The organism is Paenibacillus sp. sgz302191 (assembly GCF_057749925.1).
This window is the reverse complement of the sequence record NZ_JBYLHY010000008.1, coordinates 229,623-327,442: the sequence shown is the minus strand read 5'-3', so window position 1 is coordinate 327,442 and position 97,820 is coordinate 229,623. Positions and strand designations below refer to the sequence as shown.

74 protein-coding genes, 1 pseudogene and 1 riboswitch (1 of these 76 only partly in view) are annotated in these 97,820 nt (G+C 49.9%); of the genes and pseudogenes, 32 read left to right on the top strand and 43 right to left on the bottom strand.

The genetic code is table 11. From position 1 onward, the window contains the following. The 10 genes from AC3G2T_RS14790 to AC3G2T_RS14745 form a co-directional block, all read right to left on the bottom strand. On the bottom strand, positions 1-2,189 hold a 2,189-nt coding region (locus AC3G2T_RS14790; protein ID WP_488435946.1), incomplete at its 3' end, for a hypothetical protein. Positions 2,190-2,463: 274 nt separating this feature from the next. Then, positions 2,464-2,889, bottom strand: coding sequence for a hypothetical protein (locus AC3G2T_RS14785; RefSeq protein WP_488435945.1), 426 nt, complete (start codon positions 2,887-2,889; stop codon positions 2,464-2,466). Positions 2,890-3,252: 363 nt separating this feature from the next. After that, positions 3,253-3,561 (bottom strand): DUF6809 family protein, encoded by a 309-nt coding sequence (locus tag AC3G2T_RS14780; RefSeq protein ID WP_488435944.1) that lies wholly within the window; start codon positions 3,559-3,561, stop codon positions 3,253-3,255. Between the two features lie 139 nt (positions 3,562-3,700). Then, positions 3,701-3,880 carry a ribbon-helix-helix protein, CopG family gene (locus AC3G2T_RS14775; protein WP_474687059.1) on the bottom strand — a complete coding sequence of 60 codons (180 nt, stop codon included), beginning with the start codon at positions 3,878-3,880 and terminating at the stop codon, positions 3,701-3,703. 620 nt (positions 3,881-4,500) lie between these two features. Next, complete coding sequence (locus AC3G2T_RS14770; protein WP_474687058.1) at positions 4,501-4,989, bottom strand: ankyrin repeat domain-containing protein; 489 nt, start codon at positions 4,987-4,989, stop codon at positions 4,501-4,503. Positions 4,990-5,306: 317 nt separating this feature from the next. Further along, a complete protein-coding gene (locus AC3G2T_RS14765; RefSeq protein ID WP_488435943.1) occupies positions 5,307-15,161 on the bottom strand; it encodes a GH-E family nuclease in 9,855 nt (3,284 codons plus the stop codon). Between the two features lie 23 nt (positions 15,162-15,184). Next, positions 15,185-16,021 (bottom strand): hypothetical protein, encoded by an 837-nt coding sequence (locus tag AC3G2T_RS14760; protein ID WP_488435942.1) that lies wholly within the window; start codon positions 16,019-16,021, stop codon positions 15,185-15,187. A gap of 19 nt (positions 16,022-16,040) precedes the next feature. Continuing rightward, entirely contained in the window at positions 16,041-16,979 is a 939-nt protein-coding gene (locus AC3G2T_RS14755; RefSeq protein ID WP_488435941.1) for a hypothetical protein, read from the bottom strand. Between the two features lie 27 nt (positions 16,980-17,006). Next, positions 17,007-20,540, bottom strand: coding sequence for a fibronectin type III domain-containing protein (locus AC3G2T_RS14750; protein ID WP_488435940.1), 3,534 nt, complete (start codon positions 20,538-20,540; stop codon positions 17,007-17,009). Between the two features lie 42 nt (positions 20,541-20,582). Further along, positions 20,583-24,737 (bottom strand): fibronectin type III domain-containing protein, encoded by a 4,155-nt coding sequence (locus tag AC3G2T_RS14745; protein ID WP_488435939.1) that lies wholly within the window; start codon positions 24,735-24,737, stop codon positions 20,583-20,585. A 50-nt stretch (positions 24,738-24,787) separates the two neighbouring features. After that, positions 24,788-24,882: riboswitch (cyclic di-GMP riboswitch) on the bottom strand. Between the two features lie 308 nt (positions 24,883-25,190). Here AC3G2T_RS14745 and AC3G2T_RS14740 point away from each other — a divergent pair. Further along, positions 25,191-26,813 carry a copper amine oxidase N-terminal domain-containing protein gene (locus AC3G2T_RS14740; protein WP_488435938.1) on the top strand — a complete coding sequence of 541 codons (1,623 nt, stop codon included), beginning with the start codon at positions 25,191-25,193 and terminating at the stop codon, positions 26,811-26,813. 155 nt (positions 26,814-26,968) lie between these two features. Further along, positions 26,969-27,274, top strand: coding sequence for a hypothetical protein (locus AC3G2T_RS14735; RefSeq protein ID WP_488435937.1), 306 nt, complete (start codon positions 26,969-26,971; stop codon positions 27,272-27,274). Positions 27,275-27,374: 100 nt separating this feature from the next. Here the strand turns inward: AC3G2T_RS14735 and AC3G2T_RS14730 are convergent, their stop codons facing one another. Next, a complete protein-coding gene (locus AC3G2T_RS14730; protein ID WP_474686838.1) occupies positions 27,375-27,845 on the bottom strand; it encodes a CBS domain-containing protein in 471 nt (156 codons plus the stop codon). Positions 27,846-27,992: 147 nt separating this feature from the next. After that, the gene (locus AC3G2T_RS14725; protein ID WP_488435936.1) at positions 27,993-29,216 is read right to left on the bottom strand and encodes an NAD(P)/FAD-dependent oxidoreductase; all 1,224 of its coding nucleotides are present in this window, start codon (positions 29,214-29,216) and stop codon (positions 27,993-27,995) included. A 235-nt stretch (positions 29,217-29,451) separates the two neighbouring features. On the opposite strand from AC3G2T_RS14725, the gene AC3G2T_RS14720 reads away from it, so the two are divergent. Both AC3G2T_RS14720 and AC3G2T_RS14715 read left to right on the top strand, forming a co-directional pair. After that, complete coding sequence (locus AC3G2T_RS14720; RefSeq protein ID WP_474686834.1) at positions 29,452-29,652, top strand: cold-shock protein; 201 nt, start codon at positions 29,452-29,454, stop codon at positions 29,650-29,652. A 196-nt stretch (positions 29,653-29,848) separates the two neighbouring features. Further along, entirely contained in the window at positions 29,849-30,049 is a 201-nt protein-coding gene (locus AC3G2T_RS14715) for a cold-shock protein (protein ID WP_474686832.1), read from the top strand. A gap of 1,274 nt (positions 30,050-31,323) precedes the next feature. Here the strand turns inward: AC3G2T_RS14715 and fumC are convergent. After that, positions 31,324-32,721 (bottom strand): class II fumarate hydratase, encoded by a 1,398-nt coding sequence (gene fumC / locus AC3G2T_RS14710; RefSeq protein ID WP_488435935.1) that lies wholly within the window; start codon positions 32,719-32,721, stop codon positions 31,324-31,326. Between the two features lie 512 nt (positions 32,722-33,233). Between fumC and AC3G2T_RS14705 the strand changes: the two genes are divergently transcribed. Then, positions 33,234-33,368: a hypothetical protein gene (locus AC3G2T_RS14705; RefSeq protein WP_488435934.1), complete on the top strand. Its 135-nt coding sequence runs from the start codon at positions 33,234-33,236 to the stop codon at positions 33,366-33,368. Then, positions 33,368-33,775, top strand: coding sequence for an acyl-CoA thioesterase (locus tag AC3G2T_RS14700; RefSeq protein ID WP_474686828.1), 408 nt, complete (start codon positions 33,368-33,370; stop codon positions 33,773-33,775). Before AC3G2T_RS14705 ends, AC3G2T_RS14700 begins: the two co-directional genes overlap by 1 nt. 148 nt (positions 33,776-33,923) lie before the next feature. On the opposite strand, the gene AC3G2T_RS14695 is transcribed toward AC3G2T_RS14700, so the two are convergent. Further along, on the bottom strand, positions 33,924-34,328 hold the full coding sequence (locus AC3G2T_RS14695; RefSeq protein WP_474686852.1) for a transposase: 405 nt from the start codon (positions 34,326-34,328) through the stop codon (positions 33,924-33,926). A 168-nt stretch (positions 34,329-34,496) separates the two neighbouring features. On the opposite strand from AC3G2T_RS14695, the gene AC3G2T_RS14690 reads away from it, so the two are divergent. The 7 genes from AC3G2T_RS14690 (at position 34,497) to AC3G2T_RS14660 (ending at position 43,576) form a co-directional block, all read left to right on the top strand. Next, a complete protein-coding gene (locus tag AC3G2T_RS14690; protein ID WP_474686827.1) occupies positions 34,497-35,669 on the top strand; it encodes a GntR family transcriptional regulator in 1,173 nt (390 codons plus the stop codon). A gap of 214 nt (positions 35,670-35,883) precedes the next feature. Next, a complete protein-coding gene (locus AC3G2T_RS14685; protein WP_474686826.1) occupies positions 35,884-37,200 on the top strand; it encodes a glycoside hydrolase family 125 protein in 1,317 nt (438 codons plus the stop codon). A gap of 166 nt (positions 37,201-37,366) precedes the next feature. After that, positions 37,367-38,725, top strand: coding sequence for an extracellular solute-binding protein (locus AC3G2T_RS14680; protein WP_474686825.1), 1,359 nt, complete (start codon positions 37,367-37,369; stop codon positions 38,723-38,725). 149 nt (positions 38,726-38,874) lie between these two features. Next, positions 38,875-39,714, top strand: coding sequence for a carbohydrate ABC transporter permease (locus tag AC3G2T_RS14675; protein WP_474686851.1), 840 nt, complete (start codon positions 38,875-38,877; stop codon positions 39,712-39,714). Positions 39,715-39,737: 23 nt separating this feature from the next. Beyond that, positions 39,738-40,592 carry a carbohydrate ABC transporter permease gene (locus AC3G2T_RS14670; RefSeq protein ID WP_474686824.1) on the top strand — a complete coding sequence of 285 codons (855 nt, stop codon included), beginning with the start codon at positions 39,738-39,740 and terminating at the stop codon, positions 40,590-40,592. A gap of 37 nt (positions 40,593-40,629) precedes the next feature. Beyond that, a complete protein-coding gene (locus AC3G2T_RS14665; RefSeq protein WP_488435933.1) occupies positions 40,630-43,341 on the top strand; it encodes an alpha-mannosidase in 2,712 nt (903 codons plus the stop codon). An 82-nt stretch (positions 43,342-43,423) separates the two neighbouring features. Further along, on the top strand, positions 43,424-43,576 hold the full coding sequence (locus tag AC3G2T_RS14660) for a DUF255 domain-containing protein (protein WP_474686849.1): 153 nt from the start codon (positions 43,424-43,426) through the stop codon (positions 43,574-43,576). Positions 43,577-43,599: 23 nt separating this feature from the next. Here AC3G2T_RS14660 and AC3G2T_RS14655 read toward each other — a convergent pair whose 3' ends face one another. After that, positions 43,600-43,863 carry a transposase gene (locus AC3G2T_RS14655; RefSeq protein WP_474686847.1) on the bottom strand — a complete coding sequence of 88 codons (264 nt, stop codon included), beginning with the start codon at positions 43,861-43,863 and terminating at the stop codon, positions 43,600-43,602. A gap of 275 nt (positions 43,864-44,138) precedes the next feature. Here AC3G2T_RS14655 and AC3G2T_RS14650 point away from each other — a divergent pair, with 275 nt between their 5' ends. The 9 genes from AC3G2T_RS14650 to AC3G2T_RS14610 all read left to right on the top strand — a co-directional run bounded on the left by AC3G2T_RS14650 (position 44,139) and on the right by AC3G2T_RS14610 (position 49,400). After that, complete coding sequence (locus AC3G2T_RS14650) at positions 44,139-44,255, top strand: DUF4362 domain-containing protein (RefSeq protein WP_488435932.1); 117 nt, start codon at positions 44,139-44,141, stop codon at positions 44,253-44,255. Further along, positions 44,230-44,397 (top strand): acyl-CoA thioesterase family protein, encoded by a 168-nt coding sequence (locus tag AC3G2T_RS14645; RefSeq protein WP_488435931.1) that lies wholly within the window; start codon positions 44,230-44,232, stop codon positions 44,395-44,397. Before AC3G2T_RS14650 ends, AC3G2T_RS14645 begins: the two co-directional genes overlap by 26 nt. 90 nt (positions 44,398-44,487) lie before the next feature. After that, positions 44,488-44,652, top strand: coding sequence for a hypothetical protein (locus tag AC3G2T_RS14640; protein WP_474686820.1), 165 nt, complete (start codon positions 44,488-44,490; stop codon positions 44,650-44,652). Positions 44,653-44,781: 129 nt separating this feature from the next. Then, complete coding sequence (locus AC3G2T_RS14635; protein ID WP_474686819.1) at positions 44,782-44,913, top strand: hypothetical protein; 132 nt, start codon at positions 44,782-44,784, stop codon at positions 44,911-44,913. A 196-nt stretch (positions 44,914-45,109) separates the two neighbouring features. Beyond that, positions 45,110-45,589, top strand: a complete 480-nt coding sequence (locus tag AC3G2T_RS14630) for a DUF6530 family protein (RefSeq protein ID WP_488435930.1) — start codon at positions 45,110-45,112, stop codon at positions 45,587-45,589. A gap of 1 nt (position 45,590) precedes the next feature. Then, positions 45,591-46,799, top strand: coding sequence for an MFS transporter (locus AC3G2T_RS14625; protein ID WP_488435929.1), 1,209 nt, complete (start codon positions 45,591-45,593; stop codon positions 46,797-46,799). A 17-nt stretch (positions 46,800-46,816) separates the two neighbouring features. Next, positions 46,817-47,932 carry an AAA family ATPase gene (locus AC3G2T_RS14620; protein ID WP_488435928.1) on the top strand — a complete coding sequence of 372 codons (1,116 nt, stop codon included), beginning with the start codon at positions 46,817-46,819 and terminating at the stop codon, positions 47,930-47,932. Between the two features lie 53 nt (positions 47,933-47,985). Beyond that, positions 47,986-49,026: a vWA domain-containing protein gene (locus tag AC3G2T_RS14615; RefSeq protein WP_488435927.1), complete on the top strand. Its 1,041-nt coding sequence runs from the start codon at positions 47,986-47,988 to the stop codon at positions 49,024-49,026. Between the two features lie 14 nt (positions 49,027-49,040). Continuing rightward, on the top strand, positions 49,041-49,400 hold the full coding sequence (locus AC3G2T_RS14610; RefSeq protein ID WP_474686814.1) for a GIY-YIG nuclease family protein: 360 nt from the start codon (positions 49,041-49,043) through the stop codon (positions 49,398-49,400). A 776-nt stretch (positions 49,401-50,176) separates the two neighbouring features. On the opposite strand, the gene AC3G2T_RS14605 is transcribed toward AC3G2T_RS14610, so the two are convergent. The 3 genes from AC3G2T_RS14605 to AC3G2T_RS14595 all read right to left on the bottom strand — a co-directional run bounded on the left by AC3G2T_RS14605 (position 50,177) and on the right by AC3G2T_RS14595 (position 52,642). Beyond that, a complete protein-coding gene (locus tag AC3G2T_RS14605; protein ID WP_488435926.1) occupies positions 50,177-51,109 on the bottom strand; it encodes a TRM11 family SAM-dependent methyltransferase in 933 nt (310 codons plus the stop codon). A 167-nt stretch (positions 51,110-51,276) separates the two neighbouring features. Further along, complete coding sequence (locus AC3G2T_RS14600; protein WP_474686813.1) at positions 51,277-51,873, bottom strand: TetR/AcrR family transcriptional regulator; 597 nt, start codon at positions 51,871-51,873, stop codon at positions 51,277-51,279. Positions 51,874-52,093: 220 nt separating this feature from the next. Next, positions 52,094-52,642, bottom strand: coding sequence for a CcdC protein domain-containing protein (locus tag AC3G2T_RS14595; RefSeq protein WP_474686812.1), 549 nt, complete (start codon positions 52,640-52,642; stop codon positions 52,094-52,096). 440 nt (positions 52,643-53,082) lie between these two features. Here AC3G2T_RS14595 and AC3G2T_RS14590 point away from each other — a divergent pair, with 440 nt between their 5' ends. Together AC3G2T_RS14590 and AC3G2T_RS14585 are read left to right on the top strand one after the other, a co-directional pair. Next, complete coding sequence (locus AC3G2T_RS14590) at positions 53,083-59,034, top strand: immunoglobulin domain-containing protein (protein WP_488435925.1); 5,952 nt, start codon at positions 53,083-53,085, stop codon at positions 59,032-59,034. Between the two features lie 531 nt (positions 59,035-59,565). Continuing rightward, positions 59,566-59,781, top strand: a pseudogene (locus AC3G2T_RS14585) (GNAT family N-acetyltransferase); the annotation flags it as partial. Positions 59,782-59,895: 114 nt separating this feature from the next. Here AC3G2T_RS14585 and AC3G2T_RS14580 read toward each other — a convergent pair. From AC3G2T_RS14580 to AC3G2T_RS14565, 4 genes are all read right to left on the bottom strand, one after another. Beyond that, entirely contained in the window at positions 59,896-62,355 is a 2,460-nt protein-coding gene (locus AC3G2T_RS14580) for a S9 family peptidase (RefSeq protein ID WP_488435924.1), read from the bottom strand. Between the two features lie 121 nt (positions 62,356-62,476). Continuing rightward, positions 62,477-62,758 carry an HXXEE domain-containing protein gene (locus AC3G2T_RS14575; protein ID WP_474682564.1) on the bottom strand — a complete coding sequence of 94 codons (282 nt, stop codon included), beginning with the start codon at positions 62,756-62,758 and terminating at the stop codon, positions 62,477-62,479. Between the two features lie 12 nt (positions 62,759-62,770). Beyond that, positions 62,771-63,103, bottom strand: coding sequence for a hypothetical protein (locus AC3G2T_RS14570; protein ID WP_474682565.1), 333 nt, complete (start codon positions 63,101-63,103; stop codon positions 62,771-62,773). Then, complete coding sequence (locus tag AC3G2T_RS14565; RefSeq protein ID WP_488435923.1) at positions 63,085-63,750, bottom strand: SIMPL domain-containing protein; 666 nt, start codon at positions 63,748-63,750, stop codon at positions 63,085-63,087. The genes AC3G2T_RS14570 and AC3G2T_RS14565 overlap by 19 nt, the downstream gene beginning before the upstream one ends. A gap of 158 nt (positions 63,751-63,908) precedes the next feature. On the opposite strand from AC3G2T_RS14565, the gene AC3G2T_RS14560 reads away from it, so the two are divergent. Further along, complete coding sequence (locus AC3G2T_RS14560) at positions 63,909-64,451, top strand: hypothetical protein (protein ID WP_488435922.1); 543 nt, start codon at positions 63,909-63,911, stop codon at positions 64,449-64,451. A gap of 120 nt (positions 64,452-64,571) precedes the next feature. Here AC3G2T_RS14560 and AC3G2T_RS14555 read toward each other — a convergent pair whose 3' ends face one another. The 5 genes from AC3G2T_RS14555 to AC3G2T_RS14535 form a co-directional block, all read right to left on the bottom strand. Next, entirely contained in the window at positions 64,572-64,754 is a 183-nt protein-coding gene (locus AC3G2T_RS14555) for a hypothetical protein (RefSeq protein WP_474682568.1), read from the bottom strand. Between the two features lie 10 nt (positions 64,755-64,764). Continuing rightward, positions 64,765-65,037: a hypothetical protein gene (locus tag AC3G2T_RS14550; protein WP_488435921.1), complete on the bottom strand. Its 273-nt coding sequence runs from the start codon at positions 65,035-65,037 to the stop codon at positions 64,765-64,767. A gap of 121 nt (positions 65,038-65,158) precedes the next feature. Beyond that, entirely contained in the window at positions 65,159-65,956 is a 798-nt protein-coding gene (locus tag AC3G2T_RS14545) for a DUF2935 domain-containing protein (RefSeq protein WP_488435920.1), read from the bottom strand. Between the two features lie 87 nt (positions 65,957-66,043). After that, entirely contained in the window at positions 66,044-67,759 is a 1,716-nt protein-coding gene (locus AC3G2T_RS14540; RefSeq protein WP_488435919.1) for an ABC transporter ATP-binding protein, read from the bottom strand. A 110-nt stretch (positions 67,760-67,869) separates the two neighbouring features. After that, the gene (locus tag AC3G2T_RS14535; protein ID WP_474682572.1) at positions 67,870-68,739 is read right to left on the bottom strand and encodes a LysR substrate-binding domain-containing protein; all 870 of its coding nucleotides are present in this window, start codon (positions 68,737-68,739) and stop codon (positions 67,870-67,872) included. A gap of 125 nt (positions 68,740-68,864) precedes the next feature. Here AC3G2T_RS14535 and AC3G2T_RS14530 point away from each other — a divergent pair, with 125 nt between their 5' ends. From AC3G2T_RS14530 to AC3G2T_RS14520, 3 genes are all read left to right on the top strand, one after another. Next, on the top strand, positions 68,865-69,935 hold the full coding sequence (locus AC3G2T_RS14530; protein WP_488435918.1) for a branched-chain amino acid aminotransferase: 1,071 nt from the start codon (positions 68,865-68,867) through the stop codon (positions 69,933-69,935). Between the two features lie 189 nt (positions 69,936-70,124). Further along, positions 70,125-70,457: a PadR family transcriptional regulator gene (locus AC3G2T_RS14525; protein WP_488435917.1), complete on the top strand. Its 333-nt coding sequence runs from the start codon at positions 70,125-70,127 to the stop codon at positions 70,455-70,457. Then, complete coding sequence (locus AC3G2T_RS14520; RefSeq protein WP_488435916.1) at positions 70,454-71,764, top strand: FtsW/RodA/SpoVE family cell cycle protein; 1,311 nt, start codon at positions 70,454-70,456, stop codon at positions 71,762-71,764. The genes AC3G2T_RS14525 and AC3G2T_RS14520 overlap by 4 nt, the downstream gene beginning before the upstream one ends. Before the next feature lie 66 nt (positions 71,765-71,830). Here the strand turns inward: AC3G2T_RS14520 and AC3G2T_RS14515 are convergent, their stop codons facing one another. From AC3G2T_RS14515 to AC3G2T_RS14480, 8 genes are all read right to left on the bottom strand, one after another. Continuing rightward, complete coding sequence (locus tag AC3G2T_RS14515; protein ID WP_488435915.1) at positions 71,831-76,237, bottom strand: S-layer homology domain-containing protein; 4,407 nt, start codon at positions 76,235-76,237, stop codon at positions 71,831-71,833. A 198-nt stretch (positions 76,238-76,435) separates the two neighbouring features. Next, a complete protein-coding gene (locus AC3G2T_RS14510) occupies positions 76,436-77,578 on the bottom strand; it encodes a response regulator (protein ID WP_488435914.1) in 1,143 nt (380 codons plus the stop codon). After that, entirely contained in the window at positions 77,553-79,364 is a 1,812-nt protein-coding gene (locus tag AC3G2T_RS14505) for a sensor histidine kinase (protein WP_488435913.1), read from the bottom strand. Before AC3G2T_RS14505 ends, AC3G2T_RS14510 begins: the two co-directional genes overlap by 26 nt. A 200-nt stretch (positions 79,365-79,564) precedes the next feature. Then, positions 79,565-79,942: a hypothetical protein gene (locus tag AC3G2T_RS14500; RefSeq protein ID WP_488435912.1), complete on the bottom strand. Its 378-nt coding sequence runs from the start codon at positions 79,940-79,942 to the stop codon at positions 79,565-79,567. 377 nt (positions 79,943-80,319) lie between these two features. Further along, on the bottom strand, positions 80,320-80,790 hold the full coding sequence (locus tag AC3G2T_RS14495) for a hypothetical protein (RefSeq protein ID WP_488435911.1): 471 nt from the start codon (positions 80,788-80,790) through the stop codon (positions 80,320-80,322). A gap of 556 nt (positions 80,791-81,346) precedes the next feature. After that, positions 81,347-81,925, bottom strand: a complete 579-nt coding sequence (locus AC3G2T_RS14490; protein ID WP_488435910.1) for a hypothetical protein — start codon at positions 81,923-81,925, stop codon at positions 81,347-81,349. 851 nt (positions 81,926-82,776) lie between these two features. Continuing rightward, entirely contained in the window at positions 82,777-83,022 is a 246-nt protein-coding gene (locus tag AC3G2T_RS14485) for a DNA-binding protein (RefSeq protein WP_488435909.1), read from the bottom strand. A gap of 5 nt (positions 83,023-83,027) precedes the next feature. Then, the gene (locus AC3G2T_RS14480; protein WP_488435908.1) at positions 83,028-83,420 is read right to left on the bottom strand and encodes a hypothetical protein; all 393 of its coding nucleotides are present in this window, start codon (positions 83,418-83,420) and stop codon (positions 83,028-83,030) included. Positions 83,421-84,088: 668 nt separating this feature from the next. Between AC3G2T_RS14480 and AC3G2T_RS14475 the strand changes: the two genes are divergently transcribed. Both AC3G2T_RS14475 and AC3G2T_RS14470 read left to right on the top strand, forming a co-directional pair. Further along, positions 84,089-84,343, top strand: coding sequence for a hypothetical protein (locus tag AC3G2T_RS14475; protein WP_488435907.1), 255 nt, complete (start codon positions 84,089-84,091; stop codon positions 84,341-84,343). Beyond that, the gene (locus AC3G2T_RS14470) at positions 84,333-84,725 is read left to right on the top strand and encodes a retropepsin-like aspartic protease (protein ID WP_488435906.1); all 393 of its coding nucleotides are present in this window, start codon (positions 84,333-84,335) and stop codon (positions 84,723-84,725) included. Before AC3G2T_RS14475 ends, AC3G2T_RS14470 begins: the two co-directional genes overlap by 11 nt. A 189-nt stretch (positions 84,726-84,914) precedes the next feature. Here the strand turns inward: AC3G2T_RS14470 and AC3G2T_RS14465 are convergent, their stop codons facing one another. Genes AC3G2T_RS14465 through AC3G2T_RS14455 form a run of 3 tightly spaced genes read right to left on the bottom strand, consistent with a single transcriptional unit; the run spans position 84,915 to position 86,883 of the window. After that, positions 84,915-85,187 carry a hypothetical protein gene (locus AC3G2T_RS14465; protein WP_488435905.1) on the bottom strand — a complete coding sequence of 91 codons (273 nt, stop codon included), beginning with the start codon at positions 85,185-85,187 and terminating at the stop codon, positions 84,915-84,917. Then, entirely contained in the window at positions 85,188-85,967 is a 780-nt protein-coding gene (locus AC3G2T_RS14460; RefSeq protein WP_488435904.1) for an ABC transporter permease, read from the bottom strand. Continuing rightward, positions 85,942-86,883: an ABC transporter ATP-binding protein gene (locus tag AC3G2T_RS14455; protein WP_474682586.1), complete on the bottom strand. Its 942-nt coding sequence runs from the start codon at positions 86,881-86,883 to the stop codon at positions 85,942-85,944. The genes AC3G2T_RS14460 and AC3G2T_RS14455 overlap by 26 nt, the downstream gene beginning before the upstream one ends. 163 nt (positions 86,884-87,046) lie before the next feature. Here AC3G2T_RS14455 and AC3G2T_RS14450 point away from each other — a divergent pair, with 163 nt between their 5' ends. Then, positions 87,047-87,760 carry a response regulator transcription factor gene (locus AC3G2T_RS14450; RefSeq protein WP_488435903.1) on the top strand — a complete coding sequence of 238 codons (714 nt, stop codon included), beginning with the start codon at positions 87,047-87,049 and terminating at the stop codon, positions 87,758-87,760. Further along, the gene (locus AC3G2T_RS14445; protein ID WP_488435902.1) at positions 87,757-89,508 is read left to right on the top strand and encodes a sensor histidine kinase; all 1,752 of its coding nucleotides are present in this window, start codon (positions 87,757-87,759) and stop codon (positions 89,506-89,508) included. The genes AC3G2T_RS14450 and AC3G2T_RS14445 overlap by 4 nt, the downstream gene beginning before the upstream one ends. 109 nt (positions 89,509-89,617) lie before the next feature. On the opposite strand, the gene AC3G2T_RS14440 is transcribed toward AC3G2T_RS14445, so the two are convergent. The 5 genes from AC3G2T_RS14440 to AC3G2T_RS14420 form a co-directional block, all read right to left on the bottom strand. Next, positions 89,618-90,157 (bottom strand): GNAT family N-acetyltransferase, encoded by a 540-nt coding sequence (locus AC3G2T_RS14440; RefSeq protein ID WP_474682589.1) that lies wholly within the window; start codon positions 90,155-90,157, stop codon positions 89,618-89,620. A gap of 601 nt (positions 90,158-90,758) precedes the next feature. Then, positions 90,759-93,866 (bottom strand): beta-galactosidase, LacZ type, encoded by a 3,108-nt coding sequence (lacZ, locus tag AC3G2T_RS14435; protein ID WP_488435901.1) that lies wholly within the window; start codon positions 93,864-93,866, stop codon positions 90,759-90,761. Positions 93,867-93,881: 15 nt separating this feature from the next. Further along, entirely contained in the window at positions 93,882-95,492 is a 1,611-nt protein-coding gene (locus AC3G2T_RS14430; protein ID WP_474682591.1) for a response regulator, read from the bottom strand. A gap of 6 nt (positions 95,493-95,498) precedes the next feature. Further along, a complete protein-coding gene (locus AC3G2T_RS14425; protein ID WP_488435900.1) occupies positions 95,499-97,253 on the bottom strand; it encodes a sensor histidine kinase in 1,755 nt (584 codons plus the stop codon). Between the two features lie 115 nt (positions 97,254-97,368). Further along, on the bottom strand, positions 97,369-97,820 hold the 3' end of the coding sequence (locus AC3G2T_RS14420) for an ABC transporter substrate-binding protein (RefSeq protein ID WP_488435899.1). Its footprint extends 952 nt past the window's final position; 452 of the gene's 1,404 nt are visible here — the last part of the coding sequence; its start codon lies off the right edge, out of view — the gene reads right to left on this strand; the stop codon is at positions 97,369-97,371.

The following is a 97,820-nucleotide window of genomic DNA, read 5'->3' as shown; positions in this document are numbered from 1 at the left end:
TACGATTTGGCATGGCCTAATGCGTCCGTCTCCTTGACTTTCTCGCCCGCCGGATTGTATTGGTACAGAGCGGTGAACCTCTCCGGCTTGTTCTGTGCGGCGATCTCCGGGTCCACCGTGCGGATGAGGTGTCCGGCCAAATCATACGTGTACAGCCAGCCGTACCGCTCTTCATCTGTGCTGCCCGAAAGATACCCTTTCGCATCGATCTTTTTGATTACATTGTTGTTGGCGTCGTACATGTTGCGGGAGATAACAATGCCGTAAGGGTCGGTCACCATGACAAGACGGTTCAGCTTGTCATATCCGTACGTCATGCTGTTGTTCCGGGCATTCGTCTCCGCAAGCTTGTTGCCGGCCAAATCGTATTTGTATGTGAACGTATGCTGCTCAGGGTCCGTAACCTGTTCGACGCGGTTTAAGGCGTCAAAAGCGTACCGTGTGACAAAACCTCTCTCATTCCGCTCCGCCACGCGGTTGCCGACTTTGTCGTAGGTGTATTGCTTGTAAACGTCGGCTCCGTTCACCTTGCGGATCACTTTATCCACGCGGTTCAGCGCATCGTATGTGTAGGCGATGATATACGGCTCCTGCTCTCCCCCCGCATACCGGTACGCCCGCGGATCGATTTGCTTCGTACGGTTGCCGAGAACATCGTACTCGTAACCGGTTATGATGCGGATTTTGCCCGCATATTCGGCATCCCGCAGCGCCGCGGCGTCACTCAAGCTTGCCGCATCCAAATCCGCTTCATCCGCCAGCTTGATCCGCTTCACTAACCGATTCGAGCTGTCATACTCGAGCTTCTCCACATCGTAAACCGATGTTTCCCGCAGCTTCTGCGTCTTGACGAGATTGCCGTTCTTGTCATAATCGCTTTGCGTATAAGCGCCGCTGTTGTCGGAAACGGTTTTGAGCAAATTGTTATCGTAGTACGTATAGGTCGTTTCCCGCAGGAACGCCGCATCCTTCGAACCTGTCACGGTTTTCTTCAACAGATTCCCCACGGCGTCATACGCATACGTCTCTACGGTATACATGGTGCTGCCGCTTCCGTCCCGGTCGGTCGGCGTTCTTTTGACAGTCAGCCTGTTCGCTGCGTCGTATCGGAGAAGCGTCACGCTGCCTCGCTTATCTCTGAAAGAGACAAGGTTGCCGACCAGATCGTACTTGCTTTCCGTGTAATCGCCGTACGGGTCTTTCACCGTCTTTTCTTTGCCGAAAGCATTGTATGTGTATGTGACCGTATTGCCTAATTGATTCGTTTCGGCGATTTTGCGGCCCAGCCCGTCATACGCGTAGGCGATTGTTCCCCCGTCGGCAAATGTTGCCTGGCGCAGCGTGCTGTCGGCGTTGTAGGCATAGCTGGTCTCACGGCCCAGCGCATCCACGGTTCGAATCACGTTGCCAAGCACGTCATAATCGTAATCTGTACTATTTTGCAAAGCATCTGTCTTGCGAACCACGCGTCCCAGCCCGTCGTAGGCAAAAACGGTTCCCGCAGACGTCTGCATATCCCCTGTATATCTCAATCCGTCCGCGATTTTGCGGATTTGCCCGCGAGCGTCGTACTCCATATATTCGATGCCGCTGCCGTCAGGCGAGAAGGTAGCTGTCCGGCGATTCATCGCATCGAATGCATAGGCCGTACCCGCCAAGCTTGTGACTGAGTCAGGGTTATCGTATGCCGGATCATATTGATTCGGCATCACTTGCTTGATCAAGTTGCCGACAGCATCATAGACGTATCTCGTTGTCGCCAGGGAGCCGTCCGCAGCCGGCGTCTTTTTGCGGATCACCCGGTTCAGCGCGTCGTACTCATACACGATGGAGACGCCCTTCACATTCTGTTCTTCCAGCAGATTGCCGTTCGCGTCGTAACGATACAGAGCCGTTCCTTGCAAGGAGTCGATCTTTTTCACCGGTCTTTTGTCAAAATCGTACTCAAATTGCGTAGAACGCCCTTGCGCGTCCGTCTGGCTCTTCAAACTGCCGTTTTTGTAATAACTATAGGCAGTGGTAGAAAGAACCCGATCCGTATAATCATTGTCGTATTTAGCGCCGGACAAGTAGTCGAGACTAAGGTCGGAGGTCTTTACAAGCAAGGACTCCCCGATCAATTGAGACCTCACGTCGTATTCATACCTTCTGACGTTGTCATCGCCGTCCGTTACTTTTTGCAGCTGCAAGGTCCTGTTCCCCGTAGGCATAGGCTTGGATCATTCGGGTTTTGCGGCGCTTGCAGGCTGCGAAGCGCTGAAAATAGCTCTTTACGTCGGTAGCACAGTACAGCGGTGGATAAAAAAGAACCCCCAAGAGAGTTGTAGCTCACTTGGGGTAGATGCTCGGTTCAGCTAGATAAGCTTTACCTTGTTCGAATTAAATACCAGTTGTTGTTTGAAATTTACTCCGTTTCAAAACGACGCTGCTTACTGAACTTCTCTATCCAGCCGCCTGGGTGTTCTACAGAATGGAATCATAATAACCCTTCTCGAAAACAATTACCCCTTCTACAGGCTCTATTGGTTCCTTTTCAGCAACTGGAGCATATACTCCAAATCCACACTTTATGGAAGTAAAACCATCTACATCACATATTAGCGCATTATCAAATTGCGTTATTATATCCCTGACTTCCGCATAAGATTTACCGAGAAGGCTATACCCATTAAAAATTACTGAAGCAGGAGAGAAAAACTCAATAGCATTACATACCCCTGGTTTTCTATAGTACACATGGCACCATTCGTAAGCGTCTGTTTCAAAATCAGCAGTGTTAGACTTACGAAATTTTTCAGGATGAGAATTCAGTACTTCTTGGACTTCCTCTGAAGTCATTCCAAGCAAGATACTTCCGGCTCCGATATAAGGATTTATTACAAATTCCATGGTCATCCTCCTCATTATCCCTTAAATTTTGGGATTTCTTCAGTCTCCTGGATGAATTAGGCTATAGTGACAGAGGCGGGGATTCCCGTCTCTGCCTATGATTGCATCGCATAAGGGGCCATTTGCTCGATTGACTTTCGCGAAGGTCGCTAGCCTACTTTAGTGAAGATAACTCGCTACTGCGTTATCTCTTGCCCGTCTAGCATCATCCACGCTGTGAATAAGCACTTTGTTTCCGCAGGAAACAGGTGCTTATTCACACGCGCTGCTGTGTGCATATCAAGCGCATTTTCAATTTCAAAGCAATTATAGCGCTAGGTTGTCCCATGCGCATTTACAACCGTCAATGTGTCGCTATTATCATCATAATGACAAACCCGAAGTTGCACCGGGAATTAACTCCTCACGTTGGCTCATGACCTCAATCATTAAATTGGCTCCAAGCCTGAATCCATGCAGAAAAGCCGCTTCAACATGCATACTATCAACGCTGTCGCACAGGTCAAAATACTCCTCCAACTCACGAAACGTTTCCTCACCTAATCGTTCTCGCCATTGCTTTGTCTGTGCAGCCACTTGTCGGCTTAGGGGACGATATTCAGGATGAGACGGTACAATCACCTCATCGGGATGAAGTTGTCCACGGTACAGGGCTTCCAGAATCGTTTTCATGTTCATCCTCCCATAATTGTCAATCGCGTCGCTTGAATGAGATTTCTGCACATGGTAGGATATTTATGCAGTCTGCTTATTCAAGTGGTTGCGGGATAGGAAGTGGCATTGTTCTTCGTCGGACGCGCCGCTTCCTTCTTTATTTTTGGAGCTCGTCATACACCTTCTCAATCCCTTTGCGGACGATATCTGAACGTGTCGTATTCAGCTTCTCGGCGGAAGCATCGAGCTTGCTCATAATTTCCTGATCGACACGTATCTTAATCGTTTCGCTCTTGGGATTGTCAGATGGTGGACGCCCCATCTTTTTGGAGGACATCGCTTCACCCCACTTTTTGTCCCAACAATAATATATTATTGTTGGGACAAAAAGTCAATGCAATCATCCCGTTACTCGCTGCTTTCTTTCTTGGCAGGTTAGGTATTTTTGTTACGAGACTGCTGTCTCGTGGTATAGCAAGCGGAGATTTTATCGGGAAAGTGAGGCGCTTAATTTGCCGCCTTTGGAACACGATTTATCAATAAACGAGCGTATCCAAATTGCAATGATTTACAAAGAGAATCCAGAAGTGCCTAAGAAACATTGTTATGAATGTAGGCGACCTCTTGAACCAATAACCTTCGGCTATGATATTTTGACGGTTGCTATAATGACTAAAAAGGTGGTGTCTCAAACCGACTTCTGCATCGAAGAATTCACCTGCATAGCGAATCGAGCTTGCGTAAGTCTCTATCGTTAATGTGGGGTTGCCGAAAATGTCCGCCGCATAGACTTGGATCATTCAAGGGTTGCGGCGCTTGCAGGCTGCGAAGCGCCAAAAGCGGTGATTTGCGCTGCCTTCAGAGCGAAATAGCAAAAAGAAACCCGCCAAGCGTATCGCAAGGCGGTTGGTATGGTTTTCTATCCTTGGAACGACTTAAAGGTAATCCAAGTCTCAATCAAGGTTTTTGGGTCAAAATATTTATTAGCTTTTCATTGCCAACTTGATTTGCAAAATCTAAAGGTGACCTTCCTGCATTATTTTTATTTAAAGTATCAGGAGCATACTGGATAAATAATTCAACCATATCATAGTACCTTCCTTTACAGTTAAACACAGCAGTCCACATTGCATTATTACCGTATTTATCGCGGATGTTAATATCTCCGCCTTTCTTAAGTATTTCTTTTGCAACCTCAATATTAGGATTCACACAAATTAGATGCAACGCAGTTTGCCCTTCAGAATTCGTCATATTTACATCAATATTCTCTTGTATTAAAAATAGGGCAATGTCGAACTTCCTACCTGCAATCGCATGATGAAGCAAGCTTGAGCCAATAACACTCTTAGCATTTAAGTTGTCACCATGAAATTTTTTCAGAAAAGTTTCATAATCGCCATGTTGGGCAATAGCGAAAATATCTGCTTTATCGGTTACTCCCATCGTATACACCTACTCCTAAAGTAATAATCTCCTACTCATTATTAAATACTACAACATTGATAAGCCCATTACTACTTTATCAGGATAAGTTCACCACTGTGCACATACTTCGGAGCGTCAGAATAAGCAACTCCATCAAAAAGACAATAATCATCGTCATCATCCGGCTAGGTTCGATAGTATCCAGCCGCTTTCCTGGGTGAACTGAGCTATGGTGACAGAGACGGGAACTCCCGCCTCTGCCTGAGATTAAATCGCATAAGGGGCAATTTGATCGATTAACTTTTGATGGCCGTTAAACAATCGGGATGCCTCTGTTAGTGGAGATAACTCGCTACTGCGTTATCTCTTGCCCGTCTAGCATCATCTACGTTGCCGCCATTTTGGAGGGCTTGTGAGTACGCCTTATCCCCCGCGTTTATAGCCCCAATATCATTCGCTGATCGATTGCTCTTTGCATAGGGATCATTCAATGATGTGGAAGAACTTGGCGAACTAGTACTTGAAAGCCTTTCAGTATTTGCTCTTACTGCGTTATCTCTTGCCCTCCTAGCATCATCCACGCTACCGCCATTTTTGAGTGCTTGCGAGTACGCCTTATCCCCTGCATTAATAGCTCCAATATCATTCGCTGATCGATTGCTCTTTGCATAGGGGTCATTAATACCTGCACTATTAAGAGACTCATACTTGTGACTTCTGTTAGCGGAAACGGATTCTGGATGATAGTTATTCGGATCACGATATTCTTTCAAAAATTCACCGAGAGTAATTATATCCTCCATATATTTTCGATGAAGCTCACTATATTTCGCCTCAGGAATGTGCCCCATGTCCCATATTCCTACTCTGGATTTGCTCTTATCCCAAAATAATTCTTCCCCTGTATTAGGATCAAAAACTCTACCATCTACATCTTTAGCTTTTTCCCATACTTGTTCAACCTGATCTTTACCATATTTGGGTCTATATTTAGAGTATGGTTTAGCAAGCATAATTGTTAAAAGGTCTCGGATAATCGGGAATGTCCCTATATTGATCCCTGACCCTATGATTGGGAATCCACTTACCGTTGGCTTTTCCTCTATTACTGGTAATTTACCAATAATCGGTTTTTGCTCAATAATTGGCAATGTGCCAACTGTTGGCTTTTCCTGTTCTATCGTCGGAAACACTTCTACTTGCGGCTCTGCATCCACAACTACAGGTGTTGATAAAGTTAAGGTCTGTCCTTCTCTGATTTTATTAATATTTTGAATATTATTCAAACTTGCAATAGTCGCTACAGATACACCTGTAGCACTCGATATTTTAGAAAGGTTATCCCCCCACTTTACTGTATAAGTGCCGTCTTGATTTAATGAAAAATCCTTGTTAATTGGTCTTGCTGGTGTTGACACAATCGGCTTTGACTGTTTTTGAGTTACCGTAGGGACAGCAACGGTTTCTTGGGACGCAGGTGTACTTACCGTAGGTGTGCTTACAGACGGTGGTAAAGCTGGTCCAATCATTGGTTGGTAAGGTGGTCCAGCTGGTACATCCTTTGCCTGTATCTCCTGTAACTCTGCTGGAGAATAATCCCCTCCAGCATGTCCTGGATTTGCAGTCAATCCACCAACAATAATAACTACGAACATTCCCGCTGGCCCGAACCTAGAGCCAGCTGCCGCAGATTCTGACACCCCTTTAACCCCTCTAACAAATTCTGCTATGGAATTTCCTACAGAATTTCCTACAGGAATTGCCACAGAATCATGCCCGCTTGGATCAACATACATAAGCGGATTGTTATTTGCGTAGGTGTAAAGATTCAAGCTTAACGGGTTGTTGTCCTCGCCCCAATAGCTATCTGCTGAGATAAACCGCCCAATGTACGGATCATAATATCTCGCACGAAGATAATACAACCCCACTTCCGCATCATAAAACTCCCCTGCATAGCGGATCGAACTCGCATACGTTTCCACCGACAGCGTCACATTGCCGAAAATATCGTAGTCATACTGATTCTCTACTTCGCCGCTTTCAGATACGGTTTGTACCACGTCGCCATGACCGTTGAACAGGTAGTACGAGAGCTTGTCCGCCGCGTCGATGCGGGCGATGTAGTTGATGCCGCGCACATAGCGGGCTTGCACCGTGCCAGCCCCATCTGTCTCCAGAATAACATACTGGCGATCGTACAAGTAGTTCGTCACTTTCGCCGCGTAGCCGTCCTTCGAGCTTCGCACCGTCTTGCGAGTCCGCAAGTCGTCGCCATCGTAGACGTACTCGACCGTGACCCGTTCGCCTGCCTTGACTCTCTCCACTTGCTTCAAGCGGTTGAATCCGTCATACGTATTGCTGACTTTCTCGATCAGGCTGCTGATGTCGCCCTCGATGTCGTCTCCATACGGGTTCCCGCCGGTTACTCGCCGCATGTCCCGGTTATGCGGACGGAGGTAGCTAACTTTTTGCCGGATTTCGTTGCCGTTGTTGTCGTACAGGTAGCTGGTCGTTTTCTCCAGCACTGCTTTGCCGGCTTCGTCGCTCATTTTCTCGACGAGCTGCAGCAATTCGTTGACGCCGTCGTACATGTACTCGCTTTTCTTGATCAGGTACTTCACTTCCGTGCCGCTCACCGGGTCCGTGTAGCCGCTTGGCTGTTCGGACGTGTACGTCTCGCTCTGGGATTGCCGGTTGCCGCTTCGGTCATACGCGTAGACGGTCGTTTTGCCCGGCGCCTCGGCTTTTTCGATTCTTCCCGCCGCATCGTAGCTGTAATTCGTTGTGCCGTAGCTGTCGGTTTTCGCCGTTTGTCGGCCTGCGTCGTCGTATGCATAAGCGTACTCGGATATAAGGCTGCCGTCCGGTTTCTTGTTCACGAGCTTCATCAACCGGTTGTTTTTGTCGAAGGCATACTCTTCCTTCACTCCGCCCTCGTAAGCAATCGACGTCCGGTTGCCGTTCTCGTCGTAGGTGTAGGCCGTTGTCTTGCCTTGGAACGATACGGTCGCCATCCGGCTTGACTTGTCGTAAGTGTAGGATGTAACGAAGCCTTTGGAGTCCGTGACGGTTTCGATGCTGCCCACGGCGTCATAGGTGTAGGCAATCTGCGTAATCCCGCCTTTGGAAATCTGCAGGATACGGTTATTCCCGTCGTACGTATAGCTGCTGGCCCCGCTCTCGTCGGTCATCGACGCCCGGTTGCCCGCTTCGTCGTACGTATAGGCGACCGAATCGCCTGTTTCCTTGACGGTTCTTTCCAGCAGCAGGTTCCTGTTGTCGTACACATAACGAGTATGGTTGCCGTTGCGGTCGGTCATCTCCGCTGCGTTCAGAGCCAGATCATAGCGATACGCGATCGACTGACTCAATGCGTTCGTGACCGAGCGCAGCAATCCGAACGCCCCGTAGCGGTAGCGGGTGACTTTCCCTTTGCCGTCCGTCATGTCCAGCTTGTTGCCGGCCATGTCGTAGCTGTATGCAACGCTTACGTCTAACGGGTCGGTGACCCGGATGAGACGTCCGGCAGGATCGTAATCGTACGATTTGGCATGGCCTAATGCGTCCGTCTCCTTGACTTTCTCGCCCGCCGGATTGTATTGGTACAGAGCGGTGAACTTCTCCGGCTTGTTCTGCGCGGCGATCTCCGGGTCCACCGTGCGGATGAGGCGTCCGGCCAAATCATACGTGTACAGCCAGCCGTACCGCTCTTCATCTGTGCTGCCCGAAAGATACCCTTTCGCGTCGATCTTTTTGATCACATTGTTGTTGGCATCGTACATGTTGCGGGTAATGACAATGCCGTAAGGGTCGGTCACCGTAACAAGACGGTTCAGCTTGTCGTATCCGTGCGTCATGCTGTTGTTCCGGGCATTCGTCTCCGCAAGCTTGTTGCCGGCCAAATCGTACTTGTATGTGAACGTATGCTGCTCAGGGTCTGCAACCTGTTCGACGCGGTTCAAGGCGTCAAAAACGTAACGGGTGATAAGCCCTCTCTCATTCCGCTCCGCCACGCGATTGCCGACTTTGTCGTAGGTGTATTGCTTGTAAACGTCGGCTCCGTTCACCTTGCGGATCATTTTATCCACGCGGTTCAGCGCATCATATGTGTAGGTGATGATGTACGGCTCCCGCTCTTCCCCCGCATACCGGTACGCCTGCGGATCGATTTGCTTCGTACGGTTGCCGAGAACATCGTACTCGTAACCGGTTATGATGCGGATTTTACCCGCATATTCGGCATCCCGCAGCGCCGCGGCGTCACTCAAGCTTGCCGCATCCAAGTCAGCTTCATCCACCAGCTTGATCCGTTTCACTAATCGGTTCGAGTTGTCATACTCAAACTTCTCTACATCGTAAACCGACGTTTCCCGCAGCTTCTGCGTCTTGACGAGATTGCCGTTCTTGTCATAATCGCTTTGCGTATAAGCGCCGCTGTTGTCGGAAACGGTTTTGAGCAAATTGTTATCGTAGTACGTGTAGTTCGTTTCCCGCAGGAACGCCGCATCCTTCGAGCCTGTCACGTTTTTCTTCTGCAGATTTCCCACGGCGTCATACGCATACGTCTCTACGGTATAAATGGTGCTGCCGCTTCCGTCCCGGTCGACCGGCGTTCTTTTGACAGTCAGCCGGTTCGCTGCGTCGTATCGGAGAAGCGTCACGCTGCCCCGCTTATCTTTGAAAGAGACAAGGTTGCCGACCAGATCGTACTTGCTTTCCGTGTAATCGCCGTACGGGTCTTTCACCGTCTTTTCTTTGCCAAAAGCATTGTATGTGTATGTGACCGTATTGCCTAATTGATTCGTTTCGGCGATTTTGCGGCCCAGTCCGTCATACGCGTAAGCAATCGTTCCCCCATCGGCAAATGTTGCCTGGCGCAGCGTGCTGTCGGCGTTGTAGGCATAGCTGGTCTCACGGCCCAGCGCATCCACAGTTCGAATCACGTTGCCAAGCACGTCATAATCGTAATCCGTACTATTTTGCAAAGCATCTGTCTTGCGAACCACGCGTCCCAGCCCGTCGTAAGCAAAAACGGTTCCCGCAGACGTCTGCATATCCCCTGTATATCTCAATCCGTCCGCGATTTTGCGGATTTGCCCGCGAGCATCGTAATCGATATATTCGATGCCGCTGCCGTCAGGCGAGAAGGTAGCTGTCCGGCGATTCATCGCATCGAATGCGTAGGCCGTGCCCGCCAAGCTTGTGACTGAAGCAGGGTTATCGTATGCCGGATCATATTGATTCGGCATCACTTGCTTGATCAAGTTGCCGACAGCATCGTAGACGTATCTCGTTGTCGCCAGGGAGCCGTCCGCAGCCGGCGTCTTTTTGCGGATCACCCGGTTCAGCGCGTCGTACTCATACACGATGGAGACGCCCTTCGCGTTCTGTTCTTCCAGCAGATTGCCGTTCGCGTCGTAACGATACAGAGCCGTTCCTTGCAAGGAGTCGATCTTTTTCACCGGTCTTTTGTCAAAATCGTACTCAAATTGCGTAGAACGTCCTTGCGCGTCCGTCTGGCTCTTCAAACTGCCGTTTTTGTAATAACTGTAGGCAGTGGTTGAAAGAACCCGATCCGTATAATCATTGTCGTATTTAGCGCCGGACAAATAGTCGAGACTAAGGTCGGAGGTCTTTACAAGCAAGGACTCCCCGATCAATTGGGACCTCACGTCGTATGCATACCTTCTGACGTTGTCATCGCCGTCCGCTGCTTTTTGCAGCTGCAAGGTCCTGTTCCCGGCCCGGTCGTAGTCGTAAGTCGTCTCCCTGCCGTTGGGTCCGGAAATTTTAGTGAGCCTGCCCGCTTTGTCGTATGCGCGGCTCTCTTTATTGCCTGACGATATTTTGCCCGCGTTCGTTCCGTCCCGATAGAGGAATGTCTCGCTGCCGATCAGACGATTGGCCTCATCATATTGAAGCTCCGTCAGCTTATAGGAGCCGGAGGCGCCTTCCTGCTTGATGAACTCTTTCTTTTCAATCGGATTGCCGGAAGCATCATAGCTCAACAACTGAGCATTCCCCGCCTGATCGTACCGCTCGGACAGCTCGCCTCTGGCGGAATACTTGAATCGCTCCGTTGTTCCGTCCGGATATTCGACGCGGTAAGGCTTATCAAAAACGGTATTGAATATTTTCGTAATCCGCCCCTGGCTGTCCGTCTTGATCTGCATGGACTTACCGGTTAAATCGTAATCGTAAGCTTCCTTGTTGCCGTCGGCAAATGTTTTCTCTTTAGGCAAACCGTTCAAATAATACGCATAACTTGTCGTATTTCCTCGAGCGTCGGTTTCGGAAGTCACATGGCCCGAGCCGTCATACTTGAAGCTTTTGGACACATAGCGAGTTCCGTTCTTCTCATTCTGCCGGCCGAGTTCTGCCGAAACGATGGCAACCCTTCTGTCGTTGGCATCGTATTCGTAGATAATGCCTGCCGATTTATCCGGATTCGCCGCGTTATATCCTTCGCCATCCGACTCTTTGACGATATTGCCGCGCCCGTCGTATGCTTTATAAGCAATCACTTCTCTTGTTTTGCCGTCAAAAACGGATGCCCGCACCGGCCTATTCAGCGCATCGTACTCGTATTCGATTCCCGGTGCCTGATCCTCGGAAAGCGCCATATATCTGGCATCGATTTCCTTGATCTTGTTGCCTGCGGCATCATACACAAATCTTGAAGCATTGCCCAGCGGATCGATCTTCTTCACTGTCTTGCCCAAGCCGTCGATAACCAGAGTTACCGTTGAGTTGATTCCTTGAATCGTCAACGTCTGGGAGACGGCGTTGCCCGCCTTGTCGTACTGGTAGCTCGTCCGCTTGCCTTCAGGATTGCCGCCGTATGGTTCAAGCTTTTCTTTGATGTGGTTGCGGTAATCGTACGTATAGACGGTCTTATCATAACCGCTGCCATTATAGGCTTGCTGCGTCAGAAGGTTGCCTGCGTAATCCCTTTGATACAGGTTCTGATAAGCCCCGTATTCCTGGTCGGATTCCTTGTAGCTTCCTTTGTCCTCCTTCACCCGCCCCGCAAAATCATAGACATAGGAATACATTCGGTATTTCGTCTCATCCTGATCGGCATATTGAATCGAGCTCGTCTTGTTGCCGTTCTTGTCATAACCGTATTTGGTATGCCCTGTTCGCACAGCATCAATCTTGGTGTACTCGTCGGTTATTTGATTCAGCGCATCATAGGAATAACTGCTGTCGGACGAGACGTTATCCGTACCAGCCTCGATACCGCCCTGCTTGACACTCGTGACGTTATTCGCAGCATCATACGCGTAAGCGGTATAGGTATAGTCCGACGAGCCTTTGCTGTATACTTTCTTCGTGATTATACGTCCCAGCGCATCGAATGCATATTCGGTCATTTTGCCGCCGGGTTCCTTGAGCAGCGCGACCTGATTCAATGCGTTATAGACATATTCCGTCCTGCCGCCCAAAGCGTCCTGCTTCCCTTTTAATCTGCCGAAATTGTCGAATTCGTAGCGGGTCGCGCTGTTTCTGGCATCCGTTTCGCCTATTTTATTGCCTGCATAATTATAGGAATAGGCTGTTGCATACCAGCGGACATTATCCGGAGTGACTTCCGTCTTGGCAAGTCTGTCCGCAATGTCGTAGTAATATTTTTTCGCATACCCTTCTTCGTCCTTAATCGTAACGAGAAGCGGCGTATCTTTGCTGTAGCCGATCTGATACCCGATTACCACCGAACCTTTGTTAACGGTATCGTTTTCGTAGTAAGACTTCTGAACGAGCCTGTATTGGCTGTCATATTCATAACGGATACTGTGCCCGTTAGCATCGGTTTCTTTCTTTTTATTACCTTTGGCATCATAATCGAACGTCTGCAGGGCAACCCATTTCCCGTTATCCGAAACACTGGCCTGAACCAGAGAACCCATAATGTCGTATTCGTATAAAAAGTTCGTCTGCTCCGGGTCCGTGTAACGGATTTTCAGGTTCGCATATGGATTTTCTTCGTAGCCATAAATCTTGATGCCGTTATCAGGTTGAAACTTCTTCACTACTCTGCTTAACGCATCGTATTCATAGACGGTTTTATTGCCTTTAGGATCAACCTCTGCCGTTTGCTTGCCCGTGTTGAGATCATAGGCATACTTCTTGGCGATTTCTTGCCCATCCAGCAGCTGGTATTCCTTGGTCAAATAAGCTCCCTTGACGTCAACGTCATTCGCATCCGCCCCGTATTCATACTGGGTGACGAAGGTTTGCCCTCCCGATTGCACCGCCTTCCTCGTCATATTGCCGTAGTTATCATATTGATAATCGGTCACAATCCAGTTGGCATTGTTATCGGTATCGATTTTGCTTTCTTTCGTGACATTTCCTTTATCGTCGATCGTGTATAAATTTTGGCTGGTCATTTCCTTGTCTTTCTTCCATGTCTTCGAGGCCAGCACATGAAACTTGTCGTAAGCATAAGCATACACGACGGTGCGCTCCGTGTTGACGGGGTACCCTTTGTCGTCACGTTCCGCATCCGGGCCGGTGTAGTTGGTCAAATTTCCGTATTCATCGTACCGGTAATTCTCGATTTTTTTGACAGGCTCGCCGGTCGCTTGCCCGTTCACCACTTGGTACAGCTGGCTTTCCTGCTTTTTCACCAGCTTCAGTTCGTCCCGTTCGCTTAGGATAACCTCTTTGTGCTCTTTTCCCTGTTTGTTCGTGACGATTAACTGATGCAGGCCGTCGTACGTATATTTGACCGTATTCCCGATCAAATCTGCAATCTCTGTTTCATACCGATAGGTATCCCTTAAATAAGTATCGTCGGACTCCTTGTAACCGTCCGTTCCGTACCCGTCCGGCTCATGAGTGTACGTATAGCCCGCCTTGTCCTTGATATCGACAATGAAGCGGTCCTCGAATTTCGTTTTGGACGGGTCGTAGCTCTTTTTGACCAGCTCCTGCTTTTCAAAAATTTTACGATACTGCATACTGCCTCTGTTCAAGCTCTTCGTGTATGAATTGTACACATACCGCTTCATATGATTCGTCTTGCTGTAATCAACCTGAACCAGATTTTCATAACGGTTGTATACGGCGTACTTGGTCCCGTTCATATAAGTGAAGCCGAGATCGGGCTGTTCGTACCAGAGATGATACTTGGGAAGGCCGTCCACATCGAAGACCCGCTGCAGCCGCGTGCGGATAACATGTTTGGTCGAGTTGACCAGGACGGCGGACTTATCGTAGGTGATATTTTTCTCACCAGGCAAATGAACAATGACTTGAAACTTCCCTTGCAAATCCCCCGAATCGCTCGTATTCGGATTTTGCGAGGTTTTATAGCTCTCTTCGGCACTGTAAGTCGGATTCGCGATAGGACCCACGGTGAATGCATGATCCTCTTTGTACTCAATGGTCGTTACCCTGCCCACTGTATCCGTTATCTTGGACATCAGCTTCTTCGTTATCGCTGTGCCGTCAATGGTATAAGAAAGCGTACTGTACTCAAAAACAATCGAGTTCCCGTAACGGTCGACAATGCCCAAAATTCTTCCGTCCTCGGCAAAATAAGTCTTCTTCCCGTCTTTCCCTGTCATGACAAACTTGGAAGTGCCGTCGGCCTGTCCGTTCTTGAATTCGGCCGTTTCTTTCACGACAACGTCTTTGACGGTTTGCCCTTCGGGCAAGTAGGTGAGAACGCCATTCGTTGTAGTTCCTTTTAAGCGGTAAACGTCCCCGCTCTCCGTATGTAAATAGTTGTACGCTGTGCCGTCCGAGTTGGTTTTAACCTCCATGTTCGGAAATGAGAATCTCATCCCGATGCCAAGATTGTACCGGTCCTCATAAAAGGAAGACGTGGCAACGCCGGACTCAACGACATCCACCCAGGCGCCGTCCACGTACTTCACATTCATTTCCTGAACATTGGAAATTCCGCTCTTGTAAATGCGTTTGATTTCCAGATCCAGGCCGTTTCTACCTGGCAATACGTAATCGGTTTGAGTCAGCGTCAGCTCGCCGCTTTGCGGGCTGATTTGCTCCTCGCTGGCGTTATTTTTCAAATAAACCGGGGAAAGCATCGTATTATACTGCTGCTTGGGCCCGACCAGGTTATTGATTTGATCTTCCAGTGTCTCCGCGTAAATCAACTGAGCCGGAACAATGAAAAACAGGATAGATAAGAATAAAGTCTTGCTCCAACGTTTCAACCTAGCACCTCCAGCCAGCCTTATCAGAATTTGTCGTAGGTTTCGATATAGCTTTCCGCCATAATAGCTTCGTCCGTCATACCTGCCTGCATCTTGCCAATTACAGTTTCAGGACTCTTGCCGATCTTTTGCGCCAGCACAAACGCCGCAGTCACTTTTGCTTCCGCAAATGTTCCCGGAACCGTATATTGCTTCAACTGCTGGGCGGTTATTTGCACTCTGGGAAGAGCTGATGCGCTATGCAGGATGTCCAGGTCTGCCGCAATTTCCTTCCAGCTATTTTGCGATTCCAGCTTGCCTGCAATGAGGTCTTTTACCGGCTTCCCTGAAACGAAAGCGAGTCGGTCGGCAATCATAATATCATCGGGAGCAAATCCCGGAGTTTTCATCAAACTTTCCAAATAACCCGAATCGAACGATCGGGGAACGAAAGCCGCATGACCCTTGTTATAGCCGGTGAATACAGCCTCCCAGGTCTTGCCCGCTTCCCGGGACTTGACTATAGTCTCCAAATCTTGCATTTTGCCATAATTTTGATTGAGGAATTCATAGGCAATCAAAAGATCAGGCAAGCGGTGCCCTTCCAGGATGAGCCGCTCGATTTCCCGCTTAAATTTGCCGTGGACATCCAGAGCAACAAGGAGTTTCCTATAATTCGTCAGATTAGTGTCGTACCTGCTCGGATCGGATGATTTCAGCTTGTCCAATACGTCCTGCGGAATGTCTATACTAACAACGGGATCACCCGCAGAAGCAGCGGTTTGCGCCTGCACGATGGACAGAAGCGTATACCCGGTCTGGAGCACCGCACTTAAAGCCAGTACGATTAATAAGACCTTCGACATCGTTTTCATCTTCATTTCATGTACCCCTTTGCGGCTAATTTGGATTCAAAGCGCGAATCTCTTTCATGACATCTTCGGCCGGATTGCCCGGCTTGAGATTCTTAATCTGCGGAGGAGAGACGTCCGGCAGCAAAGACTTTCCTTGGGAATCTTTTGCCGACAAGCCCTCTTTCCCAGCCGTTATCGGCTCGTCTTTGGCGACCGAATTGTTTTTCTGTATGTTTTCCAGAACCGTAAGCTCAATCACCGACATGGTGATGATGTTATTACGGGATATTTGTATGCCCTTTTCATCTTTGTCCTGCAAATATTTTTCTTTGTCGCGGATGTAATCTTCCAGATTCAGCCCGAGCTGCAAGGAGAGCAGATACTCGTCCAGCACTTCCTCCGGACTGCCGAAATCTTTCCGCAGCACGAGCATAAAATAGATAGCCGTTTTGATATCGAACTGCTCGGCGATCTTTTGAAGCGCCTCCGTCTTCTCGTCCTTTTTCTTATCCGCACCAAGCTCGGGGAGCGGAGTTTGAGGCTTGTACCCGGCATCGTCCGCAATCTCTTTCAGTTGAAATTGCAGCCTCTCGGCGAGCATTTTTGCCGTCAAAATCTCCTCTTGCTTAAATCCCTGATCCTGCAGTTTTTGAATAATCTCTTCAATCCCTGCCTCTGCCAGAAGACTGTTTCTCTTGCTTTTTTCATCCTGCTCGCCGCTCATGCTAACATTTTTTAATTTATCCAAGACCTCATTCCAAGACATATTGGCCTGTTTAAGCTTTAAAATCTCTTCCACTTTCACACCTGTCATGTTGGAAATATCCGCTGCGATTTTGCTGTCATCGCTGCGTTCCACAATAGATTCCGTGCTTGTCGGCTTGACCGCCTTATCGTTCCCGAACACAATAAACATCTGGGCAATTAAAGATACGCCTATAATGCCGGCTATCCATTTATAATATTTGTTGAAAAAGCGTTTCACGCCATCACCCTCGCTATGATCTGCATATTATTTGGCAACAACGTCGATTTTGGCTTCTCCGCTCACTTTAGCCTTCAGGACGATCGCCGTGATTTCCCCGGACCACGAGGTCCCAGGCACCACATTTTGACTGCTCTTGAATGTGATTTGTCCAGGCGTATAAGCAACCGTCAGATTGGAGCCCGGAATCCTGCCTGACTGCATGACATCCCGCTGCGGTGTGAAATTGTACAAATCGACGACTTCCAGTTGATTCGGATCATACGTGACCACATACGTCAATTCGCTGAAATCCTGAACGTTGAAAGCAAGCAGTGACAAATCAAAGCTTTGCCCTTCCGTTACGTTGACTGTGTACGTTGGGCTCGTTGTGCTCTTCACAATCGCGTTGCTCCATGCCGTTACGCCTGTTTGGTTTTTCGCCCTTAACCGGTACGTATGCGCCGTTCCCGATGTCAGCTTATCATGTGTATACGTAGGACTATCTCCTGCGTCTACGGTCTGGCCGTCGATCTCCAGATCGTAGCCTGTCGCCCCGGCTATCTTCTTCCAGTGCAGCTCAATGCTGTTATTTGTCGCAAAAGCTTCAACACCGACCGGAGCATCCGGAGGGTCGGGCAATGTCGACAAGGACAGTATAGCCACCCATGGGTTCGGGCTATCGTCCTTTTTCAAGCGAATCTTGTACGTATGGAATTCGCTCGCTTTTAAACCGCCATGATGGTAGATCGTATTGCTTCCATTGTCGGCAAGCACGCCGTCCACCTCGATATCGTATCTGGCCTCGGGAGCTACGGTATCCCAGGATAATGTGATCGCTTTGTTCGTCACCACCGCAACAACATTGGTCAGGGACAGACTTCCGTCGCTTCCTTCGGGGAATGTAGACAAAGTGACCGGACTGCTCCACTCGCTGCTGCCGCTAATATTGTTGGCTCTGACCCGGTATGTGTGCTTGCTGGAAGGCGCCAGAGCGCTATGAACAAACTGGTTGTCGGTGACGTTCGTGACGGATGTCCCGTCGATTTCTACTTCATACCCGGCCGCATGAGAAACTTTGTACCAGGTCACGGTGATCGCTTTCTCTTCCGCTGTCGTCATGATATTCGCGGGAACTTCCGGCTTTTCGGGATGTGTCGTTACGTTAATCGGGTCGCTCCACACACTCTTGCCGCCGGCATTGGTCGCTCTGACCCGGTACGTGTGCCCGCTCAAAGCGTCCAGCCCCTGATGAACATAGGCCGTGCTGCTGCCGTTATCGATGATCAGTCCGTCTGCCTCAACTTCATAGGCATCCGCTCCATCCGATTTGCTCCAGTTAACCGTCACTTGATGAATGGAGGGAGTGGAGACAACATGTCCCGGCGACGCAGGGGGATACGGCAATGTTTGCTTCACCACCGGCTGACTCCACTCGCTGACGCCGCCTTTATTGGCGGCTCTGATCCGGTACGTGTGGTCAGTAAGCGGCTGCAGCCCCTTGTGTACGAAGGTCATCTTGCCTCCGTTGCCGATTACGGTTCCGTCTACCTCAATATCGTAGCTCTCCGCACGGGCAACGACGTCCCACGAAACGGCTATTTCCGTTTGCAGCGGCGTTGCCTGAATGTTCATCGGAATCGCCGGCGGATCAGGCAGCGTGAATTTGCTGATGAAGGCGCTCCAATTCCCTGTCCCTCCGGCATTTCGCACTCTAACCCGATACTTATGCTGCGTATTAGGGGCAAGATCGCCATGTAAAAAGGTTGCGGACGTTTTGTTGTCCATAACGACGCCGTCCGCTTCGATGTCATAGCTCGCTCCCGCCGTCGCAGGCCAAGTTACTTTAATCGACCTCTGGGTTGCTTCAGCCATTATATTTACAGGCGGGATTGCCAGCGTGCCGACACTCACCGGCGAACTGAACGCTGTTTCCTCACCGGCATCATTGCGAGCTTTAGCCTGAAAGGTGTATGACTTGTTGGGTGTCAGCCCTTTTACCGTCACCTTCTTGCCGGTCTGTGTGAACCATGATGGATTTGACGTCAAACCACCCGTCTCGCTGACATATTGGCCATCTGAAAACAGTTGGTAATACGTACGGGAAGGGTTGGCGTCCTGAAACGAAATATCCAACTGATTTTCGCCGATTTGACTTGCAACCAATACGGGCGTCTGCGCCTTCGTATAGACGGTTTGTTGTTTTGTCGCTATATGCTCCAGCTTATCTTTGGCTTCAATCTGTACGCTGTAGGCAGTATTAGGCGTTAAATTGCCGAATGTGTACGAATTGGCAGTCCAGGCGCTCGCTATAGATCCGATTGTGTATCGGTAAGGTTCCGGTGCCAAGCCTGATCCTGTATCCGTTGCCGCGCCTGCAACTGTAATTGCAGTATCTGTTGGTGCCACGCTAATGTTGTCTATGATTGGCGGTGATTTGTCCAGAATGAAATCAACTGTGCTCGTGACAGGCCCGTTCAAGTTATTGGACAACACAAATTTAAGCGTGTGTTTTCCTTCCGGCAGTCCATTGAATTGAAGTGCATCAAAGGCAACAACCTGAGATGTTACAGCATTTGTAATTGTTTTACTGTCACGGGGAGAAGCTTCATCATCTAAAAAGTAAGTATTGATCAACGTATCGCCATTCCGACCGGTTACTGATATTTTGGGAACTAGATACGTATCGGTTTGACCGAATATTTGATTCAAATTTGGCGAAATGATGGAAATAGATGGCGATACTTCTCTTTTTATATACCAATACCCGTCGCCTGCTTTCCCGTTATCCGGATATGTGCCGTCTGGAGCGACAATATCTTTCTGACTTAAGGCGCCAGCTTTGTATGCCCCTTCTTTTTGCCTGCTGTCTCTAATATAGGAACTATAGCGACCAACACCGACATAAGTAAGTATTCCATTACTCAGCGTATAACCTGGACCGTCATTAGAGCCTGTCCAGTTGCTTAGAATCCATGTATTATTTACTGTGTCAAACGTTGCTGTTTGGTAACCGGCTGTCCCATAGAAGGAATAATTACCTGTATTGAACTCTGGAGGTTCGGAGTATCTGTATACTGCCTCGTATTTGTCAAAATAATAAAGGGTTGATACCGTTGAAGGTGCAGGCGCAATATTCTTTTTTACATACCAATATCCGTCGTCACCTACTCCATTGTTTGGATATCTGACATCAGAGGCTACAATATTCGCTTGGTTTAAGCTCCCCATTGTACAAGTACCCGTATTTTGCCTGCTATCCATAACATAGCTGCTATGTCGCGAAACATAGGTCAGCATCCCATTGGACAGATTGTATCCCGGACCGGTATTAGAGCCGGTCCAGTTGCTTAAAATCCATGTATTTTTAGACGTATCAAACGTCGCTGTTTGAAAGCCGGCTGTTCCGGAGGGTGAATAATAACCCGTATTAATCGCCGGGGGTTCTACATAAGTACAAGCCAGGTTGTACTTGTCATAGTAATAATAAGTCGTGGACGCCGCATAAGCTGCCGGCGATCCGATTTCCAAAATCGTGCTTAGCAAGAGCACGATGGAACATATCAGTTTTATCGTTCGCATTGATTTCCTCCCAAACCTCGCATTTCGCACGTGCTCTCCTTATTACTCCACTATATAGGTGACCTTCGAATCCTCATTGGTCTTCGCTATAAATTTGATGCTGTTTATGGTTGTCTTATCGGCGTTCTGAACGTTAAATACGATTTCGCCGGGTACAAACTTGCTGACCGTAAAGTTCGTGCCACTTATCGGGCCGGCTTTCAATTCCAACTCCGGTGTGATTGCGCTCAGATCCTGAACCTCCACATCGTCCGGACTATACGTAACAACGATTCTACGTGCTGTAACCCCGTCTTTCTTTGGCGCAATAACGACCAGATTAAATATGTTGTCTTTTCCGACATTAACGATCAATTCGGAAATGGTTTTGGCTTCGAGTTTCTCCGACCATTCACTGTGCTTGCTGCCGTTCGCGGCTTGAATGCGGTAGCGGTGCATGGTGTTGGGCTCCAGCCCTGTGTGCTTATAACTCGTTTCCGTAATGTTATCAATGACCCGGCCGTCCACTTCAAGCGAATAGCTCCTCGCTCCGCTAACTGCATCCCAAGTTAAAGTAACTGAATCCACAGCTGCCTTTGCTTTGAAATTGGCAGGAACGCTTGGAGTGGTGATCTGGATGACGGCTTCTGTCCATTGACTCCGCTCGCTCCATTCACTTACACCGTCATCGTTCTTGCTCCTGATTCTGTAGGTGTGCAGCGTATCTGGGCTCAGATTACGGTGGACAAATGTAGTATACATACCGTTATCCAACATTTGGCCGTCCGCTTCCACCTCGTACCCCACAGCTCCTTCAACGCTATCCCAAGATACGGTAATAGTGGAACTGGTAGAGCTTAAACGAATGTTGCCCGGAACTCCAAGCAATGTCGCTTTGGATAAAGTCTCCGACCACACGCCCGGAATGCCTCCGGCTATGGCGCGAACTCTGTATACATGCCACGAATATGGCGTTAACCCATCATGCGTGAAGGTTAGTGCCGAGCCATTATCCCGAATAACCCCATCGACCAGTACTTGGTAACTTTCAGCCCCGGAAACAGCATCCCATCCCAAAATTATGGATGAAGTTGTAGCGCGAGCGGTAAAATTTTGCGGCTGCCCGAGAAGTGCGGATTGCATGACCGCCTCGCTCCATTCGCTTGCGCCTCCCTGATTTTTGGCCCTGACCCGATACGTATGCTGTGAATTCGAAGCCACTCCTTCATGGGTGTATAACGTGACGAGTCCGACATCGACAATATTACCGTCCACTTCCAATTCATAGGATGTCGCCCCCAGGACAGGATCCCACGTCACTTCTATTTTGTCGCTTGCGACTGCGAACCGGACGTTCTGCGGCTTCATCGGCGGCATTTTACGAATTGCCGGCGTACTCCATACCCCGGCAGCTTTCACATTTTTCGAGCGTATCCGGTATGTATGTTCCGAATTGGGTTCCAATGGAGTATGGATAAATGTAAGAGTAGTGCCGGCCTTAATAATGGCCCCATCCACTTCCAAATCATATTCGCCTGCCTCATCAATACTGGACCAACTAATTTGAATCGCGTTAGCAGATGATAAATCTGTAGTAAGTACCGGGGTTCTTGGAAGCGTTGTAGCCTCGATTTCAGAGCTCCATGGACCGGCGCCTTCCGCATTTTTCGCCCGGACCCGATAGCGATGTGTAGTATATGGCCGTAAATTTCCATGTAAATAAGAGATAGCATGATTCGTGTCGACAACAAGCGCACCATCCACCTCAATATCGTAGCTTTCGGCGCCTGCTATTCGATTCCACGTCACTTGCACACTCGAATCGGTTGCGGTTGCCGTAATTTCCGACGGGATTCCGGGTAAAGTCGATTTCGCAACTACACTGCTCCATTGCCCCGGGCCGCTGGAATTTTTCGCTCTGACTCTGTAGCTGCGCTGAGTATTCGGATTCAATTCATTGTCCAAATAAGTAGTTGCCGATCCATTGTCGACTACATTTCCGCTGAATTCTATATCGTATCCTGTTGCCCCTGCAACCGGATCCCATTCTACTTTTAACGTATTGCTAGTCGAATTTAGCCGCAAATTTTCGGGAATTGCCGGCAGCGTCCACACGGAGGCTAAAGAAGACCATTCCCCAGTGATGTCTCCGCTGGTTGCTCTAACTCTATAGGTGTGAAGAGTGCCGACACCCAGGTTTTCATGAACAAATGTCGAAGCGGGGCCAATCGGGTATATAACGCCATCCGCTTCCACTTCATATCCATCGGCATTAAAGATTGGATTCCAGGTTAATGTATGACTTGTTTCTGTTGGTATTTGCGATACAACCGGTATCCCAAAAGGAAACAGTTGACTCTGTGGAACGCGTTCTTTCTGTTGGGAATTGCTTGACCAGTACAATGCCGCCCGGGGATTGCGGTTTGCACTTAAATATTCCACCTTGATATTCTCTCTCTGGCCCGCTGCCAAATAGACAGAACCTGTTACAGTGCCTTGGAAACTTGCATCTTCTTTATTTATTAAAAGATTATTATTTACCCATAGCTTGATCGGTCCGCTCGTTTGCAATTCAAACTGATACATTTCGCTGAACAGAGCCTCAATTTGTCCAGACCATCTGACAGAGATGTCCTGATCATTGAAGCCTGCAACAGGAAACTCAGGACTGTTTTGCAAATCAATAACCGGATCCACCCTGGTTACGGTATTTCCCTTGAAATTCCCTTCACTAAAATACTCCGCCTTTAATCCATGCAACGCGTATTTCAAACTTGTCGATCCGTTTCCTCCGACCCCTGTATCGATGAACGGCCGTTGATTGGCCGTCATGTTGCCGCCGATGGCAAACAAACCGCCTGTTTGAATATGCAGTTGATTGTTCACATGCACATCGTCGCGAACGAACAAGTCACTGTTATTTACTTTGATGTTGGCAGTACTATTGTTGGAAACGATCCCGCCAACCATCATCTCTTGCTCTACGTTCATATCCGCTTGCGTGTTGATATGCAATTGATCTTGGATCAAGACGCGCTTTGCCCGGACGTTCAACTGTCCGCTGTTAAAAGTAAGGCTGTCAGCAGATAACAAACCATCCACGCTAATCGAGGAATTGTTGTTAAGATGCCAGTTCCCCTTCACCCAAAGGCTTCCATCGGCAGGCTCCGTTCCATTCGAAGACGAATGCACTTGCAAGTTTAGCTCCGAATTGGCATTCATGCTGCCCTTAACAATCAACAAGCCGTATACATCAATGCTTAATTTGGCATTTGTATTGATTCCATCCGCAATGATTACAGCCGGTTTGGAGGGGCTTCCGAAAACTACCGAAGAATTCAGATTCAAATGCCCCACCTTGATAAATGACGGGGACTGCGTACTATTGTCGATTGCGCGCTGCAGTGCAATCGGATCGCAATTCGCGCATGCAACAGCTTTCTGTTCAAATTCCGACAGCAATTGGTTCACTCGCTGCACTTCTACATCCATATACCTTCCTATTTCCTCCTGCAGACCATCCACTTGCAGATAAGATGGAGCATTATGCTCGTTATTCATCTTGCCCGAAAGCAGTACTTTGTCCCCATGCACTTTTCTCGGTTCGGGCGGCGGCCCTATAACAGGCGTGCTGGCAGCAGAGAGGGCGAGCAAAGTGTTGGGAGAGCCAACTTTGGTTAGCTCTATGAACTGTAAAGCCGTCTCCGCTTCCTCCGCATCGCCGGAACTGACCGTTAATCTGCCGTCCGCAACTTCAACCGATTGTGCTGCAATGACATGCTGCCCTCCCTCAATAGGGATACGATCAAAAAAGCTTACTCCTTCAACAACTACAGTATTGTTGCTTGAATAAACGGAATCGCCGACGCTTACCTTAACTTCATAGATACCGTTGTTTACTTCGAATTCCCAGACTCCGCCTTTATGAACGCGAATTGCGGTATCATTCGGAGTGGTTTGATAAGTACTGCCGCTTACCGTAGAATCCGTGTGAGAACTATTCCACCCATAATTGAATCCATTTTGCGTGCTGAACGGCATTCCCGAGTCTGGCAAAAATCCTTCAGGTACAGGTGAAGTTGCAGGCTGGAAATTAACCTTTACATTCCACGCTCCCGTATCGGCATATGTATACGACGATTCTGCAAAAGGAATGAACAACTGCAGCAGCAGGCATAGACAGAGCCCCCTGACAACAGCTTGAAACCCAAATTTCATATTTGTATCCTCCATTTCCCTTTCAATTTACACAAAAAAGACCAATTGCAATAGGCGGCCCGGCTGCCGTACCGTTTCGGTCTGAAACGGTTTAGGCCCGTGGCTTTGCGTCCCTGTCTTTCGATCAGGTTTGCCTTTTTCAATTTCAATTGGTCTTCGCTTATGTGCGGCACTCAAAACTCGTTTGATGCTATCATAGGTAAAAAGATTTGTTCATACCTACCTTTATACTATAAACAAATATGCCTGTATACCTAGTTACAACATAATATACGACTAGGTTTAAGATATTCCCTCTTTTTTTGGAATGTTTTGTCGATTATTTGCAATAAATACTTTGAATAATCAATTTCATAAAATCTCCTTAACTCGGCGAGTCCTTCGGCGTTTTTTCGCGTATAATTTATCAGACATTCTGCCTCATATCTATTAAATCAAAGGAGAAGATTTTATATGCAAAAAAAGCATTGGCAATGGTGGATTTCCGCTGCGCTTGTTGTGCTGTTGATCGCCTTGACGGGCTGTCAGGCCGTGCAGGGTCTTGATCTCGGGCAGGCTATGCAAAATACCGGAACCGTTAAGTCCTCGGTATCCAAAGGATCGATTGCGCTGGAGCTGATTACAGGCAGCAGCGATCAGATTGATCCCAAGGAAAAGGCGCTGATCCAAACGTTCAAAAATACGAAGCTGACGATCAACAGCGCTAAAATGCAGGACGCTCAGCACGCATCGATCGATGGGGAATGGAATTACGCCAAAGGGACGATTCCTTTTCAGCTCGTCATCGACGGTACTAAGATGATCGTACATATTGACGGCGCCAAGAAGCCTATCGTCTTTGACCAGGCGGCATTGGCGGCTGACGGAAGGGTGGCGCCGTTATCTCAAGAAATCAGGCAAAAACTGACGAATAGCGCAGAGCAGCTGCGGCCGGCCCTTTATAAGTTTTTCTTCAACAATGCGCCGAACCCGAATACAATCTCCGTAACCGACGCTACGGAGCAAGTGAACAATGAAACGCTAAACATGCAAAAAGTGCATGTGGAGTTAAAAGGCAGCGAGCTCGCCGGTCTTTTGAAACTGTTCCTGACGAACGTCCTCGCCGATGAGCAAGGCTTGAAAGAGCTGCTTGGCCAACTGTACGATGCGGTCGTACCGATTGTGAAGGAGCAAATGAGAATTTCTCAGGAACAATTGAAGGAAGAGTACCCCGATCTGGAGGAACAATCGACTACGTCGGATTTGATGATGGCCTATCTTAACAATAAAAACCTGGCGGTCGAATTCGCTTATACAACGATTCATGAGTACTTGAAAAAAGCTGTAGACGAATTCGATAAAACGATGAAAGACACTGCTGCTTCCGATTCACCGGCCAACGAGGAAGTGTCGGCGATCCTCAGCGATAAATTGACGTTCAAAGCCGATTATTACGTCGATCGGAACAAGCAGATCCGCAAGGTGCAGGCTGAGCTCAATATTCCGGCTCCCAATAAGGATGGCGCAGTGACCGGGATAAAATGGACCTACGCCTTCGAAAACTGGAGTTTGAACCAGTCCGTGACTGCGGATGCGATCGATACTTCCGGCGGGGCGTTGAATGTGGATTCCGATACGTTCAGAGGCTATGCGATTTTGAACAATTTTGACAAGAGTTCTTCGTTTTACAAGCTGCTGAAGGAAGATTTGCAAGTTACCAAAAAAGAGCTTCATTTCATTGTCCAAAGCCAAGAAGCCGCGGACGAGGATCCATACGGCTCCTACAGCCCGTATATGAACGACGATGAAGTCGTCATGGTTCCGGTGAGATTCCTTTCCGAGCAGCTTGGGGCTGACGTCAAATGGAATGCCGAATGGAAGCAGGTTACGATTAAAGACGGAGTAACCGGCACAAGCATCGTAATGTCCGTCGACAGCAAGTCCGCAACAGTGGGCGGAACGAACGTGGAACTGGACAGCGCTCCGGTTATGCGAAACGGGACAACGTTTGTTCCTATCCGTTTTATCGCCGAAAAGCTCGGCACAACCATCAAATACGATCCTGAAACCCGTCTCATCACCATTAAGCGGGATTAGAGGATCAAGGAAGCAGGATAATGGCCAAGGCGAGCGATCGCTTTGGTCATTTTTTTATATGAATAGGCGGCAGCCTATACCTTTCGGGAGCGCATGAATAGGCTAATAACGTAATAGGCGAATAACACGAGTGCAGAAAGGGGCAAGAACGCATCATGTATATGGAACCCCAGGTTATTTATCAGGCTGATTTTTCGGAGGAGCAGGAGCCGCCGCAAAACAGAGACAGACTCCGCGATACCTTGATTCCCCACATCGGGCGCACGGTTCATGTTCAAACCTTGGACGGATTCACGTATGAAGGCATTCTGGTCTATGTGGATGAACAACATGTGCATCTCCAGGTTTCGATGTATGAGCATCCCTATCATGGCATGTATCGCGGCTTCTACAATCCGGCTGCTTCCACGATCCTGACGCTGGTGCTGTACGAACTGCTCGTGATTGCCCTGCTGGCTTAAGCGGATGCCGAGCCGCCCTCCCCGAACAGGCAAAAACCCGCGCGAAACCGCCCGAGTCCAAACCTCGCAGCGTTCGTGCGGGTATGTTTTGTTATCGCAGCTAGCCGGGCAGCCTGGATAAGTACTGCCGGCTGAAAAAGCGGACCATATCCCCGCGGCTGATAATGCCGGCCAGATAGCCGCCGTTTTTTTCTACGACGACTTTTTGGAGATGCTTTCGGCCGAGCAGGGTCGCAACGTCGTTCAGCGGCGTGTCCACATTGACCGTGATAACCTTGGCTCTGGCGTAATCCATCACATTGGCATCGGCAATGTCGCGGCACTTCTCCTCCATCGTCTGCGTATCCATCCAGGTGGAGGTAAAAAAAGGTGATACGACGACGACATTGCTGTGCGAGCTGACTGCGCGCATAATATCTCCATCGCTAATGTACCCTTTGATCTGATTGCAGTGATTCACGATAGGCATCCCGCCGATTCCACGGCTGACGAACTTCTCCAAAACACATTTGATTGTATCCGCTTCCAAAACTTTCACTACTTGGTCAACCATGATGTCCGATGCTTTCATTATCGCTCGACCTCCTTGCTTGAAACTGTTTATGGAAGCTATCGGGAGAACCGGTTCAAAACGCTGCCGGCTCTCCGGCTTGCACGATAATTAAATTGTAAGACAATTAGCAAAGTTCAGTCAATGGTTGCCTCTGCGTGCGGAAACCTATTTTCGCAAGCTTTCCGCTTGCTGCCGCTTAAGCGATTTGCCGCCCATGAGACTTGCCGAATCCCAGGTCAGCTTCCGGACGTTCAGACCCAGCTTACCGGTAAGCAGCATATCGATCCCCCATTTTTGCGCCCACACGATGCCCTTTTCCGGACCAAGCCCGATGCAAAATAAATTCATAAAGGATGCATGCTCGGGACCGGTCTTGCCCGAATATTCCGCTTTTATGATTTTGGCGAGGCGCTGCGCTTGAGGAATGGCCTCTTTGCAGGTCATACCGTCGGCTTTGCCGGTGACCGAGTCGACGATGTGCGCACAATCTCCGATCGCATACATGTCGGGGCAGCCGCGCACATGATACCTGCCGTCGACGCTAATCTTCCCGTTCGCTTCCGTCGGCAGTCCGAGTCCGGCAATCAGCGGATTCGGCCGAAGGCCCAGCGTCCAGACGCATAGTCCCGCTTGTACAGCGGCTCCGTTGTCCAGCGTCAGACGATGCTGCTGATCATGGTACACAGCCGCCCTTGTGCCATGCATAACCCGAACGCCCAGTGCGTTCAGTTCTTTTTCGATTCTCCGGCCTACTTTGGCAGGCGCGGCTTCCATCAATCGCGGCTGTGAATTCACCAGGACGACGGACGCCAGCGCCGGGTCCAGTCCCGCCTTAGCCGCTTTCTGCCGCAGGGCGTGCGCAAATTCGGCAGCCGTCTCAATGCCGGTAATGCCCGCGCCGACAACCGCGGCGGACAGAAGCGTTCGTCTCGGCGCTTCGTCGTCTACGTGCAAAAGAGCCTGCTGCACATTGTGATCCATGCGGCCCCGAATCTGCGCGCCGCTTTCCAGGCCTGACAAGGATATGCCGCCCTTACCGGGAGGAACCGGCACAGCCGTGCTGCCCAGACACAGGATCAACCGGTCGTACGCCATTGCACCTTCCCGCCCGTCCGGGTACTTCAAGGCGAGGCGATTCGCGCCCGGATCAACCGACACAAGCTCCGCCTGCACGATCTCCACCGCAGTATGAAAAAAGCGGGAAAGCGGAATCTTGAGATCGGCCTCACCCACCGCGCCGCGAAACAGCAGCACTTTTCTGAGATGATAGCTTTCTTTATCGATTAAAATGACCCGGTACTCACGCTGTCCTTCGAACTGCTTCAGCAAAGCGTTCGCCAGATTAATTCCGGCGTACCCGCCGCCTATGATTACGATTTTTTGTTCCATATGCCTCTCCCCCTCAAGCTTGATAAACATGAGACGGATTTGCTCCTTTCTTTGTGACACGCCGGCTCTGCGAATTAATTTTTGGAAAAAGAGGAATAAGCTCTCATGAAAATGGATATATTAACAAAGCTGTGCATTTCACTTACTAATGAGATACCTTCATCAGGTTTTTCGAAATTACTTTTTGTAACGTGTGAATGCATCACACAAATTAGGGTTGGAGGTTTTTGTACACATGGAAACAGGTACAGTTAAATGGTTCAATGCGGAAAAAGGTTTTGGGTTCATCGAAGTTGAAGGAGGCAAAGACGTATTCGTTCACTTCAGCGCGATCTCGGGCGAAGGCTACAAAAGCCTGGACGAAGGCGAGCGCGTTCAATTCGATGTCGTTCAAGGTAACCGCGGACCGCAAGCCGAGAATGTCGTAAGGCTGTAGTCCTGCACATATCCTTTTTGGAGAACAGCGGTTCCAGCCGGACAAACTGCACCGGGGAGGGCCGCGAACGGCCATGACCAATCCAAGCTGCTTGCTGGGAGTCAGTCCGACGGAGTCACTTTTGCACATGCCGGAGTGAAGTATACCTTCTGCTGAATTCATCGGACAGACTCCCGGCTGAAAAGGAGGAGTTAGTTTGTATTTTTCAAAGAAAACGATGGAACCCGTCCAAGAAGAAGAAACGAGCATCTGGACATGCAGTACGGAGCAATGCTCCTGCTGGATGAGGGATAACTTTTCTTTCGATGAAAATCCGGTCTGCCCGATTTGCAACTCGGCGATGGTGAAAGATACCAAGCTGCTCCCCGCTTTGACGAACACGAGCGGCAAAAAGTAATTGAAAAGCGCCGGTCCCGCGGGATCGGCGCTTTTTATGTTTCTGGGAACGGCGTCCCAGCCGTTCGTGACGCGGCTTGACAGGCCTGGTAACAACGCAAAACCTGCAAAAACTCCCCTGACGTCGTGGACGTCGCCCACAGAATGAAAACCGCGCGCAGCTCCCAGCGTGCGGTGTGAAGCTCGGAATCGGATCGGAAAACCACGAAAACCTGCAAAAGTGCTCAAAAGTACAGGCTTTTCCGTGAGAGCGGCTCGGTTTGGAGAAAGCCTGCGATTGTGCAGGAATTTTCGGCGAGAATGGGGCCGAGACCGGGGCATGCGCTGAAAAACTGTATTTTTGCAGGCTTTCTCTACGCTGCCCGGCAGATTGCGCTACCTCCGGCGTGCAAGCTGCTTCTCCGTCGCTCCAGTTTGCCGCCAAGACGCGGTACAGCCCGTTCGATAGGCGGTTAGCGGCCCTCACCCCCAAAAGCCTGCGAAAGTGCAGGCTTTTTCCATGAAAGTAGCTCGTTTTGGAGAAAAGCCTGCGATTGTGCAGGAATTTTCGGTGAAAATGGGTCCGGCCCCGGGCATGCGCTGAAAAAACTGTATTTTTGCAGGAATGTTTCACTTCCAGCGCATCAATGGGCAAAAAAACTGCACTTTTGCAGGTTTTCTGCACGTGAACGAGCGCAGTGCCAAGCAGATGTGCCATTTCCAAGCATGCGAGGGTCGCTTCTCGCAGCTTTTCCAGGGCCGCGGGCGCGGGTGAGCCATTTCTACACGTGCGAGATTTGATTTCTCGCAGGTTTTCCGGGGCACGGGCGCGTGTACGCGCCATTTCCACACGTACGAGGGTCGCTTCTCACAGCTTTTCCAGGGCCGCGGGCGCGGGTGAGCCATTTCTACACGTGCGAGATTTGATTTCTCGCAGGTTTTCCGGGGTACGGGCGCGTGTACGCGCCATTTCCACACGTACGAGGGTTGCTTCTCGCTAGGTTTCCGGGGCGCGGACGCGAGCGCTTGTGCAGATGCCGGTAATGTCTTGCCTTTGAGAGCAGGCATTTTCAGCAAAGCACAAGGGCATTCGGCCAGGAGTCTGTCCGATGAACTCATGTAGAAAGTATGTTTATGCGAAGTGACAGAGCAAACAGGGGGACGCAGTCCGCGGTCCGATGGCGTCGAGAACGACAACGCCATAGGGTATGCGCTCAGTCGGCAACACCGCGAGCAGCCCCCGGCGCACGGCGCGACGCCGAGCTGCACGACCTCGCCCGGCCGACCCAACAGCCCCTAACTCTCGGTCGGGTGCACCATCAGTTCCGGCCGGACGTAGTTGTCGAACTGCTCGGCCGTCAAAATCCCGCTCCGCAGCGCCGATTCCTTCAGCGTCAGCCCCTCTTTATGGGCTTGCTTGGCGATGCTCGCCGCTTTTTCGTACCCGATGTGCGGGTTCAGCGCGGTGACGAGCATCAACGACTGCTCCAAATTGCGCCGAATGACCTCGCGATTCGGCTCTATGCCTACGGCGCAGTGGTCGTTGAACGAGCGCATCGCATCCGCCAGCAGTCTGACCGACTGCAGGAAGTTGTAGATGATGACGGGCTTGAACACGTTCAGCTCGAAATTGCCCTGGCTTGCGGCGAAGCCGATGGCGGCGTCATTGCCCATGACCTGGCAGACGACCATCGTCATCGCTTCGCTCTGGGTCGGGTTGACCTTGCCGGGCATGATCGAGCTGCCCGGCTCGTTCTCCGGGATCGCGATTTCGCCGATCCCGCAGCGGGGGCCGCTTGCCAGCAGACGCACGTCATTGGCAAGCTTCATCAAATTCGCGGCAAGCGCCTTGAGCGCGCCGTGAGCAAAAACGATCTGATCATGGCTGGTCAGCGCATGAAACTTGTTCGCGGCCGACGCAAAGCGCGTGCCGGTCAATCGCTCCAGCGCCGCGGCGACCCGGGCGCCGAACTCGGGATGCGCATTCAGCCCGGTGCCGACGGCCGTGCCGCCGATCGCCAGCTCGCGCATCGTATCTACGCTGCCGCGCACCATCCGCGCGGCTTGCTCCAGCATCGCCGCCCAGCCGCTGATCTCCTGCCCCAGCGTCAGCGGGGTGGCGTCCTGCAGGTGGGTGCGGCCGATTTTGACGACGTCCCCGTACGCGTCCATCTTGCTGCGAAGCGTGGCATGCAGCAGCTCCAGCGCGGGCAGCAGTTCCTCTTCGACCGCGATCACGCCGGCGACATGCATCGCCGTCGGGAACGTATCGTTCGAGCTTTGCGAGCGGTTGACGTCATCGTTGGGATGGATGCGCTCGCTGCTTCCCGCCGCTTCCAGCCATTCGTTCCCGCGACGGGCGATCACCTCGTTGACGTTCATGTTCGACTGCGTTCCGCTGCCCGTCTGCCAGACGACAAGCGGGAACTCGCCGTCCCAGCGCCCCTGCGCAATCTCGTCTGCCGCCCGGCAAATGGCGTCCGCTTTCTCCTGCGTCAGCCCTCCCAGGTCGCGGTTCACAAGCGCAGCCGCCTTTTTCAACAGGGCAAAAGCATGGATCAGCCTGACCGGCATCCGCTCCGTGCCGATTTTGAAATTTTCGTAGCTCCGCTGGGTTTGCGCCCCCCACAGCTTGTCCGCAGGCACTTTGATTTCCCCCATCGTATCCCGTTCAATTCGAAAGTTTGGATCCACCGCTCTTTGGGCACCTCCGCTGATTGGTCTAAACTGAGCCCGAGCCCAGACTCATTTCCTTTTTCCTGTTATAGCATTCCCAGACAACGTGAAAACCTGCAAATTTCAGGCTATTTATCTGCCCGACAGCACGAAAAAACCTGCAAAAATACATGAATTTGCATCCCTTGATCGCTGGCCACGAACAATTCCTGCAATTGTGCAGGCTTTTCAGCGAACACATAGACTCATACTCACTTTCAGCGGAAATTCCTGCACTTTTGCAGGTTTTTAGCCAAAACGAGCTAATCTCAGAGAAAAAACCTGTACTTTCGCAGGTTTTCTCCTTACCAAGCTGCTTCCTGCCCAATTGTGCATTTCCACGACCTACACCGGGAGAAGCACGCGCCCGGAAAAAGCGGCTGTCCCCCCACCGGTTCCCCTAGCCCTACAGAGGTGTCGCGACTGTGTCCGCTTTTGAAAATCATATATAATAAGCCTAGCAACCGAACCGATGAAGGAGCAGTGATCCCATGGAAACGAAACTGGAAATTATCGTGCGCTCGACCGAAATCGATGTGAACGGGCAACCAACCCAACAGTATAGCCAAGGGAATTTCGCCGTGTTTGAAGTAGCTATTTTAGTAAATCGAGGGGGTCGAACTTAATGAAATCATCACTACCGATCATAGTCCGCTCAACGGAAATTGATGTCAATGGGCACGTAAACAACGCGAAATATCTGGAATATCTCGAATGGGGCCGTGAGGAATGGTATGAACAGTGCGGGCTAGCCTACGAAGTTTTCGGAAATAAGGGTATTCAAACGGTTACAGTGAACATTAATGTGAACTATAGAAGAGAGTGTCGACAAGGTGAGGCATTAACCGTCACTTGTCAGCCAGAAAAAGTAGGTCGTTCCAGCTACGTGCTGAAGCAAGAGATCGTGGATGAGCATGACGAAGTACGCGCTGATGCACTCGTGACAAGCGTGACAATGGATAGTTCAACTCGCAAAAGCCGCGAAGTGCCTGATGAGCTGCGGAAGTTTTTTGAGTTTGAAAAGAACCAATAACATCATTCTGTTTTCAAATGTTTGCTCAAGAGCAAAACCATAGCGGACAAGGGAATCGAGTCGGCGAGATGAGCGGGTTGTGGCTCCACGCTGAAGCGATTCTTTTTACTTTAATGTGGTTGTACTGCAATCTTGATTTTATTTAGTGTTACATAGGCCGTGGCGATGAAATTCTCAACCGTACGAGAAACCCTCTGGCTTTACGTTTTGTGGCTTGAATGAGGCTATTGAGCCCTTCTAACAGACCATTGGTCATCTTGGTTTGAAACCATCGCAAAATACCTTCTTCGTGTCGTTTTAGCGATTTCGCTACCTGGGCCATGGGTTCGATCTGGGAGCGAACTACCCAACTGTACCAACTGCCAAAATACAGGTCAGCTAATATGGCAGGGTAAGTCCATAGTTCCTGCAATGCCAGTCTGATTCGATATGCCCTTCCTGTCAGGAGGTTCATATCCTTTAGCTTCACCAGCTTTTCCTTCTGTTCAGGCGTTAAATGATCTTCATTTTTTAACCAGACATAGCGACTCTTTTTGAGTTCAAGTCTATATATTGTTTAATTTCTGATGTGTTTTAAGAAGCCATAGGTCCTGGAATGCATTGTTGGTTGTTTGTAAATGTCAAACAACTTCACAATTGATATAACATAGTATACTATACTAAATAAAGCGAACAGACTTTGCGATGATTAATGCCAAATATGTATTGAAGGTGAATCAGTATGTTTAACAAAAAATCATTCAAACCGCGATATGAACAGATGTATGCCACGTTATACGAGAGAGTTAATTCTGGTGAATACAAGCTAGGGGATCGAATACCTTCGGAGAAGGAATTGTTGGAGGAGTTTGGGGTTAGCCGAATTACCTCGAAGAAGGCTCTTGATATGTTAGTTAACGATGGGTTAATTATGCGGCAGCCGGGACGGGGATCATATGTCATTAATCGGAACCTTAACTCAAACAAGCAACCGGTTCCTGAAGAAGAAGCGAGCGTTAAGCGGGATGGGTTTAAAGACCAGATAGTGATTGGATTGGTCATGGAAGATTTCAGCGATAGCTATGGGAAAGAAATGTTAACCGAAATGGAGAGAATGGCGCAGCAGCGCGGCGTATACCTGATGCTTCGACTGTCCTTCTCTCAACCGGAGATTGAGGAGAAAGCCATTCAAATGCTGCAAGAATTTGGCGTGGATGGCCTGATCATCTACCCGACGCGAGGCCAGTACTTCAGTCCGGAAATTCTTAAGCTGGTTATCAAGCAATTCCCGCACGTGCTTGTGGACCGTTACTTGAAGGGCACCACAACAACAGCAATCAGTACGAATAATGTGGAAGCAGCCTACGTTGGAACGTCTCATTTGCTTGATTTAGGTCACAAACATATCGGAATATTGGCTTCAAGAGTCATGGATAATGTGGCCATCGAGGAACGGATTGAAGGATTTGTGCAAGCCCATGCAGAGCGAGGGGTAATCCTTGATCGTTCTTTCTGGCTCACGGACATGGAGTGGGCAGTTAACGATGATTCCAGCCAGTATTTACTCGCTCAAAATGTAGAGATGGTACAGCAATTTTTGCGCAAGCATCCTCATATTACAGCGTTATTTGCTTTGGAGTATGAGTTGGCGCTGATTGCGAAAGAAGCCGTAGAGAAATTAGGAAAAAAAATACCGCGGGATGTATCTATTATATGCTTCGACAGCCCGCCGGGCAGTTCTGCGCTGTACTCATTCACCTACTTGCGGCAAAATCAGCGCGAACTGGGCAGATTAGCCGTAGATAGCGTATTGAAATTAATTCAAGGGGAAACGGTCCCGAGTAAAATATCTTTACAAGCAGAGTTAATTCAAGGCATATCGACTAGCCAGGTTTTGGAAAGAGCTAATAAGTAAATGGATTAGAAAAAGAAGATTAGGGGGAACTATAATAACGCGAACCGCTTGTTGTAACGGCGGTAAGCGTTTTTTTATGTGTATTTTAAATGATATGTTAAATGGTTTTATTGATATGTTAATATAAATAATGTATTGACAATAGCATGTTATTAGATTTAATATAATTTTACAGCTTCCTTGCAAACGTTTACAAAAGAAAGGGTGTTAGATTATGAATTCAATATCAGATACGCTGCCTGAATCAATAACCCAATTGATTCAAGACGTGGGAACTAAGCTTTCAGATCGTCCCAAGCTGGCGCGTATGTTTGCTAACTGCTTCTCCAATACACTGACAACGACAGTAAAACCCTTGTCAGACGATACGACCTTTATTATTACAGGGGATATCCCAGCGATGTGGCTTCGAGATTCAGCGGCTCAAGTGCGGCCTTATCTGATTTTGGCGAACCAAGACGAACAACTGGCAGAGCTTGTGGAACGTGTAGTTAAACGACAATTCCGATTTGTATTGCTAGATCCTTATGCAAATGCTTTTAATGAGTGCGATAACGGCAAGGGCCATCAAAATGATCTTACTCAAATGAATGGTTCGCTGTGGGAGCGTAAATATGAAATTGACTCGCTTTGTTATCCAATCCAATTAGCCTATCTGTTGTGGAAAACAACAGGCAGGACCGCTCATCTGGATCAGGCCTTCTCTGATGGTTGTGCGGCTATCTTGAAGGTATGGCGGACGGAACAGCAGCACGAAACGGAGTCAACCTACCGATTCGAGAGAACGGATTGCCCGCCGCTTGATACCCTTGTTCGTCAAGGGAAAGGAAGTGTGACGGCGAGAACGGGAATGACTTGGTCAGGCTTTCGCCCGAGTGATGACGCTTGCACATACGGGTACTTGATTCCTTCTAATATGTTTGCTGTTGTGGTACTTGGCTATATGGCGGAAATGTCGCGAGTTGTCCTGCAAAATGAGTCGTTGGCACAGGAAGCGGAGACGCTGCGAACGGAGATCGAACAAGGCATCCGCGATCATGCGGTTATCGAACATGCGGAATTTGGTCCAATCTATGCTTATGAAACGGATGGGCTGGGCCATTATCATCTGATGGATGATGCTAATGTACCGAGCTTGTTGGCACTTCCTTATCTGGGTTACTGCGCACCGAATGATCCGATTTATTTAAACACTCGTAAGTTCGCTTTAAGCGACAGCAATCCTTATTTTTATCGTGGCAAGGAAGCAGAGGGAATTGGAAGTCCACATACACCAGGCAATTATATTTGGCATATTTCGCTGGCCGCGCAAGCGCTTACATCATTAGATCAAGCAGAAGTCTTGCGTCTGCTAGATGTGTTAGAGCGAACCGATGCTGGAACTGACTTCTTGCATGAAGGCTTTGATGCCGATGACAGCACACAGTACACCAGAGAGTGGTTTTCATGGGCTAACGCTTTGTTCAGTGAACTGATTTTATCGCATTGTGGCTACGTGGTTCCTTCCAGTCCGCTAACAAGTATAAAATAGTCTTTCTATTGGAGAGGATTGATTGCAGATTGCGGATACGTAGCTCCACCTCATCTGCAATCTGCCAATGTGAACTTGAGGGCGAAGAGGATACTAAACAGCAAGGTTTTGGGGGAAATATTGCAAGTATGTCATGAACAAATTTAACTAAGGGGAGATCAACAATATGTCAAGAACAAATAAAGGGTTAGCATTGATGGTTGTTAGCTTGAGCTTAATCGTAACGGCGTGCGGTAATAACGTATCCAAACCTAGCGCAAGTAATGAAAGCGGTAACGGAAACAAGACGATTAAAGTGGCCTACGGAAAATGGAATGAAACAGACAAATGGGGTAAATGGCTGACTTCTGTGAAGCAAGAATTCGAACAAACGCATCCTGGTGTTAAGGTTGAGCTTCAACCCATTGAAGGTTCTCAATATGCGACTAAAGCGCCATTACTGCTGATGGACGAACGGACGGCTCCTGAAGTACTCGCTGAGGATTCCTTCTTGATTAATGCGGATAGCGCAGCGGGTTATTTGCAGGAATTGAACGTGGCTTCATGGCCGGACTGGAGTAACTTTAATGAAGGAATTAAAGCGGCTGTAACGGCTAACAACAAGGTGTACGGAATTCCTTTTTCTACGGATGTACGCGGACTTTATTATAATAAGGAATTATTTGCGAAGGCGGGGCTTCAAGTTCCATGGCAACCGAAGAGCTGGGATGACATTCTCACAGCATCGAAGACGATCAAAGAAAAGCTGCCTGACATTATTCCATTCTGGATGAACACAGGTAAAGCCGGACAGGAAGCAACGACAATGCAAACCTTTGAAATGCTATTATATGGTACTCAGGATAGTTTGTATGAAAATAATAAATGGGTTGTGAAGAGTCCAGGGATTTTAAGCACCTTCCAGTTCATTAACAATATTTACTCGCAGGGATTAGGGCCTAAGTTGTCTCAAGTTCTCACTGCTCAAGCCGGGCAAGTATTGGAAACCGATTTGATGCCGAATCAGAAGGTTGCGATTGTTCTGAACGGGAACTGGTTGACGGGCAACTGGATGGAAGGCGGAGGAAAACCATGGCCGCAAGCGTTGAATGTTTATGATTATGTGAAAATGCCAACACAGAATGGACAAAAGCCTGGTTTTACATCCATGTCTGGCGGATGGACACTAGCGGTAGGCGCAAAATCGAAAGAAAAAGAGCTTGGATTTGAATTCGTTAAGTTGGCAACGAGTGAGAAGCATAATAAGGAATTCGCGCTTCTTGACGGCGCATTAACGCCTAGAAAAGATGTAGCGGCTGACAAGGAATATACTGGACAGCCAGGCACTTTGTATGGAGTTGCAGCTGATTTTATTACGTATACGCACGTTCGTCCGTCGAACTCTGAATATCCAAGTGTATCGACGCAAATTCAAGAAATCGTGGAGAAGGTTGCTGCACAGAAGCTGACCCCCGAAGCAGCGATGGAAGAGTACGCCAAGAATGTAGAGAGAACGGTTGGTGCTGACAAAATAACGAACAAGTAGCTAGTAGGAGAGCCGGTTGCTGCAGGAATATTTTGCTGCCAACCGGCTTCACTCATCAGTCAGGAGGACTCAGGATGTCAGTATTTGATCAGCAAGCCCCCGGGAAGAGGCGAAATAAAATTGGCGGCAATGAGCAACTGCGGGCTATTATGTTTTTATCGCCGAGTTGGTTGCTATTGTTAGTATTTTTTTTCCTCCCTACCATTTTAACGTTTTATTTTGCTTTCACAAATATGTCCTTAACAGGTGCAGCCGCAGCGCAGGCTCAATTTGTCGGCTTTAAAAACTTTACGTATATGTTCAATGACCCAGGGTTTCGCACATCTGCGTGGAACACGATCGTTTTTCTTATATTTTCAGCAGTAATCGGTCAGCAGGTCATGGGATTTTTGATCGCTATTTTAATGAATGGACGCAGCCGCGGCTTTCGCAGCACGATAGGAGCCATTGTTATTGCAGGATGGGTAGCTCCAGAAGTTGTATGTGCTTTCGTGTGGTTCGCTTTTCTGAATGATACGGGGACCGTAAATACGTTTTTAGAGGGTTTAGGTCTGTCACCTGTGGCATGGCTGTTCACTTTTCCAATGGTGTCTGTCATTATCGCAAATATTTGGCATGGAACAGCCTTCTCGATGATGGTCTTCCAGGCTGCACTTGGCGATGTTCCCAAAGAAGTTGAAGAATCAGCGATGATCGACGGTGCAAGTGCTTTTCAGCGTTTATTCCGCATTACGATTCCCATGATTATGCCTTCTGTGGTCACGAATATGGTGCTGGTTACCTTGCAGACGCTTGGTTCCTTTACATTGATCTATGCATTGACAGGCGGAGGACCAGGCAATGCAACGGAAACGCTTCCCGTATACATGTATCATCAGGCCTTCGTAAATTATCAGTTAGGTTACGGGACGGCAATTTCGCTCATGCTGTTATTGATCGGTATTATTGCAAGTCTGGTTTATATGCGCGCACTTAAGGTAAAGATTTAACCTACAAACAAGGAGGTTAAGGGATGAATTCTCAATCTAGGAAGCCCAATAAAATGAATCGTTTTTTCGTTAGAAGAACGTTGCCTTATGTGATACTTACGTTGATCGGGTTGCTGTTTTTCATTCCGTTGTTATGGTTGGTGCTCGCTTCTTTTGATGCCAATGCGACATTATCATTGAAATTTCCCGATCACCTTACAATGAATAATTATGTGATGACGGCAGCAAGCTCAAGTAATCAGCGTTCCTTTGCGAATGGTCTATTGCTGGCGGTAGGGCAGGCACTTCTGGTTGTCATTGTGGCCGGACTTGCTTCTTATCCGTTGTCCAGATACCAGTTGCGTTACAAGCGACCGTTCATGTATGTCATTTTATTCTCGACAGGTCTGCCGATTACAGCAGTAATGGTTCCGGTGTACCAATTCTTTCTTTATCTGCAACTGCAGGATTCGTTATTTTTCACGATTCTGTTCTTGACGGCATCTGCATTGCCTTATTCGATTTGGATGATGAAAAATTTCATGGACTCGGTTCCAATCGAATTGGAAGAAGCAGCGTGGGTAGACGGCGCTTCGATTTGGACCTCCTTCAGAATGGTCGTTATGCCACTGATGCTTCCAGGTATTTTGACGATTGGCATCTTTGCTTTTTCAGGAAGCTGGGGTAACTTTTTGGTGCCGTTCATTCTATTGCAAAGTCCAGAGAAACTGCCCGCGGCGGTTACAATCTATCAATATTTTGGACAAAACGGCATTGTACAATATGGGAAACTGGCGGCTTTCTCTGTGATCTATACGATTCCTGCGATCCTGCTCTATATTTTGGGTCAACGATTCATGTCGCAAGGCTTCAGCTTCGGCGGAGCAAGTAAAGGTTGAGGATTTAGAAATAGCTTCAAGGATAGGAGTGGCTTACATGTCAAAACAGACGGTGCATATCGTTTCACATTCTCATTGGGATCGAGAGTGGTATATGCCTTTTGAAAATCATCGTATGAAGCTGATTCAATTGATGGACGAATTGATAGATCTGTTCGAAAAAGATCTGGAATTTCGCAGTTTTCATCTCGATGGGCAGACGATCGTATTAGACGATTATCTGGAAGTAAGACCCGATCGTCGGGAGCAAGTAAGCAGACTTGTTCAAGAAGGCAAGCTGCATGTAGGTCCTTGGTATATTTTGCAGGATGAATTTCTGACCAGCAGTGAATCGAATATTCGCAACCTGCTGATCGGACATCAGGATGCAGCCAAATACGGTGCTGTATGTAAGGTAGGCTATTTCCCGGATTCGTTTGGCAATATGGGGCAAGCACCGCAAATTTTGCGCCAGGCGGGCATCGATACGGCTGTATTCGGCAGAGGTGTCAAGCCGGTGGGCTTCAATAATGAAGCTCTCGGTCACTATGAATCTGCGTTCTCTGAAATGCATTGGCAAGGGCCGGATGGTTCAACGGTATTGGGCATTTTGTTTGCCAATTGGTATTGCAATGGAATGGAAATCCCGACAGATGAGCAAGCAGCTGTCTCGTATTGGCAGCAGCGAATAGAGGAAGCGAATAACTTCGCTTCTACGAGGCAGTTATTATTGATGAACGGGTGCGATCACCAGCCCGTGCAAGCAGACATTACGAAAGCCCTCCAAACCGCCAGAAGGCTTCACCCTCAAGTTGAATTCATTCATTCTAATTTCCCAGACTATATTCGTAGTGTGAAGGAGCAATTGCCAGAACAAATATCTACGATTCACGGCGAGTTAAGGAGCCAACGAACAGATGGATGGTTTACACTGGTGAATACGGCTTCTGCTCGTATCTATATCAAACAGGAGAATCAACGCTGTCAGACGATATTAGAGAAAGTCGCGGAGCCTTTGGCTGTGTTCGCTCATGTACTCGGTCAGCCTTATCCTCAGCAACAGCTCACCTTTACATGGAAAACATTGATGCAGAATCATCCCCACGACAGCATTTGTGGATGCAGTGTGGATGAGGTGCATCGGGAAATGATGACTCGTTTCGCCAAGAGCTACCGGTTAGCTGAGGACATAGCGAACGATAGTTTGCACTATATCGCTTCTCATATCGATACCACAACAGCATTTAGTAAGCATGATCCGCAGGCGATTCCTCTAACCCTCTTCAATACATCAGGGTGGGATCGTTCAGGCGTTGTAACGATAGATGTTGAGATTGCCAGACTTCGTCTGAATTATGATGGTCAGCAGGCGCAGCTTGTGAAGGAACTCCATGCCGTAGAAATCGATGGCTGCCAACTTATCAATGCTGCGGGCCAACCGGTTTCTGCCAAGGTTGAGGATTTAGGCGTTGTTTTCCACTATGAGCTGCCTAAAGACACATTCCGAAAAGCTTACATGACTAGAAGGATCAGGTTAACGTTTTATGCAGAGTCTGTACCTGCACTTGGTTACAAAACGTATGCCTGGGCTCGCGGACAAGCGCCGATTTCTATAATCACAAGCGAATCGATTACGGATGGCATATTAGAAAATGACCGCTTGCGCGTATCAATCCAAGAAGACGGCACGTATGATGTTCAAGACAAGCGCAGTGGAAAGCTATATAGAGGTTTAGGCGCCTATGAAAATGTTGGCGATATCGGTAATGAATATATATTCCGCCAGGCTGAGGGTGACCACGGGCTTAGTACGCGTGGTCTTGCCGCCAAGATTGAATTAAAGGAACAGACCGATTTCCATACCGTGTATGAATGGGTGCATGAGTGGCTCGTTCCTGCGAGTGCGGATGAGACTCTGGAGAGAGAAATGAATGAATTTGTGCCGTTTTTGGAGCGTAAGGCAGGACGCGGCCCAGAACTGGTTACCTTAAAAGTGACAACCCGCTTAACACTTGAACGAGGAGATGCTCCATTAAGAATCCGTACGACGCTGAACAATCAGGCTAAGGATCATAGGATTCGCGTGTTATTCCCGACGGATATCGATACACCGATCCATCGTGCGGACTCTGTGTTCGAGGTGGCTGTGCGGGACAACCTTCCTGAACGGGAGTGGACGAATCCGAGTAATTGCCAGCATCAGCAAGCTTTCGTAAACATCAGCGACTCGTCAGGAGGCCTGACAATTGCGAATCAAGGCTTGAATGAATATGAAATTGTTAGAGACGGGCGCAATACCATTGCTGTTACTTTACTGCGGGCCGTAGGCGAACTAGGGGACTGGGGGGTATTCCCAACACCCGAGGCTCAGTGTCTAGGTGAGCATCAGTTCGATTACACGCTTATTCTCCATGATCAAGAGGAGATGCTTACATCCTTCCAACTCGCTTATCAGGAGCAAATACCGTGGACAACCAGACAGGTTCCCTTGCAAGCCGGCAAGCTGCCAGCAGAATATGCCTTTGTACGCTGGTCTGGAGAAGGTGTTGCTTTATCTGCTTTGAAGGTAAATGAGCAGGGCAATGGTCTTGTCCTGCGCTGGTACAATTTGTCGAATCAAGAAAAGGCGTTGGACGTTTCGTATGCACATGGTGAATACGGTTGGCATCGCAGTAATGTGTTGGAGGAGATTCATGAACCTGTTAATCTGGAGGATTCTTTGATCCTAAAGCCTCACGAAATATTTACAATTATTAGTTTGTCAACATAAATATTACCATATAAGCCGCTTTACCTTTGAATGAGGTAGGCGGCTTTTCCTATGTGACACTTATTGATCACCCAATAGATTAATCGCCGAGAAATCGCCTTACCTGCTGCAATATGCTCACAACCCTTGGAGCCAAGAAGCATTCGACAAAGCGAAACGAGAAAATAAGCTTATTTTCTTGTTTACTATGAAATTGATATTCGGGGAAGACGAGTGGCTATTGAATTTTACATAAAAGGGAAACGGTTAAAGACGGATTTAGGACCTGCGTGCTGAGAGCGCTGGAATCCGGAGTTTGTTAGCGGTCATGTAGACCATGGCAATTAAATTTTGAACGTTTCTGTAACCGCGAGCTTTTCGTTTGGCTGCTTGAACGAGTCCATTAATACCTTCGAGCAAACCGTTCGTCATCCGGCTGTGGAACCACCGTAAAATGCCCTCCTCATGCTGTTTAATCGTCTTGGCCAAACAGACCATGGGCGCAAGCTTTGAGCGGGTCGCCCAGCCGATCCATTCCCGCAGATAAACATCCGCTAAAATATGCGGAAGCGTCCAATTTGAAAGTGCTACATCTTATACTGGAAGGCTTTATGCAACAAGTGGAAGTACCATTTACGAGATCAACCTTGATCCTTTGATATAATTTATCGTAAAGTGAGATACACTTATCATTTTGACCGTGAGAAATAAATTTCACAAATACGAGGTGAGAATCATATGAGTTTTTTTATTTTTTACTACTACTGCTCCCGCAAATCTGGATTATAACATCCTGTACAAATTCAACAAATGAAATATTGCAAGAAAAAGATATTATTTATTTGCACAATAGCGCAGATAACTTTGATAGATTTTCTAAATTTTTAGCCAATACCCAGAGTAATTCTAGTGATAAAATCAGGATCATTCAATAGAACCAGCTATGTGCTGAAGCAGACGATCGTGAACTGGCAAGGCCAAACTTGTGCCGATGCGCTCGTCACCAGTGTAACGATGGGCAGCGCCACTCGCAAGAGCCGCGAAGTGCCCGATGAGCTGCGCAAATGGTTTGCCTAAACAGGAATATGGAAAATTCATGTTTACTGAATAAATTTTTCCCATTTGAGGGATACTTGGATTGTGCTTGAACGAGGAGGTGAATACACTATGACAACCAATAACAACGATGTGGTCAATCATGGATTAAACGCCGCCGAGGCCAATGCGGATGACAGCAAATCCAAACAGCAGGTAGAGCAGCTGTCCTCCGAACTGCAGGAGACGACCGGGGCCGTTTCCTCCGCCGAAGAAACTACCGACACGGAACAATAAAGCAGGGCCAGAAACCGCAGAAGCGCCGGGTGCGTTCTCTGCGGCTTTTGTTTTTCCGGCGGCATCAGGATCGAACCACTCGCCCATTCCCCGAATAAATTGGTTAAAAAAGCAGGGATGGATGAACTAATGAACGGACTGGAGCCCGTTAGCATACAAACCCGCAAAGTACAGCGCCCCAGGCTGAAGCTTTCTTATCCGGTTGTGACGAGTCTGCCGTCGCACGCGGCGGAGCAGCGAATCAAAGCGCTGGTCATTTAACAAAACCATCATATACGACAAAACCGGTTTCCTGTACGTCAAAGGCTAGCCGGTTTTTTATTTGTTTTTTGTGTAAAAATTTGGATTCCCCCTCTGCCCAGGGCAATTATCGGATTGACGTCCGGAAAGATGAAAGATATAATGAGCTAGTAATTTAGTAAATTACTAATTTAGTAAACGAAAAGAGGAAAAGAAAATGAAAATACCAACTACTTTAAAACATAAGCCTGTTGTCGTGTCGGAAAATTATGAGCGGGTTGACGGCCGACTTGCCCAAAACACGGATGCAAAGGGCCTCTCTTTAGGATTGGCCCAATGGAATGACAGAGGAAAGGTCGATATTTCCGCCAAAGTATGGAGATACACAGGGGAAAAATGGTCAAGGCAATCGGAGGAGCTTCCTCTCCATCGCGTTCTTGATTTGTCCATTCTGATTTGCCGGTCCTTGGAGCATTTTCGCGAAGCATACAGATATGAACATTTATATGATCCGAATGAGCCCGTCATCGACCGGGTTGGCCTGCAGGGGGATGCCATGACCGTGGCGATATGTACGGACAATGAGAGAATCAATGAAGATATTAAGCTGTTCAGCCAAGCTCTGAGCGACGACGATGAGATGATCAGCGAACGTCTGCGCACATTATCAAAAATTTTAAAAGATATGGGGTATTAACGTGTTTTCCAATCGTTATGTTCGAACTATTATCCTCTCCCGGGTGCTGCTGCAGCTGGGGGTTTGGATTCGGAATTATGCCGTCCTTCTTTATGTTACCGATTTAACGAATAATAATCCGGTTTACGTATCGCTAATTTCGGTTGCGGAATTCGCGCCGATCTTTCTATTCGCCCTTATCGGCGGAACCTTTGCCGACCGATGGCGGCCGAAGCGGACAATGGTTTGGAGCGATCTGCTGTCCGCCTTGTCCGTTGTGGCTGTGCTGCTTGCCGTCATGAACGGCGGATGGATCGCGCTGCTCGTCGGATCGTTTGTTTCCGCCAGCCTGTCTCAATTTTCTCAGCCTTCGGCCATGAAACTGTACAAACGGCATGTGCCAGGGGAACAACTGCAAGGCGTGATGGCGATGTCCCAAACTCTTGTCGCTGTCTTTATGGTTTTGGGCCCGGTCATCGGTACGTTTATTTTCATACAGTTTGGTATTAAAATTCCGCTCGTCCTGACGGCAGTTTTGTTCCTGGGGTCCTCCCTTGTACTATCGACGCTTCCCCACGACGAGGCGGAACCGAAGTCCGGCGGTGCCGGCAGCTTCATGAAAGAATTGATGGCCGGGTTGCGTTATATCGGGTCCAATCAATCCTTAAGAACGCTCAGCTTGACTTTCGCGGCTGTCGGATTGGCCTCGGGAATTACTCAGCCGCTCCAGATTTTCATTGTCATAGAGAAGCTGGGGCAGAGCAAACAATTTCTGCAGTGGGCGGTTATGACTAATGGGGCAGCTATGTTAGTAGGCGGAGCCGCCATAATGGGGATTGCCAAAAAGGTGAAGCCGCAGCTTCTGCTCATGACAGGCTTGCTTGTCACCGCCGTCTGTACGATCGGAATTGGCGCGTCTACGATGGTTTGGCTGACCATTGTCCTTTTAGTGATCAGCGGGTTGTTTTACCCTTGCATTCAAGGCGGAATCCAGACGCTGCTTGTGCGGAATACGGAAGGAGCTCTTATGGGCCGGGTATCGGGAGCGATCACTCCGGTTTTTATGGGAATGATGGTGATCGGCATGTTTTTATCCGGTTATCTGAAGGATGCGTTCTCCCTGCTCACGGTATATGTGATCAGCGGCGGTTTGATTGTTGTCGGTGCGATGCTGCTGCTCCCTCTTGTTGCCCGGAAAAAAAGCGAAGCTGCGAGGGGCCCGGCATTATGACGGAAAGGAGAAGTGTTATGAATGACCATGAACCCTGTTATTTGTCGCCTGCAAGACAATTGACGGACGCGGAAAAAGGGCTTGTCTGGAAAAAGCCGGCATCTCATAAAGTCAGCGAAGAAGAACGGCGTATTTGCAACGAAATACAGCGCAACTGGCATCGCGGCGAAATGAAAATCGCCAATATTTTGCTAGAGGGCGACGCCGGCTCCGGTAAAACGCAGCTCGCCAAGGCGTTGTCGGCTAATTTCGGGCTGCCTTATACGAAAGTGACCTGTTTTGCCGATATGGATAAATCGGACGTGATTGGCGCTATTTTGCCAGTGATTTCGCACGAGCGGCTGGAGAAGTTTGAGCCTGCGGAACAAACCGTTTTGAAGGCATTGTACGAAAGCGACGGTTTTCAAAGCGCGGCTGAAATTTTGATGGACATTCTGGGGGTCACCCGGGAACAAGCCGCTTTAAAAATGAAGCGGTTGATGAAGCTGGCCGCCGAAAACACCGGGGGCGAAGCGGTTGAGTATCGTTTTTACCCATCCGAGATCGTCAGAGCCTACCAGAAAGGTTATCTCCTGGAAATACAAGAACCGACCGTTATTCGCGATGCCGCGGTGTTAATGGCGTTAAATTCCGCCTTGGAGCCGGATGGCAGCATCAATCTGCCTACGGAAATCGTGCGCAGACATCCGGACTTCATCGCGGTCATCACAACAAACCGCAGTTATGCCGGATCCAGACCGCTCAACGAAGCGCTGCGCGACAGAGTTCAGCATACCGAGAAGATGGACTTGCCGACGAAAGAAGTCATGATAGAACGCGCCATCGCCAAAACCGGCTATACGGCCGACAAGGTGCTGGGCGTTCTGGCGGATATCATGATTGTTTTGGACAAAACGGCCCGGGCCCATGCGATCAAAGGCGTAGCCGGAATGCGCTCCTACTTCTACTGGGCGGATGCCGTCGCCGAGGGCGCTCCTGTCAGGGAATCCCTGTATCATAAAGTCATATACAAGATAACTACCGATTCCGAGGAAATCGAAATTTTGGAAAATGCGCTTACAAGCAGCGGTTTGTTGGCGAGCCTTGATGAAGTCGGGATGGAAGTAAAAAAAAACGGCATTTTGACGCAGTAGAGATCAGGACGTGGGGAAATATAGACAGCGCCGATTTTGACCGCGGCAACGATTTGGAAGAAGACGGCATCGCCTTAAAAAAATCCGCTGACAGCGACGAAAGTTCATCCGACGGTTCCGAGCATTCCTCCGATACGGAAAGTTCGGATTTGGGAAAGAACGGCTCCCCCATTTATCACCAGGCAAATCCTGAAGCCATGTCAGAGGATGCGGTACAAAAAGAGCGCGATTTCCGCAAAAAACTGAATCGGGACGCGAGGGAAGTTGTGTCCGGTTCGATTCACGGCCATGTCAGGCTCATCGTCCACCGCCCGGACTACGTTTTGGAAAACCAGCACGAATATGCCGGTCTAAGCAAAGGGCTTATGCCTGTCGTGCGGGAAATCGCCAGAAAGACGCTTCCGCTGTTGGAACATGAAGTATCGTCCGAGTTCGCGAGAAATCATTACTATGGCAGCAAATTTCAAGCGGACAGCATCGCTTACCGGGATTTCAGGTATTTTGCCAAGAAACGTCCGCCAACCGAATCCCCTTCCCTTGCGGTCGGTCTAAGGGTCGACGAATCGGCGTCGATGTCGGCTTTCGGGAGATTGGAAGCGGCCAAACGCGCGGTGATCGCGGTATATGAATTTTGTCAATACTGTCATATTCCCGTATTGATTTACGGCGATACTGCGGATGTCTCCAAAATGGAGCAAATGTCGGTCTTTGCCTATTCCGATATGGATAAACCGGACCCCAACGACCGATTCAGGCTCATGGGGATTCGCGCCAGAAGCAATAATCGCGACGGAATGGCTCTGCGCATTATTGCCGAACGGCTGGCGGCCGCGCCGCAAAAGACCAAGCTGCTGATTAGCATCAGCGACGGGCAGCCCAAAGCAATGGAAGATTACACCGGAAATTATGCGATCCGGGACATGCAGCAAACGATAGCCGCGTACGAACGGAAAGGAATTGCCTTTCTGGCAGCCGCAATCGGCCAGGACAAAGATGTGATTCAGCACATCTATGGGAATGAGCGGTTTTTGGATATTACCGATCTGCATGAGTTCCCGGCTAAATTGGTTCGCATTATCGCCCGGTATTTGTGAGAGGAGAAACATATATGGACAAGAGCAGACGCAAGGAACTGCAAGAGGAATACAAACAAATCAAGACTTACATGGGTGTAATCCAAATAACGAACAACACTAACGGCAAAATTTTCATAGACAGCTATCCCAATCTGAAAAACAAATGGATCATGATCCAAAGCCAACTGGACATGGGGAGATTCGCCAACTTACAACTGCAAAAGGACTGGAAGGAATTAGGCGCCTCGGCATTCACCTACGAAGTGCTGCAGCAAAAAGAAGCCGACGAAATTACAGACATGCGCTGGGAGCTGAAAAAAATACTAAAGCCATGGCTGGAAAAATTACAGCCCTACGGAGAGAAGGGCTACAACAGGCCGCCGAGGGATTGACCCTCGCGGCACAGGCGGGGAGACGGCAGCCTGGCGGGTCCCAAGGGGGCTCCCAGGGCAGAGCACACCGGGGCAACACCCAGGGACACCTAGACGCACCCAAGGCTACTCCTTGGTAGCCCTCAGGGCAGCACCTAAGCGGCTCCATGGTAGCTCCTAGGCAGCACCTCAGGGAAGCACAAGGCAACCCCCGGGTAGCACCCTAGGGCAACACCTAAGTAGACCCAAGGCAAGCTCCCAGGTAACCCTCCCCGGCGGCTAGAGGTCTGTCCGATGAACCCGCACACACGCTGGAAAGCAGCAAATCTACTGGAAATACGGAAAAAACCTGCAAATGTACAGTTTTTGCTCGGTTGATACGCTTGCCACGAGAAATTCCTGCAATTGTGCAGGCTTTTCGCCGCGAACATGGGCTCAGGCTCAATTTCACCGAAAATTCCTGCACAATTGCAGGTTTTTCGCCAAAACGAACCATTTCCATGAAAAAAAACTGCACTTTCGCAGGTTTTTTCCCTGTCAGGCCGTCTTGTCCCCCTTCACTTCAGCTCCACAACCTGTGCAGGAGAGGCGAGTCCTTCTTCAGCTACGCAACCTGTACTGGAGAGGCGAGTCCCTCTTAAGCTACGCAACCTGTACTGGAGGGGCGAGTCCCTCTTAAGCTACGCAAACCGTACTGGAGAAGCGAGGGCTGGGGAATAACCACTACGCTCCCCGGTACTTCCCTAGCCCGTAACTGTATCAACGAACGCACAAAAGTAACTCCGCCTGCCGGACTGCTAGGAAGAGGATTCGGCCACTATAACGTGACGGCTGAACCGGCCCTTCCGTACGATGCAGCGGTCCGCGATGCGGAAGCCCGCTTGTTCCACGGCCGCGTCGACGGGCTCGGTCGTGATGATGACCGCCCTGTCTGCAAGACGGCGGGCGCTTTGGAGCATTTGAAGCTGCTCGTCTTCCGGCAGCTTCGAGCACAGGTTGTACGGCATGTCGAGGATGAGGGCATCGTAGCGGCCCGTCAATGTCCGCATGTCGGCGAGGCTCACCACGTTCGGCATGCCGAAGTGGGCCAGGTTCGCCCGCGCGCCGCGCACGGCCAGCGGGTTCGCGTCGCAGCCGGCGATGTCGATCCCCATCGACATCGCCTCGATCAGGACCGTGCCGATGCCGCAGCACGGGTCAAGCGCCCGCGTGCCCGCAATCTCGGGCACGGCGATGTTCACCACCGCCCGCGCGACGCGGGTGCTCAGGGCGGTGGAGTAGTTCTGCGGCTTCTGCTGATGCCGCAGCCATACGGCTTCGCCGTAGGAGCAGCTGCCCAGCAGCCACCGGCCCTGCAGCGCCGTCACGGCGAAGCGCTGCTCCGGCCGCCGCATCTCCGCCCTGCCGCGGAGATGCCGGCCCAGTTCGCGTTCGATCTCCCGCTGGCGGTCATAGCTGACCGCAGCGTCCGTCTCCGCGAACACAACTTTGAACGTTGACCCCGTGACGGTCAACGTCTGCGCCAGCGCGGCCAGCTCCTGCAAGCTGCCGGCCGCCAACTGTACGTCGAGCCGCAGCTTCAGGAACGGGCTGCGGCTCGGCTCGATCCGCCGCGCGCTTCGCAGCCAGCGCGCGCCGGGTTCCGGCGCTGCACCCAGCAGGGTGCGCAGCTCCAATTCACACAAAGCCTGCTCATCTTCATGGCAGGCGAATACATACACATATTCCACGCTTCCTTAGTCCTTCCTAGGAGTCTGCCAGACGGAGTTACTTTTGTGTTTTTACCTTCTGCGCGCTTCATCGGACAGACCCCTCAGTTCTTCGTCCGCAGCCGCTCCATTCGGCGTCTTGCATGCCTGCGATAGCAGACCATCCAGACGGCGGCTTAGTTTCTGTATTACTGGAGCGAGCGGAAAATAAACCGGAACACGTCTTCCTCCCGCAGCGCATACTCGGAATCCTTGGCGATGACGTTTTGCACGCGCAGGCCGTAGCCGAAAGCCATGAACATCGCCGCCGCATGCGCCGCGTCCACTCCTTCCGGGATCGCGCCCGCTTTTTGCCCGACCTCGATCCAATTGCGCGCCATCGCCGCGGAGAAGTCGAACAGCTCTCTCATGACCGCCGCAATCTTCGGATTGTCGTTCTGGCTAAGCAAATAGGTGAAAATTTTATTGGTTACATCCTGACTATCGCTATTGGCAATCATGCCTTTGGTAATCGTTTGTATCGGCGGGGCCGCATCTTTGCCGACCGTCCCTTCCACCGTTTGTTTGAAACGTTCATTGACCGATTCCACTTTGGATTTCAAAATCAAACCGAACAGTTCGTCTTTCCCTGAAACGTAATGGTAAATCGCCCCTTTGGATAAACCGGTTCGGTCAATAATATCCTGGAGCGTCGTCTGCCGGCATCCTTTTTCCCGGATAAGCTGTTCCGTCGTATCTAAAATAAGCTGAAAGCTTGCGCTTCGCTGCGCAGCATCTGCGGTCATCAGCAGGACACCTCCCTCGGCATTCGCTTCTTCTATTGTATACTAACGCATGACCGGGTCAAGCGCCTATTGTGCGCGGTCGCGTTTCATTCGGCCCGAAGCAGCCAAACGGCCACAGCCGTCCACGATCCCTCTACCCACCAGATAGAGTTATCCACAGATACTCTGGCCAGCCGGCCCTATATGAGCCCGACTTGGGAATTCTCCTTTGTTTTTAAATTTATACGGCTGCCGCCCGGGCTTCTGCGTCTGTGCTCTGCATTGCGCTGTTTTTCACTGTTCGGCGATACGCCGCATACATGTACAAGCGCCAAGCGAACGTGTAGACAACCAGCACGGTGATGTACAAAGCCAGCATGAGTTCGATGTCCGGATGGTGTGCTGCGGTCAAAATCGGATGATTATGGAACACGTTATCGCGCACCATGTATCGGACGTAAGGAAACCCGAACAGGAAAATGTAGAACAGGATGTTCGTTTTAAAAAAGATTTTGCCGTCCGCCTTGACTTCGAACTTCGAGGTCAACATATACGGAACCGCGAGCGCCAGACCCAGGCCGACGGCCCAGCCGATTTGCCCGATCGTTGCTCTTGTGCCTGCGCAGTAGATAATCCAGGGAAGCGACGTGAACATCAGCCAGTCCCCGAGCAGCAGCTTCAGCCCCTTTCCTTTGATTTCTTTGCGGGACTGGATGAATTGCTTGAGCGTCACCCAGATGATCAACGCCCATACGCCATAACCGATCAAATCCCATTGTTGTTGTGTCATTTGCACCACTTCTCCTCTTGAATAATTTTTTCCAGACCGTCGGTCGGTTTGTTTATATGGTTATCATACAGACCGTCGGTCGGTTTGTCAAGGGGTGTCTATTTAAATAAATTAAGGCAGCCGACCAAATTTAGATCGGCTGCCTTCTGTGCTTTATACGTCCTTTGGCGCAGATTTTTCCAAAGCTGCTTTCAACAAATCAATATATACCAGAAGATCTTCCGGCAAAAACACATCGTTTCGTTTCACCAAGCCCAAGAGCCAGGAACGAAGCCCGATCCCCGAATCCGGGATTTTGTCGTGAGTTTGACGCAATAGAAACAAGCTGAATGAAGAGCCTTCGGAATCGGTCGGGATTCCAGGGCTCTTTCTGTTTATTCTCTGTTTATTGTGTTTTTGTATAATAAACCTGATTTTTGTCGAAAGAGGAGACGTGAGCTGTGAATCATCAAAAAAAAGCCAAACAATGGTTGTGGAAGCTGTACATATTGGGCGTGGCGCTGTTTATTGCCTGTACAAGTATTGTAGCAATTCCGGTATATGCAGCTGAGACATGGAGTCAATTTGGCCGGATTGGGCCGGTCAGCAATTCAAACCCGGGAGGCTTTACCTCTCCAAAAGGAGTGGCGGTTGACAGCAGCGGGAATGTGTATGTGGCCGATACTTCCAATCATCGCATTCAGAAGCTGACCATATCGACGAATACATGGAGTGAGTGGAAAAAGGTCGGCGGCGGCGCAGGAAGCGGCTTAGGTGAGTTTAATGGTCCAACTGGAGTGACGGTTGACCTTAACGGGAATGTGTACGTGGCCGATACTGGTAACCATCGCATTCAGAAGCTGACCATATCGACGAATACATGGAGCCAGTGGGGGAAGAGTGGAGGTTTAAATGGACTTGGTTTGGGCGAGTTTTACTTTCCAAGAGGAGTAGCGGTAGACAGCAGCGGGAATGTGTACGTGGCCGATAGTAGCAACCAGCGCATTCAGAAGCTGACCATATCCACGAATACATGGAGCCAGTGGAAAAAGAGCGGTGCCGGAGCAGCCCCAGGAAGCGGCTTGGGCGAGTTTAATTCTCCTAATGGAGTGGCGGTTGACAGCAGCGGGAACGTGTATGTGAGCGATACTTTCAACCAGCGCATTCAGAAGCTGACCATATCCACGAATACATGGAGCGAGTGGAAAAAGGTCGGCGGCGGCGCGGGAACCGGTTTGGGCGAGTTTACTAGTCCAAGAGGAGTGGCGGTAGACAGCAGCGGGAACGTGTATGTGGCCGATAGTTCCAACTATCGCATTCAGAAGCTGACCATATCGACGAATACATGGAGCGAGTGGAAAAAGAGCGGCGGCGGCGCAGGAAACGGCTTGGGCGAGTTTTTTGGTCCAAATGGAGTGGCGGTAGACAGCAGTGGGAATGTATATGTGGCCGATGACAGTCATAACGTTCAGAAGCTGAACGCAGCCAACAATACATGGATTCAGTGGGGTGTAATAGGGCCTGTTAACGGGAGTAGTCCGGGCGAGTTTGCTTTTCCAAGAGGAGTGGCGGTAGACAGCAGCGGAAATGTGTACGTGGCCGATGTTAGCAACCATCGCATTCAGAAGCTGACCATATCGACGAATACATGGAGCGAGTGGAAAAAGGTCGGCGGCGGTGCAGGAACCGGCTTGGGCGAGTTTACTAATCCTTATGGAGTGGCGGTTGACAGCAGCGGGAACGTGTATGTGGCCGATTCCGGCAACCAGCGCATTCAGAAGCTGACCATATCGACGGATACATGGAGCGAGTGGAAAAAGGTCGGCGGCGGCTCAGGAAACGGCTTGGGCGAGTTTTATAATCCATATGGTGTGGCGGTAGACAGCAGCGGGAATGTGTACGTGGCCGATTCCAACAACCATCGCATTCAGAAGCTGACCATATCGACGAATACATGGAGCGAGTGGAAAAAGAGTGGCGGCGGCGCAGGAAACGGCTTGGGCGAGTTTAATTTTCCTAATGGAGTGGCGGTAGACAGCAGCGGGAATGTATATGTGGGTGATGTTGGCAACCATCGCATTCAGAAGCTGACCATATCGACGAATACATGGGGCGAGTGGAAAAAGAGCGGCGGCGGCGCAGGAAACGGCTTGGGCGAGTTTAGTAGTCCTTATGAAGTGGCGGTAGACAGCAGCGGGAACGTGTATGTGGCCGATTACGGTAACCATCGCATTCAGAAGCTGACCATATCGACGAATACATGGAGCGAGTGGAAAAAGAGCGGCGGCGGCGCAGGAAACGGCTTGGGCGAGTTTACTAATCCTTATGGAGTAGCGGTAGACAGCAGCGGGAACGTGTATGTGGCCGATACTTTCAACCATCGCATTCAGAAGCTGGAAATACCTGCATCCCCGATTACTGACTTTGCAAGCACAGCGAAGACGAGCACAACGGCAACGTTCAACTGGACAGCAGCAAGCGGAGCGACGGGGATCATCATCGAGCAGTCCCCAACGGGAACGAATACGTGGACAACGGCTACGACCGGCGCGATTGCAACCAATGCGACGACCGCTATGGTAACGGGATTGAGCGCGACCACCGCGTATGATTTCCGGTTAGTAGTTACCGGCGGGGCGAACGCAGGCAACTCGAACACGATAAGCGTCACGACCGATGCGGCACAAACGTACACGATAGCAGCGATAGCGGAACAAACGGCAACGGCACTGACGGCAGGTTACGGATCGGGCACTCAGGACACGAAAACGATCACGATTACGAAAACCGGCACCGGAGATTTGACCAATGTAGCCGCAGCGTTAAGCGGAACAAATGCGTCTGATTTTGTCATCACGCAGCCGGGAGCGACGACACTGAACAGCGGCACCACGTCGACGACGTTTACGTTGAAAGCAAAGGATGGCCTGGCAGCAGGCACGTACACCGCAACGGTGACGGTATCGGCGGACAACATGACGAACGTGACATTTACGATTACACAGACAGTCAATCCGGCGCCCGTGGCACCGTCGATCACAAGTCAGCCGGGTAATAAGACAGTGACAGCGGGACAAACTGCAACGTTCAATGTAACCGCCGGCGGCGACACGCCGCTTAGCTATCAGTGGATGAAAGACGGCAATGCGATGACAGACGGCGGGAACATCAGCGGAGCAACGGCGGCAACCCTAAGCATCTCTAACGCACAATCGAGTGATGCGGGTAGTTATACCGTCGTGGTTACCAATGCAGCGGGGAATGCGACAAGCAACGCGGCAACCCTGACGGTCAATCCGGCGCCCGTGGCACCGTCGATCACAAGTCAGCCGGGCAACAAGACAGTGACAGCAGGGCAGACTGCAACGTTCAGTGTAACCGCCAGCGGCGACACGCCGCTTAGCTACCTGTGGAAGAAAGACGGCAATGCGATGACAGACAGCGGGAACATCAGCGGAGCAACGGCGGCAACCCTAAGCATCACTAACGCACAATCGAGTGATGCGGGTAGTTATACCGTCGTGGTTACCAATGCAGCGGGGAATACGACAAGCAACGCGGCAACCCTGACAGTCAATCCGGCCCCCGTGGCACCGTCGATTACAAGTCAGCCGGGCAACAAGACAGTGACAGCGGGACAGACTGCAACGTTCAATGTAACCGCCGGCGGCGACACGCCGCTTAGCTACCAGTGGAAGAAAGACGGCAATGCACTGACAGACGGCGGGAACATCAGCGGAGCAACGACGGCGATCCTAAGCATCACTAACGCACAATCGAGTGATGCGGGCGGTTATACCGTCGTGGTTACCAATGCAGCGGGGAATACGACAAGCAACGCGGCAACCCTGACGGTGAATGCGCTGACCGATGCGGCAACGCCGAGCATCGGCACACAGCCAGCGGACCGAATGGTGAGTGTGGGTGGCAGCGCGCCTTTGAGCGTAACGGCAACGGTGAGCGACGGCGGAACGGCGAGCTACCAATGGTACAGCAACGCGATCAACAGCAACAACGGCGGAACGCTGATCAGCGGTGCCACGACCGCAACATATAACGTACCGACAACCACGGCGGGAACGACGTACTACTACGTTGTGGTGACGAACACGAACAACAGTGTAAACGGAACGAAGACGGCGACGGCAACGAGCAGCGCAGCCAAGGTGACGGTGAACGTTGCACCTACTTATACGATTGCCGCAATAGCCAACCAAACAGCGTCGGCGCTTATTCAAGGTTACGCCTCGGGTACGCAAGAAACGAAAACGATCAGTGTAACGAATACCGGCACCGGCAATTTGGCGAATCTCGCTGCAGCTTTGAGCGGCACCCATGCAAATGATTTTGTCGTGACGCAGCCGGAAGCGACGACACTGGACAGCGGAATCACGTCGACGACATTTACGGTGAAAGTAAAGGACGGCTTGCCAGCAGGCACTTACACTGCAACAGTCACAGTAACGGCGGACCACATGACGGCTGCAACCTTTACCGTGACTCAGGTGGTAAACTTGCAGAATGCTCCTGCGAATCCGCAGAACCTTGTGGCTGACGGAGGAGATCGTCAGGTTACACTAAACTGGAGCACGGTAACGGGAGCGACCTACTACAACCTGTATATGTCAACAGCTTCGGGCCAATTTAGCAACGCTTCAGTTACGACAGTGAGCTCTTCCACCTATAACGTCCAAAGCTTGACCAACGGAACTACCTACTACTTTATAGTGAAAGCAGGCAGCTTGGGAGGTTTGAGTGCGGAATCCAACCAGGTCAGCGCAACTCCTGCAACTGTTCCGGTAGCGCCAACGAATGTGACGGCAGTTGCTGGAAACGGACGAGCTACCATTTCATTTACGGCTCCAACTGATGATGGCGGAAGTCCAATTATGGGGTATGAGGTAACGATTTCACCGGGAAATACGGTCATAACCGGAACGGCAGGTCCGATTACCGTAACAGGCTTAACCAACGGAACGAGCTATACTTTTACGGTAAAGACAGTCAATGGTGTGGGAAGAAGTGTCTCTTCTGCCCCATCCAATGCCATTATCCCAGCAGCGCCATTAAGCAGCGACAATGGCAGCGGCAATGGCAGCGGCAATGGCAGCGGCAACACGACAACCGAACCTGCAGCTCCTGCTAGAGCGGAAACTGGAAATACCGGAGTGGATGTGCTCGTCAACGGTAAAGCGGAGAATGCGGCAACAGCAACGATAACCAAACAAAACGAGAAAACCGTAATAACCATTACGGTTGATGAAAAAAAGCTGAATGACAAGCTCGCGCTGGAAGGACAACATTCGGTCGTGGCGATTCCGGTCAATATGAAGTCAGATGTAGTCGTCGGTGAATTGAACGGTCAAATGATTAAAAACATGGAGAACAAGCAGGCGGTCTTAGAGATCAAAACCGACCGGGCAACGTATACGCTGCCAGCCCATCAGATCAACATAGATGCCGTTGCCAAACAAATCGGCAGATCTGCAGTCCTGCAAGACATCAAGGTACAGATCGAAATCGCGACACCGACAGCGAATACAATAAAAGTTATGGAAAACGCGGCAGCCAAAGGAACATTCACACCGGTCGCGCCGTCAATCGATTTTACGGTTAAAGCCACATACGAAGGCGCAACGGTCCACGTATCGAAGTTCAACGTCTACGTGGAACGAACCATTGCGATTCCGGATGGTGTTGATCCGAACAAGATTACAACAGGAGTTGTTGTTGAACCTGACGGAACGGTTCGCCACGTGCCGACCAAGGTGGTTGTAATCGATGGCAAGTATTACGCAAAAATCAACAGCCTGACCAACAGTACGTACTCGGTTGTCTGGCATCCGCTTGAGTTTATGGATATGACCAATCATTGGGCGAAAGCCGCGGTGAACGACATGGGATCGCGGATGGTCGTCGATGGTACTGGAAACGGCATGTTTAATCCTGACCGAGACATGACTCGCGCTGAACTTGCAGCGATTATCGTCCGTGGATTGGGACTTAAGCTGGAAAACGGAACGTCACCGTTCTCGGATGTCAAGACGTCAGATTGGCAAAGCAGCGCGATTAATACAGCATATGCATACCATCTGATCGATGGGTTTGAAGACGGAACGTTCCGCCCGAACGATAACATTACCAGAGAACAAGCCATGGTAATGATCGCCAAAGCGATGACGATCACCGGGTTGAAAGCGAAAATTTCTAACCAACCGGCAGGCGAAATATTACAGCCGTACACAGATGCGTTGGATGCATCCGCTTGGGCGCTAAGCAGCATTGCAGACAGCGTTCAAGCGGGGATCGTATCGGGAAGAAACGGCGCTGAATTGGATCCAAAAGCGCTTATTACGAGAGCTGAAGTAGCAGCAATTGTACAAAGACTGCTTCAAAAATCAGAATTGATATAAGTCCGTTATACGGCCTACAACTAGAGTAAAAGGGAAAAGGGCTATCCGCAACAGTAGAGAAAGCTGCTGCAGGATAGCCTTGTTTTTTAAATACCATTTTGCTTGCCGGGTTTTCGGGGCAGCTAAACTAACTACCGCGGGAGAGCGCATCGCTGGCAGCGATGAGGTCAGGGGTTCGATCCCCCTATTCTCCACCAACACCTAACACAAACGGCAGAGATGCCGTTTTTATTTTTAGCGAGCGGTTCGTATTTTATATCCCATGAATATCCATTTACTTTGCGGGTGGTGTCAGTTTCGCTGGTACTACCCCATAAAGCGCCGAGGCGGCTTTACTGATTGAATTATGCTTGGCTATCTCCACTAAATAGCGAAATTGTTGAAGCGTCATGTGCCGCACCTTTCTTTGACCGATTATGCCGAATGTCTGCCATAACTTTATTCTATAGCCAGCAATGAAAAAGGGCAATTTTACGTTCTGTACGGAGGGTGCTAAGATTCGGTTAGAACAACAAATTTATTGTGAAGGAAGAAAAAAATGACAAGGTCGTTGCATTTGCTACATTTGGCCCCTTTAGAGCATGGCCGGCATATAAATATACGATCGAACATTCCGTATATGTTCATAAGGATCATAGAAATGAAGGGATAGGAACAAAAATAACGAAAGAGTTAATCAAAATTGCTAGCGAAAGAGAATATGCAACACTTATTGCCGGAATTGATGCCGCAAATGAAAGCAGTATAAAAACATGCATGAGAGAATGGGATTTGAGAAGGATAAGCAGGCAATTGAATCTACAGCGAAGGACAGCAAAAAGCTCCAAGAGCCGTTACGCCCCTGAAGCTGCTTGTTCATGTTTATGATGCTTTTTTCTTGTTTTTCACATTTTTATTAAGAAAATGAATAAGTGCCTGGTAAAAGTCGCGTTCGTTCTCCAGCTTATGAAATCCGTGGCCCTCGTTCTTCTTGAGCATGTATGGGACGTCTACGTTCAGCTTGCGCAGCGCCGCCACCATTTGATCCGATTCCGCCTTGTTCACCCGCGGGTCATTCGCGCCTTGAGCGATCATGAGCGGGGATTTGATCTGACCGGCGTGCTGCAAAGGGGATGCTTCTTCTAGCAGCTTTTTATCCTTGACCGGATCGCCAACCTGTTCGTAGAAACGCGTGCGGTCCAATTCCCAGTACGCCGGCAGCGTGTTCAGGAAGCTGAACAGATTCGACGGTCCGACATAGTCAACCCCTGCGGCATATAGATCCGGGGTGAATGTCATGCCCGCCAAAGTCGCATAGCCGCCGTAAGACGCGCCGTAAATCGCGATGCGCTCAGGGTCGGCGGTCCCTTTTTGAATCAGCCAGTTCACGCCGTCCGTAATGTCGTTCTGCATCGCTTTGCCCCACTGCTTGTCCCCGGCATGCAGGAACGCCTTGCCATAGCCGGTGGAGCCGCGGAAATTCATCTGCAGCACGGCATAGCCTTGGCTGGCCAGCAGCTGCACCTCCATATTGTAGCCCCACGAGTCGCGCGCCCATGGCCCTCCATGCGGCATAACGACGACAGGCAGCTTGCGCGGAGCCGCGCCCTTAGGGAGCGTCAAGTATCCGTGAATCGTCAGGCCGTCCCGGCTGCGGTAAGAGATCGGCTGCATGTCCGACATTTTGCTTTCGTCCAGCTTGGGCTGGATGTCTGCGATTTTTTCCACTTTATCCGCGTTCCGGTCATAGAAGTAATAGCTGCCGTAAGATTTATCGCTTTCCGTGTACAGCAGCAGCACGTCCCGGTCCGGAGACCCGATCAGCCCGAAGCGCTTGCCATCGAGCTTGCTTTCGATTTTGTGATACAGCTCCTCAAAATCTTTGTCCAAAAAATGCACATGCTTCTCATCCGTCTCATAAATGACTGCCAGGATGGATTTCTTCTTGTAAGACACCACGATGTCGTCCAGGTCGACTTCATCGTTTTGGTACACGACTTCCGTCTCCTTTTTGGAGGCCGGATCGTATTTGACCAGCGCCTGCTTGTCCCGGCCTACGTCCGAAACGACGTAGAACTGTTTGTCGTCAAAAGTGAACATCACCGGAAGAAACGTATCTTTGGAATCGAAATCTGCGAGCTTCTCGAACTTCCCGTCTTCATCGTCCCGGTACAGCAAGCCGGTCTTGCTGCCCTCCCTGGTCAAAGCCGCGCGGAGCCGGCCCCAATTGTCCGTCTGCCAATAAACAATGTTGCCCGGGTTCTCCATTTGCATCTCCGTTTCGCCGGTGCTCAAATTCACCCGGTACACATCGAAAAGCTTGGGGTCCCGCTTGTTCATCGTCAGCAGAAGCTCATAATCGCTCTCGTTTTTTGCCGGCAGCACATCGAGAAGGTCCGCTTTGACATTCTTGTAAGGCGTCAAGTCCTTATCCCCGGAACCGTCTGTCTGCACGACCCGAATGTGCGTGTTCTCCGTGCCGTCGCTGTCCAGCGAATATACAAGCGTGCTGTTCGTAATCCAGTTGATTTTCCGGATGTTCTCTTGCTTGGAGCTCGTGATGCGCGTGCTTTGCGAATCGCCGATCTTTTGAATGTAGATGTTCATGCGGTTTTCCCAAGGCTGGAGGAACGCCAGCATTTTGCCGTCCGGCGATACCCGGAACCCGGCTTTCTCCGGCAGCTTCAGGAAATCGTCCAGGGGAACCGGGGCCTGCGCAAGCTCATCTTTTTGCGTTATCGTGCGGTACAGAAACAACACGAGTTGAGCACGGGTCACCTGATCCTGCGGCATAAACTCCACTTGCTCGGTTATAAAATTTTGCTTCAGCTTGATGACGTCGTCGCGATGCGCTTTGCCGATCGCCGCTTCATCCTTCAGCCAGGCTTGGACCCCGTTATCCTTGAGCTGAAAAGCCCGCGTCAGCAAGCTCGCCATCTGCTCGCGTGTCAAAAGCGAATCCGGCAAATACATGCCGTCGCTGCCCTGCACGATGCCGCGCTCTTTCAGCGCATTCACCGCTTGCGCGTACGGACTCGTGTCCGGCACATCCGCGAACCCGTTCAGCGCCTTCGGCTTGTCCAGCTTCAACGCCTTGCTGAGCCATACGGCAGCATCCCCGCGCGTGACCGGGTCATCCGGATGAAAGGCACCGTCTTCATTGGCGCCGACGATTCCTTTTTGCTGCAGCTGGCCGATTTCTTTACTTGCATAATGACCCCCCGGCACGTCCGGGTATGGGGCAGCATCTACGCTCGCTTGGGCGCCGACCGGAACCGCAATGGCTGCAACCCAGGCGGCAAGCACCGCGGATACTGCAAATTTTCTAATATAACTTTTCATTTCGCCCTCCCGTACGGTAGATACAACATCGAAGCACGATATTCATTATATATCAGGAGAACGCAGCCGGAATAGGTAGGAAATCGGTCTTATCTAAAAATTATTTTTCGGGCCCGGGGATTCAATTTTTGATCAAGATTTTGCCCAGTTTATGCCCTAACAAAACCAGCGGGATGAGCAGAAGTCCCGACGGGGCGTACAACAAAACCTCTTCCCATGTCACCACCTGCTCCGCAATTAGCCTGTAAAACAAATAAACCGTATACGGCAGCAAAACAATGATCCCGGTAACGACTCCCGGCGTGTACGATTTCAGCAGTATCGATTGCCCCAGGAGTCTGTCCGATGACCTCGTAGAAGGTATATATGCAAAATGATAGTAATTATACAGCGTGAGCGGCAAAATATACAGTCATTATTTACCCGATATGCACAAAAGTAACTCCGTCGCACAGACTCCAAGATGGGTGAACACATGGATCAGCAGCAGGGCGTTAAATCCCACGAACAAAACGTAGCTCTGCCGCATTACGGCCATATAAGTAACCGGTACAAAAACAATAAACTGGGTGAGAACCGCCACCGCAAATGGGGAGGATTTCACATGTGCAAAATCCCCTAAAAACCCGACCAGCGCTTTTGGAGCGATTGGGCTAATTCGGCCAAAAACAGCCACATCAAGGATTGGATCGGAATGAACGGGTCCGGAACCATGAGCGCTCTCCTTCGTTATCCAAATAAATACCAAACGCGGACCGCAGCGCTTACGGTCAATTGTCCCGGCTGGATGGGCGTTGCCGCCCCCGCCTCAAACGCCATGCTGGCAAAAGGAACGGGCTCCGCCGAGCGGGGAAGCTCCTGAACCTGGCTCGGAACCGCCGCAAGGGCAACGCCCAATGCGCTGGCGATGGTGAGCGCCTTCTGGCGGGCTTTTTCGACGGCGCGCGCCAACGCTTGATTCGCATAATACTCCGGGTGTGCGACCGTGAACCGGATGCTGTTAACGGTATTCGCTCCGTGCGCAACCGCCGTGTCGACAATCACTCCTGTCTGACCGACTCTCCCTGTCGTAATACTGACAAGGTGAGTCACTTTGTAGCCGCGAAAAATTTGTTTGCCCTCATGATAATCGTACTGGGCTTCGATCCGGAAGTCGGTCGTCTGAATGTGTTCCCGCGGGATGTCCAGAGCCAACAAGGAGTTGATCACATCAGCCATGACTTTCGCGTTTTCCGTCTGGACGGTTTGCAGGACAGGCCCTTCGTTTATGACCCCCAGCACGACTACGGCTCTGTCGGGAGCTGCGGTTACCGTCCCCTCGCCCGAAACCTCGATGGCTGGCGGACAATCGGAATAGCAAGCGGCGGCAGGCTTGCCGAATGGTTGAATATACATAGCGGACCCCTTCCCGGTAATAGGTTTATAACCTAATGTATGGGGGAGTAATCCATATAATTCTTGAAACAAAGGTAGCTGCATAGACTTGAGCATGACGTTACGTCATGTTTCTATACTTTAGCTACCGGTAGAGAGCTAGCGCGGAAAAAAAGGGGATGATCGTGCTGCTAGGCGGAAGGTTGGGCAACTCGCACGCTAGAGCAGGCATGTGGTCGACCGACCGCCGTCATGCAGCGCAACACCGCCCGCCGGGAGCTGTGCGCGGTGCGAAGCAGCGCATCTGCCCGGCAGCAGCAGGGCAGCAGCACGGCTGCGGTACGGCTGCGGCTTGGCTGCGATACGGCTGCAGCACGACTGCGGCTCGGCAGCAGCTCGGCTGCGGCTTGGCTGCGGTACGGCTACGGCTCGGCTGCGGCCCGGCTGCAGCTCGGCTGCGGCTCGGCTGCGGCTCGGCAGCAGCTCGGCTGCGGCTTGGCTGTGGCTCGGCAGCAGCTCGGCTGCGGCTCGGCTGCGGCTCGGCTGCGGCACAGCAGCAGCTCGGCTGCGGTTCGGCTGCGGCTCGGCTGCGGCTCGGCAGCAGCTCGGCTGCGGCTCGGCTGCAGCTCGGCTGCGGCTCGGCTGCGGCTTGGCTGCGGCTTGGCTGCGGTACGGCTACGGCTCGGCTGCGGCCCGGCTGCAGCTCGGCTGCGACCCAGTAGTGGCACGGTAGCGCGAAGAAAACCTGCAAAAGTGCAGGTTTTTGCTCGCTGATACGCTGCAAACGAAATATTCCTGCAAATGTGCAGGTTTTTCTATCAAACGCATGGGCTCAGGCTCATTTAGTCGAAAATTCCTGCACTTTCGCAGGTTTTTCGCCAAAACGAGCCACTTTCGCGGAAAAAGCCTGCACTTTCGCAGGTTTTTTCCCTAGCAAGCTGATTTCTGCCCAGTTGTGCAGTTCCACGAACTGCACCGAGAGAGGCGCGCGCCCAGAAAAAGCGGCTGTCCTCCAAATTAGCCACACTCGTTCCCCTAGCCCTCATAGAGTATCGCGACTTGTTCGAAAACCTGCAAAAGTGCAGGCTTTTTCTGTAATAATCGTTTATTTTGGCGAAAAACCTGCAAAAGTGCAGGAATTTTCGGCGAAAATGAATCTGAGCCCATGTTCCCGGCAAAAAGCCTGCACAATTGCAGGAATATGTCGTGGCCGGCGTATCTATCGGGCAAAAACTGTATTTTTGCAGGTTTTCTTAGCGCAACCGGAGCCAGGCAGATTGTGCCATGCGGCCGACCGACCGCCGTCATGCATGCGCAACGCCGCGCGCCAGGAGCTGTGCGCAGTACGTGCCGGCTCTGGCGTGTTGGTTTCCGGGCAGCCTGGCAATCGCAGGTTTTTCCAAAAACGAGCCGCTTCCACGGAACATGCTTACTCGTCGATTCTCGGCTTGGTGGGATCGCAATTCCAAATGGGAATCACACCCAGACTCGCCAACTTCATTAGGTAATAGCACTCCTCGCGCATCATATGATCCGGAATCAGCGGCGAAATCCGGTCGAGCACTTCGGCCGACAACCCCAGCTCTTCCAGCTCGTGCAAAAAGGCCGTAAACAGTTTCATCTCGATATTGATGTCCGTATGGAACTTCCGCAACGCCGGAAAATCCGTCACCTGGGCCCTCATATAGCCGGCCATTTCGATACTTTTCAAATAAAACTGCTGGAAATGAAATTCAAATCTCTGACTCTTCTCCATCAATCGGTTCTCGACCATATCCAGATCGCTTGTGATGATAGCTGCATGACCGGCTGCGTCGGACAGCCACAGCAAGTCGTGATGCAGCGCGCTGTATTGAGGAACCGGCCTACCCGCGGCCAGTTCGTTTAATATGCGCAAATACTCCTCCAGCTCATTAACCATATGATTGACGAATGTTGGCGTAAGTCCACTCGTTATTTTTCCGGTCAGCATTGTTTTCAGCAATTCCAATTTGAATGTCCGCAATTGATCGGTTAGAGGAAGAGCGTGCTGATTGAGAGTTATGAGATCCTCATCGGTTGAGGCCGATCGGGCAAAATCCAACAAGTGGTCAAAAGAGCGGATGAACTGCCCGGCCTCCTGAATATATCCGGCTTCCTTGGGAGAGAGCGTGTTCCATATGAATCGGCTGTGGTCTCCCAAGATTTGCAACCAGAACTGATGTTCGAAAAGTGCCGCCTGGTCCAAAATACTGACCTCCCTTACGTTCACGAATCTTATGTAAGGATATGAGGCAGCTGATGGATATATAACGCTGAGCGGGTAACGTCACCGTCAAGCGCGGAACTGCGCCTGGTGCAGGCGGCTATAGACGCCGCCGACGGCGAGCAGTTCGTCGTGCGCGCCTTGCTCGGCGATGCCCTGCTCCGTGACGACGATAATGCGGTCGGCGTTCTTGATCGTCGCCAGCCGGTGCGCGATGACGAGCGTCGTGCGGCCCGCCGACAGCTCGGCCAGCGAAGCCTGGATGGCGGCTTCGGTTTCCGTGTCGAGCGCCGAAGTCGCTTCGTCGAGGATCAGGATCGGCGGATTTTTGAGAAACATCCGCGCGATGGCGAGCCGCTGCTTCTGTCCTCCGGACAGCTTGACGCCGCGCTCGCCGATAACGGTCTCCAGGCCTTCCGGCTGGGACCGGATAAATTCATCCAGCCGCGCCCGCCGTGCGGCTTCCCAAATCTCGGTTTCGCTCGCGCCGAGCTTACCGTAAGAGATGTTCTCCCGGATCGATCCGGAGAACAGGAACACGTCCTGCTGCACGATGCCGATTTGGCGGCGCAGCGAGGCAAGCTTGATGTGACGGATGTCCACACCGTCAATCGTGACACTGCCGCCGGTCACATCGTAAAACCGCGGCAGCAAGCTGCACAGCGTCGTTTTGCCGGCGCCGGACGGCCCGACGAACGCGATCGTCTCCCCGGCGCGAATGGACAGGTCGATGCCTTTCAGTACGTCCGCATCGCCTTCGTACCCGAACGACACCCGGTCGAAGCGAATCTCACCGCGGAATGGCGCCGCCTCGATCGCCCCGGGCATATCGGCAATATCCGGCTCCGTGTCGATGATTTCCACGTACCTTTTAAAGCCGGCAATTCCTTTCGGATAACTTTCAATAACGTTGTTGATTTTCTGGATCGGACCGAGGAATACGTTGGTCAGCAGCACAAAAGCGATAAATTGCCCATAGCTGACTTCCCCGCGAATGACGAACCAGGTGCCGCAAATGAGCACGAACACCGTCACGAATCGCATCAGAATGTAGCTGATCGATACATTCCATGCCATAATTTTGTAAGCCAGCAGCTTCGTCAAGCGGAAACGGCCGTTATTTTCGGCAAACAATTTTTTCTCGTAATCCTCATTGGCAAACGCCTGCACCACGCGGATACCGCCGATATTGTCCTCCACTCTGGCGTTAAAATCGGCCAAATCGCCCATCATGCGGCGAAACGTTACCGTCATTTTGCGGTTGAAATAAATCGCCAGCCAGAGGAGCAGCGGCACGACAATGAACGTCAGCAGCGCCAGCTTCACATTGATCAGCATCATCAGGACAAGCGCGCCGATCAATGTCATAACGGCAATAAACAAGTCCTCGGGGCCATGATGCGCCACCTCGCCGATTTCGAGCAAATCGTTTGAGATCCGGGACATCAGCTGCCCGGTCTTATTGTTGTCATAGAAGCGGAACGACAGCTTCTGCAAATGCTCGAACATTTTTTTGCGCATGTCCGTTTCGATATTGATCCCCAGCTTGTGACCCCAATATGTAACGATGAAGTTCAATATTGAATTTAAAACATACACGGCAAACAGCCCCGCACACGCCCATAGTATCCAGGTCCAATTCCCGGCCGGCAGCAGTTTGTCGACAACCTGGTTCACAGCCAGCGGAAAGCCAAGCTCCAGCAGCCCCGCGATCACGGCACATGCAAAATCCAAAATAAATAAGTTCCTATAAGGCTTGTAATACGAAAAAAAACGCCGCAGCATCCCGCTTTCTCCTCCTTGTCTTATGCACATCCTTATATTGTAAACATATTGAGAACCGTTATCAACGGAATGTTTCCTTTATACAAAAGATCTCCTGCCGGCAGGCGCACTCAGAAGTGCCTGATCAGCTGGCCGATAAACGTATCCGTCGTCGTGCATTGGTACATGTCTTTACGGAATACGATGCCGACTTCCTGCTGCGGTACCGGATCGACGATGGATACGGCATGCACGTTAGCGTCATTGATGCCCATCAGGTAAGATCTCGGCAGGATCGCTCCGCCCATGCTGTTTCTTGCCATTTGCAGCAGGGAATCCAGGGTGGACATCTCGACGACGGGCTTTAGCGTGATCCCCATGTCGGCGCAATAGCGGTCGATCATTTGCCGGACATGGAACTTCTTTTGCAGCATGGCCAGCGGAATATCCGCAAGTTCGCGAAGCTTGACGGACTCCGCCCCGGAAAGCTCATGCTTGCTCGAGACGACAAGCTGCAGTTGCTCGTTGTAAAGCGGAATGCTCTCCAACTGCTCATCTTGCGCCGGCAAAAAGACCACGCCCAAATCCAGCCGGTTATTGAGCAGCCCCTCCTGCGTCTCTTCCGTCGCAAGCTCCGTAACCGACAGCTCGATACTCGGATACCGCGCGTGAAAAGACTGGACCGCCGCCGTCAGCAAATGATTGCCGGAACAGCCGATCCGCAAGCTTCCCCGCTGCATGCCTTTGATTTCATTGATTGCCGCATTGGCTTGCTCCATCTCGTGAAAAATGTTTCTGCTATGCTTGTAAAGAATGTCCCCGGCTTCCGTTACATAAATTTTTTTGCCGATCCGCCGAAACAGCGGCACCCCCAAACGGTGCTCCAGCAAACGGATTTGATGGCTTAAGGTCGGCTGACTGATGCCCAGTTTTTCCGCAGCTTTCGTCACATGCAGTTCCTCGCAAACAGCCAAAAAATATTCCAGCAGCCTAAGCTCCATAACTCGCCCCCAAATCATAGATGGTATCTATTATTTTAATCGATAGATTGGAATTGATCAATGAAAGCCATTTCTTTATAGTGGGTTATAATGAGGGCAAAATATACGACGGAGGCGAAAAACGCATGTATGGAACAATTCGCATCGAACGATGCAGCCACAAAAAAGCTGTGCCCGATCAGGACGCAGCGCTGGGTTTCGGGAAATATTTTAGCGATCATATGTTTTTGATGGATTATGAAACGGAGCAAGGCTGGCACGATCCCCGCATCGTCCCTTACGCTCCGCTGTCTTTTGATCCGTCCGCCATGGTCTTTCACTATGGGCAAGCTATTTTTGAAGGGCTTAAGGCTTACAGAACCAAAGATAATAAAATCACGCTCTTTCGTCCGGACAAAAATGCGGCAAGGTTCAATCAATCGTGTGAACGGCTCAATATGCCGCCGGTTGACGAGGCGTTTTTCGTTCAGGCGCTGCAAGCGCTCATTCGCGTGGACGAGGATTGGATTCCTAGGAAAGAGGGAACTTCTTTGTACATCCGCCCTTTTATGATCGCTACGGAACCCGGGCTTGGCGTGCGCGCTTCTTCCCGCTACCTTTTTGCCGTCATTCTTTCGCCGGTGGGCAGCTATTATGAGGAGGGCATTCGTCCTGTCGCCATTCATGTGGAAACAACCTACACCAGAGCCGCTCAGGGAGGCATGGGATACGCGAAGACAGCGGGCAATTACGCCGTCAGTCTCAAAGCGCAGATGCTCGCCAAGGATTACAACTGCTCCCAGGTGCTGTGGCTGGACGCCGCCGAGAGAAAGTACCTGGAGGAAGTCGGCAGCATGAACGTTTTCTTCAAGGTGAACGGGGAAATTGTCACCCCGCCGCTAAACGGCAGCATTCTCGACGGCGTTACCCGGAACAGCATCATGCATCTGCTCGCGGCATGGGGAATGCCTGTGAGCGAGCGGAAAATTTCGATCGACGAAATCGCTCAAGCTTTCGCGGACGGCACGCTGGAGGAAGCGTTCGGCACAGGCACGGCGGCGGTCATTTCGCCGATCGGCAGCTTGCACTGGAACGGCCAGACGATGGCCGTCAATCATGGACAGACAGGACCCGTTACCGGGAAACTGTACGAGACCCTCACAGGCATCCAAAACGGCATCATTGCCGATACATTTGGCTGGAATGTTCCCTGCTGATTCAGCCTCCCCCTGGTCGCGGCCGAGTGTCGAGTCGGGGGGCGGGGAAGGCTTTGGCGGAGCCGTCCGGTACCTTTTGGAAAGAATACTTGCCCTTTACGGGCTTTTCTTTTACACTTATACATAGATTTTCGATGCATATATATTCGAGGTATGTCGGCTTGATTTTGAGCGAGGAGGCGCGGGCCTGTGAAAGTTAACAAAGAACTGATGAAAGGCAGTACCGTTATTTTGATTTTGACCCTTTTGGCTCGGAAGGATATGTACGGGTACGAGATGACCAAAGAAATGGAGCAGGGCTCGGACGGCGTGTTTACTTTGAAGGAAGGCACGCTTTACCCGCTTCTGCACACTCTGGAATCCGAGAAGCTTGTCGAAGCTTACTGGAACGAGCATGAAGGGCGCAAGCGCAAATATTACCGGATTACGAAAGACGGCAGAGCCGAGCTCAATGTGAGGAAGCAGGAGTGGGTCCTTTTCCGCAGCACAGTCGATAAGGTTTTGGAAGGAGGCAACGCATGAGCGCAATTCGCAATCATGATGAGATTAAGCGTTTTTTGCAGCAAGTATGCAGGCCCATCAAGGCCAGGGAAGTTCATCGGGAAATAAGGCTGGAATTGGAGAACCATTTACAGGAGTTGGTGGACGAGGAGCTTGCGAAAGGGTTGGGGACGGACGAGGCCGTCCGGACGGCGATCAAGAAAATGGGCGATCCCGCCGTCATCGGAGAACAGCTTCACAAAGCGCATCGCCCCAGGATGGATTGGGGATTGATTGCCCTGACGGCTGTCTTTATCATGGTCGGCTTTCTGGGCGTGTATGCGGCTCGGTTCTCTTTACCCGATTGGTACGGAGATTATTTCCAAATGAAGCAGGTGTTGTTTGTAAGTGCAGGCGCGGGCTTGATGCTGCTGATTTGTTTTGCAAACTACCGCAAGCTGATGGCCTTCTCGTGGCCTCTCTACGGCATAACGATTATCATGCTGGCCTATGTCAATCTGTTTGGAAATATGGTGAATGGTGCGTCTTCGTTCATTCGATTCGGATTTGCCAGCTTTAATGCGGGTGCCGTCTCCCCTTATCTGCTGCTCGTTTCGTTAGCGGGCATATGGGCGGCTGACCGGGGGGCTAGAGATGGAACATCCTTGCTGCGGACGCTCTGGAAATATGTCGGCGCGATACTGCTTCCCGGCGCCCTGATTTTGTCCATCCCTTCTATAGCCGATTTTCTGCTCTTTTTCTTCGGCTGCATGATCATTTTAATCGTATTGAGAAAACTGTACGCAGTTTTAGCCCACTGTATGCTGTTCGCAGCAGGTTTTATTGTCTTGGCGGTCAACAGCCCCTACCGCATGCAGCGCTTGCTGGCGTTCGTGGATCCGACGGACGATCCGTACGGTATGAATTACATGACGGTCCAATCCATGAAAGCGATTCAATCCGCAGGCTGGTGGGGGCACGGTTACGGGTCTTTGCTCAAATCGTTGCCTGAACTTCACGCGGAGATGATGTATCCTTTTCTCATTTACTGCTTCGGATGGGCTGCGGGCGTCGCCATTTTTGTGGGAGCGGTAATGTTCATCGTACGGGCCGCGCGCATTTCATTTATCGTGGGCGACCGGTACGGAAAAGCGTTGGCGGCAGGGCTTTTAAGCGTATTTGCCATCCAATATTTGTGGAACATGCTGATGTCGCTCGGGTGGGCGCCAATGACTTCCTTTCAGCTGCCGTTTATCAGCTACTCGGGCACGGTGGTCGTTGTCCAACTGGCTGCGATGGGCTTGATGCTCAGCGTGTATCGGCGCAAAGACCTCGTCCCCCGGGTCTGACGGCCAGGCACGAAAAAAAACGATCAAATCCCTCTTCGTGAAACGGGACTTGATCGTTTTCTTTTTTTACTTCGCTAGCTGCAGCGCTCTTAAAATAACCGTCACCGCTTCAGCGCGTGTGGTGTTGGCTTTAGGTTGAACGGTACCGTCCTCGTAACCGTTGATTAGGCCTTTGGCAGCCGCGGTAGCCAGGACAGTTCGAGCCCAGTCGGATACATCCGGGCTGTCCGTGAAGCTGCGGCTCTGATTCGCGGCATTGAGCCCGGCCGCGCGAACTACGATCGCCGCCATTTGTTCGCGGGTGATCAGGTCGTCAGGACCGAAGACGCTGTCGCTGTACCCGGTAACGACGCCAAGCGCAGCGGCAGTCTCGATGGCGCTTCGGGCCCAATGGGCTCCGGTATCGGCAAAACTTTTGCCGGCTTGCGCCCGGAGATGAAAAGCTTTTACGATGATGGTCACAAATTCGGCTCTCGTAATCCGATTATTCGGCCTGAAGGTGTTGTCCGGATAACCGGTAATCACACCTAGTCGAATCAGTTCGAGAACGTTCGTTTCGGCCCAGTGCCCCTTGAGGTCGACGATTTTCGTTTGAGGCGGAATTACCTCCTGTCGATCCGAAGCCAGAACAGCAAATTTGTAAAAATTCCGGACAGTTCCTGACACCGTCCCGTTGGTCTGATCCACTTTCTGATCGTCCAGCCGCACCCACTTGCCGGTTTGTTCGTTCAGCCAATACAGGCCAACCGAAGATTTTGTAGAGTCGACTTGGGTCTTGTCGAAAGGCAGCGTAATAACAACAAGCTTGGTAAAATCCCCTGCTTTATCCTTCGTAATTTCGTAGACGTCGCTTACTAACTTCAAAGCAGGGTCAGCGGGCAGTTTCGATGTATCGCTTCCTTTATCCACAGTAACCCGAATGTCGCTGTCCGTAGCTCCGGCCGGAACTACTACTGTAGCTCCGTTCAAAATGAGCGTCCCCCCGGCAGCCGCCAAAATCGTCCCGGAGTTAGCCGGTGCCCCACCGCCTCCACTGCCTCCGCCGCTTCCGCCGTTGTTCGCAGGAGTGACTGGTAAGTAGAAGAAATATCGGGCAAAGTGTTTCGTCCAAATGACAAGGTCGCTGCCGACCGTCAATACCGCATCCCCGCCTGCGGCAATCTCGCGGTCTGCCGCTGCTTGGGTGTCTGCTGTAATGGAGCCCGTAATCTGGGTTGCAATGCCATTTCGTACGTATCCGGCTAATTTTCCTCCCTGATTCGGAAATAGCAGCCGCACCGCTTTGTCAAAAGTCAGCGTTGCATCGGCGGAACCAAATTCGATAACTGCGCTCACGTTACCGTTAGTGACCGATACGCTGCTATTGCTCTGCATTTCCGGCAGCTTCATGATGCCGTCCCAGGCGACAGGGGCCGTAATTTTCGTACCTTCCGGAATCACCGCTTCCACAACTCCCAGCGAGGTTGCCGCTTTGACTTCGACTAACGGGAGTACGGCTTCTTTATTTGATCCTGCCGTAACCGGCGAGAGAGCAACCCTGGCATTCGTGATGCCGGACGGAACGGTAATCGTGACAGGCTCCGTCGTTACCTGAACCGGTGTGATGGAATCAGCCGTGATCGCTATCGCTCTTTTGATGGTCACGTTGTATGTCATTGTCGTTTTGCCGTCTTGTGCCGTAACTTCTATGGCGACGAGGTTGCTTCCGACATGCAGCGGGATTTCTTTGGAAGTTGCGGGTTCAGTGTTGATTCTTACATGAGCCAGGCTCTCTTCGGGAACGGCATTTAATGTGATGACATCCACACTATTGCCCACAGACACCGTATAAGCAGGGATGTTCTGATTAAAATCAAAAATAGCCTTATTGACTTGCAAGGATTGCAAATAGGCATTGCTGTCTGCTTCAGAGGCTCTGTTTACATTCAACTTGTAAGTCATGCTGGAGCCGTTTTGCGCGGTTACGGTCAACTCGATGCGGTTACCGCCTACTTGGAGCGGAAGCGGACTCGATGCCTGGCCGCTGGGTAAGCTGAAGGCCCCCCGCACAAGCACATTGTCACTATCATACACGCTTGCCGTTATAGTGGAACTGCTGTCATACACGCTTGCCGTAACGGTAACACTCGATATTGGGTTCGTTACATGATAAACATAGGTTGTTCCCGTTACCGAATCGGGACTTAGCGTTTGGGTGCCGCTTGCCAGCGTTAGCCCGCTCAAAGTCGCATCTCCGCTTGGGGTTTTTGCAACCGTGACGGTGTAGTTCTTCGTCGTTCCGTCCTGCGCGGTTACGATGTACGTTACGGGCGAAGTAAAGTCGTTCGCCGTCGTGCCGCTCACTTGCACGGTGGTGCCTACTTTTACCGTGGATGCGGCTGAGTTCGTGAACGTCGCAACGAGCGACGTTACTGATGTTGCGTTCGGTACGGTCAATGTAATGTCCGTGCCGCTAATCGTGCCTATCACCGCTGGGGATAGCCCTTCGAAGCTGAAGGACGTTATGTCCTTCGCGCTGTTCGCCGCAACGGTTACGGTATACGTAACCTTCGTTGTTCCATCCTGGGCGGTAACGATAACTTTTTTGCCCGTCTCTAATGTGGTTGCTACAGTTGTTCCGTCCGCATCATAGACCTCAAACGTCGCACCCGCTGCCGGTGTAATAGCTGTTTTCAACGCTGCTAGCGTTGTGCCGTAGGGAACATTCGTTATGCTTTCATTCGCCGTTCCGCCTGTGCTTACGGTCCCTATCGCGGAGGTCAGCGTGGCGATCGTGCTTGGTGCGTTCCACTTCGCATACAAGATCGTATTTGCCGTTATTATATATGAATCACCCGGTCTATATGAATTGCCGCTGCCACCTGCTTGCGTGTTCCATCCATCGAAGATATACCCGGTCTTTGTTAGTGTCCCCGAATAAATGCTGACCGTTGCTCCCGGCATGTAAGAATGACTGGCCGGAACAGTCCCGCCGGTGCTGCCGTTCCCGTCATAGTCCAGGTAAGCCTGGGCAGCCCGCAGATAAGGATACCCGCCATTATGTAACGAATCTATCGCCCATATATTCGAGAAATCCCAAATATGAGCAGCATCTGCTTCATAAGTGCTTTGATTCCGCATCTCTGCAGTTAGTTTGCCGACACCTACAGCTGAAGCGGATTGTCCGGTTGTTTCTTCGTCGTAAAAGCTGTTGGTCGTCGTTCCATTGCCGTCATCGCCCCCAACCAAGCCGCCTACAAAAACGCCGTTATTACTTCCGCTCATATCCCCCGAGGCGTAGCTGTTGCTAATATCTGCGCTTCCGTTCCAGCCAACCAAGCCGCCTATATAAAAACTATTATCGCCCCCGCTCACTTTCCCTGTTGTATAGCTATCGCTGATCTTGTCAGAGTAGTTTTCGCCAACTAAACCGCCTATATTATAACTGTTGCTTTCTCCGTTTACTCCTCCCGAGGTGTAACTGCCGCTGATGGTCCCGCCATTTTTCCGGCCAACCAAGCCGCCTACACTTTCTCCCCCGCTCACGGTCCCTAATGTGTAGCTGTTGCTGATATCGCCGCCAACGGATTCGTTGCCGACCAGGCCGCCGACGTTTGAACTTCCGCTCACATTCCCTGAGCTGTAGCTGCTGCTGATTGTTACAGAAGTACTATTGCCGATCAAACCGCCTACATCTTTGCTATTGCTTCCACCGCTCACATTCCCTAAGGCGTAGCTGCCGCTGATCTTGCCATCGGACATCCCGCCAGCCAAACCGCCTGTCAGCGAACTGTTACTTCCGCCGCTTACATCCACTGTGGCATAACTGTTGCTGATGGTCCCGCCAAGCCCTGTGGCATTACCGACCAACCCGCCTAAGCCGAAGGTTCCGCTCGCATTCCCGTTCACATTCCCGGAGGCATGGCTGGTATTTATTTTGCCAGAGGCATTGTAACCAACCAAGCCGCCTGTATTATATGTTCCGCCAATAGTCCCTGAAGCGTAACTATCGGTAATGGTTCCTCCGTCGTTATAACCTACCAGACCGCCTACGAACTGCATCCCGTTTAGAGATACATTTTCCAGCTTCATATTCGTAAGGGAACTGCCGGCATCAATGCGGCCAAATAACCCTATATTATCGTCGTTCATTTTATTAATCGTAAGTCCCGTTATTTTATACCCATTGCCATCCATGTGGCCTTGAAATGAAGTATTCGCGTCACCAATCGGAACCCAGCCCGCACTTGCGTAGCCGCTCAAATCAATATTGTCCGTCAGCTTGAAATAAATGTTCGCACCCAAATAACTGCCCCTGACTTTATCAAGCTGGTCGGCAGTTCCGATAAGGTAAGGGTCGAGAGACGAACCGTCTCCTGAAAAATCGCCTGCCGCAAAAGCTTTGCCGCTTCCGAGCTCCCCTCCGGATATGGCGCCGAACACCATCATCAGAGCCAGCATCAGGGCCACTGCTTTATTGCCTGTCTTTCGCATTCCTCTTCTCCTCTCGATCCATCACTTTCCAATATCCGCGATATCCGCCGGAACGGAAGGGACGCCGCCGGAACTCGGCTCCACTTAATGCCAGTTTACAGCAGCTAAATAAAAGAATAATGAAAAACCCGGCTGTGAAAAGCCAAAAAAACCGCGCGGCATCAAGCCTTCGCGGTTTTTATCAACGAACGGAAATATTTATTTTTTGCCGGAAAAACGGCTTATCAACAAATCGTATATTTGTATCAGTTCATCGGACGGACGAATGCCGAGTTCCCGGCTGAGAAGCCGGACATAATCGGTGTACAGCGCCGTCAATCCTTTTTTGTCCCCGGTCATCTCGCGGATCATCATTAGATCGCGCATAACCGATTCGTCCAGCGGATTGCGCTCTTTCAGCTTGAGCAGCAGCTTCGATGCGGAGGCTGTATCTCTAAGCGAAATGAGCACTGCGGCAAGCCGCTTTACGAATGAGGCGTACAATTCCGCGTAGCGCTCCGTTTCGTGAATGGCCCACACATAGGCCTTGTCCCCGAACAGATCGCCCGTATACATCCGTTCGATTTGCAGCGCCCTCTCTACATTCCCGGCCTCGATGGTTTGCAGCTGTTCGACTTGCTTTTCGAATTCTATGCAATCGATAACGGGATCCTTTAATTCGAGCGCATAACCGTCATTCTCCGAGCGTACGGCCTCCCGCATGCCGAACGGTTCCAAAGATTTGCGCAATTGATAAACGGTCGTATTCAGGTAATTCTCTGCATTAGCCTGGTTCATCCCCCCGAAAATATCCACAACCAGCCTGGAACGGGGTATTCGTTTGCCGCGGTAAAGCAGCAAGTAAGCGAATAGCTCCGCGCATTTCCGCGAGATCCACTTGACGCGGCCCGCCTCGCTGCTCACCGCGACATCGCCGAGCACCGTTAGGACGACCCTGCCGGAATTTGCGGCAGCCGACGGCGCTGGCGAATGGACGACCCTCCGGCTGGCCATTGCGTGATTTACCGCCCGCTGCAGCCGTTCCTGGGAAACGGGTTTGACCAAGTAATCCAGCACGGACAATTCGTAAGCTTCCAGAGCATATTCCTTGTGCGACGTGACGAAAACAACTTGCAGCGGAGTATCCGAAGCTTCAATTTGAGTGGCGAACTCCATTCCGCTCTCGCCCGGCATAGAGAGGTCTACGAAAGCCAGACCGACGTCGGCATTCTCTTTGAGAAAGGAAGCAGCGGACTTCGTATCCGTAAAAGCGCCCGCCACATGAACCCCGGGCAGCTTGTCCAGCATTTTGCGCAAAATCAAATGCATCGCCGGCTCATCGTCCACCAAAATAACCTTCATATACTTCCTCCCCCATTCCGCCGTCATCAAACGAATCCCGCACACCAGCCGAGCCGGGCAATGTGAATGAGAACGTCGTGCCAACTCCCGGCTCGCTCTCGAACCAAAGCTTGCCGCCCTGGATGCGAACGAATTCGCGGGTCAGCGCCAGCCCGAATCTCGTATCCGCCGAATCGTCCCCGACAGCCGCCATCTTGAAAAACGGCTCCTCCAGGCGCAGCAGCTCCGCTGTCTGATCGTCGATTCCCGCTCCGTTGTCGCGAACGGACACGATGATCAGATCGCCATCCAGAACGGCCCCGATCTCAATCGCCCCGCCGACTCCGGTAAACTTGATCGCGTTGGAAAGCAAATTCCGCAAAATAAGGTCCAGCATCTCTTTATCGGCTCTGACCGTCAGCTTCTCGTCGATTCGCTCCGTCATCCGAATTTGCTTCATATCGGCTTTTGCGCCTGCAAGCAGCAATGCCTGCCTGACGACCTGCTGCAAATTCCAGCCTAACGGGCGGAACACAACCTTCCCTTTTTGGCTGCGATACCAATCCAACAAATTTTCGACGAGATGAAACGTGCTTTGCACCTGTCCTTTGAGTTCCCGTACTAATTCGGCATGCTCAAAATCAGCGGCGGTCAGTTCGTCGCCCAGCAGTTCCGTCAAACTGACGAGGAGTGCGATCGGATCGCGAATGTCATGCGCCACGACGGTGAACAGCTTGTCCTTGAACGCGTTCAATTCGGACAGCTGCCGGGCGTTCTCGCGCAACCGGGCCTCGCTTTCCTTCAACTCCGTAATATCGTTGAACATCAAAATTTTACCGACCAGAACCTCGCCCGAATCGTAGATAAGCGACAAGCTGCAGTTGTAATACTTTGTCCGGCTCCCATGAAATCTGTGAAACGGAAAGCGCTCGTCCCCGTCGCTTGCGGCGCGAACTCGTTCCAGCAGCTCCGGGCTGGAGGGCAGAACCTTCACCATATCGGCGGGATAGCTTTTCGTCAACCCGAGCTCAGGAAGCACCTCTTCAGCAGCTCTGTTATAGCTGACGATTTGATCCTCATAATCGAACAGGACAACCCCGTCCCGGATCGTTTCGAACACTTTGGCCATTGCCAGCGGCGTTAGTCGAAGCAAATTAAACCGGTAAATCCCCCACACGTAGGCGACCCCAGATACGGCGAATCCGAACGGCGTCAGATCAACGGTATTGCCGGTCCAGAAAAACAAATTGAAGAACATCGGCGCGATCGCACCCAAAAGGAGGACGACGATTTGTTTTCGCTCGATCGGCAAAGCCCGCCAATACATCGGGATAAACAGCAGCATCCCGCACAGCAAAATGGAATAATTATAGACCGTGTGCACCTTATACCATGGTCCCTTTTCCGTCAAGTACAATGGGACCGACGAGTCCACATTCGGGATATAACGCTCATAAATCAGATGATGCCAGTCGTTGGTCAAATGGAGGAAAAACACAGCTGCGGGGATAACGAACAATACCACCGCCAAATGCTTGCGGTAGCGAGCCGCTGTACCGGTAAATTGGATAACCTGGTAGAACCAGAGCGTAGTGACGAATGGTATGCCCAAATATTCGATTTGAAGCGACAGCTTCACTTCGTTCAGGTTGCGGCTCAACACCTCAAACCCGTAGCCGAGCGCGTAAAAAGCCGCTGCCAGCATGATCAGAACCATCGTTTTGGCAACAGGCAGATGGCGTTTCCGGTAGGACAAGTAGGAGACGAACACCATCAGCGCCGCTGCGAGGAAAAGTAATATAGACATCCAAAGCCTTATATCCACGGCTGCGTCTCCCTTGTATCAAGTGACTGCAGAACCGCCCCACAGGACAGTTCGACAAAAACATACCTGGAAATATGATATCATCTTTCCTATCGATAGTTCCATAGTAATCCCTTGAGAGAGGCAAAAAACACCGAAAAAACACAATGCAGGTAGTAGTCTTGGAAAATTCAAGCAAAAGTCTATTTTTTATTCACTTCTATCTGTTCGCAGATTACTGAAATATCAACTGGCCCGCCTTCAATTTTCAGTAAATAATAATCCTTGCTTTTAGGAACAACTGGCTTATCTCTATCGGTATACCCATAGTTTAATTCTTTAAATTTTAAAGTAATATCATCATTCTCAAGAATCACAACATTTACATCTAAAATAAAACATGGAAAACTATCCTCATTCGGTTCAAATGCAGTATGACAATTAAATAAAAATATATTTTTGCAAATAATACAACCCAAATCATTTCCATTCCCAGAGTCATAGAACTCAAATTTAATATCATGCCTGTCATCAATAAATTTTATTTTATCAAGCATTACATTTGAAAAAATAGTTTTCATGGAAATCACCTTCCTTTAAGGAAAACCTTTTAGCAATAACTTTATGGAGAGATTTTCATGAAATTTGGAATCCGTCTAATCGAATCGTCATAATCTTCGAACTTTATCATATCTACAAATTCGGGCGCTCGCACTCTTGACAAATGAATTCCACGAAAACAGTTATTGCACCAAATATCTAAGTAACCTATACGCGTTAAAGGATCGCCAACATATTGAAAATCAATCCTTTTCTCTCTACAATCCGGACAACATAACGATGAAAGGTTCAACGAGTTATCTGTTAAAGTTGTTACAAGATTAACCCAATGTTTGAATGAGTTCGACATGTGTTATTTCCCATTTCTTAAATAATAGTCCCACCAAGTATTCTCTGACTAGCATTCGACCCAAATTGAACGTCTTGGAAGTTCACCCGAACATCTTGGGCACATAACTGAAGGTAGTTTCCATACTTTCTCCAACATCTCATTTTTATTCGGTAGACCAAAATATAAATCAATTATTGTAGGATTTGCAGATATTCCCTTCCAATCACATGAGTTGCAAGCAATGAATTCCAGTTGAACCCTTTGCCATTCCTCGTTTATTTTAATAAGGTTAATGAAACTCCACCACTTATGTGTTAATGGAGAGACACGATAAAATGCAAGAGTAACATACGGATATTTACTCATTATCTCTAAATTATCGAGCAATGGTTTAAGCATCTCTGAATGTTTTAACAGATGTTCTCCATCAATTATTGGGTTCTTATCTAGAAGTTCCTTCCACACCTCTATTTCAGGCAGGTACAATATTTGACCGTCTATATTTTCTTCTCTAAATTCAAAGTTATTTACTTTCATTAAAACACCCCGATAACTTGAAGGGAGGACCCCCTCCTTAATAATCCGTGTGCTTGAACGTATTCAGCTTCACTTCCCCAAGTATTGATCCACTTAGAATGGATTGTCTTTGTGCTATCGTATGTTCCTTTTAGAGAACCTGACTCCATATAAGATGACCTCGCCGCATCACTAAACAAATGTCCTGTTTCTTGAAAGATTTGATTCTCCGCATAGATATTAAAAAAATTCAAGCGTTGATGTGCGTACAACCGTATTGACGAAATCTTTATACGGGCATTACATGGGTTATATGTATTATTAGTTGAATGATGGGTTCATTCGTCACCCATCCCCTACAAGAAAAGAAACCTTGAAAGACATGAAGCCAATCAAGGTTTCTATTGACTTAAGATTAGAATTCAGGAAGTACTTTTATCCATTTCTCAAGGAATCCGAATAATGTTCTGTATGAAGCCCTCATGATATTAAAAGACACTCAAGCATTTGGAGATTCTTTTTTACTTTAGCAAAAGTAATCAACATCTGTATTGACAACTCAACATCCGTTTGCCGATTAAGTATTTTTGTATTTAATATAACGATTTTTCATCTCTTGATTCATATTTCCAAATGAATATTCAATGACATCATAAAAATTTGAAGCAACATTTTTTAATCCATAAATGTACGTTTGTGGATTTTGCAAAAAAAATCTCGGAAGATTATGAAGAACTCTTATCGTTAGATGTATTTTTTTTCTATCCACTATTAATTTTGGTTTCAATAACTCTGTTAATTCCAAGACTAAATCATTCATCAAGCTTATGATCACTGTGTCCTCTTTGGTATTATGAACGTTTTCAATACGAGTATTTATTTTTTGTTCAATTTCAGAAAATGATTCAATTAGAGTGTTATAACATCTCCCTATATCCTTTCTTTTTTTACATAATTCAATAAAGTCTCTTAGTAATTGTTCATCTTCTTTGGTGTATGCAGTGTCACTCATTCTCATGAGTATTCTTTGCCATATAGCAACATGTATCTTTAATGTTTTTCTATAATTAAATTTCCACATTTCGCTAAAGACTCGACCTTTTTCTGCTACAAGCCCTATATATAATATTTCACCATAGATATTATTTTTCTTCAAAATATCTCACTTCTTTCAAAAATCATTTACATTCGTTTTAATTAGTCTAGTACTTTAATTGACTTCTTCCAGATTTCAAACCATTGTTTGGTCCAGTATACATTTGTCGCTGAAGGTAGCTGTGTTGTGGGAGTATTCATATTAAAGCTACCACCTCGTCCAAGCATTGTATTTGCAACTGTCGTGTGGTGTCCTTCAATAACAAATGAGGTTGTACCATCACCTATTTTACCGTTATACCGCCTGTTTTTCTACCTGTGTCGGTAGTTGGTAGGCGGTCTTGTTTTTCATCATGCCGTACACAATGTTGACCAAACGTCGCATGAAGCTAACATGGCATTAGCACTCCTTTATCTTGGACTTGTTGTTGGTGTGCGCGCCTGGGTACCATATAAAATTTAATAGTTACGAGACTAATAAGTATTATATGGCGGACGGAAAAAAGCACTTGAAATCCGGTGAAGGGTTCCAAGTGCTTTAAGTTTGATCGTTTACGAAGTTGCTCTCGGCTGTCGGACTACTGACCACCATTGGTGGTCTTAGTATGACATAATCCAGTGACGGTGACAATAGCGATCTTGCCTGTCAGACTCACGAGCTTTGGTTCTGCGGTTCGCAAACGCTATTCTCGGTGCTTTCACCATCTTTGGCATTAGAGTGTCAGCATTACCGGGGCTCCTGGTTCTTGTGATTCTGAAATCGTCCCCTCAAGTTGGAAATTGTTTTACCGACAAATTTACCTTCATGAGGTACTTCGTAAAAACTAGCTTTTATCGTGAATTTTACCATCATGAGTTCTGGAAAAAAAGAACCTTGAAAGGTACGAGGGTCAATCAAGGTCCAAGCATTTCTTAACTTTTGAACTTATTTATCCAATCGATAATATCTTGTTCTACATGCAAGTATTCATCTGGTGAATCTTTTATATCGACTCCTGAAGCTATTTTCAAAAGCTCCCACACTTCATCATCAGTAACAACAGGCTCATCTTGCATTACGAATTCAGAAGCCCAATCAGCTACTTCTTCCCTTGATAAACTCCCATGTAAAATTGACCGTAATTTTCTAAGTACTTCTTCTTTTGTCGGCTGTTCCAAATTAATCACCACTGTCCCGTGTAGTTTCCATTACTATCGAATCGATAATGAACCTTATTACCACCAGTAAATTTAGTATCAGGTCTAACCTGTCTAATATTACCGGCTTGGTCTAAAGTCTCATGCCACGTTCTTTTAAAACCTGTTCCTGGATTCCACTCTCTAACTACTCTTCTTCCTACCATTTCACCTGGCTTTGTAGCAGGAGTTACTTCTCCATAGTACCGTATTCTACCGTCCGGTAGTTCATTTACTTCAGCTTTGCCATACTTATCTACCTGTTGGAGATGGGTTTTGAGCTTTTCATACTGTGCTATATTGTCAGCACCATTACCCGTCCCTTTAACAATAGCTTTGTTAGCTGATAGGCCATTGAAAGCGGCATGTTGTACTATCATAAAACTCGCCGCTGTAACGGAATGGTTGCGGTATGGTTTCACTCGTCGTTAGCGGATTGCCCCAAATATCATAACTGTAGCTGTTGAGCGTATTCCCCGAACCATCTCTTAACCCAACAATATCGCCATGACCATTCTTCAAATAATACGTTTTATTCCCGTTTGCATCCAATCTTGCAGCTAATCCATGACCACGAATGTAGCTTGCCTTTTGGGTTACTGTACCTCCATTAACAATTCCTTCGGCGATTAAATCCTGACCGTTGTAATAATACCTTGTTGTCTGGCCATTTTCCGTCCGCTGATTAAAACGAACATAAGTCGCTACGTATATGTCTTTCCCTCCCGAATTTTTTATCGTTAGAGGGAACTATAAGGCTGCTTTGGTGACTCCGATTATAACTCATATCGCGTCACCCTTGAAATGGTTTTAAGCCAGATGCGTAAAATAACGGACAAGGTTAGTTCCCCTTCAAAGCGGCGTTCGATTTGTGGTTCGTTACATTGTTTTTTCATCAGTTTTCACGTTCTTTCTTTCAGAATGGAGCCTGTAAAAGCAAAAAGAGAAGACCTGGAAACTTGGCCTTCTCTAAGATCGCTACTGCTCTTTTGTTCGTTTTATATGGTATAATTTAAGTAAGAAATACTGTAAGTGAGGTGTATGTGCTATGCAATGGCAAGAAGTTCGGAATATTTACCCCAACCAATACGTTCTGCTTGAAATCCTGAATTCCCATACAGAAGATAATATCCAATACGTTGATGAAGTCGCCTTGATTAGAGCCATTCAAGACCCGGACGAAGCAACGAAAGAATTATTCAAGTGCAAGAACAACAACATCGTCTATCATACCGGCAAAGAGAAAATAACCATCCTGCTTAGACATAACCCATTGTACAGGAGTAGACGAAATGCAGATTGATTATGCTCATAATTTACTCCAAACATCCATGACCATTTGTTATAAAGGACGCTCTTTAACTATCGACAGATTAGTGATCGATACTGGCGCAGCGCATTCCATTCTATCCTCCGATATCGTTTTCGAAATCGGCATTAAATTCGAGAACGAAGATGAGCTTGTAAGAAGCTTTGGAATTGGCGGAGAAGAGTTTTCATTCCAAAAGCGGGTAGATCGAGTCCAACTCGGTAACCTTGTCATGAAAGATATAAGCCTTGATTTTGGCGTACTCCACGATGGTATTAATTACATTAACGGACTCATTGGTCTAGACATACTTAAAGCCGGCAACATGGTCATCGATCTTCAACGAATGGAAATGTATCCGGCAATCTCCATGTAGCATTGAAAATGGGGACATACATTATGCGTATGTCCCCATTTCGTCTCCAACTTACCCTGACACAAGACCCGACTCCCAGTCGGACCTCGCCGCATTACGTACCCAGGCTTAACCCCATCGTTATCAAAGTGCCGCCGAATTTAGTCCCTTTCAAGAAGGCAAACATCCATTTGAATTTCACCATTAAAATTAGGAAGATTGTGAACAGAATCGAGCGGTTTCGTGTTGTTGACATAACCGTTGTTTTTTTACCTCCAACGAATGTTTGATTGCTAATAATTTCACCTCGCAGCGTTTCTGCAAATCCGGCAGCTCAAAGAATCGTTGTTGGGCGAATAACGCCAGCAGCGCTTGTTCTGCCGCTGTCCTGGCCTCGATTTCATTTTGCAGCAAATAAAAGGCAACCTGATAACTATACGCCTCATATTTTTTTAACATGCATGCTTTGGCCTGCGTATTCATTCATTTGATATCTTTCTTCTGTAAAATGAACATGGAAACGAACAAAAAGACGAATATATATACGGCAAATACGGCGATGGAAAACGATAGCGACATGCCTGGAAAACTCGGGCCAATCCCTTCGTTCATGGCCGATTCCTTTTCATACATTTGCCAGTTCAAATTGTTGAAAATAACGTATTTCGTCCAGGCATACTTGGAGCCCAAGAACGTTAAGGCAGACCCTAGAGAGTTAGCCACCATCGATATCGTAATGGACAGCGGCATACTCCTGGTCACGACCCCGATCATAAATGAAAATGTAATGAAGAAAATTAAATACGGAAGCTTATACAGGCAAGTCTTCAGCAAAACCATCCAATAAATCCCATCCTGGGCATGCCAGCCGAAAATAATTGCCCCCAGCGCCAGACTAAACAACATCAAGAAGAGCAGAACACCTAATATCACAACGAAGATGGATACATATTTCGATAATAAGATCATGCTCCGGCTAACCGGGCGAATCAAAAGCTGTTTGATCGTACCGTCCTTAAACTCTTCGGTTAATGTCCGTGCTCCTAAAACAATTGCAAATATCAGAACAAAGAGATAGAGGACCGATAAGGCCATGCTCGAAAAGCTAAGATAGTTCATCCCTTCTGCAGCTTCTTTGATCCAAAGCTTTATCACAATACCAATCGCAGTGATGACCACAGCAAGAAATATGATAAATATCCAAGTGTTCCTCTTGCTGTTGATCTTCATCAATTCGTTATCGACCAGCCGTATAAATGTCATGTTCACGCGAGCCTCCAGTTACATCTAAAAATACATCTTCAAGCGCTGTCTCTTTCGTATTAATCCGATAAATGCCAACTTGGAGCTGTGTTAGCCTGCGTACGATTTCGGGAATTTGGTCTTTGGACGTTTCAATGGCTACAGTCCTTTCGCCGACCTGAACGGTCCCTTTGTCCCCCAACGATTCCGCAGCTTTCAACACGTCGGTTACTTCAAATTCCACAACCAGATTGGTTTGCTCTTCCTCCTTCCGCCTCAGTGTTCTTTCATCGACCAACCGGCCATCTTGTATAATGATGACACGATCGCATATCAACTCAATTTCCGATATAAGATGGCTGGATATCAGGATTGACATATTTTCATGAAGAGCAAGGCTCCGCAAATAATCCCGAAGCTTGCGAATGCCTGAAGGATCCAGACCGTTCGTCGGTTCATCCAAAATGAGGATGGAAGGCTTATGCAGCAAGGCCTGGGCAATGCCCAAACGCTGGCGCATGCCCAAGGAATACGTTTTGACTTTGCGATCAATCGCGTCCTCTAATTCGACAAGACGGATGATTTTTTCAATGCGGTCGTTAGGGACCGGTTTATCGTACATTTGCGCATAGTGCTTTAAATTTTTCCTTCCGGTCATATAACGATAGAGCTCCGGATTTTCCACAATCGCTCCAATGCGCTGCAGCGCTCGCGTCCGCGCCGTTCGAATACTGTGCCCATTAATGAAAATGTCGCCGCTCGTCATCGAAATCAGACCGACCATCATCCGAATGGTCGTCGTTTTACCGGCCCCGTTCGGGCCCAAGAATCCATATATTTCTCCCGGCTGAATCGAGAAAGATATATTTTTAATAATGTCTCTGCCCCCAATAACTTTGCTTACGTTACGGACATCGACTGCAGGTGATTGTGACATTATACGTGGAACCTCCAATATCCATTAAGAAATTCTTTATGATTGATCATAACACCCTTAGCTTATCGGAACGTAACCGTCTGCTTACATTTTCTTAAATGATTTGCGGCCAGTTAAACTCGTGTTAAGGTGGCTATGCTATGATGGGGGAAGGAGGGGTATTGTGGAAAATGCAATCATACTGCTTGTTGACGACGAACAATCAATTGTCCGGATGACCGAGATGGTTCTTAGAAAAGAAGGCTTCCGGCATATATACAGCGCGAATTCGGCCCAAAAGGCGTTAGAGCTTCTTCGCAAGCATGGTGCGGATGTTGTTATACTTGACGTGATGCTGCCCGATCAATCGGGTCTGGAGCTGTGTCCCAAGATTCGAGAGATCACTTCAGCGCATATTATCTTTTTGACTGCGCGAACCTCTGACCTGGATATTTTGACGGGATTTGCCATGGGCGGGGACGATTATGTAACCAAACCGTTCAATCCCCTTGAAATTGCGGCCAGAATCAAGGCAAGGCTGCGGCGAGGGGCGCAGCTGCCGCCGATACAGGCGGAAAGCAATCATTCGCGGTACGATTTCGGAGGCTTTGTCGTCGATGAGCATGCCGCGGAATTGATCGTTGGCGGGGAAACGGTCGCTTGTCCTGCGCAGGTGTTTCAACTGCTGCTATTCTTTTGTAAGCATCCGAACATAATATTTTCCAAATTGCAGCTGTACGAAGCGGTTTGGGGATTTGACGGTATCGCTGACGATAACACCGTTATGGTACATATTCGAAGAATTCGGGAGCGGATCGAACCTAACCCAAGCAATCCCGTGTATCTGGTAACCGTTCGGGGTCTCGGATATAAGCTTGTGAAGGACAGATCCTCATGAAAAGCATACGAAGAAGGCTCGCTTTGCATTTTGCTTACCAATTCATACTCTTGTTCCTGTTTGTTATGACGGTATCTACCATACTATTCTTTCTTTTGGCTCAATACCTCGGAAATGAAAATCTAAAGCGGACATTTCCTTCGGGCGCTCTGGATTCGATTGTTCCAGCGTCCGTCAACTTGGATGGCAAGGTGACTATTCCTTCGTCATGGAAGGAGCTATTAAAGCAGAACGAATTGTGGCTGCAAATTGTTGATAAGGAAGGTGCGGTTTTTCACTCCGAAAACACGCCGGAAGCGTTGCCTCAAGCGTACAAAATGAGCGAACTGCTGCAAATTGAAGAAACGCATCGTTTCGGGTCTTACTACATCTTTACTGAAGTAAGCACTGACAACAATAATGAGGTATGTCTTTACTTGCTGGGCTATGAAGATAAGAGGGGAGAACAGCTTCGTACTTGGTTCCGCGATCATGGAGATAACGGACGCATTCGCCAGACGGATGTATCGGCTCTTGAGCAGCAGGTCATCGGCTTGAACGGGCAGCTTCAAGTCATCGATTCCGATGGCCGGGTCATTCAATCGATAGGTACAGGAATGGAATCGCAGTTTTATCGTCCGCTGAATCTTATAGAAATGAAAGCGGAGCCTGGAAGATTTGCCAATGCACTATCCTTGCACTATGACCCGGTTTCCGGCTTTACCTGGGCGTTATACCAGCCCAAAGCGGGAAAAGATTATAAGAAGCAATCGATTCTGCAAGATTTCATTAACGCCATGATTGTTATTGGCATCATCGCCATACTGCTGGCGGCCGCTTTTTCCATTTGGCACGGCTATCGGTACGGGCGTCCTTTGCTGCTTTTCATGGATTGGTTTGAGCGGATGGGACAAGGCAAATACCATGAAGCATTGGGAGAAAAGGACAAGAAAAAAGTGTTTCGCAGAAATGGCAAATTGCGTCTGAAATATCGGCTTTATAAAGAAGTTATCGATGGTTTTTACGATATGGCCAAAAAGCTGGGGTCCGCCGATCAAGAAAGCAAAAGGCTGGAAAAGACTCGTGAGGAATGGATGACGGGCATCTCCCACGATCTGAGGACGCCATTATCCACGATACAAGGGTATGGGCATATGCTGGAGAGCGGTAAATTCGATTGGACGGCTCCGGAGCTGCAAGAGATGGGCAGCATGATCCGCGAGAAAAGCTTCTATATGCTTGAGCTTATCAACGATTTCTCCCTCACGTTCCAGTTAAAAAACAAAGCGCTGACTTTTCCGATGGAAGAAATAGAGCTCAACGAATTCGTCCGCCGCGCGGTATTAAGATACGCGAACGACGCTACGCACTCGGAATCATCCTTCTTCTATGAAGGAGAAGAACCGCCGGTATATTTACAAGCTAACCCCAAATGGTTTTTGCGGATGCTTGATAATTTGATTACAAATGCCATCAAACACAATCCTCCGGGTACGGCAATTACGCTCAGAACGTCGAGAGAAGGGGCCATGGCGCGGATTCAGGTGGAGGATAACGGGATCGGGATGGATGAGCAAACGAAAAACAATCTGTTCGTACGGTATTACAGGGGAACGAATACGGACGAAGATTTGGTCGGAACGGGGCTTGGGATGAGCATCGCGAGCGAAATCATTTTGGCTCACCAGGGAGAAATTGTGGTGGAAACGATAATAGGAAAGGGAACCGTCCTCACTTTGCGTTTTCCCGTATTCGGGGATAACAAGTGAATGAATAAATGCCAGTTCAGTCCTGTCATGAGGGGAACTGGCATTTTGGCATAACAGACATCGCCGCCGAAGTCTCACCAGCACACACGCCTGAATAACAACATAGCAATCAGAGATATTTTACGAGTTCAATACTCGAATATGTTTGTTCAGAATACTCTTTGTCTCCAAAAATACCATTAATCTTGTCGAAGCCGGTTTTATGCCAAAATCTTAGAGCAGACCAGTTTTTCAAAGCTACGTTGATCCTAATTTCCTTATAGTCGATTTTAGTTAACTCCGAGGACAAATGCTTGATAATTTCTAGTCCAAAGCCTTGATTCTTATACGACTCCCCAATACACATGAAAGCTATGTAGGCAATATCGCCCGCTGGAAAACCATGGTAAATAGATACCATACCAATTATAGATTTGTCTATGGATTTAGCCCTTATTGTAAGTAGTTTATAGTTTTCCTTCCTGCCATTTGGGGGCAAATCACCCTGAAAATAACATTGACTGATGTAGTTCTTATCAGGAACATTCCCATCCCATTGCTTAGTGTTGCTGCTTGATTCATAAAGTTCTTGTAACTCCTCTATTTCGGAATGTTTGGTTTCGTCGACAATAAAGCTTTCGGACTCAAAGGGTGTAGCCAATACTCCCATACGTCACTTCCTCTCGCGAACAAAATAGATATCTGTCAACCCAGCTTTCACATTCGTAACTGTTAAAAAACTCGCCTGCCGAAGTCTCACGCCACATCTGCATCACAACGGGGAAAAACCTGCAAAAGTACATCTTTTTTGCTCCTTGATGAGCTCTTCCCGGAAAATTCCTGCAAATCTGCAGTAATTTCCGCCCGGGATCGCGCTCGGACCCGTTTTGATCGGAAATTCCTGCACAATCGCAGGCTTTTCCGCCAAACCGGCCGATTTCATCGAAAAGCCTGCACTTTTGCAGGTTTTATCGGGCGGGCAGGTTTTACCAGGCACCGGGCCATCAGATAATCCCAGTATATACTCTCGACTTTAAATGATCCATTAATTTCCTGAACCACCTCGCCCGTACAATATGGGCTTCGACGGAACGCACACGAAGATACAAAAAGAGGGCTAGCCCTACAAAGGTGGCCGCGATAGGTAGCTTGCGTCAACAAGCTTCTCCATACGTTTACGCCATCCTTAGTAAAAGCGAGCCCTACTACAGTTAAGTCCCCTTCAAGGCAACGAAGAGTGTTGTATCGTGCTTAAATTCCTTGAATGCACATCAAAGCGCAGAGATGCCTTTGATGGAAAAGCTGTATGCATAGCTGCGGTTGGCATACAATGTAAACTCCGGATGTGTCTTCGACATCCAGCTGTCATCGCCGCCGACGCCCATCTGGCGGTAGTTGACGCGCAGCGCTACCTTGCCGCTGGGAGGCAGCTTGTAGCCGTGGTCGTGCGCCTCAAGCTCGGCCGGCGTATACGGCAGCGCGTTCAGCTCGACGGCCGGAGCGCCTTCGACCCGCAGGCCGATCCCGTCGCTGCGGGTCAGTTCGGCCCAGCGGACGCCCGTTTTGTTGCCGCATTCCTGCGGACGCAAATACGGCACGTACTGCTCTTCGACCTTGCCGCTGTAAATGCCGAGACGTGCGCCTTCGGCGCGGTCCCAATAATTTTCATGCGGCCCGTTGCCGTACCAGCGCAAGTTTTCAAAGCTGCTATCAAGCTGGAACATCACCCCGACTTCCGGAATTTCCGGCAAGTTCGGCCCCGGGTGCAGCTCCTCGCGGATGCAAATCTCGCCATTGCCCAGAACCGTATACAGCAGCTTGCAAAATGAAATCTGCGCCGTCGGCAGCGCAAACTCCGCCTCAACCTCCAGCTTATCGGGATAGGATACGATGTTCAAAGCGTACAACCGGCGGTTCTGCCCGGCTTCCCTCCAGGTCACGCTGCGCTCCGGCAGCTTGTTGCCTCTATCGTTGTCGATGCTGGCCCGCCAAAAGTTCGGTACCGGAGCCATTTTCAGCAGTTCGACCCCTTTGTACACATAAGAAATCAAATCACCGGTCCGCTTGCTGAAAACCGCGCTGAAGCCGGCTCCCGAAACCGTAAAGGCAAAATCCGTCTCGTCCGTTTGCAGCGGCGGATTCGCGGCGGCCGGCACGGCCTGCGTCTCGACCGGCAGGATGAACTGCTCGAACGCCACCTCGTGGCCGGCAGGCGCCCAAGCCTTCCCGGTTTTCTCCGCCAGCCGAACCGTCAGCGTATATTCTTCGCCGGCCGAAGCGGCGGCAGGAAGCTTATAGGGCAGCGCCACTTCGACGGCTTCCCCCGGCTCCACGTCCAGCGGGGCGCTTCCGTCCGCGACAGTCACGCCATTTTTCGCCACTTCCCACAGCAGCTCATAAGCGCTCAAATTCGTGAACAAATACCCGTTGGCGACGCGAATGCGGCCCTCCAGCAAATCAACCGCCTCGAACTTGGCGGACTGGTAGCATTTCTTCACTTCATGCAGCTTCGGCGTTACCCGGCGATCGGCAAAAATAAGCCCGTTCCCGCAAAAGACGCCGTCATTCGGCGTATCGCCGAAATCGCCGCCGTATGCCAAATATTCGATGCCGTCCGGCGTTTTCGTGCGGATCGCTTGGTCGATCCAGTCCCAGATGAAGCCGCCTTGCAAAATCGGATACTTCTCAAACAGATCGGTATATTTAAACAAATTGCCGCTGGAATTTCCCATCGCATGGCTGTATTCGCACAGGATGAACGGCTTTTTCGGATTCGACAGCGCGTACTCCTCGACTTTGTGCGGCAGCGTGTACATCTGGCTTTCGATGTCGGAGGCGGCGTCGGACTTGCGGCAGCGGGTGACGCCTTCATAATGAACGAGCCGGGTCGGATCTTCGGCGCGGAAAAAATCGTGCATTTTCACAAAATTGTCTCCGCCCCACGCCTCATTTCCAAGCGACCAGATGACGATCGACGTATGGTTTTTGTCCCGCTGCAGCATCGAATTGGCGCGGTCCAATACGTTGGCCGTCCATTCGGGCTTGCTCGCCGGAATCGTCCAGCCCTCCTCCTCCTGAAAATTGGACCAGCTCCCGTGGGTCTCAAGATTCGTCTCGTCGATGACATACAGACCGTATTCGTCGCACAGATCGTACCAAAGCGGATGATTCGGATAATGGGAGGTGCGGACCGCATTGATGTTATGGGCTTTCATCAGCTGTATGTCGCGGACCATGTCGTCATAGCCGATAGCGCGGCCCGTATCGCAGTTGAACTCGTGGCGGTTGACGCCTTTGAACAAAATGCGCTTGCCGTTGATCTTCATCAGCCCGTCCTTCAGCTCGAACCGGCGGAACCCGATGCGGCAGCTTACCGCCTCTACGAAACGCCCGGACGCGTCTTTCAGCGTAAGAACAAGCGTGTACAGGTGCGGCGTTTCGGCGGTCCACTTCAGCGGGTTTTCAACCTGCGCGGAAAGCCCCACCGCCTGCTGCTTCTCCCGGTCCGGCTCCACATCAGCCTCGCCGACAACCAACACAAGCCCGCCGGCCCGATCGTACAGCGACGCCTCCAGCGTATGCCGGCCCAGCGGTTCGCCGAACGCATTCGTCACCGTCGCCTTCACTTCCAGCAGGCCGTTCCGGTATTCGCCGTCCAAATCCGCCACGGCGCTGAAATCGTACACATGCGCCTGCGGCGTGCTGTACAAATACACATCGCGGAAAATGCCGCTCATCCGCCAAAAATCCTGGTCCTCCAGCCAACTGGCGTCGCACCAGCGGTACACCTCGACGGCCAGCTTGTTTTCCCCCTCCTGCAAGTAGGGGGTCAGGTCGAACTCCGCCGGCGTAAACGAATCCTCGCTGTAACCGACCAGATCGCCGTTTACCCAAACGTAAAAAGCCGACTCCACACCCTGAAAGCTGATATAGACGTGCTGCCCTTGCCATGCTTCCGGGACCGTGAACGTCCGCGCGTAAGAGCCTACCGGATTGTACCCGGTCGGCGCAAAAGGAGGCTTGATATCTTCCTTGCCCTCCCACGGATATTTGACATTCGTATACTGCGGATAATCGTAGCCTTGCAGCTGCCAATGCGCCGGAACCTGAATGTCGTCCCAGGCGTCCGTGTCGTAATTCGCTTCGTAGAAATTGACGATACGCTTGTCCGGCGTTTCGGCAAAACTGAACTTCCAGGTGCCGTTCAGCGACACCGTATAGCCCGATGCGCCGCGGTCGCCCTTCAAAGCTTCCTCTACGGAAGCAAAAGGCATTAGCGTCGCATGCGCCGCCATCCGGTTCAATTGGAAAATTTCCGGGTTGTTGTTCCACTCGGGATAGCCGTTTTGGGGAGGGGTATACTGGAATTTTTGCGACATTTTCGCGCACCTCGCTTATTGGATATATAACTGTTTGAATTCGGACGGGGTTATGCCCGTATGTTTTTTGAACAATTCGCTGAAATGCCGCCTGTCTTCGTAACCGAGCGCTTGCGCGATCTCCTGCACCTGCTTGCCTTCAACCAGCATCGTTTTCGCCTGTTCCATCCGCTCCGTCGTGACGAACTGGACTACGGTCATGCCCGTCACCTTTTTAAACAGATTGGCAAAATAACTGCCGCTCAAATAAACCAGCTTGGCATAATCGTTGACGGTCATGTCGGAGGCCAAATTTTGCCGAATGTGAGCGATGACTTGCTCCACGACTCTGTTCACATCTTCCGCATGCCGTTTCTGAATGAGCTCGCATCCCGCTTTGCACATTTCCTTGATGTTTTCCTGGAGCTCTTTGAGCTTGAACGACGTAAGATTGTTGATGTAAAGCAAATGACGATCGATGCGCTCCTTCTCTTCGCGGGTCAGCTTTTCCGAGAACACGCGGCTGATGAGAAAGGCCAATTCGTCGCACATGCCCTTGACCATGCCGGGAGCCGGAGGTACGGATGCGGAGACGGTTTCCTCGAACAGTTCGTCCACAATGGCGGACGCTTTGTGCAAATTCCCCGAGCGCAGGCAGTAAAAAAGCTCCTTCTCTTTTTCCGGAGAATAGCGCGGCGCGGCCTGATGGACAGGATTCATATTCCGGTAACTGTACACGGTATTGCCGCCGGTATAAAAATTATACGAAAGGGCTGTAAGCGCCTGGGCGTTGGAGTAAGAAATCTGGTGTATCGCCTGCACTTCTTCCCCGAGTCCCAGAGATACCGTGTATTTGGAATTTTTCTCGACATTTTCGCGGCATTTCTCCGCCATCGCTTCCGCGCTCAAGCCGGCCGGAGGATTGAAGATGGCCACAAACCGGTTCGTATTATCGCGAAAAACAAACCCTTTTGTATACTGCTGCAAGCTTTCCTCCACAATATTATGAACGGTAAAGCGGATAAGTTCAACTTCCTGCACGGGCAGCGTCTCCGTCTGTTCGGCAAACTGGTCGATTTCCGCCAGCATGACGACAAAGCGCTCCCGCTCCAGCCCGATATTCAAAAAATCCCAGCGTTTGGCCGCTTGTTCAGGGGTCGTTTTGAACTGCAGCAGCAGTTGAAAATATTCCTGCCGCAAATACGGCAAGCTTTCGCGCAGCTTGCGTTCCATTTCGCGGTAACGCTGCATGCGGTCCAGTTCCTCTTCGATCGATGTTTTCGCCTTCAAGACGACTCCGGTAATGTTTTGCGGCGTAAACGGCTTTACAATATAATCGAAGGCGCCGAGTTGGACGGCCTGCTGCGCATATTCAAAATCGGTATAGGCGCTTAGAAAAACGATTTTCGTGTGCGGCAGCATCTCCAGCACCTGCCTCGTCATTTCAAGCCCGTCCATTCTGGGCATGCGGATATCGGTCAAAACGATGTGAGGCTCGGTTTCGCGAATAAGCTCGATGCCCTGCTCGCCGTTGCTCGCCGTCCCAACAATGCGAATGCCGTAAGTTTTCCAATCGATATGGTTCGCGATGCCCTGCACTACGGTTTTTATATCGTCGATTACGCACATTTTAAGCTCGGTCGCCACTGCTCATCACCCGCTTGCCCAAGGTATTGTTATTGTTACGGAAGTCGATACGTAAGGTTCGCTGCTCAATCTGATTTCGGCTTCGCTGCCGTAATACAGCCGCAGCCGCCCGTAAACATTGCGAAGCGCGTAGCTTTTTTTCGACGGCTGATCCATCCGCATGTCGGCATCGACTTGCTGAATGTTCATGCCTGCGCCGTTATCCTCGACGCGGAGCCGCAGACTGTCGTTCCATCGAAACGCGGAAATCCGGATCTTGCCCATCCCCTCCATTTCCTGAAAGCCGTGGAGAATGGAGTTTTCCACCAAAGGCTGCAGCAATATTTTCAGAACCGGCCTGTTCAGCAGCGTTTCGTCCTCTACCTCGATCGTATATTCGAACAGATCCTCGTAGCATTTTTGCTGAAGATTCAAGTAATGCCTGACGTGATCGATTTCCTGAGCCAGCGTCAGCATGTCGTTCCCGCCGTTCAGCCCAAGCTGGAACAGCAGCGACAGCGAGGCGATCATCGCCGAAACGTCCCGGTTCTGAGAAGTTTCCGATTTCCAAAGAATCGTGTTTAACGTGTTGTACAAAAAATGAGGGTCGATCTGCGCCTGGAGCGCTTTGACCTCCATTTTCCGCTTCTCGTACTCGGCGGCCTTGACGTCCTCAATGAGCGAGGAAATCTCCTCCAGCATCCGGTTGAACTTCAGCCCGACCTGTGTGACTTCATCTTCGTATTTGCTCGTAAACCGCACGTCGAGGTTGTTTTGCTCGACCTTTTTCATGAGCCCCTGCAGCTTGTGCAGCGGCTTCAGCAATAAGCTCGACATGACATTGGACAGCACGAAAGCGAGTACCGCGCAGCACAGCATGATCCACAGCGTAGTCGTTTTGATGCGGTTCACCTGCGTAAGCAGCTCGGATTGCGTCTGCACGCTGACCATCGTCCAATTGGGCGCCATCGTCAGACGCGAATAGTTGATCAAATATTGCTTACCTTGGACATTGTATTTGAAAAATCCCCGGTCCTGCCGGCCTTTCACCTGCTTCAAGAAAGCCGGATCATGCTCGAACTGTGACGTTCGGCTGCTGATCGGGAGTACGCTGTCGCCGTTTTGGGACAACAGAAAATAGTCGTTGGCATGATCGAGCAGGTCATCGGTGACGACGTCCCGGATTGCATCTTCCTTGACGTTCACGACGACATACACATCGCGAATGTCGAATTCCGCGACAGGCTTCATAATCAAGGAAATTACTCTTTGCTTCCCCGAAAATAAAGGATCTTCATGATCCTCCACCCATACGACGCGGTCCGTACTGTCCAAATAGCGGGCAAAAATCGTGTCCTTGAAACGGACCTGGCTGTTGCGAAGATCGTTTGTGGCAAACAGTTCGCCGACCGGCGTATAGATTAAAGTCGATTGAATCGACGGTTCGATCAGCTTCATTTGCCCGAGAGGAATTTGCAGGGAAGACAGCCGCGTATAATAGGAAGCCGAATTATTGGCGTATACGTCTTCCATGGCATGTCTGAACGGATCACTGAGCATCATGGAAGAGGTTGATACGACGATGTGCCGCAGCTTTTCGTCAAGCACGCGCGCGGATTTGTTGAGCGTATTCTGACTGGATATGAACGCCTCCTGCTCTGTCGACCGAAAAGCGATCCAATAGGACATCGTGCCCGTCAGTGCGATCGAGAGGACGGTCAGCATCAGCACCGAAATCCACAAACGCCGGCGGAGCGAAAGCCGATAAAACCATGTTTTCAATCTGCCAGCCCCCTCTTTGTATCCGATAGATGAACCCGCGAATCAGGCGCCGCGGCAGTAAAAGCGAAGAGACGCGCTGCTTTCGGCCGCGCGCCCCTTGCCCTATCATACTGTCTTACTTTGCGAGGCTTCCCTGCAGCTTGCTTGCATCGAAGCTCGGATCCGCTTTCGTCTTCGTTTCCCCTGCAGCCCGCGCTTTCTCAAGCGCCGCATTATAGCGGGTGTTCAAATCGCTCAATATTTTGTCCAAATCTCCGCCTTCAAGCATATATTTGATGATGGCATTTCCCGTTTTGATGCCTTCAACCTTCGTTTCCGTCACACCGGCCGGCGTTGGAGCGTACAGCGCATCGTATTTGGTCGGCAGGAAGCCTTCGATACCCGGCATAGTCGGTTTCTTCGCAACGGCGTTCACATCAGGCACAATGGAGATACCGAAGCCTTTTTCATGGTAATCTTTCTGGAAATCCAGGCTGTAGATGTATTGTAGGAATTTCCAGGCTTTGTCTTTGTTAGGCGTGTTTTTGTTGATCCCGATATAGCTGCCGGCGTTGCTGAGAGCGACCG

Coding starts and splice junctions, on each gene's coding strand:
- AC3G2T_RS14565 (WP_488435923.1), bottom strand. CDS start 63,750: ATGTATATTCAACCATTCGGCAAGCCTGCCGCCGCTTGCTATTCCGAT.
- AC3G2T_RS14725 (WP_488435936.1), bottom strand. CDS start 29,216: ATGGAACAAAAAATCGTAATCATAGGCGGCGGGTACGCCGGAATTAAT.
- AC3G2T_RS14630 (WP_488435930.1), top strand. CDS start 45,110: ATGAAAATACCAACTACTTTAAAACATAAGCCTGTTGTCGTGTCGGAA.
- AC3G2T_RS14520 (WP_488435916.1), top strand. CDS start 70,454: ATGAGCGCAATTCGCAATCATGATGAGATTAAGCGTTTTTTGCAGCAA.
- AC3G2T_RS14595 (WP_474686812.1), bottom strand. CDS start 52,642: ATGACACAACAACAATGGGATTTGATCGGTTATGGCGTATGGGCGTTG.
- AC3G2T_RS14510 (WP_488435914.1), bottom strand. CDS start 77,578: ATGAAGGTTATTTTGGTGGACGATGAGCCGGCGATGCATTTGATTTTG.
- AC3G2T_RS14495 (WP_488435911.1), bottom strand. CDS start 80,790: ATGAAAGTAAATAACTTTGAATTTAGAGAAGAAAATATAGACGGTCAA.
- AC3G2T_RS14540 (WP_488435919.1), bottom strand. CDS start 67,759: ATGCTGCGGCGTTTTTTTTCGTATTACAAGCCTTATAGGAACTTATTT.
- AC3G2T_RS14620 (WP_488435928.1), top strand. CDS start 46,817: ATGAATGACCATGAACCCTGTTATTTGTCGCCTGCAAGACAATTGACG.
- AC3G2T_RS14720 (WP_474686834.1), top strand. CDS start 29,452: ATGGAAACAGGTACAGTTAAATGGTTCAATGCGGAAAAAGGTTTTGGG.
- AC3G2T_RS14505 (WP_488435913.1), bottom strand. CDS start 79,364: ATGTCTATATTACTTTTCCTCGCAGCGGCGCTGATGGTGTTCGTCTCC.
- AC3G2T_RS14465 (WP_488435905.1), bottom strand. CDS start 85,187: ATGAATACGCAGGCCAAAGCATGCATGTTAAAAAAATATGAGGCGTAT.
- AC3G2T_RS14680 (WP_474686825.1), top strand. CDS start 37,367: ATGTCAAGAACAAATAAAGGGTTAGCATTGATGGTTGTTAGCTTGAGC.
- AC3G2T_RS14750 (WP_488435940.1), bottom strand. CDS start 20,540: ATGCGAACGATAAAACTGATATGTTCCATCGTGCTCTTGCTAAGCACG.
- AC3G2T_RS14685 (WP_474686826.1), top strand. CDS start 35,884: ATGAATTCAATATCAGATACGCTGCCTGAATCAATAACCCAATTGATT.
- AC3G2T_RS14760 (WP_488435942.1), bottom strand. CDS start 16,021: ATGAAGATGAAAACGATGTCGAAGGTCTTATTAATCGTACTGGCTTTA.
- AC3G2T_RS14440 (WP_474682589.1), bottom strand. CDS start 90,157: ATGGGAGTATTGGCTACACCCTTTGAGTCCGAAAGCTTTATTGTCGAC.
- AC3G2T_RS14460 (WP_488435904.1), bottom strand. CDS start 85,967: ATGACATTTATACGGCTGGTCGATAACGAATTGATGAAGATCAACAGC.
- AC3G2T_RS14515 (WP_488435915.1), bottom strand. CDS start 76,237: ATGCGAAAGACAGGCAATAAAGCAGTGGCCCTGATGCTGGCTCTGATG.
- AC3G2T_RS14600 (WP_474686813.1), bottom strand. CDS start 51,873: ATGACCGCAGATGCTGCGCAGCGAAGCGCAAGCTTTCAGCTTATTTTA.
- AC3G2T_RS14475 (WP_488435907.1), top strand. CDS start 84,089: ATGCAATGGCAAGAAGTTCGGAATATTTACCCCAACCAATACGTTCTG.
- AC3G2T_RS14550 (WP_488435921.1), bottom strand. CDS start 65,037: ATGACGGCGGTCGGTCGGCCGCATGGCACAATCTGCCTGGCTCCGGTT.
- AC3G2T_RS14740 (WP_488435938.1), top strand. CDS start 25,191: ATGCAAAAAAAGCATTGGCAATGGTGGATTTCCGCTGCGCTTGTTGTG.
- AC3G2T_RS14640 (WP_474686820.1), top strand. CDS start 44,488: ATGACAACCAATAACAACGATGTGGTCAATCATGGATTAAACGCCGCC.
- AC3G2T_RS14705 (WP_488435934.1), top strand. CDS start 33,234: ATGGAAACGAAACTGGAAATTATCGTGCGCTCGACCGAAATCGATGTG.
- AC3G2T_RS14500 (WP_488435912.1), bottom strand. CDS start 79,942: ATGAAAACTATTTTTTCAAATGTAATGCTTGATAAAATAAAATTTATT.
- AC3G2T_RS14470 (WP_488435906.1), top strand. CDS start 84,333: ATGCAGATTGATTATGCTCATAATTTACTCCAAACATCCATGACCATT.
- AC3G2T_RS14735 (WP_488435937.1), top strand. CDS start 26,969: ATGTATATGGAACCCCAGGTTATTTATCAGGCTGATTTTTCGGAGGAG.
- AC3G2T_RS14775 (WP_474687059.1), bottom strand. CDS start 3,880: ATGTCCTCCAAAAAGATGGGGCGTCCACCATCTGACAATCCCAAGAGC.
- AC3G2T_RS14665 (WP_488435933.1), top strand. CDS start 40,630: ATGTCAAAACAGACGGTGCATATCGTTTCACATTCTCATTGGGATCGA.
- AC3G2T_RS14560 (WP_488435922.1), top strand. CDS start 63,909: ATGATCGTGCTGCTAGGCGGAAGGTTGGGCAACTCGCACGCTAGAGCA.
- AC3G2T_RS14745 (WP_488435939.1), bottom strand. CDS start 24,737: ATGAAATTTGGGTTTCAAGCTGTTGTCAGGGGGCTCTGTCTATGCCTG.
- AC3G2T_RS14785 (WP_488435945.1), bottom strand. CDS start 2,889: ATGGAATTTGTAATAAATCCTTATATCGGAGCCGGAAGTATCTTGCTT.
- AC3G2T_RS14730 (WP_474686838.1), bottom strand. CDS start 27,845: ATGAAAGCATCGGACATCATGGTTGACCAAGTAGTGAAAGTTTTGGAA.
- AC3G2T_RS14535 (WP_474682572.1), bottom strand. CDS start 68,739: ATGGAGCTTAGGCTGCTGGAATATTTTTTGGCTGTTTGCGAGGAACTG.
- AC3G2T_RS14445 (WP_488435902.1), top strand. CDS start 87,757: ATGAAAAGCATACGAAGAAGGCTCGCTTTGCATTTTGCTTACCAATTC.
- AC3G2T_RS14700 (WP_474686828.1), top strand. CDS start 33,368: ATGAAATCATCACTACCGATCATAGTCCGCTCAACGGAAATTGATGTC.
- AC3G2T_RS14770 (WP_474687058.1), bottom strand. CDS start 4,989: ATGGGAGTAACCGATAAAGCAGATATTTTCGCTATTGCCCAACATGGC.
- AC3G2T_RS14580 (WP_488435924.1), bottom strand. CDS start 62,355: ATGAAAAGTTATATTAGAAAATTTGCAGTATCCGCGGTGCTTGCCGCC.
- AC3G2T_RS14480 (WP_488435908.1), bottom strand. CDS start 83,420: ATGATAGTACAACATGCCGCTTTCAATGGCCTATCAGCTAACAAAGCT.
- AC3G2T_RS14530 (WP_488435918.1), top strand. CDS start 68,865: ATGTATGGAACAATTCGCATCGAACGATGCAGCCACAAAAAAGCTGTG.
- AC3G2T_RS14455 (WP_474682586.1), bottom strand. CDS start 86,883: ATGTCACAATCACCTGCAGTCGATGTCCGTAACGTAAGCAAAGTTATT.
- AC3G2T_RS14675 (WP_474686851.1), top strand. CDS start 38,875: ATGTTTTTATCGCCGAGTTGGTTGCTATTGTTAGTATTTTTTTTCCTC.
- AC3G2T_RS14670 (WP_474686824.1), top strand. CDS start 39,738: ATGAATTCTCAATCTAGGAAGCCCAATAAAATGAATCGTTTTTTCGTT.
- lacZ (WP_488435901.1), bottom strand. CDS start 93,866: ATGTCGCAAAAATTCCAGTATACCCCTCCCCAAAACGGCTATCCCGAG.
- AC3G2T_RS14780 (WP_488435944.1), bottom strand. CDS start 3,561: ATGAAAACGATTCTGGAAGCCCTGTACCGTGGACAACTTCATCCCGAT.
- AC3G2T_RS14690 (WP_474686827.1), top strand. CDS start 34,497: ATGTTTAACAAAAAATCATTCAAACCGCGATATGAACAGATGTATGCC.
- AC3G2T_RS14610 (WP_474686814.1), top strand. CDS start 49,041: ATGGACAAGAGCAGACGCAAGGAACTGCAAGAGGAATACAAACAAATC.
- AC3G2T_RS14635 (WP_474686819.1), top strand. CDS start 44,782: ATGAACGGACTGGAGCCCGTTAGCATACAAACCCGCAAAGTACAGCGC.